We start from the raw sequence: 115,343 nt of genomic DNA on the forward strand, positions 1-115,343 counted from the left end.
CGGTTCCCCGGCAAAGACCACCGGCAGATCTTCCTCGGCCCGGCCGACGTCGTCGGCGCCCGCCGAGAGCCGCAGCACGTCGTCGCTGAACTCCATGCGGATCTGCGCGCCTCGGTCGGCGACGAGGGCCACACGCTTGATGGCCTCGGTCAGTTCGGCGACCCCGATGGTGGCGACCGCCGTGTGCTCGTTGGGCAGGAGCTGACGGAACTTCGGGAATTCGGCGTCGAGCAGTCGCGTGGTGCTGCGCTTGCCGTCACTGCGAATGCCGAGCAGCCCGTCCTTGCCGACCGACTGCCCCGCACCCAGCGACAGATGCACCTCGGTGCCGTCGGTGCCGGCCTTGGCCGCCTCGGCGAGAGTCTTCGCGGGCACCAGCACCGCGGCCTCGACATCCTGGGCACTGGTGGCCCAGGTCAGTTCACGCACCGCGAGGCGGAACCGGTCCGTCGCCGCCAAAACCACTGATTCGCCGGAGATCTCGACCCGGATGCCGGTCAGCATGGGCAGCGTGTCGTCACGGCCGGCAGCCACGGCCACCTGCCCGATGGCCTCGGCGAACAGATCGGACGCCACCACGCCGGTCTCCTCGGGCAGCGCGGGCAGCGCCGGGTAGTCCTCGACCGCGAGTGTCGGCAGGGAGAAGCGCGCACTACCGCAGGTCAGCGACACCCGGCTGCCCTCGACGCTCACCTCGACGGGCTTGGCCGGCAGCGCCTTGGTGATGTCGGAGAGGAGTCGGCCGGAGACCAAAATGCTTCCGGGAGAAGCGATCTCAGCGCTGACCTGAACTTCGGCCGACACTTCGTAGTCGAACCCGGAGATGGTCAGGCCAGAGTCCGTGCCGGTCAGCAGGACGCCGGCCAGCACCGGGATCGTGGGTCGGGTCGGCAGGTTACGGGCCACCCATGCCACTGCGTCGGCGAAGTCTTCGCGCACCACGCGAAACTTCAAGTCGCTCAGCCCAGCCGTCGTCGTCGCCACGTCTTATGTGCCCCTTCGATGATCCCCACAACAAGCTCTAGCCAGCGATTATCCGCGTGCGTCACGACAGCCGAAGGTTACGGGACGCAGCGCCGGGAAGCGCCGTCGAAGAACCACCGTAGAGCTTTCCGCATGAACTTGAAAGCTAATCGATCGGGGTGAGCTCGTGTGCGTCGGGCGCCGACAGGCCCGATGCGGACGAGCTGTCCCCAACAGGCTTCTTCTGAAAAGAATCTCTGGGAGATATTCAAGTAACAGTATTAGGTGCTGTGGATTCTGGGGATGAACCGGGATTTGCGCAGGACTGTCGGTGTGTCGCGATGTGCATGGTGTGTGGAGATCAGTAAAACAGTGTGATTCGGGGTGTGGACAGCTGCGGTGGTGTGGATGGCGGCGGCAGTTGTCCTGTGGTTTGCCCTCAAGTTGTGCACAGCGGTATCCACAGCGGTGAGCTGTGACTTCTGTAGCCCGAAGTGACAGAAGTTTTTCGCAGATTTTTCGCCGGACGGCCGACGGACACCGCGCCGTAACACGGGTGTGAGGGTGCGTGGAACGCTCAGCGCTTGGCGCGCTGGCGGATCCGCGTCGTGAGTTCCTTGACGTGGTCGAAGACTTCACGCCGCTCCGCCATCTCGCCCCGGATCTTCTTCTCGGCATACATGACCGTGGTGTGATCGCGGCCGAACGCCTGACCGATCTTCGGGAGCGAGAGATCGGTCAGCTCGCGGCACAGGTACATCGCGATCTGACGGGACTGGGCCAGGGCCCTGGTCTTGCCGGGGCCCCGCAACTCCTCGACCGTGGTCTCGAAGTACTCGGCGGTGGCGGCCATGATGGCCGCGGTGCTGATCTGCATCGTGGTGGCGTCGGCGATGAGATCGCGCAGCACCACCTCCGCCAACGATTTGTCGATGCGCGTCTTGTTGAGCGATGCGAATGCGGTGACGCGGATCAGCGCGCCCTCGAGCTCGCGGATGTTGCGCTCGATGCTGCTGGCGATGAGCTCGAGCACGTCGTCCGGCACGTCGAGCCGGTCCATCTGGGCCTTCTTGCGCAGAATCGCGATGCGTGTCTCCAGCTCGGGGGGCTGCACGTCGGTGATCAGGCCCCATTCGAACCGCGTCCGCAGCCGGTCCTCGAGCGTTGCGAGCTGTTTGGGCGGCCGGTCGGACGAGATGACGATCTGCTTGTTGGCATTGTGCAGCGTGTTGAAGGTGTGGAAGAACTCTTCCTGGATACCTTCCTTGCCTTCGATGAACTGGATGTCGTCGACCAGCAGGATGTCGATGTCGCGGTAACTGCGCTTGAACGAGGCCTTGCGGTCGTCGCGCAGCGAGTTGATGAAGTCGTTGGTGAATTCCTCGGTGGAGACGTATTTCACGCGCATGCCGGGGAAGAGACGTTGGGCATAGTTGCCCGCGGCGTGCAACAGGTGGGTCTTCCCGAGGCCGGACTCACCCCAGATGAACAACGGGTTGTAGGCCCGGGCGGGTGCCTCGGCGATCGCCAGCGTCGCGGCGTGCGCGAACCGGTTGGACGCACCTATGACGAACGTGTCGAACGTGTAGCGCCGGTTCAGGTTGACCGCGTTGGCGTCACTGGCCGACGTGTCCTGCGCCGGGCTGCTGAAGTACGTGGGCCAGCTTTCCTCGGCGTTGTTCTGCGCGTCGCGGTCGTCGTCGACTTCATCGGCGTGGTCGGGAACCACGGCGTCGAAGAGGGTTTCCGGTTCGGGTTCGGCAGGCGGATCCTCGATGCGGACCCCGAGCTGAACCCGCTGGCCGAGTCGACGGCTCAGCGCGGCGATGATCGGCTCGCGCAGATGACGTTCGATCTCGTTCTGCACGAAGGGGGTCGGGACCGACAGCAGAGCAAAGCCCTCGGTGATCACGAGAGGTTTGACGAGCTTGAGCCAGGCCCTTTGCTGAGGAGTCAGCGTGGGCACCGTGGGGTCGGCGTGGCCGGCACCCGGGATGTCGGTGTCGCCGTTGAGCTCGGCGACGACCGTGTTCCAGACCGCGACGAACGGTGGATCGGGGTCAGCGGTCAATGACGGTTACCCCCTCTGAGGTCCTGGACGTCTGCATCCAGGGACGACCAAAAGAACGATGACGAACTGTCCACATATTTATCCACAGCTTGTGGAGAAAGGACAGTCGCCGTCGTTCTGTTGTGTGGAGCGAGTGCGTCGTGGCCGGGGTTCGTCACATGGGTGGGTGGGTCAAGCTCCCGGGTCGAACGACGATCGCGATTCGTTGTTCGGGTCCGATCCGGCGCGGAACGGCATTGCCAGAAGCTAACAGTTTTCAGTCGAAGTGCCAACAGTTCCGCAACATTGGACATCCGTGCAGGAGGTGCGCAAGTGCGAGGTTTGACCCAGCGAAATCTCGTCAGTACCCTCGAGCAGTCGCCCGCACGTGGCGATACGGCTGCGCCCGGGTCCGCCCGGAGACCGCGCTGGTTAGTAAAGCACGACGGACGAGCTTAACCGAGCTTAAAAGCGGCTACCGCGTCCCACTCTGCACCGAACGGTGGGGGTGAGGCGCGGGTGCCATATGGAACAAGGAGAGATTGCCGTGGCCAAGGGCAAGCGGACCTACCAGCCCAACAACCGGCGCCGTGCGCGGGTGCATGGGTTCCGGCTGCGCATGCGGACCCGTGCGGGTCGCGCCATCGTCTCCAACCGGCGTAGCAAGGGCCGTCGCGCGCTCACTGCGTGATTCGACGCAGGATCTAGCGCGGTGCTTCCGGCTCGTTACCGGATGAGGCGATCCGCGGAGTTCTCTGCCACTGTCAGCCGTGGTGTGCGTGCGGTACAACCAGATGTAGTGGTACACGCATTGCGCGCCGAGGCTGACCCGAGTGGTCCGCGGGTCGGGCTCGTTGTCTCCAAATCCGTCGGGAACGCGGTGGAACGGCACCGGGTGTCCCGGCGATTGCGGCACGCCGCCCGCACTGTACTTCCTCGACTGGACCCTGCTGATCTGGTCGTCATTCGTGCCCGGCCCACGTGTCGGGACGCCCTCTCGCCGCGGTTGGAGCAACAGCTGCACGCGGCTCTCGACCGCGTGGATGCGCGCCGCGGGACGACGTCCCGATGACCACCCCGATCATTCGTCGATTGGGTGCCCGCGCTGCCCGCGGTGTGATCTTTCTGATCCAGCTCTACCGGCACACGATCTCCCCGCTGCGGTTGCCGACATGTCGGTTCACCCCGACGTGCAGCCAGTACGCAGTGGATGCACTCACCGAGTACGGCCTGCTGTACGGCGGGTGGCTGGCCACGGTCCGGCTGTTGAAATGCGGTCCGTGGCATCGGGGAGGATGGGATCCAATCCCGGTCCGCCGAGACCACGCTCAACCCGCTGATGCCGTCTCAGACGGCAGAAACGAGTCCTATGTTTAATTGGTTCAGTCTCGACATCATCTACTACCCGGTGTCGGCCATAATGTGGGTCTGGTACAAGGCGTTCGCCTTCATTCTGGGGCCTTCCAACTTCTTCGCGTGGGCACTGTCGGTGATGTTCCTGGTGTTCACCCTGCGCGCGATCCTGTACAAGCCGTTCGTCCGCCAGATCCGGACCACGCGCCAGATGCAGGAGTTGCAGCCCCAGATCAAGGCTCTGCAGAAAAAGTACGGCAAGGATCGTCAGCGCATGGCGCTGGAGATGCAGAAGCTGCAGCGCGAACACGGGTTCAACCCGATCCTCGGTTGCCTGCCGATGCTCGCGCAGATCCCGGTGTTCCTCGGCTTGTTCCACGTGTTGCGGTCGTTCAACCGGACCCAGGGTGGCTTCGGGCAGATCCAGTTGACTGTCGAGCAGAACCGCGCGACCGGCAACTACGTCTTCAGCCCCACCGATGTCGCGCACTTCCTGGACGCGAACCTGTTCGGTGCACCGTTGGGCGCCACGATGATCCAGAAGACCGGTCTGGACGCCTTCACCGAATTCAACCGGATGTCGGTGATCCTGGTCGGTGTGCCGATCATGATCCTGGCCGGCATCGCGACGTACTTCAACAGCCGTGCGTCGGTGGCCCGGCAGAGTCCAGAGGCCGCCGCCAATCCGCAGACCGCGATGATGAACAAACTCGCGCTTTACGTGTTCCCGCTCGGCGTCGTCGTCGGTGGTCCGTTCCTGCCGTTGGCGATCATCCTGTACTGGTTCTCCAACAACATCTGGACGTTCGGTCAGCAGCACTATGTGTTCGGGATGATCGAGAAGGAAGAAGAAGCCAAGAAGCAAGAGGCATTGGAGCGGCGGGCGGCCAACGCCCCGGCGCCGGGAGCGAAACCGAACCGGGCGCGCAAGACGCAGACCGAGGAGCCGGTCGCGACAGCCGACGCGGGCGATGCCGGGCAGGACGAGCAGACCACGGGTTCGACGGGTTCGACGGGTGCCAAGGACGGTTCTGACGGCGCCGTCGGCCGGACACCCAAGCCAGGAGCTCGACCCAAGAAGCGGAAGCGTTGACCAGTTTCGGACTGGCGAAAGTAGGGAGAAGACGAACATGACAGACGCGCAGACGACGGATCCGGCCGCGGACCCTGAGGTGACCCCGGACGTGGAGGCCGAGGAGACCAAGCCCGCGGCGACAGCCGACGACGATCTGGAAGAGCGTTTGGTTGCCGAGGGAGAGATCGCCGGCGACTATCTCGAGGAACTGCTCGATCTGCTCGACTTCGATGGCGACATCGATCTCGATGTCGAGGGGGACCGGGCAGTGGTGAGCATCGACGGCGGCAGCGACCTGAGCAAGTTGGTCGGCCGCAAGGGCGAGGTGCTCGACGCGCTCCAGGAGTTGACGCGGTTGGCCGTGCACCAGAAGACCGGTGAGCGGAGCCGGCTGATGCTGGACATCGCGCGCTGGCGTCGGCGTCGGCGGGACGAGCTCGCGGCGCTGGGCGACAAGGTGGCCCGGCGCGTTCTGGAGTCGGGGGAGCGTGAAGAGCTCGCGCCGATGACGCCGTTCGAACGAAAGATCGTCCACGACGCGGTCGCTGCCGTCGACGGTGTGCGTAGCGAGAGCGAGGGCGTCGAGCCGTCGCGTCGCGTCGTGGTTCTGCTCGGCTGATTGTTAGTTACACGGGTGTAGTTTGTCGCGGCAATCCCACGGGAGTACGGGAGGATGTTTCACGTGAAACATGGCCCGATTGCCGCGACACCCCAAGCGGCCATCGATGTGTTCGGCGAGCGCGTCGAACTGGCTGTCCGCTATACGGAGATCCTCGCAGGGGCCGGGGTTGAGCGCGGTCTCATCGGCCCGCGAGAAGTAGACCGACTATGGGAACGTCACGTTCTCAACAGTGCGGTGCTGGGCGAATTGATTGAGGCAGGGGAGCGAGTGGCCGACGTCGGCAGCGGCGCCGGCCTTCCCGGCATCCCGCTCCATCTCGCCCGGCCAGATATAGATGTGACTTTGATCGAGCCGCTGTTGCGCCGCAGCGAATTCCTCAACGAAGTGATCGCCGAACTGGATCTCGACGTGCGAGTGGTCCGGGGTCGAGCGGAGGATCGCAGTGTGCGTGAAGAAGTCGGTGCGATGGATGTGGTGACGTCGCGTGCGGTGGCCGCGATGGACAAGCTGTGTCGCTGGAGTATGCCGCTGCTGCGACCGGGTGGTCGGATGTTGGCCATCAAGGGTGAGCGTGCGGAGGCGGAGATCAGCGAGCACCGGCGTGTGATGGCATCGCTGGGTGCGGTGGATGCCAGGGTAGTGAGATGTGGCGCGAACTATTTGAACCCTCCCGTAACCGTCGTCGACGCGCGGCGCGGGACGTCCAGATCGGAACGCGGACGACCGATCGGGAGAACCCCGGGATCACGGGGGAAGGCGGGCAGGAGATGAAGATGCGTTCGGGTCAGACCAAGGCGGCCGAGACGGCTCCCAATGGCAATGTTTCACGTGAAACCTGGAACGGCGGGACAGACCCGTCGTGGACCTCCGATGCCAGTATGGACACGCCCATCGCGGTGGAGGCCGAGCGGGCGACGCGTGTGCTGCACGCCCCGCACGGACAGCTTCCGCGTCCGTCGCGCCAGCGCGTCTTCACGATCGCGAACCAAAAGGGCGGTGTCGGCAAGACCACGACAGCGGTGAACGTCGCGGCCGCGCTGGCGCTCCAAGGTCTGCGCACGCTGGTCATCGATCTCGACCCGCAGGGCAACGCCAGCACCGCACTGAGTATCGAGCACCGCCCGGGCACACCGTCGTCGTACGAGGTGCTGATCGGTGAGATCCCGGTCCAGGAGGCCCTCCAGAAGAGCCCGCACAGTGACCGCCTCTTCTGCATTCCGGCAACGATCGATCTGGCCGGCGCCGAGATCGAATTGGTGAGCATGGTGGCGCGCGAAGGTAGGCTGCGCACCGCGCTGGCAGAACTCCAACACCACAACTTCGACTACGTTTTCATCGACTGCCCGCCGTCGCTCGGGCTGCTCACCATCAACGCGCTCGTCGCCGCTCCGGAGGTGCTCATCCCGATCCAGTGCGAGTACTACGCACTGGAAGGTGTGGGGCAGCTGCTTCGGAACATCGAGATGGTCAAGGCGCACCTCAATCCGGAGCTGTCGGTGTCCACAGTGATACTGACGATGTACGACGGCCGGACGAAGCTGGCAGATCAGGTTGCGGAGGATGTACGTGAGCACTTCGGAGACAAGGTGCTCCGGACCGTCATCCCACGCAGCGTGAAGGTGTCAGAAGCGCCCGGTTACGGGATGACCATCCTCGACTATGACCCGGGTTCACGTGGAGCGATGAGTTATCTGGACGCCAGCCGGGAGATCGCCGAGCGCGGCGCCCCGCCCCGTGCCGACCAGTAGACAGCGATGAGCAGGAGACGATCATGAATCAGCAGGCACGGAAGCGCAGCGGGCTCGGCAGGGGCCTGGCCTCTCTGATTCCCACCGGACCTGCCGAAGACGGTTCGGATGCCTTGAGCCCGCGGATCGGCGACACCGCGGCCGACGTTCTGCTCGGCCCGCCCGCGAGCGCTCCACCGGTGACCGCTGACGAGGCCGGCGCGACATACCGCGAGATCGACCCGGCACGGATCCAGCCCAATCCGCGCCAGCCCCGCCAGGTTTTCGACGAGGAGGCACTCGCCGAGCTGGTGCACTCGATCCGCGAGTTCGGGCTCATGCAACCGATCGTGGTCCGGGCGATCGAGTCCGACATCGACGGCGATACCGGACCTCACTATCAGATCGTCATGGGGGAGCGGCGGTGGCGTGCCGCGCAGGAAGCCGGGCTGTCGGCGATTCCTGCGATCGTCCGCGAGACCGGTGACGACAACATGTTGCGCGACGCGCTGCTGGAGAACATTCACCGCGTGCAGCTGAACCCATTGGAAGAGGCCGCCGCGTACCAGCAGCTGCTCGACGAGTTCGGAGTCACCCACGACGAACTGGCCGCGCGGATCGGCCGGTCGCGGCCGTTGATCTCGAACATGATCCGCCTCCTACGCCTGCCGATCGCGGTGCAGCGCCGGGTCGCGGCAGGCGTGTTGTCGGCCGGTCATGCGCGTGCGCTGCTGTCACTCGAGGGCGGGCCGGAGGCGCAGGAAGAGCTCGCGGCCCGGATCGTCGCCGAGGGGTTGTCGGTCCGTGCCACCGAGGAGGCCGTGACCCTCGCCAACCGTGACGGCAAGACGCAGCCCGCACCGCGCCGCAAGCCGATCCAGATGCCGGGACTTCAGGACGTTGCCGAACGACTGTCGACGACGTTCGACACCCGGGTCACCGTGAGCCTGGGCAAACGCAAGGGCAAGATCGTGGTCGAATTCGGGTCGGTGGATGATCTGCAGCGAATTGTCGATCTGATGAGCGCATCAGAGGACTGAAAACGGACGACCAAGGACACGCGGTTATTCCGTCACTGTGACACATCGGTGGACAGCAGCGGACACCGCAACTGCTCTGCAAAGGAAAGTTGCTGTGCACCATAATGTTTCGGCTGTGGAGCGATCATTCATGAGAGATTCACCGGGGGCTGGGCTGGATCTGCCCGGCTCTCCTATCCTTGAGGGGCAGCCACGTACGGCAGCGCCGTGTGAAACCCGGGGAGTCTAGTGTCAGCACGTATTACGCCGCTCCGGCTCGAGGGATTCGAGCAGTTGCCGAAGCATGCGCGGCGCTGCGTGTACTGGGAGGTCGACCCGTCGACTCTCGCGGGTGAAGACCACCTGACAGACCCCGAGTTCGAGAAGGAAGCTTGGCTGTCGATGGTGATGCTCGAGTGGGGCTCGTGCGGTCAGCTGGCAGTCGCGGCCCCGCCCGACGACGGCGGAGAATTCGCACCACCGATCACGGGTGACGAGCCGTGTTTGGGCTACGCGTTCTACGCGCCGCCGCGCGCAGTACCGCGGGCCCGGCTGTTCCCGACGGGGCCGGTGAGCGCCGATGCGATCTTGTTGACCGCGGTCGGCGTCGAATGCGGTGACGGGATCGCCGACGGACTGCCGCAGAGCCTGCTCGCCGCAGTGGTGGGGGATCTGGTTCGACGTGGCGTACGGGCGCTCGAGGCGTTCGGCCGCACTGATGCGGTCGCCGAACTCTGCGCGTGCTCCTCTCCGCCGGATGATCTCGCCGCGGTGATCGAAGTACTGGGAGATTGCTCGGTCGACCAGTGCGTGATCGACGCCGAGTTTCTGCAAGACGTCGGGTTCGTCGTCGTCTCGCCGCACCGGTACTTCCCGAGGCTTCGGCTCGAGCTCGACAAGGGCCTCGGCTGGAAGGCCGAAGTCGAAGCGGCCCTCGAACGGCTGCTCGAGAACGCCAGAATCGAGCTACCGGTCGGCGCGGGATCCAGCCTGACCTGAAATGGAAAGGACGCGAAGGGATTTGACCTATCCACAGGTGAAGTTCCCAGCGTCCCAATTGATGTCGAGCGCGGTCAACAATGCCTAAGCTCTGCGCATGACCTCTTCCGCGCCGATGGGGGAGCCGGCCGTGACACCTGCCGGCCGACGTACGACGCCTGACCTGTCGACCGGCACCGTGGTGCTACTTGCGTGCTGTCTCGTGGTCTTCAGTTTCCTGCCCTGGTGGACGCTCGAGAATTTCGGCGCTTCGCTGACCTTCACCGGAATCGGGCAACCACTCGGGCCGGAGCAGTACGCGTCGGTGCTGGGCCGGGCGGCTGGGCGCCCAGGCGTGACGACCGCGATCGCCGGGATTGTCGTGCTTGGCTGCGCCGTCCTGCAGCGTGGCCGATGCGGTGGCCGCGCCACCAGGATCACGGCGAGTGCTACGGCTACCGCGGCGACGCTCGTGTGCCTGGCCTTCGCGGCGCGGCCCGAATACGCGAGCAGAGAGGTTCTCTTTCAACTCGGTGCCCCGACGACGGACCTCGGGCCGCTCGTATTCAGTTCAGACCCAACGGGAATCGGTGCCTGCTACGGACTTGTCGGCGCCGCGATCACGGCGGCGGTGCTGCTGGCCGTCACCGCGACCACACTCGTCCGCGGCCGCGCGAAAGACGTTGCGTGGGCGGTCGGCATCGGTGTTGCCGTGGCCGCCTGCGTGGTCGTCGGTTGGGTCTCAGGCGCGGTGGCATTCCATCCGCAGTAGGTACTGCGCACGTTCGTGGCCACATTAGTTGAGGCAGCGCCGAAGGGCTGACCTGCAGTGTTTCAACTACGATGACGAATTGTGGCAGTTCACTTTGCCACGGCATCTGAGATGACGCGATTCGCGGAGTTCATGACCCCGTTTAGTGAAGCAGCGTATTGCCGTTGCGGGGTACCCAGCGTGATCGACGAGCTGGCGTGTGGCGGTCTGCGAAGTCGCGGTGCGTTCGCATTCCGTAAGTTTCACTGACAGTGAGCTGCCGAGGGATACTTTTAAGTGCGGATCATGATTTCGCGGCCTGGGGTGCCGGGTTCTCCGGGGCGGACGATAACCGTTGTGGGGGTGGGTTGCAACGCTCGAATGGTTGGTTCGATTGCCTGCCAGAGGATTTCGGCGTCGGGACCGTAGAGATAGATAATGGCGGTGCCGCTGCCGACTTCGTTGCCGTCAACTTCGCCGAGACCCGGGTGTGCGTTGATGACTTGTCGGAGTTGGTCTTCTACGGCAAAAATAAATTCCAGCGGCGGTTGGCCATCGGCCCATTCCAGGAACACCGCGTGCTCGGGTGGCGAATGATCGGTCGACGCCGACATGTCTTCTCCTTCTTGACGGCTATGTGGTCAGTCCGGGCTGGGAGCCGGTGTGGTGGTACATGGCAGCCCGGTAGTAGATGTAGGTGTTGTTCCAGGTGTATTTCTGGTGCACGTCAGCGGGGATGAGGGCGTGCAGCTGCTCGCAGAGGGCGTCGGTATGGCAGGCGACCGTCAGTGAGGTGAGTTTTGGGTGGCCGACCAGTGGGGTGACCGATTGTGCGGTGGTGGCTTTCGAGTCGATCCAGGCCCACGTCAGATTAGGTGCAGCGGCCAACCCGGCCAAATCGACGAGGGTTTTCATGTTCTGCAGGCTGACGACGCGCAGTTTGGTCAAGCGCGACATATCCGGCAGGGTCGTGATGTTGGGGACTGAATCTATTTCCAGCACACGCAGATTCACACAGTCGGCGATCGGCGCGAGATCGGCGTCGCCGAGTTTGCGCCACCGGTCGAATTGGAGGAGTTCCAGTTCGGGCAGCGTCGCCAGGGCACTCAGGTCGGGGGGTTTTCCACTGCCCATGCTGACCCGGCGCAGATGCGGCAGTCCGGTGACCATCGACAGATCAGCCAGGCCAGTGTTATCCATGCTCAACCAGCACAGTTCGCGCAGGTCGGCCACGACCTCGAAGTCTTTGGCGGGCCCGACCGCCAGCACCCGCAGGTGCGGGAAACGCCGCAGAACCTCTAGGGAGAATTTGCGGTTGGCGCCCCACCCGATCCAGGTCATCTTGTCGGTGAGACAGTGCAGGCCGTCGACATTGGTGATCGTCTCGCCGAAGTTCAGCGCGGTGAGAAAGTCGAAATGCTGCAAAAAGTCCAGATCGGTGTCCGGAGAGCTGAACACATCCAGGGTGTCGAGGTCGTGTTCGCGCATGAACACTGCGATCTGTTGCCACTGGGCAGCGGTGATCTCCTGGAACGTGGAGTTGATGTGGACCCCACGCACCACACCGCCGGTGACGTTGATCGACACTTTGGCCGAGCAGCCAAAGGCCAGACCGAGTTGTTCGAACGCGGAGTTGACCGCGATGCTTTCGGCCCTGATCTGATCGCGGAGGGCTTGTTGAGCCTGTGAGGTGGCCCGGTACCAGTCCATGACTGACTCGGGATCGTCGATGACGGCGTCGAGTGCGGGATCTACCGGTGTGAGCACGAATCCGAACCTACCTACCGTGTCGTTCTAGTTCTTGCCGCTCTTGCGCTTGTTCTTCTTGTGCCGGCGGTTGTCATCGAATGCGCGAGCCTCAAATAGCATGGCAAAGACACGCCGATACCTCAGATAGCGTGGCAAAACCTCAGATGACGTGACAACGGACAGCGCACACCATTCAGCCGTCGGCCTGGGCCGAAGTGACTGTGCACGAACATGTTCGAATCGCCGCCGGTGACGAAAAACCGGCGTGCGAGCGGATCAGGCGCCGCGGCTGGCCTGTTCGACCGACAGCTCGTGAGCCAGAAGCTCTGCGAACGTGAAAGTCCCTGTCGGGCGGTCATTCTTGCCGAGCAGGTACAGGCGTTTGACCGCGGCGAGGATGCCTTCGGCGATCGCGTCGCGCGTCTGGGTGGAGACCAGCAGCCCACGATCACGCGGGTTGGTGATGTAGCCGATGTCGACCTGCACGGTCGGCATGCGGGTCAGCCGGAGCAGATCCCAGGTGCGGCCATGGGTACGGCAATCGCGTAATCCGGTGCGGGCCACAACTTCCCGCTGAATGAAGTCTGCGAGATTGCGCCCGATGGTCGACACCGAGCCGTGCGAATTACCGAAGTGGAACGACGCCACACCGTTGGCCGCGGGGCTCGACTGTGTCGCGCACCGCAGGCTGATCATCAGGTCGGCCCCAACGGTATTCGCGGTGCCGGCCCGCTCCGCATCCGATGGGCTGCGGTTGGGCGGGCGGGACGTGAAGGTGTCCATCCCGATGGCCGTCATGCGGCCTTCCAGGCGACTTGCCAAGTCCCACAGGATGTCCGCTTCGCTGATGGGGCCGTCCGGGCCGTGCATGATCAGTCCGTGATCGGAGCCGCCGCGGCCCGGATCGATGATCACGCGCTTGCCCGACAGTCTCGGACCGGACCGGCGAACGAGTTCTTCCTCACGGATCGCGTGCGGTGAGCCGCCGGTCACGCGTGAACCCAGGAAGTACAGCGAGCGCAGGGTTTCCGGGCCGCAGATGCCGTCCGGATACAACCCGTACTCGCGCTGGTAGGAGGACAACGCGTTGTGGGTCTGCAGACCGAAATGGCCGTCCACCATTCCGGTGTAGAAACCGAGATCCTGCAGCCGGGCCTGCAGCGTCGCGACGTCGTCGCCGTACATCGGTGCGCCGAACTGATGGTTGAGCGTCCGGGCCCCGAGCCGGTAGGACGCCTCTCGCAACGCGCGGTACGTCGCTTCGCCGACTATGCCGTCGACCAAAAGTCCTCGGTGCTGCTGAAATGCGCGGACAGCGTGGTCAAGCTCGTCGTCGAACGCATCGAGCGCGACGTGCTTGCCCGTGGTCAGATCGGCATCCGGACTGTCGATCAGTCCGAGTGCCGCCAATGCTGCCCGGATCTCGGTGACCGCACCGCCACGGTCACCGCGACGCAGACTCGACATACGGGGCCCCTCCAGGCTGACTTCCGGCGGTTTGCCGGACTGGCTAGCCAGCATTGTCTCAGATTTTGACCCGATTCTGGAAAACGCCAGGCGGATCCGCCGCCGATCTAACGGTGCTCTAACGTGCGCTAACGCCTACGTTTGAGTGGATCAGAGCGCGTCAGCAAGCTCGCGCAGCAGCGCGGCCTTGCCTTTTGCCCCGACGATGCGCTTGACCGGTGCGCCGTCCTTGAACAGGATCATGGTCGGGATCGACACGACCTGGAAATCCCGTGCGGTGGCAGGGTTGGCGTCCACGTCGAGCTTCGCGACGGTCAGCTCGCCGGCCTTCTCGGTTGCGATCTCCTCGAGCACCGGGGCGACCATCTTGCACGGTCCGCACCACGTCGCCCAAAAGTCCACCAGCACAGGGGTGCTGCTGGTCAGGACGTCGGCCGAGAACGAGTCGTCGGTGACGGCTACGGTTGCGCTGTTCTCACTCATGGCTGCCTCTCTGCTTGATTCGAAAACTGTTGGGGCTCATTCGTTGTCAGCGAGCCAACGTTCGGTGTCGATAGCCGCCGCGCAGCCGCTGCCTGCTGCGGTGATGGCCTGCCGGTAAGTGTGGTCGACCAGGTCGCCCGCGGCGAACACGCCCTCGATCGACGTGGCGGTGGTCCGGCCGACCACCTGTACGTAGCCCTCATCGTCGAGGTCGACCTGACCGCGCACCAGATCCGAGCGCGGATCGTGGCCGATCGCGACGAACACGCCCGTGACCGCGAGCTTGGACTCCTCGCCCGTGACGGTGTCGCGCAACCGGACACCGGTGACCTTGGGATCGCCTTCGATCTCGGTGATCTCGGTGTTGGTCAGGAACGTGATCTTCTCGTTGGCCTGGGCCCGCTCAAGCATGATCTTGGAGGCGCGGAACTCGTCGCGGCGATGCACCAGGGTCACGCTGCGGGCGAACCGCGTGAGGAAAGTCGCCTCCTCCATTGCAGAGTCGCCGCCACCCACCACCACGATGTCCTCGTCGCGGAAGAAGAACCCGTCGCACGTCGCGCACGTGCTCACACCCATACCCGTCAGGGCCTCCTCGCCGGGCACACCGAGATGGCGGGCCGCGGCACCCATCGCCAGGATCACCGAGCGGGCCTGGAATGTCTCGTCTCCGACAGTGACGGATTTCACGGGACCGTCCAGCGATACCGCGTCGACATCCTCCATGCGCAGGTCGGCGCCGAAGCGCAGGGCCTGCTCACGCATCTCGTCCATGAGCTCGGGGCCCGTGATGCCGTTACGGAAGCCCGGGTAGTTCTCCACCTCGGTGGTGGTCATCAACGCGCCGCCGAACTGCGTGCCCTCGAAGACCAGGGGCTTGAGCTGGGCGCGGGCCACGTACACGGCTGCGGTGTATCCGGCCGGGCCGGAACCGATGATGATGACGTCATGGACCGTCGATGGGGTGGTCATGTGGGCCTTTCTGCCGGTGCTGCCTTCGCGGTCGCGGTCGCGGGGACAGAATGTGCGGCGCGGACGCGAGGAGCAAAATCAGCATGGGTTCTAACGCAAGCCTAGGCCGGGCTGTTCCCAATGGAGCCCGTGGGACGGGCTAGCCCCGAGCTAAGGCCGTTTCACCACGGTATGGGACAGCAACCCGGTGTGTGCGGCCGTGCAATCGGGCGCCACGACCAGTGCGACGATCGAGTTGGGTGTGTCGTCGGGCAGAAGGATCAGAATCCCGGGTTTGCCTGCGAACTGCTGTGGCTGTGCGCCCAGGACCTTGACCCCGGCGGGGTAGCCGAGGCCGGTCAGGCAGTCAGCCCGGCGCTTCGGGTCGCTGAGCATCCCGAAGTCGGGCCGGCCCGACAACAGCGCGAGAATCCGCTGGTCGGTCAGCTGGAGATCAGCCGCGGGCGCGGGCTGGGTGAGATCCTTGATGCTCGCGCTGCTGGACCTGACCGGATCCGGCGTCCTGAGCAGCATCGCGGTGCCGACACCGATCGCGAGAACCGCGGCGCACACGCTGGCCACCAGGCCGGTCTTTCGTAACCTGTGCTGCGGCGTGCGGTCGAGATGGCGCAGGGTCACAGCAACCCGCCGGGCTGATTCGGGCGGTAACGGTGGTGCCGAGTCGTTGTCGGTGCCCAGCGCGGACAACTCCCGCCGCACCCGGTCGAGCGCGGCGAGCGTCGCGGCGGCCTCCGGGTCGGTGCGCACGCGGTGGCGCAGCCGCGCCGCGGTGTCGTCGTCGAGCAACCCGGCCTGCAGGTCGGCGAGCAGATCAGGGGTGATCGGTTCGTCGGCCGCTGGGTGCGGGCTGCCGTTCATCGCGATCAAAGTACTGCAGCGAGTGCGCGAGCTTGGCCCTGGCACGCGCACAGCGGCTCTTCACGGTGCCTTCCGCGATGCCAAGCAGCCGCGCGGTCTCGGCCACCGAGTAGCCCTGCATGTCCACCGCGACCACGGCGGCGCGCTGGTCGACCGGAAGCTGCAGCAGCGCGCGTTCGATCATGATCGCGGTGTCGACGTGCAGGGCCGGATCGCCACGGGGATCCCGTAGGTGTCCGATCCGGCCGAGCTCGTCGTACGGCGCGGACGCCGGTTGACTCTTGGCGCGCCGCAGCCGGTCCAGGCACGCGTTGACCACGATGCGGTACAGCCAGCTGCTGACCGCCGAGTCGTAGCGGAAGGACGCCGCGGTGCGGTGCGCCGACAGCAACGCGTCCTGAAAGGCGTCTTCCGCGTCGTCGTGATGACGGCTCGTGAGGTACGCGAGCCGGCGCAACTGGCGCTCGTGGCGGTGCACCAGCTCGGCGAAAGCCTGATGGTCGCCCTCGACATGGGCAGCGAGCAGCTCCGCGTCGGAGCGTGCGTCATCCGGTGGTGTTGCCTGCTGTGTCACGTGAGATGACCCCCCGATCCTGCCCACAGCCGAACACTAAGCGTTGCCGGGGACCACCTGTGACACTTGTTTGCCGCGAAGCGCGTAGCGCCTGGTCAGGACCGGTGCCGGGGTGGGGATAGTTCGGTCAGGCCGCGGCTTTGACCGTGATCTCCGAGATGTCGCTGCGGCTCTTGCCGTCGACCGTGCCGAGTGTCGAGATCCACACCAGTACGTACTGCGTGGACGCGGCCTTGTTCACCGAGATGGTGTTGGACCCCGGTTTCAGCGCGGTCGGCGGGGACAGTTCCGTGGTGTCCGAAAGCGATGACGGCGAAGCCGACTGCGCTGACCGGATCTGCACCGACGTGCCGGTGCTGGAGACGTTGAGGGTCACCGAGCCGACGACGGTGGACTGCGGCAACTGCAGCATCAAGCCCACACCGTTCTTGAAGCCCGGGAACGGGACGGGGTCGGAGTACGTGTCCGTCGACCAACTGGTGCCGGGATTTCCGTCGATCGCATTCGACGCCGTACCGGGCGAATCGGCCTCACCTTCCGGCGAGAACACCGTCACCTGCGTGGGTTTCACGGTGCTGCCCGTGGCGGTGGTGTCGCCGCCTTCGGATTCGGTCGCGCTCGTCGGGGCGTTCAGGCCGAGCTCGTCTTTGTTCAGCCCGCCTCCGACGTCACCGAAGATGCTGCTGAGGACCGACGCCAGCACCACGAGCGCGACGACGATGATCGCGCCCGCGACGCTCAGCCCGATCCACAGCGCCTTGCGCCGGCGGGCCTTCTCCTCGACCTCGTCGGTCTCACGGGCAGCCTCGCCGCGTCGAGCCGGCGCGACGTGGTCGGGTTCGTCCACGGACTCCAGCAGCTCGGTGCGGTCGGCGATCGCGGTCGCCTGGTGCAGCAGGTTCAGCAGGGTGGGTGCACTGCGGATACCGCCGCCCGGCTGCACCGCGCGGGCCGCCGCGGCGGAGATCTGGAACGGGATGTCGCGGTCGATGGCGCGGGGTTCGACCGGCTGACCCGCCGAGTCCAGCGCTGCGGGTTCCAGACCGGAGCGGGTTCCGGATTCCGGCAGCGGCCAGCGATCGACCAGCAGCGCGTACAGCGCGGCACCGATCCCGCGGATGTCGTCGTCGGGTGTCGCGTCGGGCAGCGTCGCGGGGAACGCCAGCGCGACATCGCCTTCGATGCTGACGCGCACCCGGCTGGGGTGGTCGATGGACAGGCAGACCCCGGCGCGGTGCGCGGCCTCGGCCGCCGCGGCCAGCGATTGGATGGCGCGCGCCCCGCCGATGGGGGACGGCGAGGTGTCGGCGACTTCGGCGAGCGAGCCGCCGCGGATCCACTCCGACACGATCAACCCGCCGGAACCGCTGTGGGCCACATCGAGCACCCGGGCGATGCCCGGCGTGTCGAGCCGGCTGAGTTTCAGTGTGCGCGAAAGGATTTCCTGCACCTGGTCATCGGGCATGGCCGCGTCCGGATCGACGAACGTCAGCGCGACCTGACGGTCCAGCGCGGTGTCGAGCGCCTGCCAGAACTGCAGGTTCGGCGGCCCACCGTGGAAGACCAGCAGCCGGTAGCGACCGTCGGCGATGGTGGCCCCCGGAATGAGATGGACGTCGTCCTCACCTGTGGCCGACTCGACCGCGGGCTCGTGCGGAGGTGCGAACGAGATCGGTTCGCGCGTCGGATCGCCGCCGTAGTCGGCAGGGGGCCGTCCCGAGGTGGCGCCGTTGGCTGTCGTGGGTGCGGGTGTGGCGGTGGTCGGGCTCTCGGGCGCGGCGACCTCTTCGGTCACATCCGGTTGGAAGTCGTCGGCCGTCGCGCGAGGCAGCTTTGTCGTGGCCGTGCCCTCAGGGCCGGTCGCCGGGCCGCCCGCGGGTTCGTCGGTCACCGGTGGTCCTTTCCGCATCCCCGCCCCGGCAACGGATACCGGAGCCGTACCCCAGGTGGCTGCCGGGTTCGGCGGCCACCGATTTGGAGAAGAATTCCTCTGATCAGCGTACGTGACGGGGCCAGGCGGCCGTGGCTGGACGGGCGCACCGCTAGTTTGCACGGCTACCTTTTTCGGCGGCCCGGCCTGGGTGGCACCCCGCACGCCGAGCCGGCGACGGACCGCCGCCACGGCGGCCAGCGCCTCGGGGACGCGAGCCGCGACCAGCACTCCGACGATGATCGGGACCATGATCAATCCGAGGGCGACCAGGCGCAGCAGCGATCCCGCGGCGCCGGCCTTCGTGGTCAACGATTCGAGCCCGAGCAGCGCGTCCGCCACGTGTGCGATGAGCCCCGCCAAAAGCGATGCTGTGATGGTCACGAGGATCGTGCGCACCACGGTCATGTCGAGCAGTCGCCCGTCGCGCGGGCGCAGGTTGGCGCGCAACAGCACGTGGCCGACCGTGGCACCCGCGACCCAGCCCAGACCGTTGGCCAACCCCAGGTAGCCCGCCACAAGATCGGGATTGTCGGTGAGATGCGGCGCCGCCAGTGACGCGGCGATCTTCACGACGGTGATGACGACGATGATGATGATCGGCGTCCACGGCTGTTCCCTGGCGTAGAACACCCGCAGCTGCAGCAGCACCAGCGCGTAGGGGATGAGCGTGAAGGCCGAAAGCGTGATGGCCATGCCGAGATAGCCAGCGTCGGTTTCGCCGAAGTTGCCGTACGCGAAGAGCGCGCTGCCGATCGCGGGCCCGCCGACCGTCATCATCGCGACGATCGGGATGAGCGTGATCATGGTCAGCCGGGTCGCCAGGGACAGGTCGGCGAGGATCGCGGGCAGGTTGTCGGCGGCCGCGTTGCGGCTGAGCCGCGGCATCACGACCGTGAGCACCGTGACGCCGATCATGCCGAACGGCAGCTGCAACACGAGCCATGTGTAGTTGTAGATCGCGGGCCCCGATGCGGCCGCGGTGCTGGCGATCTGGTTGCCGACGACGAAGCCGACCTGACTGATCAGCACGTACAGCACCATTGCGGTGGCCATCGCACCGAACTTCTTGAGCCGCTCGTCGATACCCCACAGCGGGCGCAGGCTGATGCGCTCGCGGCGGATCGCGACCAGCAGCACGACCGTCTGGACGACCACACCGAGTGTGGTCCCGATGCCGAGCACCAGCAGTTTGGCGTTGCCCATCTGCACCGGGTCGATGGACAACTCGCCGGGCACCAGCACGTACAGCCCGAGCGTGAGGATGGCCACCACGTTGTTGAGCACCGGCGCCCAGGCAGGCGGGCCGAACACGTTGCGGGTGTTGAGGATCGCCCCGAACACCGACGTCAGCCCGTAGAACAGCACCTGGGGCAGCAACAGGTAGGCGAACGCGACGGTCAGCGGATTGTTGACCTGTGGATCGTTGCCCAGCATGACCCGAACCAGCCACGGCGCACACGCCACCGAGAGCACGGTGGCGACCAGCAGCAGTGTCGTCGCCAATGTCACGAGACGGCGCACGAACGCCGTGCCGCCGTCGGCGTCGTCGCGTTCTGCGCGTGCGAGCACCGGCACGAAGATCGCGGTGAAGGTGGCCTCGAGCACCAATGCCGCGACCATGTTCGGCAGCTGGTTGGCCACCGAGAACGCACTGGACAGCGCGGCGCCGAGAATCGCGGCGAGCAGCACGATGCGGAAGAAGCCCGTGATCCGGGAGATCAGCGTCGCGAACGCCATGCCCCACGACCGCGACACGACGGCGGCGTCCGAGAGTTCGGGGCGGCCTGCGGGTCGACGGGTGGTTGAGGAGTGGGGGATACGAGCCGGTCCGGGTGGGCGGGCGGGCAGGTGATCCGGTGGGCGGGCGGGCAGGTGATCCGGTGGGCGGGCGGGCGGGCTCGCCGCGGGCTCGACGGGAGGACGCGTAGGCGGCCCCGGGGTGGTCATGATTTTCCGTCCGCGGGTGGTGCGGTGTCATCGGCGGGAAAGGCCATGGCCACTTCGAGTGGGTCGGGCCGGTCGAGGTCTGCGCGGTCGGGCTGACCGCGGAACCGGTGCCACAGCCTGCGGCCCGCGAGCAACACCAGCACGGCGCCCGCCGAGAGCGTGATGAAGAACAGCACCTTGCCGTAGGCATTGGAGTGCACAGAGAGCCGCACCGGTTCACCCAGCGGCATGCCGTCCGCGGTGCGCAGCGCGACGTCGACCGCGACGCGCTGCGTGAAGTGCACCTCGATCGGCACACGCAGCGGCAGGTAGCCCGGCGGCAGTTCGATCTCGCCCATGTCGGTGACGGTCATCCCGGGCGGGGCGTCGACCTGTAACCGCACCCGGATCGGTACCGGCAGATCGTTGCGCAGCGCCATCGGCAGGGGACTGCGTTCGGTCGCCAGCGTGTAGGAGCCGCCGGGGTTGACGATCGTGACGGCCCGGAACATGTCGTTGACACTCGTGGTGACGCGGTTGAGCCGTTCCTGCGCCAGGCCGTTGCGGGATTCGGGCGGTACCGACTGGCTGAGCGCCCGCAGCATGTCTTCCCGCAGCGGGGCCGTGTACTGCGTGCCCGTCAGACCGGTCCGCTCGTCGGTGGTCAGCGCCGCGGTCAGGCCCCACAGCCGGCCGGTGACGCCCGCGATGCCCGAGGTGATGCCGTCGTCGATGCGGCTGTGCGGATTGCCGAGGCTGTCGGCGGGCGGTGGCTCGACGGGCGTCGCGGGCATGGCGTTGCCCTCGGCGATCACCGCGGTCAAGGGTCGGGGATTGGCCAGGCCGGCATGGATTGTCGTGGCCACCGACGTGAGGATCGCTTGGGCGTCGTCGGGATGCAGGTTCCAGACCAGCGGCGGCATCAGGATCTGGGTGCGCGGGGTCTCGTCGGTGGCGAGCCCGCGCCAGAGCAGCGCGCCGAGCGCATCCTGACGGCGTGCGGTCGCCGAATCGTGGCGTACCGGGATCTCCAGCGACGGATCGAGATAGGACGGGCTGACGGGATCGCTGCCCGCGCCGGCCAGCGCGGCGCCCAAGGCGGGGTCGAATCCCGCGGCCACGAGGTCGGGACGGTAGCGCACAGGTGTCACGTCGGCGGTTTCTGGCGCCCCGGTGGCCGAGTCTTGCGCGGTGGTGTGGGCGGCCGCGATCGCCACGGTCTGGCCCTGGGCCGCGAGCAGGTCGACTGCGGGGCCGGTCAACGGCCCGTCGCCGACGATGCTCGCGCCGCGGATCGTGGCGGTGCCGAGGATCTGGTCGACGATGTCGCCGGCGCCGTTGGTGGCGATCGCGCTCAGCCCCGGATCGCCGACCCGGTGCAGCGCGTCGAGATCGGCTTGCGCGTAGGTGGTCGGGGTGACGCACATGCGCTGTGCGAGGGCGCGCAACCGGTTGAGCCACGCGATCGCGGCGTCCTGCCCGGCGCCGGGATGGGTAGGGGTGGCGAGGCCCGCCTCGGGGCCGTCGTTGACGACGTAGCCGGCCGTCATGGCGTTGACGGTCACCAGCAGGTCGGGATCGACCGCCAGGCATAACGCAGAGCGGACCTGACCGGCCGGGTCGACCGTGGGGCCCGTCGCGAAATCGACTGCGGACAGCAGGGTGTCCAACCGGCCGCCCGAGGCCAGCGAGTTCGCCAGCTCGTCATCGACCAGCCGGACGGGCGTCGTGCCACCCGGCGCGCCCGGGGCCAGCCGGGGCCGGTCGGCCAGCGGCCACAGCATCGTGAGCTGCACGGGTTTGGAGGTGTCGGGCGGGACCACGGCGCCGAGCGTCTCGGCGGGCGAACTCGGCGCGGTGTGGTCCTCGTCGGGTTGTCCGGAGGCAGGTGGCACGCCGAGTACCGGGAGCAGGAAGCGCGCGTCGTCGAGGCGTGCTGGCGCGCCATAGTCCGGGGTTCCGTTGACGTTGACCATGACTGGGTACACGCCGGGCTGTTCGATGTGCAGGGACGGCCCGTCGGCCGCACGCAGCGGGAAGGACAGCGAGAACGGGACGGCTTGGCCGCGCTGCATCTCCGGGGACACGGTGGTGAAGTCGGCGACTGGTTCGAACTGATCGAGATTGCCGGTCAGGTCGGTGCGCAGCGTTGTCGACGATGTCACCGCGCGGGCGTGCTCGAGCCGGATCACGACGTCGCGGACCGGGCGGTCACCGACGTTGAGCACGACCCCGGTGACCGTCAGGACCGATTCACTGGTCGTGGTCACCACCTCGGGTGAGACGCGGTCGATGCGGATCTGCAGGAACGGCACGGCACCCGGTTCACCCGCGGCGGCGCGCGGCATCACCAGTGCGGGCATGGCGGTGAGGATCACGATCGCCACAACCAGCACTGCGCGCGTCACGATCGACGGCCAGCGCTGCGCCGCCGAGAGCGCGGTCACGGTCCCTGTCCGCATCCGTTCGTGCGCCGGCGGGGCTGGGGCTGAGCGGAATCGTCGCGGCGGTGATTGCGGGCGTGCGAATGGGTCTGGGGGCGGCGCCGCGGTGCGCTGCGGGGGAGTGGGGGCAGCGCGCCAGGCCCATCGGCGTGCAGTTTGTCGATCAGCTCGTCGGCGACCTCGGCCAGGCGGCGTTCGTCGGCGTAGGCCAGGCGGGACGGCAGTTCGTGCAGCGGAACCCACGCGACTTCGGTGACCTCGACGTCGTCGTCGGACAGCTCACCACCGAGGAATCGCATCAGATAATGGTGCACCGTCTTGTGCACGCGTCGGCCCTCGGTGACAAACCAGTAGTCGATGCTGCCCAGCGCAGCCAGCACGCTGCCCTGGATGCCGGTCTCCTCGGCGACTTCCCGGATCGCGGTCTGCTCGGCCGTCTCGCCGAGTTCGATGTGCCCCTTGGGCAGTGACCACAACATACGGCCGCGCCGGTCGACGCGGCCGATGAGCGCCGCCAGCTGGGTGTCCTTGGGGCCGTCGATACCGTCGATCACGAGGCCCCCCGCTGAGGTCTCGTGCACCGTGCGAAGCCGATCGGGAGCCCGTCGGGGGCGGGGCTTGTGCTGCTTGGGCTGGGCTTTGGGTGTCGGAGTCGGCTTGTCATCAGGAGTGCCGTTCGCGGCGGGTTCGCCGGTCTCGGCGGTGGTGTGCTCGCTGTTGTCGACGGGTGGACCGGCCGCGCGCTGCGCACGACGACGGCCCCGGCGCCGGCCTCGGCGTCGTCTTGGTTTGGCCTGTTCGCCGTCCGACACCCAAGCGATAGTAGCTGCCACGAGGTTTCGTTCCCGCCACACTCGCCGGTAGTGGGCGCGCTGGGAGCATTAGGCTGTCCGAACGTGCCTGATGCTGCTGCTGCTGATGCCGAACTGCTGGCCGGTGCGCTCGTCGCGTTGAACCGGCATGCCGCGGTGCTGCGTGACCTGGGCGCGGCGTTCGCCGCCGAGGGTCACGCGCTGTATCTGGTGGGTGGCAGCGTCCGCGACGCGCTGCTGGGCCGGCTCACCGACACCAGTGATCTCGATTTCACCACCGATGCCCGGCCCGAGCAGATGCGCAAGCTCCTGCGCAGCTGGGGCGACGGGCTGTGGGAGGCGGGCATCGAGTTCGGCACCATCGGCGTCGTCAAGGGCGGCCACCGCATCGAGATCACGACGTTCCGCGCCGACAGCTACGACCAGGTGTCCCGGAACCCGACGGTCGAATTCGGGGACAACCTCGATGACGATCTGGCGCGCCGCGACTTCACCGCCAACGCCATGGCGATCCGCGTGACGGGCGACGGGCCGGCCGAATTCCACGATCCCCTGGGCGGTTTGGCCGCGTTGCGCGACAAGATCCTCGACACGCCGTCGGCGCCCGAGGTGTCGTTCGGTGACGATCCGCTGCGCATGCTGCGCGCCGCGCGGTTCGTGTCACAGTTGGGCTTCGGGGTGGCGCCGCGGGTTCTGGAGGCGCTGCTGGAGATGGCGCCGCAGCTGTCCCGGATCACGGTCGAGCGCGTCGCCGCCGAACTGGACAAGCTGCTGCTCGGTGCCGATCCGGTCGCAGGCATCGATCTGATGGTCCAGACCGGGCTGGGCGCGGTCGTGCTGCCCGAGGTCGGTGACATGCGGATGGCCATCGACGAACACCACCAGCACAAAGACGTCTACTGGCATTCGCTCACGGTGTTGCGGCAGGCGATCGACCTCGAGGACGAGGGCCCTGATCTGGTGCTGCGGTGGGCCGCGCTGCTGCATGACATCGGCAAGCCCGCGACCCGACGCCACGAGCCCGACGGCGGCGTGAGCTTCCACCACCACGAAGTGGTCGGCGCGAAGATGACCCGCAAGCGCATGCGGGCGCTCAAGTACTCCAAGCAGATGGTCGACGACGTGTCCCAGCTGGTGTATCTGCACCTGCGGTTCCACGGCTACGCCGACGACAAGGGCACCGGCAAGTGGACCGATTCGGCCGTGCGCCGGTATGTCACCGATGCCGGGCCGCTGCTGAGCCGGCTGCACAAACTCGTCCGTGCCGACTGCACGACGCGCAACAAGCGACGCGCCGCGCGGCTGCAGGCCAACTACGACGATCTCGAGGCCCGCATCGCCGAGCTCGCCGCGAAAGAGGATCTGCAGCGCGTACGGCCCGACCTCGACGGCAACGAGATCATGGAACTGCTGGGCATCCCCGCGGGTCCGCAGATCGGCGAGGCCTGGCGCCATCTCAAAGAGCTGCGGCTGGAACGCGGCCCGCTGACGCGTGAGGAAGCGACCGAAGAACTTCTGAAATGGTGGAACGCGAGGGGCTGACCGTGCGTCTGATCAGTCATGGAGTACTGCCTGGGTGATCCCGACGGGTCGGCGACCATGTGGACTGCGGAGCCTGCGGTCGACACCGATGGTGACGGCAGGCCCGACGGCGTCGGGCTGGATCTCGACGGCGACGGACGCGTCGACGACGTGCTGGCGGACCTCGACGGCGACGGTCTGGCCGAGCACGCGCTGCTCGACTCCGACGACGACGGGCGCGCCGAGAGCTATTTCACCGATGACGGCGCGGGCACTTGGTCGGTGCGGGTGGACCGCACGGGTCAGGTGCGCTGGTTCGGCCTGGACGGGGTCGAAGTCGGCCCGGGTGGGCCGCTCGTGGATTTCGATGCCGACGGTGCGGTCGACGACCAACTGCTCGATATCGACGAGAACGGCCTCGCCGACCGGGTGCTCGGGCCCGGCGTGGCGTATGTCGACACCGACGGCGACGGGAAGTGGGATGTGAAGCTCACCGACGCTGACGGCGATGGTGCGGCTGACACCGCAGCCGACGTCGCCCCGCCGAGCTGATCCTGCGCTGAGGGCGCGGGCCACTCGAACTTTCGCGCCGTGGCCGCAGAGCCGAAATCGGCAAGCAGACCGCTCAGCCCCGGCCTGCGCCGGGCGGGCCCGCGAACGCCTGCGCGATGGTCAGCCACTTCTGTGCGTCGGGCCCCACGGCGGACACGTCGAGATCGGCCGGTGCCCGCCGCTGCGTGACCAGCATGCAGAAGTCCTCGGCCGAGCCCGTGACGCGTTGCGCGGCATCCTCGGGCCCCCAGGTCCAGAGCGCACCGTCCGGGGCGACGAGCTCGACCCGGAACTCGTCGACGGGCACGGGTAGTCCGTGCACGGTGAACGCGAAGTTGCGGGTCCGCACCCCGATGTGGGCGATCGAGCGCAGCCGCGGGGTCGCGAGCCTGCGGACGCCGAGCGTGTCGGCCACGTCCAGGCCGTGCGCCCAGGTCTCCATCATCCGGGCCGTCGCCATCGACGCCGCGCTCATCGGTGGTCCGAACCAGGGCAGCTTGCGCCCGTCGGCGACGCCGAGCAGCTCGTCGTGCAGACGGGTCCGTGTCGTGCGCCATTCCGACAGCAGTTGGCCGGGCGGCGTGAGCGCCACTTCCTCGGCCGCGGCGTCGACGAAGCCCGTCGGGTTCTGCATGGCCTCGGACAGCACCTGCTGGAAGCCGGGCTCGTCGGTCACGGCGATCAGCGACACGCGATCCGTCCACAGCAGGTGGGCGATCTGGTGGGCGATGGTCCATCCCGGTGCCGGGGTCGGCGTCGCCCACTGCTCGGCAGGCAGGTCGGCGACGAGCGCGTCGAGGTCATCACTTTCGGCACGGAGATCGGCCACGATCGCTGCCGCTGTGGTCATGCCGGTCACCCTAGACCCCGCGTTGTGCGGGCCTCGCCACCACCGCGTGGGTGGCCAGTCCGGCGAGGTAGATCACCGAGCCCGCCACGACAAGACCGGGCGCGTGCCCGTCGGCCGGGATCACGGCGGCCGAGGCCGTGATGGCCGCGATGAACGACATCCAGAACAACGCGTCCTGCACCGTGAACACGTGCCCGCGCAGCGCGTCGTCGACGTCGAGCTGCATCGCGGAGTCGGCGCACAGCTTCACCAACTGTCCGGACGCGCCGAGCAGGAAGCCGCACACGAGCATGACCGGCAGGTGCAGCGTCACCCCGGCGAGCTGTACGACCGCGGCGAACCCCAGCGCCCAGTTGGCGGTCGCGTATCGGCCGACGCGGGCGATCACGGCCGGGGTGACCACCGTGGCGAGGAACGAACCGGCGCCCGCGGCGGCGAGGAACACCACTGCGGTGCCGAGGCCGAGGCCCGCGACCTGATTCGGGGTGTCTGTGTGTCGCACGATCACCAGCACCAGCAAGGTGTTGATGCCGAACGCCATGCGGTGCGCTGCCAGGCCCGCGAGCGTCGCACCCACGGGCCGCACCGCCATGACCGTCTTGACGCCGTGCACCCAGCCCGTGGACACCGCGTAGGCCACCGAACCGTGGATGGCCCGCCTGCTCTCGTGCGGGCCCAGCACATGTGGGCCGAACCGCACCGACAGCCACAACGCGAGCGCCACGGGCGCGAGCACGATGAAGATGATGACCGCGGCGCCTGCGTCGTCGGCACCGAACACCCACCGCGGCAACAGCATGAAGTTGGCCCCGAGGAACGCCGCGACCGCGCCGGTCGCGGTGGCCACGGAGTTCATCGTGACGACCTGGTCGGCAGGCACGACGTCCGGCAGTGCGGCCGACAGGCCCGATGACACGAACCGCGTGAAACCGTTGACGATCAGCGCGCCGCACAGGATCGGTAAATCCGCGACGCCGAACGCCAGCAGGACGCCGACGAGCAGCACCAGCACGAGCCGCCCGAGGTTCGCGCCGATCATGACCAACCGGCGGTCCCAGCGGTCCAACAGGGCGCCCGCGGCCGGACCGAGCGCCGAGTACGGCAGGAACAGCACCGCGAAGGCCCCCGCGATGGCCCACGGCCCCGCGGCGCGTTCCGGGTTGAACAGGATCGCACCCGCCAGCCCGGCCTGGAACAGACCGTCGCCGAACTGGCTGACGACCCGCAGCTCGAGCAGCCGACGGAACTCGGTCATGCCGCGCAGCGATCGCCAGAGAGCGATGGGCGCGCGAGCGTCAACCACGGAGATCACGTCCTGTTCGGAGGCCGGCCTGACAGCGAAGGGCAACCCGATCCACAGTACAAAGTGTGCGCGCGCAGGCGGCGAGCAAACGGGTGCGGTGGCGTTCGGGACGGGCCGCCGGAGCACACCGCGGCAAAAATCGCCGCGACGCCTGCCCTTGTTCGCCACGACAGCGCGAGGCTGGTGCCATGATGGACGCGTGGCTGCGTCAGAGGATCCGGAGGACTTCGTCGCGCCCGCGGCACACCGGGTGCGGCCGGGCACGCTGCTGCTCGCCAACACCGATCTGCTCGAGCCGACGTTTCGGCGCAGCGTCATCTACATCGTCGAGCACAACGCCGGCGGGACACTGGGTGTGGTGCTGAACCGGGCCAGCGAGACCGCGGTCTACAACGTGCTGCCGCAGTGGGCGAAACTGACCGCCAAACCCAAGACCATGTTCATCGGCGGTCCGGTCAAACGTGATTCGGCCCTGTGTCTCGCGACGCTGCGGGTCGGCATGCAGGCTGACGGCGTGCCGGGCCTGCGCCATGTGCAGGGCCGCATCGTGATGGTCGATCTCGATGCCGACCCCGACGTGCTCGCACCGATGATCGAAGGGGTCCGCATCTTCGCCGGCTACTCGGGCTGGACCATCGGTCAGCTCGACGGCGAGATCGAGCGCGACGACTGGATCGTGCTGTCGGCGTTGCCATCCGATGTGTTGATCGAGCCGCGCGTGGATCTCTGGGGTCGCGTGTTGCGCAGGCAGCCGCTGCCCATGTCGCTGCTCGCGACGCATCCGATCGACGTCAGCCGCAATTAGCGGACTGTCACTGACACGACAGCGTGCAGCCGGCGCACGACCCGGCGCAGCCTGCCTTCTCGGTCGCGGCCTCACTGAGCGCAACGGCTTTCGCGCTCTGCCAGCAGCCGGCCGCAACGGTGGCGACCGCGCCGATGATGCACACCACGACGACCATCAGGCCGGTCTGCGGTTGCGCGGCGAGCGCGGCCGCCCCGCCGGCCGCGAGCATGACCGCGGCGGCCAGTTGGGTCGGGGCGACCGCCCGAAGCACAGCGCGCACGGGATCGCCGGTGCGCGGCCGGGTCAACAACCACAGACCCAGGACTCCGACGATGACGGCGGCGCTCAGACACAGCAGCGCGGCGATCAGCATGGGCCACACAATACGAGCCCGATGCGCCTTCTGTCGTGCGGATCCCGGCTGGTGGGACGCTAGCCCGTGAGCCCCAAAAGCTGTGGCAAACCCGCTGCCGGAGCTGCTCCGGGCGGTGCGGGTGCGGGCGCAGCCGGTGCCGCGGGCGGTGCGGCAGGGCCCGGTGCACTCACCTTGAAGCCCGACACGATCGCGTCGGCGGCATCGGCGGCAGCTGATACGCCCTGGTTGGCCGCCGCGTAGTTGACGGACATCGACACCAGATAGCGGTCGGTACCCGAGGTCGCGATCACATGGCGCCGCGACGTGTTGAGCATCTGGCCGTCGGCCTGGTAGCTACCTTCGATGAAGGCCGACGGGAATCCGCCGAAATCGGTCATGGACATGTCGGTGGTCCGCCAGCCCAGCTGCTGCTGGCTGTCGATGTAGCCGTGGCTGATGGCTTCCTTGGGGTCGAAGTTGCCCACCAGCTTGTACACGACCACCTGGGCGTTGGGCGTGTAGAGGTCGGTGCTGGCGCGGTCGGCGATGACCGCGAACGCGTCGGGCACGTTGGGGTCGGGCACCGTGCTCCAGCCGGTCGGCATCGGCAGCACGATGGTGAGCGCCTTGAAGTCGTGGCTGACCTGGGGCTGCATCGCCACGCCCTTGCTCTTGAAGTAGTCGGCGATGGTGCCGGACGACGCGGGCACGATCTGCTGCGGCGCGGCGACCGCGGGTGCGAGGACCGGGCCCGGTGCGATGCCTTGCGCGACACCTGGGGCTGCGGGAGCTGCGGCGACCGGGGCCGGTACGACCGGTGCCGGGGCGGGGATGGGAAACACGGGTTCGGCGGAAGCGGTTTGGCCGGCGAAGCCAACAACCCCCGCCATGCCTGCTGCCACTCCTGCTGCCAGAACCCGCCAGCGGCGGGCCATGTCGATCATCTGCGCGGTCCTTCTCGAACGGGTCGGGGAGACTGTCTGCCCCTCGTCAGGCGCCGACTGTATCCACGCTGACCAGGCCGCCACCAGCACCTCAACCGAGCTGGAACCAAGCCCTGACTCAGCCGCGACGGAACTGATACCAACCCGTGCCCTCGGGGTGCGGGCCGGGGGCGGTGAGCTGGCATTTCGATCCTGCTGAGCCGCCTTATACCCTGTTGGGCGTGACCGACTCCGCGACCACGCAGCCAGCCTCCGACGTGGGGGACACCCCGCAGCACCGCTACAACGCGGAGCTCGCGGGGGAGATCGAGCGTGCCTGGCAGGAACGGTGGCAGGTGCTGGGTACGTTCAACGTCGCCAATCCGGTGGGCACGCTGGCACCGCAGGACGGTGCCGAGATCCCGGCCGACAAGATGTTCGTCCAGGACATGTTCCCGTACCCGTCCGGCGAGGGCCTGCATGTCGGCCATCCGCTCGGCTACATCGCGACGGATGTGTACGCCCGCTTCTACCGGATGACGGGCCGCAACGTGCTGCACGCGCTGGGCTTCGACGCGTTCGGGCTGCCCGCCGAGCAGTACGCGGTGCAGACGGGCACGCATCCGCGGACCCGCACCGAGGCCAACATCGTCAACTTCCGCCGTCAGCTGGGCCGGCTCGGGCTGGGCCACGACGCGCGGCGCAGCTTCTCCACGACCGATGTCGACTTCTACAAGTGGACGCAGTGGATCTTCCTGCAGATCTACAACGCCTGGTTCGACCCGGCGCTGGGCCGTGCGCGCCGCATCTCCGAGCTGGTGGCCGAGTTCGACTCGGGTACCCGGGTTCTCGACGACGGCCGGGATTGGGCGAAGCTCGACGCCGGTGAGCGGGCCGATGTGATCGACTCCTACCGGCTGGTGTACCGCGCGGACTCGATGGTGAACTGGTGCCCAGGCTTGGGCACGGTGCTGGCCAACGAGGAGGTCACCTCGGACGGCCGCAGCGACCGCGGCAACTTCCCGGTGTTCCGGAAGCGGTTGCGGCAGTGGATGATGCGCATCACGGCCTATTCGGACCGGCTGCTCGAGGATCTCGACGTGCTGGACTGGCCGGAAAAGGTCAAGACCATGCAGCGCAACTGGATCGGGCGCTCGACGGGTGCCCAGGTGCGCTTCGCGACCGACGCAGGTGATGTCGAGGTGTTCACCACCCGCCCAGACACGCTGTTCGGTGCCACGTATCTGGTGCTGGCGCCCGAGCATCCGCTGGTGGAGCAGCTCGCGGCCGCGTCGTGGCCCGAGGGCGTGGACTCGCGGTGGACCTACGGTGCGAATTCGCCTGCCGAGGCGGTCAGCGCCTATCGAGCCGCGATCGCCGCGAAGTCCGACCTGGAGCGCCAGGAGAACAAGACCAAGACCGGTGTGTTCCTCGGCGCCTACGCCGTCAACCCGGTCAACGATCAACGCATTCCGATCTTCATCGCCGACTATGTGCTGAGCGGGTACGGCACGGGCGCGATCATGGCGGTGCCGGGCGGCGACCAGCGGGACTGGGACTTCGCCACGGAGTTCGGCCTGCCGATCATCGAAGTCGTTGCGGGCGGTGATATTTCGGAATGTGCCTACAACGGTGACGGCACCATGGTCAACTCCGGCTTCCTCGACGGGTTGTCGGTGGAGGACGCGAAGGTCGCGATCGTCAACCGCCTCGAGGTCGACGGCCGCGGGCAGGCGCGCATCGAATACAAGCTGCGCGACTGGCTGTTCGCGCGCCAGCGGTACTGGGGCGAGCCGTTCCCGATCGTCTACGACGCCGACGGACGCGCCCACCCGCTGCCGGAATCGGCTCTGCCCGTTGAGCTTCCGGATGTGCCCGACTATTCGCCGGTGCTGTTCGACCCCGACGACGCCGACAGTGAGCCCTCGCCGCCGCTGAACAAGGCGACCGAATGGGTGCACGTCGAGCTGGACCTGGGCGACGGCCTCAAGCCCTATACGCGCGACACCAACGTCATGCCGCAGTGGGCGGGCAGCTCGTGGTACGAGCTGCGCTACACCGACCCGCACAACCCGGACGAGCTGTGCGCCAAGGAGAACGAGGCCTACTGGATGGGTCCGCGGCCCGACGAGCACGGCCCCGACGACCCGGGCGGCGTCGACCTCTACGTCGGTGGCGTCGAACATGCGGTGCTGCACCTGCTGTACTCGCGGTTCTGGCACAAGGTGCTCTACGACCTCGGCCACGTGTCGTCGCGCGAGCCCTATCGGCGCCTGGTCAACCAGGGCTACATCCAGGCGTTCGCCTACACCGACGCGCGGGGCTCGTACGTGCCCGCCGCGGAGGTCGTCGAACGTGACGGCAAGTTCTACTGGACCGGCCCCGACGGTGAGATCGAGGTCAACCAGGAGTTCGGCAAGATCGGCAAGAGCCTGAAGAACTCGGTGTCGCCCGACGAGATCTGTGACAACTACGGCGCGGACACGCTGCGGGTCTACGAGATGTCGATGGGTCCGCTCGAGGCGTCGCGGCCGTGGGCGACCAAGGACGTCGTCGGCGCACACCGGTTCCTGCAGCGCGTGTGGCGCCTGGTGGTGTCCGAGGAGACAGGTGCCACCGATGTCGCCGAACACGAGGCGATCGACGACGACACCGCCAAGATCCTGCACCGCACGATCGCCGGTGTCACCGAAGACTATGTGGCACTGCGCAACAACACCGCGGCGGCCAAGCTGATCGAGTACACCAACCACCTCACCAAGGAAGGGGTGCGGGCCCGCGCGGCGCTCGAGCCGCTGGTGTTGATGGTCGCGCCGCTCGCGCCGCACCTGGCCGAGGAACTGTGGCACCGGCTGGGCCACGAGAAGTCGCTGGCGCACGGGCCGTTCCCGGTCGCCGACGAGCGCTACCTGGTCGACGACACCGTCGAACTGCCGGTTCAGGTCAACGGCAAGGTCCGCAGCAAGATCACCGTGGCGGCCGATGCGGACAAGGCCGCGGTCGAGGCGGCGGCCTTGGCGGACGACAAGGTGCAGGGCTTTCTGGCCGGTGCGGCGCCGAAGAAGATCATCGTGGTGCCGGGCCGGCTGATCAACCTCGTCGTCTGAGGGATTTGTGTGCGTTCACCGGCGCTCACCGCCGCTGAACGCACGCAAATCACCCGGGGCGGACCACGATTTCGTGCACGTGGCCGTCGGGCGGGGTGGTGACGGCCGTGGCGACCAGGCCCGCGACGGTCTCGGGGCGCAGGAAACGCTCGGGGTCGTAGTCGCGCTCCTCGTAGGCGACCAACGCGCGCTGCATCTCGGAGTCGGTGCGGCCCGGGAAGATCGACGTCACGCGTAGCGACGGCTCGTCGGCCCGCAGGGAGTCGGCGAATGCTCGCAGCGCGAACTTGCTCGCCGAATACGACGCCATGCCGGGCGAAACCGTCCGTCCGGCACCGGAATTGATGAACACGACGTGACCGCGGGCGGCCCGCAGGGCGGGCAGCAGCGCCAGCGTGAGCGCGACGGCGCCGGTTACGTTGACCTCAAAGCTGGCCCGCCACTCGTCGGCGCTCGACTCGGCGACCCGGCCCGGGAAGAGCACGCCCGCGTTGTGCACCAGGACGTCGAGTTCGGCGAGCACCTCGGTGCTCGCCTCGATCGAGTCCGGGTCGGTGAGGTCCAGTGGCCAGGTCGGGGCGCCGAGCCGCTCGGCGACCTCGTCGAGATGCGCCGACGGGCGCCCGGCCAGCAGCAGGGTGTGGGTGGGGGCGAGGGCGGCGGCGATCGCCGAACCGATACCGCCACCGGCTCCCGTGATCAGCGCGGTTGGCACGCCGCAAACCCTACCGACCTGCGCGCAGGCCGTCGACGTCGCATCATGGTACGGATGCCACCTGATCCCAGCTTCGCGCCAACGCAGCTCGCCGCCCGGGCTGCCTATCTGCTGCGCGGCAACGACCTCGGCGTGATGACCACCGCGGCGCCCCTGCTGTACCCGCACATGTGGAGCTGGGACGCGGCGTTCGTGTCGATCGGCTTGGCGCCGTTGAGCGTCGAGCGGGCGGTCGTGGAACTCGACACCCTGCTCTCGGCGCAGTGGCGCAACGGCATGATCCCGCACATCGTGTTCGCCAACGGTGTCGACGGCTACTTCCCCGGCCCGGCGCGCTGGGCCACGTCGGCCCTGGCCGCCAACGCACCGCGCAACAGGCACACGTCCGGCATCACGCAGCCGCCCGTGCACGCGATCGCGGTGCAGCGCATCCTCGATCACGCCAAGACCAGGGGGCGGTCCACGCGCGCGGTGGCCGCGGCGTTCCTGGACCGGCGCTGGGCGGATCTGGTGCGGTGGCATCGGTGGCTGGCCGAATGTCGCGATCAGGACGAGCAGGGCCGGATAACGCTGTATCACGGCTGGGAGTCCGGCATGGACAACTCCCCGCGCTGGGACAGCGCCTATGCCAACGTGATTCCCGGCGCGGTGCCCGAGTATCAGCGCGAGGACAACACCATCGTCACCGACGCCAGCCAGCGCCCGTCCGACCTCGAGTACGACCGGTACCTGTGGCTGCTGGAGGAGATGAAATCGGTCCGCTACGAGGACGGTCTGCTGCCCAAGGTGATGAGCTTCGCGGTGCAGGACGTGTTCGTCTCGGCGGTGTTCTCGGTGGCCTGCCAGGTGCTCGCCGAGATCGGTGAAGACCACAAGCGCCCGCACGCGGATGTCCGCGACCTGTATTCGTGGGCCGAGCGGTTCCGCGCCGGGGTCGTCGAAACCAGTGACGAACGGACCGGCGCAGCAAAGGATTTCGACGTCAAGGCCAAGCGCTGGGTGGCGACCGAGACCGTCGCGCAGTTCGCCCCGCTGCTGTGCGGCGGGCTGCCGCACGACCGGGAACGCGCGTTGCTGCGGCTGCTGGAGGGCCCGCGGTTCTGCGGGCATCCCGACCTGAGATACGCGTTGATTCCGTCGACGTCGCCGGTGTCGCGGGATTTCCGGCCGCGCGAATACTGGCGCGGGCCGGTGTGGCCCGTGATGACGTGGCTGTTCTCGTGGTGTTTCGCGCGGCGCGGCTGGGCAGAGCGGGCGCTGACGCTGCGACGCGAAGGGCTGCGCCAGGCCAGCGACGGCACCTTCGCCGAGTACTACGAACCGTTCACGGGTGAGCCGCTTGGCAGCATGCAGCAGTCGTGGACCGCGGCGGCCGTGCTGGACTGGCTGGGCTAGGAGTTATCCGCAGCCGGGTGGTTCCGGCGCGCCCTTCTGGTCCTCTTGCTCGCCACCGGCCAGCCGCTCCAGCGGCGCCAAGGCCTTGGACAGGGTCTCGAGATCCTCGGCGCTGAGCTTGGCCAGCCGCGCGGCCAGGTCGGCGCGCCGGGCCGCGAGCGATTCGCGGTGCTGGACCAGCCCGCGCGGCGTCACGTCGACGAGCACGGCTCGCAGGTCAGAGGGGTCACGGGAGCGTTTGACCAGGCCGAGCTTCTCCAGCCGGCGGATCGCCACGGTGGTGGTGGGCGTACGGACCCGCTCACGGGCGGCCAGCTCGGTCATCCGGATCGGACCCTGATCGAGCAAGGTCAGCAAAATCGACAGCTGAGCAAGCGTGAGGTCACCCGCGGTGCCCTTGTTGGTGTCGCCGCGGCGCAGCACGGAGAAAACCTTGGAGAGCACCCGCTGCAATTCCCCAGCCAGCTCGGTGACTTGGGATTCGGTCTCCACCATAATTCGCTAGTCTAACCTGTCTGGGCCTGCCAGGATGTCAGCTTGGCCAGCTAACTCAGAGCACCTGGGAGAGGAACCGGCGGAGCCGGTCTGTTTCGGCCGATTCGAACAATTGCGCCGGGGGCCCGGACTCGACGACCTTGCCGTGGTCCATGAACACCACGGTGTCGGCGGTCGAGCGCGCGAACCCCATCTCGTGGGTGACGGCCACGATGGTCATGCCGTCGGCCGCCAGTTCGGCGATGAGCTCCAGGATCCCTTTGACCAGCTCGGGGTCGAGCGCCGAGGTGGCCTCGTCGAAGAACATCACCTGGGGTGCCATCGCGAGCGCACGGGCGATCGCGACGCGCTGCTGCTGGCCGCCGGACAGCGTGGCGGGACGCACATCGGCCTTGTGCCGCAGGCCGACCCGGTCGAGCTGCGCCAGCCCGAGCTCGCGCGCCGCGTCGGCACCGAGACCCTTGAGCTTGCGCGGGCCCAGGGTGACGTTGTCCAGCACGGTGCGGTGCGGAAAGAGGTTGAACTGCTGGAACACCATGCCGATGCGCTGACGCAGCTGGTCGGGATTGTCGGCCAGCACGGACCGGCCGTCGAGCAGGATGTCGCCGCTGTCGGGTTCGTAGAGCCGGTTGAGGGTCCGCAGCAGCGTCGACTTGCCCGACCCGGACGGCCCGATGACCGCCGTGGTGGTGCCCGCGGGCACATCGAGATCGACGCCGCGCAACACCGCGTTCGGCCCGAACGACAGGTGAATGCCCGTGGCGGCCAACGAGACTGCTTCTGGGCCCGGCATCAGATCATCTCCTGGGTGGTCGCGGCGGGCGGCAGTTCCTCTTCCACGGGCGCTCGGCCGCGGCGCAGCCGGTTGTCGACGTAGTTCACGAGGTGGGTCAGCGGGATGGTCAGCAGCAGGTAGAACAGGCCCGCGGCGACCAGCGGCGACAGATTGCCGGTCTGCGCGTTGAGATCCCGGCCGACCTGGAAAAGTTCGCGCTGACTGGCGACCAGCCCGAGGAAGTACACCAGCGACGAAGCCTTCAGCAGTGAGATGAACTGGTTCATGAGCGCGGGAAGCACCCGGCGCACGCCCTGCGGGACGACGACGAGCCGCATCGACGCGCCGTAGCTGAAGCCCAGCGCGCGCGATGCCTCGAGCTGCCCGGCCTCGACGCTCTGGATGCCCGACCGGAAGATCTCGCCGATGTAGGCCGCGGCCATCAGCCCGAGCGCCGCGATGCCGAGCGGGTAGGGGCTGTTGCCGGTCAGTGACCCGACGACGGGCCCGACGCCCAGCCCGATCAGCAGGATGATCACGACTTCGGGCAGGCCGCGGAAGATGTCGGTGTAGACCCGTGCGGGCCAGCGCAGCCAGCGGGAGCGCGAGATGCCTGCCACCGCGAGGCCCATGCCGAGGACCAGGCCGATGATGCTCGCCGACACCGTGAGGATCAGCGTGTTCGGTAGACCGGTCTTGAACAGGTCGGGAATCGCCTGGCGGTACAGATCCCAGTCCAGGAAAGAGTCGGCCAGTTGGGACAGCGTCGATTTCGCCGCGACCGGGCCCGTGGCGGCGGGCTGTTGGTGACTCGCCGCGATCGCGTTGAAGTCCGGCAGCTGCGGCGCCGGCGCGGCTTTGGAGCCGGGCTTCCAGCCCGGCGGCAGCGCCCGCGGCACCCAGTCGGAGTACAGCCGCGCCCAGGTGCCGTCGGCGATCACCGCGTCGAGCCCGGAGTTGAGCGCGTCGATCAGGGGCTTGTTCTCCTTGGCCACCGCCCAGGCCACGAAATTGTCCAAGCTGAAGGTGTTTTCGATGATCTGCGCCGGGTCACCCGGCTGCACCGTGCCCGACGCCTGTTGTGACGGTGCCACCCACGCGTCGATCTGCCGGGACTTGAGGCTCGCGTAGACCGTGTTGTAGTCGGGGAACTTCACGGGCTGCAGGTGCAGCGTGTCGATGACGTAGGCCTCCTGCACGGTGCCCTGCACGACGCCGATGCGCTGCCCGGGGGCCAGTTGCGAGAAGCCCGTGATGGGTGAACCGGTCGGCACCACCAACGAGAAGTAGCCGAAGTCGTAGCCGTTGGTGAAGCCCACGGTGCGCCGCCGCGCGTCGGTCGTGGTGATCGACGACGACGCCACGTCGAAGCGGCGCGACGCGGTCTGCGCCAGCAGGCCCGAGAACTCGGTGCCGACGAAGTTGATCTTGAGGCCCAGCTTGTCGGCGATCGCACGCAGCACCTCGTTGTCGAACCCGGTGAACTGGCCCGCGGAGTTGATGCAGATGCTCGGCGGCGCGTCCGACAGGGTTCCGACCGTGAGCACGCCCGGGGTGCCGAGCCCCAGGGTGTCCAACCGGACCGCGTCGAGCGGCTCGACATCGGGCGTGGTGTATTTGTCCGCCCCGGGTCCGGTCGCCGCGGCTGCGAGGTTGGTCGGCAGCGCACTGGCGCTCTCGACGCCGGGCGGGGCGCACTGGTCGGCATCTGCTGCGGCCGGCCCTGCCAGCACCAGCCCCATCACCATCAGGATCGATGCCACCAGCGCCGCGAATCGTCTGACGCTCATCTGATGCAACCTAGTGGTCGGACGCGGTGAGGAGAGCTGTTCGGCTCAAGGCGACCGCAATTCGCCGAACACCCCGCGCCGGGTGAGCTCGGAGATCATGATGCGAGCCATCAGTTGTGAACGCTCCAGGCACACGCGTCGGGCAGTTTCGGGATCCCGGTTGTGGATCGCGGCGGTCTCCTCCTCGTAGCCGGCCAGGAAATCGGCCTTTGCCTTCGGGTAGGTCAGCCAGAATTCCGATGGGGCAAAGCTCTTCCCGGCCCGGATGGTGGCCTGCAGGCGCGGGCCCGCGTACTCGTTGTTGATCGCGTCGCGAAAGACCCAGCACGCCTCTTGGAACGATTTGGTGTCCTTGGCCGCCCGCAGGCTGCGCAGCGTGTCGTCGAGATCGGCGAGGATGCGCGGGGTGGGGTTGGCGGCGCAGCGGGCCGATGCGATGCCGTTGAGCATGCCGTACAGCTCGTGGTGTTCGGCGACGGTGGCCTCGTCGAACCGGGCCACGAACGCGCCCCGGTGATAGCGGGTCGACAGGATCCCGTCGTGCTCAAGCTGCACGACGGCCTCCTGGATGGGCACCCGGCTCAACCCGAGATCCCGCACGATCTCGTTCCGGTCGATCCGGTCTCCCGTGCGCAGCTTGCCCGTCATCACCAGGTTGATGATGTGCGTGACAACCAGGTCTTTCTCTTTGACCCCGTACTTCTTCGGCAACCTAGGCGCCCCCTGTGCGTGACAGCAATGCGCCGAGTGTCTCACGCGGTAACCGCGGCAGCGATATTTGTCGTACGTATGGAGGACCGGCGGCGAAGATCAGCCCGCGGCGGTGCGCCCGTCGCGCCAACGGCACAGTGCCGCAGCGGCGCTGAGGTCGTAGTCCGGGCCGTTGACCCCGACGGTCAGGATCGTCACACCGAGATCGGCCAGCGCGTCGGCTTCCGCGAGCATGGCGTCCACCCCGCCGCTCTCCTGGACCCCGGCGGAGCGTTCGACGGTGCCCGGTTCCCGACCGACGGCCGCGCAGTGTTCGGACAGCACCGTGGCCTTGCCCGGGTAGGTGTTGCGGTCGACGAACGCGTGCCAGATGTCGGCGTGTTCGGCCACCAGCCGCAGTGTCTTGCGTTCGCCTTGGCCGCCGACCAGGATCGGGATGTCGCGGGTCGGCGCCGGGTTGAGCTTGGCCAGTCGAGACCTGATGCGGGGCAGGGCCTCGGCCAGGTCGTCGAGCCGGCTGCCCGCGGTGCCGAACTCATAGCCGTACTCGTCGTAATCCTTTTGCTTCCAACCAGATCCGATGCCGAGGATGAGGCGCCCGGCCGAAATGTGGTCGACCGTACGGGCCATGTCGGCCAGCAGCTCGGGGTTCCGGTAGGAGTTGCAGCTGACCAGCGCGCCGATCTCGATGCGCGAGGTCTGCTCGGCCCACGCGCCCAGCATGGTCCAGCACTCGTAGTGGGCGCTGTCGGGATCGCCGTAGAGCGGAAAGAAGTGGTCCCAGTTGAACGCGATGTCGACACCGAGGTCTTCACAGCGCCGGACCGCGTCGCGGATGTGGCTGTAGGTCGGCGAGTGTTGCGGCTGAATCTGAACACCGATGCGGATTGGGAAGGTCACTCCTGCGAGCGTACTCACCGGTGACCTGCCCGCGCAGTCTTAAACGCCGATCCCACCTTCGGACCGCCACACCGCGACCACCGCGGGCCGCGCAGGTGTGTTGCCGCCGCCGGGCCAGTGCGACATGGGTTTGTCGAGCGTGTAGTCGTCGCCTTCTCCGGGATGCTGCACGCACACTGTCACCAGACCGTCGGTGATCACGGGGCCACAGGTCTCGGCGCCCGCGGGCACGGTCAGGAACTGTTTGGTCTCACCACGATTCGGGCCGTCGAGCGCGACCGCGAACAGTCCGTCGTTGGAGTCGAGCGCGTTGCCGTCGGTGGAGATCCACAGGTTGCCGTGGCTGTCGAAGGCCAGGTTGTCGGGGCACGAGATCGGGCTGACCTTGGTCTTGTCGAAGCCGGCGTAGTAGGTGTCCGCGGCCTTCGGATCGCCGCACACGAGCAGCAGATCCCACGTGAAGCTGGTGCCTGCGTGGTCGTCGGTGATCTCCAGGATCTGGCCGTTCTTGTTCTCGTTGCGCGGGTTCGCGGCGTCGACGGGCGCCTTGCCCTCGGTCCCGCGCTTGTCGTTGTTGGTCAGCGCCACATAGACCTTGCCGTTGTGCGGGTTGGCCTCGAAGTCCTCCGGCCGGTCCATCTTGGTGGCGCCGGCCTTGTCGGCGGCGAACCGCGTGAACACCGCGACCTCCTGCGGCGTGATGCCGTCCACGAGCGATTCGGCGGAACCGTTCGGACCGGACTTCAGCAGCGGAATCCACGTTCCCGCACCGGAGAACGAGCCCTTCGACGGCAGCTTGCCGGAGCCGTCGATCTCATCGCCAGGGATGTCGCTGGTCAGCTTCGCCACGTACAGCGTGCCCTCGTCGAGGATGGTCATGTTGTGCGCCATGGCTTCCGGACCGGTTCCGGGTTGGATCTTCTTGGCAGACACGAACTTGTACATGTAGTCGAAGCGCTCGTCGTCGCCCGTGTAGGCCACCACGGTGCCGTCGTCGGTCACGTAGATGTTGGCCGACTCGTGCTTGAAGCGGCCCAGCGCACTGTGTTTGACCGGCGTCGACGCGGCGTCCCACGGATTGACCTCGACGACGTAGCCGAAGCGGTTGACCTCGTTGGGCGTCTTGCTCAGGTCGAAGCGGGGATCGAAGTTCTCCCACTTGGTCTCCGAGGGCTCCAGCGCGATGCCGTACCGGTCGAAGCGATCGGCGTCCACCGGCTTGGGTGCGGGGCTGCCCTCGGCGGCACCGAAATAGCTGTTGAAGTTCTCTTCTCCGGAAAGCACTGTGCCCCAAGGCGTTACCCCGCCCGAGCAGTTGGCGAACGTGCCTGCGACGGTGCGTCCGGTGGGGTCGGCCGCGGTCTTGACGAAGTCGGTTCCAGCCGCGGGACCGGTCAGCGCGAACGGCGTGTCGGCGGTGATCCGCCGGTTGTACCGGCCCATGACCGGTTTCAGCGTGCCGTCGCCGGCCCGCTCCACCTCGACCACACCCATGCCGATGGCCGCGATCTCGATGTCGAACTGTTCGCGCGTCGGGGCGTCGGCGTTGTAGCCGGGGAACATGAACTGCGGCGTGACGTACTCGAAGTTGGTCACCAGCAGGAAGCGGTTGTTCTGCCCGGGCACGGGCATCAACGCCGCGAAGTCGTTGTTGAAGCCGAACTGTTTGCGCTGTGCATCGGCGGTTTGCTTGGTGACGTCGAACGCGGGCGTGTCGGGCAGCACCGGATCGCCCCAGGCGATCACCACCTGCTGCCGGTAGCCCTGCGGAACCACCACGGCGTCTTCGGTATTGGGTGCGACGGCGGCGAACTTCATGCCCGGCGGGGTCTCACCGGGCGCGGCCGATGTGGTCGAGGTCGCCGCGGGCTGCCCTTCGGTACCGCACGCGGCCAGCGCGGAACCCGCGCCCACCGCCAGTACCGTCACCCCGGCGGCCTGCAGCACCGAGCGCCGCGACATCCGCTTGACGACGTCGCCGAAGTACTCGTTGTCGCTGGTGTTGGGGACCGGCTTGGAACATGCGTCGCCGCAGCGGTACCGGCAGGTGATGTGCTGACGCGACGACGTCCCACGGTGGGTGACAAACAGATTCAACGGCACAAGCGCCATGGCGCGCAGATCCCTTCCCTCGACATCGGCCGTGGGCTGGACGACCGATCGGGCGAAACCTACGGGAGCAGAACGATCAGCTGGTTAACAGCAGCTGACCAGTCAATTACCAAGAATGTCGCGCAGGATCGCCACCAGCGCGGCCGGTTGGTCGCCCTGTACCGAATGTCCGGCGTCGGTGACCACGTGCGTGCGCAGGAAGCCGGGCGCGGTCTCGGCGAACTGTTCGGCGTCCTCGTCGTTGACGAAGAACGAGTTGGCACCGCGGATCAGCGTCGTCGGCATGGTGACGGCCGGTACGTCGTCCCAGAGCCCGTCGAAACCGTCGCCCTTGCGGAAGGAGTCGTAGCGCCACGTCCACGTGCCGTCGTCGAGCTGTTTGGAGTTGTGGAAGACGCCACGCCGCAACGAGTTCCGGTCGCGGTGCGGTGCCGCGGCGATCGTCACGTCGAGCATGGCCTGAAAGGACGGGAAGGTGCGGTTCTCCCGCACCAGCGCGACGGTGCCCATCTGGGCCTTGGTCATCTCGTTGTGGCGTTCGGGGGCCGACGGAGTGACGTCGACGAGGGCCAGTTCGGGGACCAGCGCGGGCTCGGTGGCCGCGATCCGCAGCGCGGTCAGGCCACCCAAGGACATGCCGACCACGAGGCGCGGTTCCGGTGCGTGCTCACGCAGGACCGGAATCAGGGTTTCGGCATTGAGTTTCGGGCCGTAGTCGCCGTCTTCGCGCCATGCGCTGCGGCCGTGCCCGGGCAGGTCCACCGCGAGCGCAGGCTCGCCGAGCCCGAGGATCACGGTGTCCCAGGTGTGGGCGTTCTGCCCGCCGCCGTGCAGGAACACCACGCGCGGCGGTTCGGCGCCGAACCTGAGTGCGCTGATCGGGCCGGCTTCGATGCGCTCGACCGGCGGGATCGTGGCCGCGCCGATCTGCTGGGCGTTCTCGTGCAGGAGCCCGAACTCGTCGAGACCGAGCAATGCGTCGTCGGAGATGCCGGGATTCACCACGGTTCGACCCTACAAAACGCGAGTGTCAGTCCGACCAGGAAATCGTGCGCAGTTGCCGTCGCGACGTGATGTCGAGCTTGACGAACACCTTGCGCAGATGCCATTCGACGGTGTGTGTGCTGATGAACAGCTGAGCACCGATCTCCTGATTGGTCAGGCCTTCTCCGGCCAGTTTGGCGATCTGGGCTTCCTGCGCCGTGAGTTCGGTGCCGGCACCGATCGGCTGCTTGCGGGTCTTCTCCCCGGAGGCGACGAGCTCACGTCGCGCCCGTTCGGCGAAGCCCTGCGCTCCCGTTCTGATGAACGTCTCGTAGGCGCCGTTGAGCTCCCTGCGGGCGTCGAGTTTGCGGTGCACCCGGCGGAGCCATTCGCCGTACGACAACCGAGCCCGCGCACCGTGAAGAGCGATCTGCGCGCGCTCAAGCCGCTCGATCGCCTCGACGAACAACGCTTCGGCGTCCTCGTCGGTGGCCAGCAAGGCTCGGGCGGCCGCCAGCAGACCCAGTCCCCAGTCGGTCCCGCTGGCGCCTGCGCGTTGCTCGAAAAGCAGCAGGGCCGAGGTGGCCGTCTTCCGGTCGCGTACATGGGCCGCGGCCTCGATCAGTTCGAAAAGGCACCAGCTGTAGAACCCCAGATCCTCGTATTCACAGCACTCGCGCGCCGCGGCGAGGGCTTCCTGGTAGCGGCCGAGGCCGTTGAACATGAGAGCCGTCAGGAATTTGGTCAGACCCACGAGTCGGCCTTCGCCGGCCGCGGCCCCGTCGGCCGCGGCGGATGCGATCAGATCGGCGGCCTCGCCGTGAGCGCCCTGCCATGCTGCCAGGTTCAGCGTGTGGTATTTCCGCGGCGCATGACCCGTCGCCGCGGCGATCGCTGCGCTCTCTTCGAGAAGCCCTGCTGCCGAGCTGAATTCGCCCTTGTACACGTGGACGCCGGCCCGGTAGGCCAGCGCCGGGGGGAGTGTGGCGAGTGCGCCGGCCTCGCGTGCGCGCCGGACGGTGTCCGTGGCGATCCGCTGTAACACCGCGTCGTCCCACAGTTCATGTGCGGCGGATTCCTGAGCGATCGGAAACGGCCAGTGCCGGTCTTGCCCGGTGGTCTGCTCGGTCGGGGCGTTCCACAGTTCCAGCGCGGCGCGCAGCTGCTCGGATCCGGCACCGGGTCCGTCGAGGATCCGACTTGTCAGGCCACTCAACAGATAGTCGACGGGGCGGCGAAGTTCTGTCACTCGACCGACTGCGGCCCGTCCTGCTTCCGCGACCGCTGCCAACTGGCCGGGCTTGCCGAGCCGGCCTGCGTACATCGCGGCAGTGAGCGCCTCCAGGTGGGTTTCCCGGGCCAACTCGTCATCGAGACCTTCGAGTCCCTCGGCGGCGCCGAGCAACAACGCAGCTGCTTCGGCCGACGTGACGGCACCTGCCACGCCGCTTCGGCTGCGAGCGAACTCCATCTGTGCCCGCATGCGCACGATGTGCGCGCGCTGTAGAGGGGACAGGGGAGCCAGTTCGGCCATCGCGAGAAGGTCGTAGGCGGCCTCGGGTGCCGCCGCGTCGCGTTTTGCCTGGGCGGCGGCGATCGCTCTGGCACCGCGGAGCGCGGGGTCCGCCGTGAGGATGGTTGCGCGCTCCAAGAAGGACGCCGCCGCCGCAACCCCGCCCCTGCTCTGCGCCCGGCCTGCCGAGGCCTCGAGCATCGACGCCACGGTTTCGTCCGGCCCCCCGGCGGCGTTCGCGGCGTGCCAGGCGCGACGGTCGGGATCCGATTCGGCGTCGGCCACCGCGGCCAGTGCGCGATGGACCGTGCGGCGGTCACTGAGTTCGGCGGCGCGGTACGCGGCCGAGCGCATCAAGGGGTGGCCGAAGCGAAGGCGAGGACCGAACTCGATCAGCCCCGCCGCCTCGGCCGGTGCGATCGCGTCGACAGGAATGCTCAACTCGGCTGCGGCACGGAGAAACAGGGCCGTGTCGCCGACCGGTTCGGCCGCCGCGAGCAGCAGCAGTCGCTGGGTCGGCCCGGGTAGCGATCTGATGCGACGGAGAAACTCTTCCTCGATCGTCGCCGTGGACGTCTGCTTGCCGGAAATCCAGTATCCACCGGCAAGTTCGGTCGCGGGGACGCTGCGGGGCACCTCGAGGATCGCCAGCGGTATGCCGCGCGTCTCCGCGATGACGCGATCGCGCACCCGCGGGTCGATGGCGCCAAGCAACACCGAGTCCAGGAGATCGCGGGCGTCGCGGTAGGACAGTCCTCCGATCGCCATTTCCGGTAGGCCTGCCAAGTCCCCGGCTGCGCTGGGACGGGCGGCGAAGATCAACGCGACCGGTTCGGCCAGCAGGCGCCGGGCGACGAAGGCAAGGGTCTGAATCGACACCTGGTCGAGCCATTGCGCGTCGTCGACGATGCACAGCAGGGGCTTGTCGTCAGCGGCGGCGGCCATCAGGCTCAGCACGGCCAGCCCGACCAGGAATCGGTCCGGGGCCGGACCGCCGGCCCGTCCGAACGCGACGTTCAGCGCCTCGCGCTGAGGTTGCGGCAGCTCGTCGAGGTGCGTCAGCAGCGGTGCACACAACTGTTGCAGGCCGGCGAACGCGAGTTCCATGTCGGACTCGACGCCCGCGACCTGGACGCACCGAAATCCCGCTGCGTGGCCTGAGACGTATTGCAGGAGAACGGTTTTGCCCACCCCGGCTTCGCCGCGCAGCACGAGCACGCGCGAGTTCGACGAGCGGACCGTGGATATCAGGTTCCGAAGTGTCTCGCATTCGCTGTCGCGACCGTGCAGACTCATCCTTCGACCTGGCTCGACATGGGCACCACCGCGTCCATCTTGCAGTGGCCATCCCCACTTGACCAACTACGACTCTGCGCCTAGAGCGTAGATGTGCGAGCAGCACACGCCCTAGGCGCAGAATCAACGAGATATTCAGCCCTCGATGAAGCTCTCCAGCTGCGCGCGGGCGACGTCGTCCGGCAGCTGCTTCGGCGGGCTCTTCATGAGGTAGGCCGAGGCAGCCTCGACCGGGCCACCGACGCCACGGTCCTTGGCGATCTTGGCGGCGCGCACCGCGTCGATGATGACGCCTGCCGAGTTGGGGGAATCCCACACCTCGAGCTTGTACTCAAGGTTCAGCGGCACGTCACCGAAGGCGCGGCCTTCCAGGCGCACGTAGGCCCACTTGCGGTCGTCGAGCCAGCCGACGTGGTCGGACGGGCCGATGTGCACGTCCTTGGTCTTGAACTCGCGCTGCAGGTTGCTGGTCACGGCCTGGGTCTTGGAGATCTTCTTCGACTCCAGGCGCTCACGCTCGAGCATGTTGAGGAAGTCCATGTTGCCGCCCACGTTGAGCTGCATGGTGCGGTCGAGCTGCACGCCGCGGTCCTCGAACAGCTTGGCCATCACGCGGTGGGTGATGGTCGCGCCGACCTGGCTCTTGATGTCGTCACCGACGATCGGCACGCCGGCATCGGCGAACTTCTTGGCCCACACGGGATCCGAGGCGATGAAGACGGGCAGCGCGTTGACGAACGCGACGCCCGCGTCGATCGCGCACTGCGCGTAGAACTTGTCGGCCTCTTCGGAGCCCACCGGCAGGTAGGACACCAGCACGTCGACCTTGGCATCCTTGAGCGCCTTGACGACGTCGACCGGATCGGTGTCGGACACCTCGATGGTGTCGGCGTAGTACTTGCCGATGCCGTCGAGGGTCGGGCCGCGCTGCACGATGACGTCGCTCGGCGGCACGTCGGCGATCTTGATGGTGTTGTTCTCGGAGGCGAAGATGGCCTCGGACAGGTCGAAGCCGACCTTCTTGGCGTCCACGTCGAACGCGGCCACGAACTTCACGTCGCGGACGTGGTACGGGCCGAACTTCACGTGCATCAGGCCGGGCACGGTGGTGTTCTCGTCGGCGTTCTGGTAGTACTGCACGCCCTGTACCAGGGACGACGCGCAGTTACCGACGCCGACAATGGCGACCCGGATCTCTCCTGCGTGCTCAGACATGGACGGTCTCCTTACTCAATTCGGTACTGCTGGGCTTTGGGCTGCGCCTATTTGGTCTCTGGCCGGCCTTGGCCCAGGCGTTCAGCCGCGATCAACTCGTTGAGCCAGTTCACTTCGCGCTCGCTGGACTCCAGCCCCAGCTGGTGAAGCTGGCGGGTGTAGCGGTCGAACGAGCTGCTGGCCCGCGCCACGGCTTCACGCAGACCTTCCCGTCGTTCCTCTACCTGACGACGACGCCCCTCCAGGATCCGCATCCGGGCCTCGGCCGGGGTGCGGTTGAAGAAGGCGAGGTGTACACCGAACCCGTCGTCGGAGTAGTTCTGCGGGCCGGTGTCGGCCACCAGTTCGGCGAACCGCTGCTTGCCGGCATCCGTGAGCTGGTAGACGCGACGTGCGCGGCGCACTTTGGTCGATCCCAGCGGTGCGGCGTCCTCGACGATCAACCCGTCGGCCTGCATGCGGCGCAGCGCCGGGTAGAGCGAACCGTACGAGAAAGCCCGGAACGCGCCAAGCAACCCTGTCAAACGTTTGCGCAGCTCATAGCCGTGCATTGGCGATTCGAGCAGAAGACCCAAGATGGCGAGCTCCAGCACCGAAACACCCCCTCGACAGGACATGTGCTGATCGCTACGACGGATCAACACCTCGACCAACTGTATCGCGCCGATATATTGCGTGCCAACTGGAGTTGCCAAAGTGCTTCATTTGTCTGCTCTACTGGCAGTGATGTGGGGCGGGGCGCTCCCGCGTCACGGGTTGACGGGCCAGATCGCCTTGGTGGTGCCGTCGGGGTACAGCTCGATGCGGCCGAGGCCGAAGTCGCTGTTGACGATGATCTCGATGTTCACCGTCTCCGCGGTCGACGGATCCTCCGATGCCGTGATGCGCAGCCAGGTGTCGGTGACGTCGGCGCGCTTCATGCCGACGGTCTCCGGGGCGCCACGCATGATCCCGAGCGTCTTCTCGTAGTCGAACTTGGCCAGGTCGACCAACTTGTCGTCGCTGTCCACGGTGCTCGGAGATCCGTCGATGTCACCCCAGCCGCCGCGGTAGTCGTAGTCGACCTTGCGGCGGTTGTCCTGCGGGTCGGGCCGGTACAGCGACGCCCAGTCCTCGCGGATGTCCAACTCGTAGCCGAGCGTGTTGCCGAACTTCTTGCGCATTTGCTCGAACAGCCCGGTGAACCCGCCCAGCGACTGCAGCTGCCGGGGCGGCGTCAGCACCTCGGGTGCGATCCCGTCGGATTTCGCGCCGGGATCGCTCTGGAAGTTCAGCGGCGACGGGGTGTTGCCGTAGAGCCCCCAGCCGATCGCGATGCCGAGCACCACGAGCACCGCGGCCGTCGCCAGCCGCAGACCCCAACCCGGGCCGCGGGACAGCCGCGGGCTCTTGAGTGTGGGCAATTGCACAGGGGCATTTGAGTTCTGCAGGTCATCGACCAATCGCGCGAGCTCGCCCAGAGTGGTGGCGTTGGTGGCGGCGCTGACCCGTTGCCGGTGCTCCTCCATGGACAGCTGGCCCTCGCCGAGCGCGCTGTCGAGGATCTTGCAGGTGTCAGCGCGATCGCTGTCCTTGGCGCGGGTCGTGGAAGTCTGCCGGTTCGCCACGGACAAGATCGTATGAGGTCGGGGTGCGGTCGCGCCTCCGCGGCTGAGGCGCCGACGTACTCTGGTCAACGTGCGATTGCAGAGACAGGTGGTGGACTACGCGCTTCGGCGACGGTCCCTGCTGGCAGAGGTCTATTCGGGGCGCACCGGCGTCTCGGAGGTCTGCGATGCCAATCCGTACCTGCTGCGCGCCGCCAAATTCCATGGCAAGCCGAGTTCGGTGATGTGCCCGATCTGCCGGAAAGAGCAGCTCACGCTGGTGTCATGGGTATTCGGCGAGCATCTGGGCCCGGTTTCGGGTTCGGCGCGCACAGCAGAAGAGCTGGTCTTGTTGGCGACCCGCTACGAAGAATTCGCAGTACATGTGGTGGAGGTATGCCGGACCTGCAGTTGGAATCACCTGGTGAAGTCGTACGTGCTCGGCGCGCCCCGCTCTCCGGAGGCGCGCAGGCCGAAGCGGGCCCCGACCACGCGCAAGTCCGCGCGTACGGCCAGTGAATAGCGAAGGGCGCCAAGACCGGTCAGCCAACGACGTCCGTGACGCGGCTGGCCGCTTAGGTGCGCGCAATCCCCGACCCCCGCAACCGCAGGCCAAGCCACCGGTGCCACCACCGCCGCAGCAGCGGTCCCGCCCCGGCGTGCCGCCGGACGATCGGTTGACCACGGTGCTGCCGCCGGTGCGCGACGAGCACCGGCCGCCGCTGGACGTCGTGAAGGCCGCCCTGGACGGCACGCCTCCGCCACCGCGGCCGCCAGGGCCGCCGCCCGGTGGGGGTGGACCGTCAGGGCCGTCCGGGCCTCCTGGTCCGAAGCCGTCGCGCCAGTTCCGGATCAACTGGAAGTGGGTCCGCCGGGGCGCCGTGGCCGCCGTAGTGGCCATGGTGCTGTTGCCGCTCGTGACGTTCGGGATGGCGTACATGATCGTCGACGTGCCGCAGCCCGGAGACATCCGCACGGCACAGGTCTCGACGATCCTGGCCAGTGACGGCAGCGAGCTGGCGCGGATCGTCCCACCTGAGGGCAACCGGGTCGACGTCAAGATCGACCAGATCCCGGAGCATGTCCGCGATGCGGTGATGGCGGCCGAGGACCGCGACTTCTATACCAATCCCGGGTTCTCGTTCACCGGTTTCCTCCGGGCCATCAAGAACAACCTGTTCGGCGGTGACCTGCAGGGTGGCTCGACCATCACGCAGCAGTACGTCAAGAACGCCCTGGTGGGCGACGAACGCTCGGGCGTCGGCGGTCTGATCCGCAAGGCCAAGGAGCTCGTCATCTCGACCAAAATGGCCAGTGAGTGGTCCAAAGACGACGTCATGCAGGCCTACCTGAACATCATCTATTTCGGCCGGGGCGCCTACGGCGTCGCGGCGGCGTCGAAGGCCTACTTCGGCAAGCCGGTCGAGCAGCTCAACGTTGCCGAGGGCGCACTGCTCGCGGCGTTGATCCAGCGGCCGTCGACGCTCGACCCCGCGGTCGACCCGGACGGCGCCGCCGAGCGCTGGAACTGGGTGCTCGACGGCATGGTCGACATCGGCGCGCTGTCGGCGAGTGACCGGGCCTCGCAGGTGTTCCCGCCGACCGTGTCGCCCGATCAGGCCAGCCAGGAGAACCAGACCACGGGCCCCAACGGGTTGATCGAACGCCAGGTGATCAAGGAACTGCTCGACCTGTTCGACATCAGCGAGCAGGCGCTGAACACCGAGGGTCTGCAGATCACCACGACCATCGACCCGCAGGCCCAGCAGGCCGCGGAGAAGGCCGTGTCGAAGTATCTCGACGGGCAGGATCCGGACATGCGGTCGGCGGTGGTGTCGATCGACCCGCACGACGGCGCGATCAAGGCCTACTACGGCGGATCCGACGCCAACGGATTCGACTTCGCGCAGGCGGGCCTGCCGACCGGATCGTCGTTCAAGGTGTTCGCGCTCGTCGCGGCGCTGCAGCAGGGCATTGGTCTCGGCTATCAGATCGACAGTTCACCCGTGACCGTCAACGGCATCAAGATCAGCAACGTCGAGGGCGAAGGCTGCGGCACCTGCTCGATCGCGGAGGCGCTCAAGCGCTCGCTCAACACGAGCTACTACCGGTTGATGCTCAAGCTGCAGAACGGGCCCGAAGACGTCGCCAAGGCCGCGCACGACGCCGGTGTCGCCGAGAGCTTCCCCGGCGTCGAGCACACCCTCTCAGAAGACGGCAAGGGCGGGCCGCCGAACAACGGCATCGTGCTCGGCCAGTACCAGTCGCGCGTGCTGGACATGGCGTCGGCGTACGCGACCCTGGCCGCGTCGGGTGTGTACCACAAGCCGCACTTCGTGCAGAAGGTCGTCAACTCGTCGGGCCAGGTGCTGTTCGACGCGTCCAAGCAGGACAACGGCGAACAGCGGATCGACAAGGCCGTGGCCGACAACGTCACGTCGGCCATGCAGCCGATCGCCGGGTGGTCGCGCGGGCACAACCTGGCAGGCGGCCGGCCCTCGGCGGCCAAGACCGGCACCAACCAGCTGGGCGACACCGGTGACAACCGCGACGCCTGGATGGTCGGTTACACCCCGTCGCTGTCGACCGCGGTGTGGGTGGGCACCACCGAAGGCGTCAAACCCCTGGTGAACCAGTGGGGTTCACCGATCTACGGTTCCGGTCTGCCCTCCGACATCTGGAAGGCGACGATGGACGGCGCCCTCGAGGGCACCGACAACGAGACGTTCCCCAAGCCGACCGAGATCGGTGGCTATGCCGGTGTGCCGCAGGCCCCGGCCGTGCCCGTCGGGCCGCCGACGCAGCCGGGCCAGACCGCTCCGATCACACCGCCGTCCGAGACGGTGATCCAGCCGACCATCGAGGTGGCGCCGGGTATCACGATCCCGATCGGACCGCCGACGACCGTACCCATCGGCCCACCGCCGCCGGCTGAACCTGCCGTGCCGGTGGTGCCGGGGGGACCGCCGCCGCCTCCGTGACCGAACGGGTAACGCCTGAGTCGCCGACGGAGACCGCTCCGCCGGTCCGGCAGGTCTCGCCGGCTCCGCTCGCGGACGATCGTCGCTCGGCCGACGATCGCGATCTGCCCAGCCGCAACGACGCGTTGGGTTCGGCGCTGTCCCAACCGATCGGCGGCCCCGTCGGGCGGCACGCGCTGATCGGCCGGTCGCGGTTCATGACGCCACTGCGGGTGATGCTCGTGATCGCGGTGGTGTTCTTGGCCCTCGGCTATACGACCAAGGCCGCGTGCCTGCAGACCACCGGAACCGGGACAGCCGGTCAGCGCGTCGCCAACTGGCAGAACAACCGCGCGTACTACGAGCTCTGCTATTCCGACACGGTCCCGCTCTACACCGCGGAGTTGTTGAACCAGGGCAAGTTTCCGTACAAATCCAGCTGGGTCGAGAACGACGGGGCCGGTAAGCCGCGTGTGCAGTACGACGGCAGTCCCGCGATCCGCTACATGGAATATCCGGTACTGACCGGCATCTACCAGTACGTGTCGATGTCGCTCGCCAAGACGTACACCGCGCTCACCAAGCTGGTGTCGGTCCCGATCGTGGCCGAGGTGGTGATGTTCTTCAACATCGCCGCGTTCGGCCTGGCGCTGGCCTGGCTGGCGACGGTGTGGGCGACGTCGCGCCTGGCCGGCCGGCGCGTGTGGGACGCCGCGCTGGTGGCCGGTTCACCGATCGTGATCTTCCAGATCTTCACCAACTTCGACGCCCTGGCGACCGCGACCGCGGCGGGCGCGATGCTGGCCTGGGCGCGCCGAAAACCGGTGGTGGCGGGCGCACTGATCGGTGTCGGGGTGGCCGTGAAACTGTATCCACTGCTGTTGCTGGTGCCGTTGGTGCTGTTGGCGCTGCGCACCGGACGCATGCGCGAGGTGGGCCAGACCGCCGTCGCCGCGGTGCTGACCTGGTTCGTGGTGAACCTGCCGATCATGGTGCTGTTCCCGCGCGGCTGGTCAGAGTTCTTCCGGCTCAACACCCGTCGCGGTGACGACATGGATTCGCTGTACAACGTCGTGAAGTCGTTCACCGGGTGGCGCGGATTCGATCCCGATCTCGGGTTCTGGGAGCCACCGACCGTGCTCAACACCGTGACGGCTCTGCTGTTCGCGGCGTGCTGCATCGCGATCGGGTACATCGCGTTGACGGCGGCCCGCAGGCCCCGGTTCGCGCAGCTCGCGTTTCTGGTCGTGGCGGCGTTCCTGCTGACCAACAAGGTGTGGAGCCCGCAGTTCTCGCTGTGGCTCGTGCCGCTGGCCGTGCTGGCCTTGCCGCACCGTCGAATCCTGTTGGCGTGGATGACGATCGACGCGCTGGTGTGGGTGCCGCGCATGCTCTACCTCTATGGCGAGCAGAACCGCGGACTGCCCGAGCAGTGGTTCACCACCACGGTGCTGCTGCGTGACATCGCGGTCATGGCGTTGTGCGCGCTGGTGATTCGCCAGATCTACCGCCCCGAGCTCGACCTGGTCCGCATGCGTGGCATCGACGACCCGACCGGCGGGGTGTTCGACAACGCACCCGATGACCCGCCGCGCCGGTTGCCGGACTGGCTGCGGCCGGATGCGGGCCGGGTGCGGGTCGAGCCTGCCGAGCCGCAGATGTCGCAGGCCGGGGCTCAAGCCCCGTAGTTGTGTGGATACCCCGGATACTGCGGCGGATACCCGAACTGCGGCGGATTCTCCTGGGGCGCAATCGGGCTCGGCTTGGATCGGATCCACCGGCCCGTCGCGGGCAGTGCCGTCAGCACGACCGTCGCAAGCGTCGACATGAGAACAAGGATCCAGGCCACGAAGGGGATGGGGTGGCCATCGCGGGTCGCGTCGGTGTAGGTCGCGGCAACGCCGACTGTGGCGATCACGATGGCCAGTATGGAACCGATCATCACCAGCCATCGGCCGGCCCGCTTGCGCTTGAACAACATGATCGCCCCGCCCAGCAGCAGCAGTCCGTAAGCGCAGAAGACCAGCACGAAGATCACGAAGCCGAAATCGAGGTCGTACCTCCGGTTCAAGAGCGTGTCGATCATCCCGAACAACATGAAACCGAGAACCACCACACCCCACAGCGCTGAGAGGGTCGCGGCGGTCTTCGCGATGGCGCCATTGGACGGCGGTTCCGGGGTCGCCGGTTGCGTAGGCGGTGGCGCGGGATGACCGAGTTGCGACGTCAGAACCGGAGGATGGCCGGCCGGCTGCTGCGGGAAGCCGGGCTGGGCACCGAACCCCTGGCTGTACGGATGGTTCACAACGCTCAGCCGTGGAACGGCGAATTATATTGGGGTGCGGTCGGATTCGGCTTGGCAAGGATCCACGCGGTGGTCGACGGCATCATGGCCAGCACGAGCGTCGTGATGGGGAAGATAAGGCCGAGGAACGTGAATACGCCGCCACCGCCGTAGGTTCCGTAGCCGGCTGTCATGGCCGCGCTCACGCCGAAGCTGAGCAGGCTGCTCACGATGGCCAGCGCACAGCCTCCGACGACGAGCCACCGGCCGATCATCTTGCGCTGAAACAGCAGCACCGCGCCGGTGAGGAGCACCAGCCCGAAGATGAATCCGATGCCGATCCCGATGACCAGCATGGCGTACACCCCGCCCGACACTTCGGACGAGATGCTCGACTCGCTGTTAATCGCGGCCAGACCGATGATCGCGAGCAGGCCGCCGCCGATGCCCGCCAAACCGCCGAGGGCCGCAAGGACGGCCGCGATGATCCCGGTTGCGCCGCTCGGACCTCCGGGCGGCAGCGGCTGGTATCCGCCGCCGGGGTAACCGCCCTGCTGCGGATATCCCGGTTGGGAGTAGCCGCCGGGGGGTGGATAGCCCGGCTGTTGCGGGTAGCCGGGTTGCTGGGCATAGCCGGGTTGCTGGGGGTTGCCAGGCTGCTGCCCCGGAAACCCTTGCCCGTAGGGCCCGTACGGATAGTTCACGCATCCCCCTCGACGACAGGATCAAGGAGCTCAGCCTATCGATCCGGCGGCCGTGGTGCGCGCAGAACTTTTCAGACGGATTTCGCAGCTCGGGTCAGGTTCGGGTAGCCTGGGCCGGTTGCCGACGCAGGCGACCCTCCTGCCACGGAACACGCCGTGGCCGCAACGACCATAGGAGGTGATGAGGTTCTAATGCGTCCATACGAAATCATGGTCATTCTCGACCCCACACTTGACGAGCGCACCGTAGCTCCGTCCCTGGAGACGTTCCTGAACGTCGTCCGCAAGGATGGCGGGACTGTCGACAAGGTCGACATCTGGGGCCGTCGCCGGCTGGCTTACGAGATCGCCAAACACGCCGAGGGTATCTACGCCGTCGTCGATGTGAAGGCGGAGCCCGCCACCGTGTCCGAGCTCGACCGTCAGCTCAACCTGAATGAGTCGGTGCTGCGGACCAAGGTGATGCGGACCGACAAGCACTAGGCGATAAGCGCTGCCGTCTGTCGTGCGCGTTGCGTAGGCTCGCGCGCAACAGGCTTGTCCCCATGAGCGCTTGCGCGATGAGCGCCAACACCGTTCCAGGAGGATCTCGTGGCTGGTGACACCACCATCACAGTTGTCGGAAACCTGACCGCCGACCCGGAACTGCGCTTCACCCCGTCCGGAGCGGCCGTCGCCAACTTCACCGTTGCGTCGACGCCGCGCATCTACGACCGCCAGAGCGGTGAGTGGAAGGACGGCGAGGCACTGTTCCTGCGTTGCAACATCTGGCGGGAGGCCGCCGAGAACGTGGCGGAGAGCCTCACCCGGGGTTCGCGGGTGATCGTCACCGGGCGGCTCAAGCAGCGGTCCTTCGAAACCCGCGAGGGTGAGAAGCGCACTGTTGTCGAGGTCGAGGTCGACGAGATCGGTCCGTCCCTGCGCTACGCGACGGCCAAGGTCAACAAGGCCAGCCGTAGTGGCGGTGGCGGCGGCGGTGGCTTCGGTGGGGGCGGCGGCGGTGGATCCCGCCAGTCCGAGCCCAAGGACGACCCGTGGGGCAGCGCTCCCGCGTCGGGCTCGTTCAGCGGGGCCGACGACGAGCCGCCCTTCTGATCAACAACGAAATTTTGCAAGGAAGAGATAACCAATGGCCAAGTCCACAAAGCGACGGCCGGCACCGGAAAAGCCGGTCAAGACCCGTAAGTGCGTGTTCTGCTCCAAGAAGGGCAAGGGGCAGATCATCGACTACAAGGACACCGCGCTGCTGCGCACCTACATCAGCGAGCGCGGCAAGATCCGTGCCCGCCGGGTGACCGGCAACTGCGTCCAGCACCAGCGCGACGTTGCTGTCGCCGTCAAGAACGCCCGCGAGGTGGCTCTGCTGCCGTTCGGCTCGTCGACGCGGTAGGGGATAGATCAATGAAGCTGATTCTCACTGCTGAAGTCGATCACCTCGGCATCGCCGGCGACACCGTCGAGGTCAAGGACGGCTACGGCCGCAACTACCTGCTGCCGCGCGGGCTGGCCATCGTGGCCTCCCGTGGCGCCGAGCGCCAGGCCGACGAGATCCGTCGGGCGCGCGAGACCAAGGAGATCCGCGGTGTCGAGCACGCCAACGAGCTCAAGACCGCGCTCGAGAACCTGGGCGAGGTTTCGCTGCCGGTGCACGCCGCAGCCGACACCGGCAAGCTCTTCGGTTCGGTCACCGCGGCCGACGTCGTCTCGGTGATCAAGAAGGCCGGTGGGCCGAACCTGGACAAGCGCACGGTGCAGTTGCCCAAGGCGCACATCAAGTCCGTCGGCAGCCACGAGGTCACCATCCGGCTGCACGCCGGGGTGGAGGCCAAGGTCTCGCTCAACGTCGTCGCGGAGTGATCGTCACGCGCTGACACCAGCATTACCCGCCCGGGTCGGGAGCCCTGCCAGGCTCCCACCCGGGCGTTGCTGTATCTGGCTGGCGAACATATTGAGCGAAAAGCTGGACAGCGAATCTAACCGGGCGTTAACCTAGGCGGCCCTTGCGGGCAACACAACACGCCCGAGGTGGCAACCCGGCACGACACGCCGAGAAACTTCCCATCCACAGTTTTTCAACCACCGGTCAGTGCGCTGAGCTGGGGGTATGGAAACTGACTTCGTAGTAATCCACAGGTTCTCCCCAACGCGTCAACATCACTGCACACAGATATCCCCATGCCATCCACAGGTTCATCAACAGCCCGGCTTTCGGGGGCCGCCAGCAACGTCTACCGTAAGCTGCCGCGAGGCGTTCCAACGATCTGTCGGAACCTTGTTTTACAGTTGCAGTGCCGTTTCGAATAGACGTTCGAGCTATGTCGCAGGCATGTCTCGAAAGGGGGTGGGGAGTCCGTGGCTGTCGTGGACGACCTGGGGCATCCGGATGGATCGCCCGATATGGACGGCCCGCCGCCGAGCGAGGACTTCGGCAGGCAACCCCCGCAGGACATGGCTGCCGAGCAGTCCGTGCTGGGCGGCATGCTGCTCTCCAAGGACGCCATCGCCGACGTGCTGGAGCGGCTGCGGCCCGGCGACTTCTACCGCCCCGCGCACCAGAACATCTACGACGCGATCCTGGATCTCTACGGCCGCGGTGAACCCGCCGACGCCGTTACCGTCGCGGCAGAACTCGACCGGCGCGGTCTGCTGCGCCGCATCGGCGGCGCGCCCTACCTGCACACCCTGATCTCGACGGTGCCCACGGCGGCCAACGCGGGTTTCTACGCGGGCATCGTGGCCGAGAAGGCACTGCTGCGCAGGCTCGTGGAGGCCGGCACCCGCGTCGTGCAGTACGGCTACGCCGGGGCCGACGGCGCCGACGTGAGCGACGTCGTTGACCGCGCGCAGGCCGAGATCTACGACGTCACCGAACGCCGCGCCTCAGAGGACTTCGTGCCGCTCGAGGATCTGCTGCAGCCCACCATGGACGAGATCGATGCGATCGCGTCGCAGGGGGGCATCTCGCGTGGTGTGCCGACCGGTTTCACCGAGCTCGACGAGATCACCAACGGCCTGCACGCCGGCCAGATGATCATCATCGCGGCGCGCCCCGGTGTGGGGAAATCGACTCTGGGGCTTGACTTTATGCGGTCCTGCTCCATCAAGCACCGAATGGCCAGCGTCATCTTCTCGCTGGAAATGAGCAAGTCCGAGATCGTCATGCGGCTGCTCTCGGCCGAGGCGAAGATCAAGCTGGGCGACATGCGTTCGGGTCGGATGAGCGACGACGACTGGACCAAGCTCGCCCGCCGGATGAGCGAGATCAGCGAGGCCCCGCTGTACATCGATGATTCGCCGAACCTGACCATGATGGAGATCCGAGCCAAAGGGCGGCGGCTGGCCCAAAAGGCGGATCTGCGCCTCGTCGTGGTCGACTACATGCAGCTGATGAGTTCTGGAAAGAAGTATGAATCTCGTCAGCAAGAAGTGTCGGACTTTTCGCGTAGCCTCAAATTGATGGCAAAAGAATTGGACGTCCCCGTGGTGGCAATTAGCCAGCTTAACCGTGGACCTGAACAACGCACAGATAAGCGCCCGCAAGTCTCTGACCTGCGCGAATCCGGATCACTTGAACAAGATGCGGATATGGTAATGCTTTTACATCGGCCCGATGCATTTGACCGAGAAGACCCGCGCGGCGGCGAAGCGGACATTATTCTCGGCAAACATAGAAATGGCCCTACTGCGACAATTACGGTCGCACACCAATTGCATTTGTCACGATTTACGAATATGGCGCGATAGCGTGAGCGGACTGTAGGTTCTCAAGTTTGACTGCACTTTCTCAAGTTCGGCTGCACTAGGACTGCACTTGTGCAGTGAACGTGAGACACACCGGGGACGGATCGGTGGATTCCGCCCGTGAGATGAGATGGTCGAGGTGTGTCCGGTGGTGGACGGGCCGCCGACGCGACGGTTTCCGTCCGAAACAAGGAGACCCTGGCCGAGTATTCGACCGACTGGGGTCTCGTGACCACCGATCTGCTCAGCGCGGCGATGCCCTGGAGAACGTTTAGGTGGTATCGCGGGCAGAAGCACTACTCGGGCACCTACTGGTCGTCGACCGAACGGTCTCACGTCATCTACGAGTCTCGCCTGGAATTGGCCCGGCTGCAGTACGCGGATTTCGATGTCGCAGTGCGACGTATCGTCGCGCAGCCGTTTCTCTTGAAGACGAGAGTCGATCGGCGAGTGCGTCGGCATGTGCCGGACTTCTTGCTCATCGATGAGCAAGGGATCCATCGTTGGAGACGTCAAACCCCTTGCACGGCTGGGTAAACCAAAGGTCTCTTTCACACTTGACTGGACCAGGAAGATCGTGGAGGGACATGGCTGGCGTTACGAAGTCTGGAGCGAACCGTCGGCGACGGAACTCGAGAATGTCCGCTTCCTCGCGGGCTTCCGTAATCCAAGGTGTTTCAACGACGAGCTAGTGGAATCGATCCGGCAGCACGAACTCGCCGGCCGCACTTTGGGCGAGGCTTTGAGTATCGACTTCGGCGCACCACCTGCCCTGGTGCGCTCTGCTGTCTTCCACGCGATCTGGAACCAGTACTTCACCGTCGATATGGTGGAGCCACTGACGAGATCAGCGATCCTGACGAAAGGGCCGGGAGCATGAGCAATTCCGCTGTGCGAGTGGGAGTGGGCACGCGGGTGGTCTTCGACGGCGAGCTCCTGGAGGTCGCCGAACTACATGCGGGACAGTTGGGCACCGAGACCGTGCTGCGATCATGCCGAGGGCAGAGCGGATTCGTGCGAATAGCACTGCACGAATTGCTGATGAGCCGGCGAGCGAGCCTTGTCGCGGACACACACGGCGGAGGCGGCCCGGATGATGCCGGGGAGCCCGCTGACGTTGTGCTGTCGGCGATATCCGAATCGGACAGAGCGATCATCGCCGAACGAGCGGCGCACGTGCGTGAGGTCTTGACCGGGTACCGATCAGGGGCAGCGGAGCTGGCGGCGCCCGACGAACCGCGGCCGTCCTACGACGTGCGGCTCGCGCTCACCGAACGATATAAGGCGAAAGCGGCTGAGCTCGAAGTGAGTCTGCGCACTATCAAGCAGTGGGTCGCAGACTTTCGTCAACACGGAGAAGCAGGTCTCGCCCGCAGTGCTGTCAGCCGCCAAAAGCCGCTGGGGCTCGTCGATGAGCGCTGGGTGGAAACCGCACTCGAAGTCATGGTCGAACACACCGAACAATCACGGCCCTCGCGACTCATGGTGATCGACCGGACCAACGCCCGGGTCGTTGCGCGCTACGGGCCGGACGCAGTCAAGCAGCCCAGCCGCGCCACTGCGTATCGAATTCTCGAGCAGTTGGAGAACCGGCATCCAACCTTCCGGTTGAGTACGAAGAGGAACCGCGACATCGCTGATCGGCCGGATGACCCGTACGGGAAGCTGCGCCCGACCCGGCCAGGCGAATACCTACTGATGGACACCACGCGGCTGGACGTGTTCGCGCTGGACCCGATCACTCTGCGGTGGGTGCAGGCCGAACTCACGATCGGGATGGGTTGGTACACGCGCTGTGTAACCGGGATCCGGGTAACGCCGGTGTCTACGAAGTCGGTGGACGCTGGATCTGTGTTGTATCAGGTTTATAGGCCGCGTCCCGCGGGAAAGGACTGGCCAGCTCATGCGGTATGGCCTGAGCAGGGCGTCCCGCGATCGGTCCTGATCGATGTCGATGCGGTGGAAGAACCTCAGCGAAGAGGCCTACGACGACTACAATCGTCAACGCCGCGAATGGCACGCCAATCTCGGCCCGATCAAGACACCGCAGCTGGCTGCCCTGCATGAAGACTTGTGGGACATCGTTGACAGCAACGCCCAGGACGGCGACAAGGCCAAAGGCGCGGTGCCGATCGACGCATTTCCCGGACTAGGGAAGACGTGCTCCCGAGTCGATTCTGATCGTCGAGAACCGCAAACTCGGTCACACCCTGGACATCCTCGCACCCGGCCTGGCCGTGCTCTATGGGTTGGGATCCGGCGTCACCTCACTGGCGGATCTGCGGTGGACCGCCCGCGAAGACGCTCATGTACTGGGGAGACATCGACCGTGCCGGCCTGGCCATACTCGCCTCGCTGCGCCGCGGCGGAATGAACGTGAAGTCTGTCCTGATGGATGAACAAACCTGGGACCGCTACCCCAACCAGCAGCACGACAGCGCGCGCGACCAAGGCCTCAGCGACGCCGACGTGCCAGTGGGCCTGCATGATTCCGAGCGGAGGATCTACGAGCGACTCAATGAGGAGCACCGCTACCGCGGCAAGGACCGTCAATTGGAACAGGAACACATCCCCATCGCGGATGTAATCACGGCCCTCAGGGCGTTTGTTGTTTGCAGACCTCAACGCACGTGATTCTATTCGGAAGTGACCCTAACGCTTGTGCAAGCATTGAGCGTCCAATCGAGCGAGATCTTGCAAAGATCCAGGGGGCACTGTGACGGTTAGTGATGACACGACGGGCAACGCCGACGCCTTTGGATTCGGACTTCACGGCATCCGAATCGGAGGGGGTGAGATGCTGCCACTTCCGGGGCCGGGGAGTGTCACGGCGGTGGTCGGTGCGAACAACGTCGGCAAAACGACGCTCCTCAACAACATCGTCCAGATTTTGCGGTCTCAATCGCTAGCGAGGTCGGACGCGCCATGCGTTGTCACCGAGATGCTGAGCCCTTGGGGAGGCACCCCGGAGGACATGATGGCCTGGCTCAGGGCCAACGCGCGATTTGAGGAGCGCGACGGGCGCACCCAGATCAATCGCAAGCAGCAGGCTTACCAAGCGAATATCGTGGCCGCATGGCGTCGGGACAGTCCGACCCCGATGAGCCTCACGCCGTGGTTCGTGTCTCACCAACGGCCCGCCGAGCGCATCGAAGTCTGTCAAGGGACGGGCCAGTTGGCCACGATTGGGGATGCGCCGACACATCCGATGCACGTCATACGCACCGATGAGAAAGCCCGCCGTCAAGTGCATGAAGTGGCCGAAAAGATCTTCGGCATCAACCTGTACCTCGATGTACTTGCTTCAAATCTTTACTACCGCATCGGAGACCCCGGTCTTCCAACCCCTAGTGTCAATGAAGTAACTGCCGACTACGCCCACGCGGTTGCCGAGTTGCCGATGTTGAATGATCAAGGCGACGGTATCCGCTCGACTCTTGGCCTACTCATTCCCCTGATCACAGACAACATGCCGTTGACTTTGATTGATGAGCCCGAGGCGTTTCTACATCCCCCGCAGGCCAGGATCGTCGGCAGCGAGATCGGAAAAACTGTACAGGAGAACCAATCTCAGGTGATTCTGGCAACGCACGACAAGAACATATTGCTTGGTTTGATTGAAAGTGGTGCACCAGTCACGATTATTCACCTGACACGCACCGACGAAGGTGCCGAAGCCAAGCAACTCAAGGTCGATGATGTTAAGGCGCTATGGGAAGACATCACGCTCCGGTACGGGGACGCACTGGATGGGCTGTTTCACTCAGCTGTAATCATTACCGAAGGCGACCGTGACTCACACTTCTATGCGGCCGCGATCGACACAGTGCACACCGATAGCTCCCCAGATTCGCCAGCCCACAACCTGATGTTCGTTGGCAGCAACGGCAAACAGAATCTGGCGAAATATGTTGCACGACTTGATGCTCTCGGAGTGCGCACCGTCACCTGTCCTGATCTCGACATCCTTAACGATGCCAAGAAGTTGCGAGCTCTCGTCGAAGCCCACGGAGGAGATTGGAGCCAGATTGAGTCGGACTACAAAAAGGCGACAGCAGAGTTCCTCGGTGTGCCGAAGCCCCCGACAGTCGAGAGCGTGGCGACTGCCATCGAGGCAATATTCGACCAGAATGTTGATGAGGTACTGACCGAAGGCCTCGCTAGAAGGATTGCTGATGCTGTAAAGCTTCCCGCTACTGGCTGGGGAGGGCTTAAGTCGTACGGCACCTTGGCATTCAAAGCAGACAAGGCGGCGGCGGCCAGGCTTCTGGATGCTTTGGATCTCATGGGCATTGTCACTGTCCGAGTCGGCGTACTTGAGAATTTTCTGACAACCAAGAGTGCCCCCAAAGGTCCTGGGTGGTTGCCAATTGCTTTCGCCGAGAACGCTCACACGACCGCCGCTGCACGAGAACAGGCGCGCCGATTGCTGACGGCGGCGGGCGTTCCCTAGCGGGAATTTCACTGCGCGCTACGTGAGCTTCGCCAAGGTCGGCTTGGCGGCGTAGCGCCTGTAGGAAATGCAGCGTTTCGTGAGATAAACGTCGGTGCAGCGCCCGTGAGACACGATGTAATTGCCCAGTTCAGGGCCGTGTGCCGGTGCAGTCAAACGTGAGAACCTACAGGACAGGCTCTTCTTTTTCGTCGTTGCTACTGCAGGTGACAAAGAAGCGGCGCCGGACACCGGGCTTAACGCCGCGTCAATACCGGTCTTCTTAGCTGGCAAGCACCCTATTCTTGACGCAGCGGGGAGTCGGTACCCCGGATTGGCGGTGCTCGCATGACGGCTGCTGACGTGACGTGTGTGACATGCGGCACCGGACTGCGTGAGAACGCGAAGTTCTGTGACGAGTGTGGAACCGCCGTTTCGGCCGCGGCGGAACCGGCCGAGTACAAGCAGGTGACGGTGCTGTTCGCCGATGTGGTTCGGTCAATGGATATCGCGGCTTCTGTGGGTGCGGAGCGGCTCCGCGAGGTGATGACCGAGCTGGTCAACCGATCCACGTCTGTGATCCAACGCTACGGCGGCACGCTGAACAATTTCACCGGCGATGGAATCATGGCGTTATTTGGTGCGCCAGTAGCGTTGGAGGACCACGCTTTTCGCGCCTGCCTCGCGGCGTTGGAGATCCAGGACGAGACCCAACGCCTAGCCGCCGAGCTTCAGCACCGCGACGGGATCGCGCTGCAGCTGCGGGTCGGCCTCAACTCGGGCGAAGTCATCGCAGGTGAAATCGGTTCACACCCAATGAGCTACACGGCAGTGGGCGAACAGGTCGGAATGGCCCAGCGAATGGAATCGATCGCGCCGCCGGGCGGAGTGATGATCAGCGAGACGACGGCCCGATTGGTTCGCGAACACGCGACGCTGGGTGACCCGGAGATGGTGCGCATCAAGGGCAGCGAAACCCCTGTGCCCGCGCGTCGCCTCTACGGAACCGCTCACGCGCCTCCCGGAGTAGGCCGGCGCGAATCGCCCCTGATCGGGCGGGCGTGGGAAGCGGATGCGTTAGCCCGCATCTCAGAGCGAGCATTCGGTGGAGTTGGAGTTGTTGCCGGACTGGTGGGTCCAGCAGGCATCGGCAAGAGTCGGCTCGCCCGGGAAGCGGCATCGGCGGCAAGAGGCCGTGGCATCGAGGTCTTTTCGACCTACTGCGAATCCCACACGCGCGACATCCCGTTTCTTGTCGTCGCACGGCTGCTGCGGGCCGCCTTCGGTGTAGGCGCTATGCCACCCGACGACGCCCGGTCACATATCCGCAACCAACTCCCACACGCGGACGACGAAGATCAATTACTCCTCGGCGATCTCCTCGGCATCAATGACACCGGTGGCGCACTACCCGATATCAGTCCCGACGCCCGGCGCCGGCGACTTACTGCTCTGCTCAACACGGCCACACTCGAACGCCGTACCCCGGCAATGTACGTGGTCGAGGACGTCCACTGGATCGACGAGGCTAGTGAGTCCATGCTCGCCGAATTCACATCCATCGTTTCCCAGACCCCATCACTGGTCGTTATCACCTACCGCCCGGATTACCACGGCCAGCTGTCGCGCGGCGGCGGGTCTCAGATCATCACCCTTGCACCATTGGATGGTTCGCACACCGCAGAATTGGCTCGAGAGCTACTCGGCGGGGATCCATCGGTGGCAGATTTGGCGGCCGTGGTCGCCGAGCGATCTGCCGGCAACCCGTTCTTCGCCGAAGAAATAGTGCGCGACTTAGCCGAACGCAACCTACTCCAGGGTGAACGGGGCCGTTACACATGCGCTGGAAACGTCATCGACGTCAGTGTCCCGGCCACGCTCCAGGCGACAATCGGTGCCCGCATTGACCGGTTAGCCCCACCCGCCAAGAGAACCCTGCACGCTGCAGCGGTAATCGGTGCGCGATTCGGTTCCCAGCTACTGGCCGGCCTTCATGAGGGAGCCGAGGTGTCCCCTCTGGTCGAGGCAGAACTCGTCGACCAGGTTACGTTCACACCCCGTCCTGAGTACGCCTTCCGACATCCGCTGATTCAAAAAGTTGCCTACGAATCGCAATTGAAGTCGGCGCGCGCGGATCTGCACCGCCGGTTAGCGACCATCATCGAACAAGGCGACCCTGAGTCTGTGGACGAGAACGCCGCGATGATCGCCATTCAATGGGAGGCAGCTGGTGAACTCCGGCCGGCCTTTGCCTGGCACATGCGAGCTGGCAACTGGTTCAACTACCGCGACGTGCGAGCGGCACGGACGAGCTGGCAGCGAGCAAGAGATGTGGCCGACCAACTACCGACCGACGACCCGGAGCGGCCAGCGATGCGCATAGCACCGCGAACGCTGCTGTGCGGCACGACCTTCCGCGTCGGCGGTGGTCCTGAAGACACCGGATTTGACCAGCTGCGAGAGTTAGCCGTGGCCGCAAATGACAACGTGTCCTTGGCGATCGGCATGGCCGGCCACCTCACGACGCTCGCATTCAACTCGCACTATCGGGACGCATTGCAGTTGGCCTCGGAACTCGACGCACATGTGGAGGCGATCGGCGATCCGGCACTGACCGTCGCGCTGCTGTACGCGGCCGCCCACGCGAAGTACGAGGCTGGGGAAGCGTCCGAATGCATCGGGCTGGCACAACGTGTCATCGACCTGGCCGACGGTGATCCGATCAAGGGCAATGTGATGCTTGCGTCACCGTTGGCGTGGGCGTTGGCGGTGCGGGGCGTGGCCAAGTTGTGCCTGGGGATCAGTGGATGGAACGGCGACATCGAACAAGGCATGGTGCACGCGCAGCCTTTCGACGCGACCGCCCGCATTGTGCCCGCCCTGTACCGATATTCCTGCGGCATCCCAAACGGTGCGCTGCTGCCCGATGCGGCGGCCGTACTGCACACCGCTGAGCTGCTGAAAATCGCAGAGCAGTCCGGTGACGACACGGCCGTCGCGCTCGCCCAACTCAATCGAGCTGTTGTGCTTGCCCATCAAGACGGCTCCGAGAACAAGGCCGCTTTTGACTTGCTCGGCCAGGCCCGCAATGCACTGCGTCGCATCTCCGGAGGGCTCAGACGGATCGCCGACATCGAAATGGCGCGCCTGAAGGCGCGTTCCGGTGATACTGAGGGTGCCATCGAGCTCGCGAACGTGGTCTTCGATGAGCAGTTCGACACCGGCGAGATGATCTCACGCGGTCCAGCGGCCACCGTGCTGGTCGAGTCGCTACTCACCGAGCCAAGCCCCTCTGATCGCAAGACTGCGATGGATGTCATCGAACGATTGGCTGCCGTGCCGATCGACCCGGGTTTCGTGCTTCACGAGATTCCACTACTCAGACTGCGAGCAATGTTGGCCCGCATTGACGACGACCAACTTGCCTACCGCACCTATGTCGATCGCTATCGGTCGAAGGCATCGGCGGTGGGCTTCGAAGGACACATCGCGATCGCCAACACCATGTAGTCGACGTATTCATGTATTCGGGATGGTCGTACAGGTAGGGAAGAAGCGTCCGGGTACGGGTGAACGTCTTAGGCGTAGGAATCGCCGACGTTCGTGAGGCAAACCTACACCGACGACGAATCGCTTGGCGTTCGCAGACGCTCGGCTCAAAGAAGTGAGCAACCGCCCCGTGGGCCCCAGGTACGGTCAACCTAGGCCAGCGTTTTGCTGGCGGCTTCTCTCGAATCGGTCGTCCTGCGGAACGCAGGGCGATCTCAGAACGACGCCAGAGTGACGGGGAGGATCGACCGTGAAGGGTTGGACGATGGCGGGCAGTCATCCCGCTGACTATGAGTACAAACCCACGGGGGAGACCGTCGACAACAACGTTGTGGTGCGTCTGCGCGCCGTAAACGACACGGCGGACGGATTCGGCACCATGATGCAGGTGATCGCTCCGACAAAGTATCTCGGAACCCGTGTCCGGCTGTCTGGTTCGTTGAAGGGCAACGATATTGACGGTTGGGCGGGCCTCTGGCTGCGGGTCGACGGTCAACGGGGCGCTCCGTCGGCCTTCGACAATATGCAGGACCGCCCAGTCCGGGGTTCGACCGATTGGTCCCGTGCAGAAGTCGTCCTCGATGTCGACGAGCACGCGACCGCAATCGCTTTTGGGGTGCTGCTCTCTGGAACGGGGTCCGTGGACATCTCGAGCCTTCGTTTTGAAGAAGTCGACTCGGGCGTTCCAGTGACTGGGGTGCCGCAGGTGACCGAACCGGTGAATCTCGACTTCGCGGACGAATGACCGCTGACGCGGCGGTCCCGGGGTTCGAGTTAGGCGCTGGCGTGTCCAATCGGAAGTTGCGTCGACCGGTCATGTGACGGCCAGGTCGCGATGCCCGGGGGCCGCTCCATCGGGGTAGGACTGGCGGACTTCACCCACCAGGGCCTATTGCGCCACCGAACCGGCGGAGTGCGGACCGAACTCGTTGGCTATCACCGCCACATTGTCGGCGGGGAAGCCGCCGCAACGTGCGTGCTCGCGGATCGCTTCCTCGCTCGGCGCCTCGTGAAGGCAGTAGATCTTGTCGCCTGCGACGTAGCTGGTGATCCACCGGTACGGCACGCCCAGGCTGTCGACGACACTGTTGGACTTCGCCGCGATCTCGGCCAGTTCCGCCTCGGTCAGCTCGCTGGCGCCCGCGATCTCCCGCTCGATGATGTATCGCTTCATGGGTCTCTCCTTGGCTGGTTCAGGTTCCACGACGGTCGTCGCGGTCGTACTGAACAGTGCCTCCAGCGGATCGCGCGATCCTGACGGGATCCTGAAATTGGCAGGTCAGAGACTTGTGATTGTCACTCGTAGCCAGGGCGCGCGGTAACGGCGGCACGATGGGCAATCATTGCGGCGATTGCCGGGCGCGGGACCGAAACTTGGGGAACGCTGTACGTCGATGGCGGTGGAGTTTCGGATCCTCGGCGAGGTCGAGGTACTGGTTGACGGCCGGGGCCTCGACGTCGGTCATGCGCGCCAACGGTGTGTGTTGGTGTCGCTGCTCGTCGACGTCAATCGCCCGGTTTCGCCCGACCAGCTCACGGACCGGGTATGGGCCGATGAGCCGCCTCATAAGGCGCGCAATGCGTTGGCGGCCTACATCTCTCGGCTGCGACAGCTCATCGCCGGCAATGACGGGGTGCGGATAGTCCGCGGCCCGGGCGGTTACATGCTGCAAGCCGATGCACAGACGGTGGACCTCTACCTGTTTCGTGACAGGGTGTCCCGTGCTCGGATGGTATCGGTCTCGGCGGACGCCGCAGGATTGTTCGACGCTGCGCTCCAGTTGTGGCGCGGTGAGCCGTTCCCCTCGCTCGATACCCCTTGGGCGAACGAGGTGCGGGCCTCGCTTGAGGCCGAGCGGTTTTCGGCGGTGCTGGATCGCAATGACGCGGCGCTCGACGCAGGCCGCCACGGTGAGTTGCTCAACGACCTCGCAGCGACCGGGCAGTTGTATCCCCTCGACGAGCGGGTGGCTGGTCAGCTGATGCTGGCGCAGTACCGGTGTGGAAGGCAAGCGGCTGCCCTGGAGACGTACCGTGCGATGCGCGAACGGCTTGTCCAGGAGTTGGGTGTCGACCCGAGCCCCGCTTTGCAGGCGGTGCACCAGCAGATCCTCGCCGGCGATCCGCAGCGGCCTGCCGCGCGGGTTCCTGCGTTTCCGGTCACGCAACTCGCCGTCGCGAAACTCGCCGAGGCCCCGGCGGTCATAACCGTGGCAGAGTCTGCGATTCCTCGGCGGCCAACCCGGCTCATCGGCCGCGAGGAGGCCGTTCAACGCGTACTTGACGCGTTCGGCGACGGTCCCGTTGTCACGCTGACGGGTGTAGGGGGTGTCGGCAAGACCCGGCTGGCGCTCGAGGTCGCGGCCAAATACAACGTCAGTGATGCCGACGGCGCGTGGGTCTGTGAGCTGGCGCCGCTCAGCGATGGTTCCGCAATCGGGCGGACTGTGGCGGCCGCGTTGAGGGTGCAGGCCAGTTTCGGGCAGACCTTCGACCAGGCGGTGGTCGAACATCTGCGCCCGCTGGAACTGCTCCTCGTCGTCGACAACTGCGAGCACGTGCTGGACGAGGCGGCGGCGCTCATCGACCGGATCGCCGCAGAGTGTCCGGGTGTGAAGGTGCTGGCTACCAGCAGAGAACCGCTCGGGCTGGATGGCGAGCGCATCGTTCCGGTGCCGCCTCTGGCGGAGCACCACGCCGCCGAACTCTTCGCCGAACGGGCAAGGGCCAGCCGGCCGGATTTCGACCCGGGCCGTGAGCCCGTGGGCGCGGTCGCAGAGATCTGTCGCCGCCTCGACGGTGTGCCGTTGGCGATCGAGCTGGCTGCGGCACGGATGCGTGCGATGAGCAGTCTGGACGTTGCGCGCCGGCTGGATCGACTGCGCCTCCTCAGCGGCGGCAAGCGGGGCGCCCATCCGCGACAGCAGAGCGTGACGGCGACGATCGACTGGTCGTACCGATTGTTGTCCGAATCCGAACAGCGGTTGTTCGTGCGCCTTTCGGCCTTTGCAGGCGGGTTCGATCTGGAAGCGGTTCACCGGGTATGCGCCGATGACGGCACCACCGATGACGACACGTTCGACATCCTGCTGAGTTTGGTCGACAAGTCGATGGTCGTGGTCCGGACCGGCCCCGCGGGCACCCGATACGACCTGCTGGAAACTCTGCGCGCATACGGACGGGAACGCTTGCAGGACAGCGGACTTGTCGACGCTGTGGCGTCGCGGCATGCGCGCTACTTCATCGAGCTCATCGAGCGCGCCTCGGTTGGTCTGCGCGGACCTGATGAAGCGGCATGGGTGCAGCGCATCTTGCCCAAGGCCGGTACGACCTATGCCGCACCGGATTACGACAACCTCCGCACTGCGTTCGAGTGGGCCATGGCTCGCCAGGACGTCGACCTGGCGCTTCGGCTGGCGACGTCACTGCCGGAGCTACACCTGCGCATCGGCTACCACCCCATGGACTGGGTGGAGCGGGCAGTTCAGGCTGCCGTCTCCGATCATCCGCTCTTTCCGGCGGCCGTAGGCACCGTGGCCCGCGGCTATCAGGTTCTCGGCGAATTCGCGCATGCCCGAGCGGTGTTGGGCCTGGCCGAAGCGCGCGAGCCCGCACCTGGCGTCTCGTTTCTCGCCCATCCGGCGGATGTGCTCGCCGACATCGTGATGAACGAAGGCGACGCGGTCACGAGCACGGCCTACTTCGAGGACCTGTTCCAGAAATCGGCAGAGGACACCGATCCAATGAGATTGGTATTGGCAGCAGAACGAATCACGCTCGGCCATCAGGCGATGGGGACATTGGGTTCTGCGTTGCAGTCCGCCGAGCAGGCGATGCGGATCGCAGAGGCCACGCGAAATCCGACGGTGCGGTCCTTGGCCGGATCCGCGCTGGGCCGCGCCCTGTCCGAGACCGAGCCGGAGCGGGCGCTGAAGATCTTGGCTGAAGCCGGAGAATTGGCCACCTCGGTCGAGAACAACTGGCTGATCGCAATGGCCATAATGGAATCGGCCACGATCAATACGGTGCGCGGCGACTTGGCCACGGCGGCGCGATATTTCGTGAGCGCGCTGGATCTGTTCGTGGTTGGTGGGCCCGGCCGGGTGATACCCCTGCAGTGGGACAACCTGAGACGTGTGACGAGGTTCCTTTTCCGTGCAGGTGCCGCCGAGGCGGCGGCGCTGCACCACGCGATCGTTGCGTCTGGCCGAGTGCCGCCGCTGAGCGCCGCCGAGGTCGCCGACCTCGACGGCGCAGACAGCGTGATGCTGACCGATGAGGACATCATCGAATACACACGAACGGCCTTGACCCGATACTGCTGACTACGAGCAGCATCCGTCGCAGATGCCGGGCGCCGTGAAATCCTTGACGATCTGCTGGCTGATCTGGGTTCTGGCCCCGCCGTCCGCGTCGACGAAAGTCGCGGCGGCGTAGATCTCATCGAGGTCTTCACCCGTAACCCGGTCGGGGTCGTACCACTTGGTGCCGTCGGCGTTGAGATCGTATCCTGGGACTGACAGCTCGCGTTGGTACTCCAACCCGCCGGGGCCCGACCTGAGAAAGCCGCCACCGTCCGAATGCCGGTGCGGCACTTGCAGGTAGGCGATGCTGATATCGCCTTCGTGGCCGTTGCCGTCGTCGTCCTGCAGGTAGTACTTCATGTGGCCGGGCCTGGCCGGATTGTCGTCGATGTGGATGAGATATCCCTCGGCGTCGGCCTGCGTCATCGGGAACACACCCCTGATCGTCACGCGGTAGTAGCCCGGCCGCCCGAAATCGGGGCACATGAAAAGAGTTGCGCCGCTTGGTTTGGGGGCCGCGCCGGCCGGTAGCACACCTGAGACAACCGTCGCGAGAACGACCACACCGAGGGTCGCCAGCGTCTTGCATGCGTTCATTGCGGAGCTCCTGTCCTGGTGGGTTCGAACGGTCATTGGCAGCAGCCGTCGCAGATACCCGAGACCTCGAAGTTGCGTGTGATCACCTGAGTGACGGCGGACCGTTCGCCGCCGTCGCCGTCACGGAACGTCGCGACGGCATAGACCTCGTCGACGTCGTCGTCGGAGCCGGGCTGCTTGTAGTCCTCGTTGAAGTTCGGTCGGGGTACGACCATTTCGCGGCGGTACTCGAGGCCGGCGGGTCCGGCCTGCAGATACCCCTCACTGGTGGTCTGCGTCGTCGGGTAGAAGCCGTAGCCGATGTCGTAATCGGAATTGTTGCCGGGGTTGTCGGCCTTGAGTTGCACCCGCAACCCACCGGGGCCCGGGCCGCCTGGATGATTTCCGTCGTTCATATGGATGAGGTAGCCGGCCGCATCGGGCTGCTGCATCGGATAGGCGCCCTTGACCGTGATTCGGTAGCTGCTGGGATTCCCGACATCCTGGCAGATGTAGAGCATCGCGCCGTCGGTCTGCGATGGGGCTGCCGTTGCGGCACTTGCGGTGAGACCGACGACCGTCGCGAACGCGGCCGCGCTGCCCACCACCGATGCCAGCTGTTTGATTCCGTTCATTGCTGATCTCCTGAAACTGAGGGCCTGCGCCCCGTAGTTGATGACGGCATGACCGTGCCCGGTCGGCGTTGCCGGGTACTGAAGCAGTCATGAAAGCCGCACGTCCAGGCGGAGTGGAATCGCGGCAACCTCGTCATTTCATCGTCGTGCAACTTTTCGCGAAGGACTGGGGGTCACTGTCAGGGGCATCCGAAAGCCCCATATCGAGAGGAAGCCCCATGAGCGCCAAACCGCCGGCGAATGCAGTTGCCGGCCCAAAGATCGGCAGCTGCCCGGTTCTTCATGACACCGCAGGAAGCGGTCACACCGATCGAGAGACACTGAAGGTCGCCGCGCTGCTGTACGGCGCGGCCAGCTACGCAGTGTTTCTCGGGGTATTCCTGTACGCAATCGGGTTCGTCGCAGACGTCGTTGTGCCCCGCAGCGTCGACCGCGCGAACCACGCGCCGGTGTGGCAAGCGATGATCATCGATCTCGGCTTGTTGACCGTGTTCGCGGTGCAGCACAGTGTGATGGCCCGGCCCTCCTTTAAGCGTTGGTGGACCCGTTTCGTTCCGGCCACCATCGAACGCAGCACCTACGTGCTCTTCGCGTCGTCGGCACTGGCACTGGTGTTCTGGCAGTGGCGTTCGATCGGCACAACGGTTTGGCAGGTGGATCCCACGCCCGCCCGGGTGGCGGTATACGCATTGGCGGCCATCGGTTGGTTCACCGTGCTCGCATCGACATTCATGATCGACCATTTCGAGCTGTTCGGCGTTCGTCAAGTGGTGCTCGCATGGCAGTCAAAAGGCAATGCGGAGAAAGGGTTCCGTACGGTCCTGCTCTACCGGCTGGTGCGTCACCCGCTGATGCTGGGGTTCCTGATCGCGTTCTGGGCAACGCCAACCATGACGGCTGGGCATCTTTTGTTCGCCGTCGGCACCACCGCATACATTCTGGTCGCGCTGCAATTCGAGGAGAGAGATCTGATCGGCGCACTGGGCGAGCCCTATCGCGAGTATCGCGAGCGTGTGCCCATGCTTCTTCCGCAGCCGTGGCGATCACGATAGCCACCGAGGAGTCGGCGATGCGTGAAACAGAACCATTCCGGGCGTTTGTCGACGGTGACGACCGCCAGCTCAAGGCCGCGCACCGGGCGCTGTGGGCGTCGGGTGACTATCCGGCGGTCGCCGCTGACCTCATCTCCGAGCTGGGGCCGGAGCTCGTTCGAGCTTGCGGTGTCCGTCCGGGCCTTCGCGTTCTCGACGTGGCTGCGGGCTCGGGCAACGCGGCAATTCCGGCTGCCGCAGCCGGAGGCATCGTCACCGCGAGCGATCTGACGCCGGAGCTGTTCGAGGCCGGTCAGGCGATCGCGGCAAGGCACAACGTCGAGCTGGAGTGGGTCGAGGCGGATGCCGAGGCAATGCCGTTCGCGAACAACAGCTTTGACGTCGTCATGTCATGTGTGGGTGCGATGTTCGCACCGCACCACGAGGCGGTGACCGACGAGCTGTTCCGGGTATGCATCCCTGGCGGAACGATCGGAATGATCAACTGGACTCCGGACGGGTTCATCGGCACCATGATCGCGACGTTCAGGCCTTATGCGCCGCCGCATGCACCGACCGCGCCCACGATGTGGGGCAACGAACATCACGTGCGAAAGTTGTTCGGAGACAAGGTCACCAACTTGCAGATGCGCCGGCAGTTGCTCCTGATGGACCATCGCGTGACCCCGCCGGCCTTCCGTGAGTATTGGAAGCTCAACTACGGACCGATCATCGCGGCATATCAGTTCAACCGCGACAAACCGGAACGCGTAGCCGAATTGGACGCGCAGTTCCTGGACTACCTCGAACGCTGGAATCAAAGCCGCGTGCCGGGGCGGACCTCCTACTCGGCGGAATACCTATTGATCACCGCAGTCAAGCGGTAAGGCAGAAGGAATACGATCATGTCCGGCTCGAACGAAGACAACGGATCCGAGAATCGAAACAGTGGCGGCCGCTGGCTGGGGTTGACGCCCTACCAGCAGATTTTGCTGCTCCCGCCAATCCTTTACCTTGGCGGGACGCTGGCCATTCCGGGCGTCCGTCCAGAGCTCTCCGTCGCGGGAGGAGCACTGGTGTTGGTACTGGTGCTTGTTGGTTTGTTCTGGCCGGGTGCCGCCGGGAGGCGTAGCAAGCGCGGCGGGCACGATGGCGACGAATCGCAGGATCCGGATTCACGTTGAGCGATCCGCGCAGAGCTTGCGACCTCGAAACAGCACCAGGATTACCGGACGTTTTCGCAACCGCCGCCGCACCGCGCGACGTAGGCTGGGTTCCCGACACCTACGCAGGCGCCGGGCCACGACGAAAGGTGTTCGCACAGTGAAGGTCACAGTGATGGGGGCCAGCGGCCTCATCGGGACTCTGCTCGTCGATCTGCTGACCCGGGAGGGTGAGGACGTGGTCGCCGCGTCCCGGCGCACCGGTGCTGATGTGCGCAGTGGCTTGGGGCTCGCCAAGGCCATGGCGGGTGCCGACACCCTCGTCGACGTCACCAATTCGCCGTCTTTCGACGACGAGGAGGTGATGGACTTCTTCGTGGGGTCGACCACGCATCTGGTGGCCGCGGCGCGGCAGGCCGGAGTGGGCCACTATGTCGCACTGTCGATCGTCGGCGCCGATGAACTCCCGGACAGCGGCTACATGCGGGCCAAGGTCGCCCAGGAGCAGATCGTCGCGTCGTCGGGGCTGCCGTACACCATCGTGCGGGCCACGCAGTTCCGGGAGTTCGCGTCGGCCATCGTCGAGTCGATGGTTGTCGAGACCGATGCGGATGTGAACGACGAGCATGACGTCCGGGTGCCGGATGCGCTGATTCAGCCGATTGCGGCCGACGAGGTCGCGGCCTTCCTGGCCGAGGTCGCGATATCGCCACCGCGCAATCACGTGATCGACATCGGTGGGCCCGAGAAGATCCCGTTCTCCCGGCTGGCCCGGGAGGTGCTGGCGATCCGCCACGACGATCAACGAGTGGTGGTCGATCAGGAGGCGACCTACTTCGGTACGAAGCTGAAGAAGGACAGCCTGGTGACCGGGGCCGGGGCGATGATCGCGTCGATCCCGTTCTGCTGAGCCTTAGATGTGCCCGCCGGGGAACATCGTCTTGACGGCCTGAGTGATGGTGTTGCGGGCGGCGGCTTCGCTCACGGGTTGCAGTGAGCTGATCGCCATGACGTACCGACGGTCCGGTCCGATCGCTCCGGTGGACACGTGCAGCTGGTTGGCCCCGTTCCAGCAGCAGAACCAGCCCTGCTTGACCGCGACCGGCTCGGCGTACAGGCCGTCCGGGATACCGAAGCGCTGCGGATATCCGTCGTTGCCCGTCGGGGTGAACTGCGCCAGGTTGGTCATGATCACGTTTGCTTGTTCGGGGGGCAGCCCGCCGCTGCCGTCCAACAGCTTGTCGTAGTACCGGACAAGGTCGCTCGCGGTGCTCTGCGTGACGTCCCAGTGCCCGTTGTAGGGCGCCGTGGTGCCGGTCAACCCGTACCGCGCCACGATGCGCGAGATGATGGCGTTTCCGCCACTGCGATCCCAGAAGGTCTGCGCCGCGCCGTCGTCGGAGGAACGCAACATCACGTCGAGCGACTTGCGGTCGGCAGCAGTCAGTTTCGTCTCGCCCTTCGATTCCTGCAGCAGCAGGTCGTCGGCGATGAACAGCTTCACCACGGAAGCGATCGGGAACGGTTGGTTGGCGCCGTTGGAAATGATCTGGCCGGTGTTGCGGTCCAGCACGACGACCTCGATGTCGGCCCCGGACTTGGCCGCCTCGGAGGTGGCTTGCAGGACGCGGCCGTCGAGACCGTCGAGCGTGGGCGGAGGAGCTTCGGCCAGTACCGGGGCCTGGGGGGCAACAGTGGCCTGGGGAACGGGCTCAGCGTCTGGCGGCATGCCCCAGACCTGCGCCTCGCAGCCCGTGACGAGCATCGCCACGCCGAGGACTGCCATGCTCGTCATCGCCCACTTCGACAGCTGCCGCCGCACAGATCCTCCGAAGATTCTCAGCCGGGTGACGTCGGGAACGGATTCCGCGCACTCCGGTCGTCTGAGCCTAACTGGACACTCCGACCGTCACAGAGGTGAACCGGGCTCGAGCCGGATGGAACGACGGGTGGACATCGCCCAGGCCAGTTCGTAGCCTGTCCAAGACATCGACAGCCGGGCCAGGATCGGTCCTTGCAGCGAAGGATCGTGACAGTCCGCATGACCCGGGTGCGCCATTCCCTTCGGCGAACGGTGTGCGGCGCGGCGGCCGCGGTCCTGGTGCTGGCCGTATCGGTGTTCGACGTGAACGCAGACCCGGCGGCTGACGCGCTGGCCAAGCTCAACGAGTTGTCTCGGCAGGCGGTGCAGAGCCGCGAGGCCGTCACAGCCGCCCAACGCGATGTCGACGCCAAACTGGCTGAGCAGACGGCGGCCGCGGACCGACACCGCGCCGACTTGGAGGCCCTCGCGGTCGCGAACACTCAGCTTCAACCCCATCAGGCCGCCGCCAACCGCGTGGCGGCAATGACCTACATGAGTGGCGGCGCGGGGCAGTGGACGGCGGTGCTGACCGCGGCTTCCCCGCAGCAGCTGATCGATCAACTGTCGCTGCGGCGGACGGTCGCCGCCGTGACGGCCGACCAGTTGAAGGCCTTCCAATCAGCACGCGAGCGCGCGGCGACCGCCGCGCAGGCCTCGGAGAAATCGGCCACCGACGCTCGTGTCGCGGCCGAGAAGGCGGCCCAGGTGCGGGCAGACCTGCAGGCCAAGTGGAAAGAACTGCTGCGCCAGATCGCCGCGGCGGAGGCTCAATACGCAGCGCTGACGCCGCAGCAGCAAGCGGTGATCGACAATGCGCCGCCGCAAAGTGTCCCGTCGGATCCGGCGATTGCCGCGATGCCCCCCGGTGACCTGGCTCCGGACGCATTGCCGGTCGGCGTCGCAAACGAGGCCGGGTTACAACCCAACACCGTCCTGGCTGCCCGGGCTGTCAGCGCGCAGTTTCCCCAGATCTCCGACATCGACGGCGTTCGGCCCGACTCGAAGCCGTGGCATCCCAGCGGTCTGGCGATCGACATCATGATTCCCAACCCAGAGAGCCCCGAAGGCATCGCGCTCGGAGACCAGATTCTCGCGTTCGCCATGAGTAACGCCGCGCGATTCGGGCTGCAGGATGTGATCTGGCGCGGCACGTATTACACACCGGCCGGTCCGCAAGCGTCGGGTTACGGCCACTACGACCACGTGCACATCACGACGACGCCGCGGCGCTGATCCCGCACGCAGAGTTCCCGTGAACATAATGTGCGCAATCTAGTGGGCGACACCGTAGCGACCGGACGATGGACGCGACATCGTCGACTGAGAGGCTGCGCGCGTGGTTTCACCCCAGGTTGCCGAACGCATCCGTAAACCGCACTGGTCACTGGCCCGGACGTGGCTGTTGCAGCCCGGCGTTCCGGATAGCTGCGAGGCGTTCGACGACGCAGCATCGGGCAGCGCCGACGCGGTTGTCCTCGACATCGAGGACGGGTTGCCCGATTTTCAGAAGGCTGCCGGCCGGCACGCGGTCGCCGAGTGGCTGACCGCGGGAGGGCGCGCGTGGGTGCGGATCAACACCGCGGGCACGCCGATATGGTCCGCTGACCTGGACGCCTTGGCCGGGGTTCCCGGGCTGGTCGGTGTGATGCTGGCCAAGACGGAATCCGTCGACGACATTGCGGAAACCACGACGCGGTTACCCGCCGGGACACCGGTGGTCGCGCTGATCGAATCGGCACTCGGCATCGAGTCGGCCCTCGCCATCGCGCGCGGTCCCGGGTGCGGCCGAATCGCCTTCGGTGTCGGGGACTTTCGCCGTGACACCGGTATGAGTGATGACCCCGCCGTGTTGGCTTACCCGCGGGCCAGGATGGTGATCGCGAGCCGTGCCGCCGGCCTGCCTGCTCCGATCGACGGCCCGACCCTGCGTTCTGCGTCCAACCACTTGGCACGCGACACGGCAGTGGCCAAATCCGCCGGGATGACGGGACGGCTGTGCCTGGATGCCGCGCACGCCGAGACGATCAACACTCTCTTGAGCCCGTCGCCGCTGGAGATCGATGAGGCGCGCCGCACGCTCGCGCGCCTGGACGCTCCTTCTGGTCCGTACGACGGAAGCGTCGGTCCCACCCGGGCCCGAGCGGAAGCAGTGCTCGATCTTGCGGCCAAACTCGGTGTCGACTGATTCAGATCTCAACCATGGTCGCCGACGTCCTTGAAACCCCGGTTCTTGACCCCATGCAGGTGGTTGATCATCGCTTGCCGTGCCTTCTCCGGCGACTGATCCCGGAACGCAGCCAGAATGGCGGTGTGCTCTTTGATGGCGTACTCCGCGTCTGTGACCCCCAGGCCGGTAAAAAGCCTGAACCTTTGCACCGATCCGCCGAGACAGTTGTAGGCCATCAGTAGGAAGCGGTTGCCGGCGCCTTCGGCTATGAGTTCGTGGAATCGCATGTCGGCTTGCCAGTAATCCCGGTACCCGGCGAATTCAGGCCCGCGCGGTGCGGTGCGCAGATCGGAGATCGACCGATCAAGTGCCTCGATCAGTTCGGGAGTGACTCGCTCGCAGGCACGGGCGGCATTGACCGGTTCGATGGTCAGCCGGGCGTCCATCAATTCACCGAGTTCGGCGGTGGTCGGCAGCGGCGCAACGCGGTAGCCACGCAGCGCGGCCCGGACCACCAGGCCAGTCACTTCGAGGCGGGCGAGAGCCTCGCGCACCGGCGTCGCTGAAACGTCCAGTTCACGAGCGAGGCCGTCGATGCTCAGGGACTCGCTCGGTCGGTACCGCCCGTCCATGAGCATTTCCAGCAGCGTGTCGTAGACATGGTCGGTCAGAACCTGTCGTACGGGTCGGGAGGCGACGCCTTCGGGAGCCACAAAAAAGATCCTATAGGAAATTCTTGACACTGGATCATCGATCCTAGATCCTATAGGAACTGATGTGACTCACATCTCAACCACATTCCATGTGGGCCGTGCGTCTCCTTATGACGGCGCATCCAAACGATCCAGTGAAGAGGGACCGTGACTTCGATCTACGACGACCCCACCGCGTTCGCGGAGGAGTCGATCGATGGCTTTGTAGCCGCCAACCGCAACTATGTCGGGCGGCTTGATGGCGGGGTAATCCGCTCCGCCGCAATGTCTCCTGGACAGGTTGCGGTGGTAATCGGTGGGGGCTCGGGGCACTATCCCGCCTTCGCCGGACTGGTAGGTGTAGGCCTTGCGGCCGCATCGGCCTGCGGCAACATGTTCGCGTCGCCGTCGGCAGGTCAGATCTATCGCGTGGCGAAGGCCGCGGACATGGGCGGTGGCGTCCTCTTCACCTACGGCAACTACGCGGGCGACGTCATGCACTTCGACCAGGCCGCAGTGCGACTCCGAAACGAGGGTATCGACGTCCGTACGGTGCGCGTCACCGACGACATCGCCAGCGCACCACGGGATCAGCGGTACAAGCGCCGCGGTGTGGCGGGTGATCTGCCCGTCTTCAAGATTGCCGGCGCGGCAGCGGAATCGGGCGAGGACATCGACGAAGTCGAACGGTTGGCCCGGAAGGCCAACGACCGGACCCGTTCTCTGGGTGTGGCATTCGGCGGCTGCACGCTGCCGGGTGCCGCGCAGCCGTTCTTCTCCGTTCCGCCCGGCAGGATGTCGGTGGGGCTCGGAATTCACGGCGAGCCCGGTATCTCCGAGTCGGACATGCCCACGGCGAGCGAGTTGGCCGCACTGTTGGTCGGACGCCTGCTGGACGAGAGGCCCGACGATTCGGAGAGCACTGTGGTGCCCATTCTCAACGGCTTGGGCACCGTGAAATACGACGAGTTGTTCGTGCTGTACGGCAAGGTCGAAACGCTTCTGACCGCAGCCGGGCTGCGAGTGCTCGAACCGGAGTGCGGAGAACTCGTGACCAGCCTCGACATGCCGGGGCTGTCTCTGACCCTGTTCTGGCCCGACGAGGAACTTGCCGGCTACTGGTCGGCGCCGGCCGACACGCCCGCCTACCGCAAGGGCATCCTCGACCGCCACGTCCAGCGAGATATCACCCGACTCCGCGAAGCTGCCAGTGCCACCGCCGAACCAGGCAGCCCAGCGGCGACGCGGCTGGGAGCCCTTGCCGTCAGTGTCTTCGAAACGGTCAGCGCAGTGGTAGCTGCGCACGAAGATGATTGGGGCGTACTGGATTCCGTCGCAGGCGACGGTGACCACGGCATAGGTATGCGACGCGGCGCCGACGCGGCGGCTGCGGCAGCGCGTGCCGCGGCGGGTACCGGCGTGAGCAACGTCCTCACCACTGCCGGTGAAGCGTGGAGTGAAAAAGCCGGCGGTACGTCCGGTGCGCTGTGGGGTACCGCGCTGATTCAGATGGGTCGAGTCGTGGGCAATAACGACGCCTATACGGCGGCGGATGCGGCTGTTGCGGCCCGCGCCTTCTGCTCGGCCGTCATCGAGTTGGGCAGTGCGGAAGTGGGTGACAAGACCATGGTGGACGCGGTCGTCCCTTTCGCCGACGTGTTCGGCGACGAACTCGATCGCGGCAGCCCGGTGAGACGCGCCCTGATCGCGGCTGCCGCGGCAGCGAAGCATGCGGCGGAGGCGACTGCCGCCCTGCGACCGAAGTTGGGCCGGGCCCGGCCACTGGCGGAAAAGAGTCTCGGACACCCTGACCCGGGTGCGGTCTCGTTTGCCGTGATCGCCGAGGGGCTCGCCGAAATGCTTTCCGCCGAGGAGATTCCCGCTCCAGAAACTGTTCTGACCGCCACCGCCAGTGAGAGTGAACGATAACCACATGATGAGAGAGATCGCAGTAGTCGGGTCCGGATATATGGGAGGCGGCATTGCCCAGGTGTTCGGCCTCGCCGGCGCCCGGGTCGCCCTTGCCGACGTCAGTGCGGAGATCGCCAGAGACAACTACCACCGGTTGATCGCCGAATCGAAGGAGTTCGTCGCTGAGGGCCTGTTCCCCGAAGGGGCGACCGAGACCCTCGAGACCAACCTCTGGCCCGCGGTCTCGCTGGCCGAGGCGGTCTCGCAGGCGGATTTCATCGAAGAGGCCGTCCCCGAGATCCTGTCGGTCAAGCAGGACACGTTGCGCCAAATCAGCGGCGCCGCCCGGCCTGACGCGATCATCGGTTCGAACACCTCCACCATCTCCATCGGCGACATGGCGGGGGCCGTCGCCAATCCCGGCCGGTTCCTCGGAATACACTTCAGCAACCCGTCGCCGTTCATACCCGGAGTCGAGATCATCCCGCACGCCGGTACCGACGAGAGTGTCGTCGCGCGGGCACGACAAGTGATCCACGAGGCCGGAAAGTCGACCGCACAAGTCAAGGACGTCACGGGGTTTGTGCTGAACCGGTTGCAGTACGCCCTTTTCCACGAAGCAACCCAGCTGGTCGAGGACGGCACGGCGACCGCCGATGACATCGACACCCTGGTGCGCACAACGTTCGGCTTCCGCCTGCCCTTCTTCGGACCGTTCGCCATCGCCGACATGGCCGGCCTGGACGTGTACGAGTTCTGTTACCGATCTCTGCAGACGGACTTTCCCGACCGGTTCGCAACACCCCGCGTCCTGGCCGAACTGGTCGCGGCGGGCAAGCTCGGAACCAAGACCGGCGCGGGCTTCCTTGACGTCCCCGCTGAACGCATCCCCGAATTGATTGCGTACCGCAACAAGGCCTATGTGCTGATGCAGAAATTGCTCGATGAGCTCGGACCCGCGCCGCTCAAGTAGCCAGGCGATCGGCCTGATCATCTGTGCCGTCGGAGTGGTCCTGATTCTCACGTCACGGTAGTGCGAATCGCCACCTCGCTGAACCCATTGTGTTGCACCACCATTCGACAGGAGCAGTGATGTCAACGATCGACCTGACCGCAAGTAAGGAATTGTTGCGCGACCCGGTCCTGGCATCGGCGATATCCAAGGCGTCTCGCCGGCTGATGCCGATGCTCGTCATTCTCTACATCATCGCGTTTCTCGACCGCACCAACGTCGGGTTCGCGGCCGAAGCGCTCGAGGTGGACCGCGGGGTCTCCGCGGGCGCCTACGCACTCGGCGCGGGAATCTTCTTCATCGGCTACGCATTGTTCGAGATCCCCAGCAATCTGATGCTCAACCGGGTCGGTGCGAAGTACTGGCTGGCCCGGATCGCCATCACCTGGGGAATCGTGTCGGCGTGCTTCGCATTCGTGCAAGGCCCAAACTCGTTCATCGTGCTTCGGTTCCTGCTCGGTGTGACCGAGGCAGGCCTGTTCCCTGGCGTCATCATGTTCCTGGCCGCCTGGTTCCCAAACAAAGTGCGGGTCAAGATGTTCGCCATCTTCTACCTGGCACAGCCGGTGTCGCAGATGGTGGGTGCGCCGTTGTCCGGTTGGTTGCTCAACATCGGTGACCAGATTCCCGGGGCGCACGGTTGGCAGGTCATGTTCGCGGTCGAAGGACTGTTGGCAGTCGTCGCAGGCGTGGCCGCTCTCATCTTCCTGATCGACGGACCCGAGCAAGCGAAGTTCCTCTCGGCCGCCGAGAAGAACGCACTCAAGCAGGTCATGGAGCAGGAGGACACCGTCAAGGAGGAGTCCGGCCCGAGTGGTGTGTGGAACGCCATGAAGAACGGAAAGGTGTGGTACTTCACCACCATCTACTTCTGCATGCAGGTCGCCGTCTACGGCGTCACCTTCTACCTGCCCGCGCAGGTGTCTGAACTCACCGGAACCAAGGTCGGGCTGAAAGTCGGCGTGCTGGTGGGAATCCCGTGGCTGTTCGGCATCTTCGCGTGCTACTTGATCGGGCGCGCGGCGACCACCGTGCAGCGGCGACGGACTTGGGCAACGTTGCTGTTCATCTCTACGGGCGTGTGCATCTTCGGGTCCGCCTGGGCGGGAACCTATCACCAACCGGTGCTGGGTCTGATGTTCATCACGTTGGCGGTCTGCAGCTTCCTCGGCGTCGGACCCATCGTCTGGTCGTACCCCGCAGCGTTCCTGACCGGCGCGGCGGCCGCAGCGGGGATCGGACTGATCAACTCCCTGGGCAACCTCGGCGGATTCGTGGCGCCGATCCTTCGCACAAAGGTCAACGAGGTCGTCAATGACACCGCGGGTTCGGCCGGCATCTATGCGCTCGGGGTACTGCCGCTGGTCGCCGCCGTGATGATGTTCGGTACGCGCAGGTTTCGTGTCAAGGCGGACGAGTTGCTCGACTGACAGCGTCACCACAGTCGAGAACCACTGCACCAGAACATCATTCATGTAAGCATGAGGAGACACCGGATGACGATCGCCGACATCGAACCGTTGACCAGAGACAACTGGCCGATCGCCGCGGCGATGATCAACTTTCCGTCAGTGTTGGCGGACGGAACGACGACGCAGGATCAAGACGCCGAGGGTTGGGCTGCCACTCTCGAGCAGATTGCCGACGCCGGATTCACCGAATTCGATCCGACGGATTCCTGGCTGCGGGTCGCAGACCTCAGCCCATCGCGGCTCCAGGAATTCCTCGATGTCGTGAAGAGTGTCGGCTTGACGATCCCGGCGATCTCCACGGCGCGGCGCAGCGTTGTCGACCCGGATTTCGGCGATGACTATCTGGAGTATGGGCATCGCGTGATCGACACCGCTGCGGCCATCGGCGCGGCCATCGTGTCCTTCGGATTCTTCCGTGCCCTGACTCCCGCCCAACGGAATGCCCTGTGGTTCTGGACTGTTCAAGGGCCCGTCGACTCCTTTGACCCCGTCGACTGGGATCGCGCCGTCCGGCGCACCCGTGAACTGGGCGAGCATGCCGCGCAAGCCGGGATTGCCATATCGCTGGAAATGTATGAAGACACCTACCTCGGGTCGGCGGACAGCTCGGTCAAATTCGTTCGTGACGTGGATCATCCGGCTGTCGGCCTCAATCCTGACCTGGGCAATCTTCAGCGCCTGCACAGACCGGTGGAACGGTGGGAAGTGATGGCGGAGAAGACCCTCCCGTACGTGAACTACTGGCACGTCAAGAACTACTTCCGCACCGAAGACGGCACCACCGGTGCCATCGTGACGGCGCCTGCCCCACTGGAATTGGGTGTCATCAACTACCGCAAGGCAGTACAGATGGCCATCGAAAAAGGTTTCAGGGGGGCCTTCTGCACAGAACATTACGGCGGCGACGGACTCAGCGTCAGCGCAACCAACCGGGAGTACCTACGACGAATCCTGCCCAAGAGCTGCTGAATGCCTGCCGCAGCCACCATCGGAATCAGCCTGAAGATGTACATGGGCTACGAAGAGACGGCGCGCTGGTGTCGACGAATCGCTGATATCGCCGGCGAGCACCCGGCTGTGGCGGATGGCCTGACCGAGCTGTTCGTGCTCCCCAGCCTTCCGGCGATCGCCCGCTGTGTCGATATCTGCGCCGGCAGTGGTGTCCGGGTGGGCGCTCAGAACGTGTTCTGGGAGGACGCCGGAGCTTTCACGGGAGAAGTGAGCGGAGCGATGCTCGCGGAAATGGGGTGTTCTTACGTCGAAGTCGGGCATGCGGAACGTCGCCGAATTTTCGGCGAGTCCGACGACATGATCGCATCGAAGGCGAGGGCTGCGTTACGCAATGGGCTCACGCCGGTGGTGTGCGTCGGCGAACTCGAGCGGATGGCACCCGAGCAGGCCGCGCGGTTGTGTATCAGCGATGTGGCAGCGGTGCTGGAGGCGGCTCGCGCTCACGTAATCCCTGCGCCTCTGATCGTGGCATACGAACCGCAGTGGGCGATTGGGGCCGCGGAGCCCGCGCCGGTCGAGTACATCCAGGAAGTGTGCCGGGCAGTAAGACGGTGGCTGTCCGGGCAGCCCACAGCACAGGGCAGCCGAATTGTGTACGGCGGAAGCGCCGGACCTGGACTCTTGAGCCGGTTGGGCGGCGCAGTCGATGGCTTGTTTCTTGGTCGTCGAGCACATGATCCCGCTGCAGTTGTGTCCATCCTCGACGAGGTTTCCGCGGCGGTGAGGGCCTCGTAGGCTGCGCGGCGCTGCGACCACGGATCAACGGCGGCCTCGGCACGATCCTGGGGTTGGCACCGTTCATCGGCTTTCAGCCCGGACCTGCTCGGCGATGTCTGCGAGTGCCTCGCTGCGTGTTTCCGGCGCCCAGGCCCAGCAGATGAGTCCGCCGACGGCCAGCACAACAACGCAGGCGATGAGCGCGACGTTGACGTCGAACGTCGAGACCACGATCGGCAGCAGGAAGGTACTCATGGCGGAGCCGATGCGGCTGGCGGCAGTGGCGATCCCGACGCCTGAGGCCCGCAGATCGGTGGGGAATAGTTCTGGTGGGTAGGCGAATTCGAGGTTGACCGCCGCGGCAAGTACGAGCGCGAAGGCTGCGAACAAGATGACGGCGACGACCGGGCTCGTCCCCGCAAACGCGACAAGGGCGGCCAGCAGCGCGGCACCGATGAAGAACGAGCCGATGAGGAATGCGCGTCGGGAGATGCGGTCGATGATGAGCAACCCGATTACCGCACCGACGAGAAGGAACGCGTTGTAGGTGGCGCCGGCTCCCAACTTGCTGTGAACACCAAGGGCTTCCATGATCTGCGGCGAGAATGTCCCGAGCGCAAAGAACGGAATGACCTGGCAGACATAGAACAGGGCACCGACGGCAGTGCGCTTGCGGAACTTCGGGGTGAACAGCACGCGTACGCCTCGCCGCTGGGTGACGGCGGTCTCTGGGGACGGGGGGAGGACATCGGGGCCGAGGTGGGTGCGCACGACGCGGGCCGCTTCTTCGGGGCGGCCGTGCTGGGTCAGCCATAACGGCGACTCAGGCACACCGAGGCGGAACCCGAAGATGAGCAGCGCAGGCACCGCGCTGACTGCCAACATGTAACGCCAGGATTCACCATCGATCAGGGTCAACAGATAGCCGACCAGGTAAGCCGCGACGTATCCGGTCGCCCATGCCACCGCCAGCAGGCTCATCAACCGGCCACGGAAGTTGCGCGGCGCATGTTCGGTCACCAGCGACTTGCTGACCACGTAGTCGGCGCCGAGCACTATTCCGATGAGGAGCCGTAAAACCAGTAATTGCCAGGCAGTTTCGATGAAGAACTGCAGCGCGGACAGGACTGCGAACACCAGCATGTCCCAGCCGAATATGGTGCGCCGGCCGATCCGGTCGGCGATCGGTCCGGTGACGATGGCACCGACAAACAGGCCGGCGAGGGTCGCGGCACCGAGCAGACCGATCCACAGTGGGGTGAGGCCGAGTGCCGATGTGGAGGCCGTGATGACGATACCGATGATGCCGAGGATGAATCCGTCGCTGAACTGCCCACCGGTGCCTGCGATGGTGACGCGGATCTGAAACTTGGTGAGGGGCGCGTCTTCGTACGCGACGGGTGTACTGGGGCGAGTGGTGACGTCAGGCATGGCTGGATCCGTTCGACCCGTTCGACCCGTTCGACATGGTCTGTGCCTGCGCGTGGAACTGGGTAGTGGTGGCTTCGTAGCCGGACGCGGCAGACTGGGTGACCCAGGAATCGAGGGCGCCCTGCAGATTGAGCTCCCGACGGGGACCGTCCCAGGTGATGCCAGAGACGCAACGTTGCGCGAAGACCGTTGCCGCGGCCGTGATGTCGTCGAATATGGTGATGATCGAGTCGACGATCACCGGTTCCATGACGTTGAGTTCGAGTTCTCCTGCTGACAAGGCACATTCGACGGTATGCGCTGCGCCGCGGACCCGATAGCTCAGCTGCATCACATATTCGGGGATGGCGGGGTTGACCTTGGCGGGCATGATCGACGATCCGGCTTGTACCGCCGGGATCGTCAGATCGCCGAATCCGCCGGCGGGCCCGGATGACAGCAGCCGGATGTCGGCGGCGATCTTGGCCATCGTGATCGCGACGCGCGCGCCGGCGTCTGCGATCGTGCCGTAGGGATCGAGGTTCGACAGCGCGTCGAAAAGGTCGGCAGCGGGCACCAGATCATGCCCGGAGAGGGCGGCGAGTTCGCGGACCGCGATCTCCCGGTAGCCCTGCGGTGCACCGAGCCCTGTACCCACGGCCGTGGCACCGAGGGGAACCGACCGCAGTTCCACGACCGCTGCGTGTAGGGCTGCGGCTGTGCGTCGGACGGCGGCAGCTTGCGCGCGGTGGGTCTGCCCGGCGGTGATCGACACCGCATCCCGTAGACAGGTTCGGCCCAGACGAGGTGTGTCGTCGAACTCCTCGGCTTTGGCGTCTAGAGCGGCGGCCAGGTTGGTGAGGGCCTGCAGCGGTGTGGTCGCGAGGTCCAGCATTGTCATCGCCATTGCCGTCGGATAGGTGTCGTTCGTGGACTGCGAGGCGTTCACATGGTCGTTGGGATGGACCGGGGTGCCAGCGAGCTCTGTGGCTCGCGTGGCGATGACCTCATTGACGTTCATGTTGGTCGTTGTGCCGCCCCCACCGAGCAGCAAGGCGGAGGGGAACTGGGAAGTGTGTGTGCCGCCGGCGATTTCAACGCATGCCGTCGCGATTGCCTCGGCGCGCGCACCGTCGAGCGCCCCGAGTTGACGGTTGGCGCGCGCGGCGGCCAGTTTCACCAGCGCGTAGTTGCGGACGAAGTCCGGCACGTCGCCGAACGCGCGCCCTGGCCCAGGGAAGTTCGCGAGAGCCAGCGAGGTCTGCTGCCCGTACAGGACGCCCGTCGCGGCGCCGGCGGTCTGTGTCGTGACCAAGTGATTCAGCCTTTCCTGTGATGAGTACCACTGGAGGAAGACTGTAAGAAGCCACATCACCGGGGCCAACCATCGATGCTGATACAACAACACTTTTTTCGCCTGGCTGGGCTTTTTCGTGGCGGAGGCAGAATACTGTTGCTGTGACAGCAACAATGTCGAAAGGCGGAGATGGCGACGGACTCCACAGCTGAACGGGTCGCGGCTCTGATCCGGGCCTTCGGCCGCGGCGGGAACGCCGACGGCGAACACGCGGTTAGTGACTTGGCGCGCGCGGTGGGGCGCGAACGCAGTCAGGTGTCCCGCATGCTGAAATCCCTGGAACGCGGTGGTCTGGTCGAGCAGGTGCCCGACACCAAGCGTTACCGCCTCGGGTGGCCGTTGTTGGTGCTGGCATCAAGCGCGGGCAACACGCCGTTGTTGCGGGCCGCGCGCCCGGTGTTGCAGACACTCGTTGCGCGCGTTGGAGAGGTGGCGCTGCTGTCTGTGCAGCAGGGTGACCGTTCCCTCACCGTGCTCCGCGAGGAGTCGCACCAATCTCTGCGAGCCGGTGGATGGGTGGGGCGAAGTTCACCCATGCATTGCACGGCGTCGGGTCGCGCATTGCTGTTCGACAGCGACGATGAGCTCATCGAAGCACTCACCGCAGAGGCGCTCCGTACTCCCATCTCGACGCTGGCCGCGCCGAAGGACATCGACGAACTCTTGGCCAGGATCCGAGAAGAGCGGCGGCAGGGATACGCGGTCGCCAGCGAAGAGATCGAGATCGGCCTGACCTCTGTCAGCGCCCCGGTAAGGGATCGCAACAACACGTTGATCGCCGTCGTCAACGTATCCGGGCCGACCTCTCGGTTGATCACGCGCGTCGAGGACATCGCGAAGCTGCTCCTCACGGCCGGCGGCGCAATCGAGCGCAGTCTCGCCGTCCCCACCCAACCGGCACGCGCGCGCCGCTGATCCGACGACTTTTTCGCGAAAGCGCATGCGCAAGCGCTTGCGCGGCCTCTAAGCTCCTGCAGAGCACGTGGCGTGACCGGCGTCACATCGGGACAGAGGAGTCCGTATGTTCGGAAAGCGCAACAGAAGCACGCTTGCGGTCGGGGCGGTTCTCACGGCAGGCTCGCTCGTTCTCGGTCTGACCGCCTGCAGTGGATCGGGTTCGGACAGCGTCAAGATCGGTCTGATCACCAAGACCGATTCGAACCCGTTCTTCGTGAAGATCCGTGAGGCCGCCAAGGCGCAGGCCGACAAGGACGGCGCTGAGTTGATCGCGCTCGCGGGCGCCTTCGACGGCGACAACGAGGGCCAGGTGGCGGCCATCGAGAACATGGTCGGCCAGGGTGTGAAGGGGATCCTGATCACGCCGAACTCGTCCACGGGCGTGCTCGACGCGATCAAGAAGGCGCGTGACGCCGGTGTCATCGTCATCGCACTCGACACCGCGACCGATCCCGAAGACGCCGTCGACGCCACCTTCGCCACCGACAACAAGGCCGCAGGCGTCAGCCAGGGCAAGTGGGTGCGGGCCGCCCTCGCCGGCAAGGCCCCCCAGGTGGTGATGCTGGACGGAACCCCGGGCGGCACCGTCGACACGTTCCGCCATGACGGATTCCTCGAAGGTTTCGGGATCACCAACAACTCGCCGGAGATCGTCGGCCGGGAGAACACCAACGGCGATCAGACCAAGGCGCAGACCGCCATGGAGAACATCCTCCAGCGCGCGCCGGGTATCAACGCGCTCTACACCATCAACGAGCCCGCAGCCGCCGGCGCATACCAGGCGATCCAGTCCGCCAACCGCACGGGCCAGATCACCATCGGGTCCATCGACGGAAGCTGCACGGGCATCGCGGACGTGAAGTCCGGAAAGATCGGCGCGACGGTGCTGCAGTTCCCGGCGAAGATGGCCGAGCAGGGCGTGCAGGCCGTGGTGCAGTTCGCGAAGGACGGTACCAAGCCCAGCGGATTCCACGACACCGGTTCGCAATTGGTCACGGACAAGCCGTTCCCGGGCCTCGAGTCGCAGGACACCGCCTGGGGCGAGAAGAACTGCTGGGGCTGAGCGGGTACATGACCACCGGGGCTCCTGCGACAGCGACGCCATCGGTGTCGAGCCGGCTCCACGTCGGAAACCTCCTGCGTGAACCGTTGCTCGGCCCGCTGGTGGCGCTCGTCATCGCCATCGTCATCTTCAGTTCGGTCTCGAACTCGTTCCTCAACCCGCAGAACGTGTCGCTGATCCTGCAACAGTCGGTGGTCGTCGGCATCCTGGCCGTCGGCCAGACGCTGATCATCCTCACCGCAGGCATTGATCTCTCGATCGGCGCGGTCGCGGTGTTCGGGACCATCGTGCTGGCCCAGAGCGCGGGCGCCAGCGGCCCGGTCGTGGCGCTCGCGTTGACGCTTCTGGTATGCGTGGTGTTCGGCGCGATCAACGGCGGGCTCGTCACGATCCTGCGGTTGCCGCCGTTCATCGTCACGCTGGGTACGTTCACCGCGATCCTGGCGGGCACTCGCCTGCTCGCGGGTTCCGAGACCTACCGGGTGGAGCAAGGTCCACTCACGTTCCTGGGCACGTCCTTTCGCATCGGGTCGTTCTCCACGACGTTCGGTGTGGTCGCGATGCTCCTGGTCTACCTCGTGACGTGGTACGCATTATCCCAAACCTCTTGGGGCAAACACATTTACGCGGTCGGTGGCAACCCACAGGCATCGAATCTGTCCGGTATCAAGTCCGGGCGCGTGCTGTTCTCCGTCTATCTCACGACGGGTGTGATCGCCGCCATCGCGGCGTGGGCGGCTCTCGGTCGAATCCCCAACGCCGACCCGAACGCTTACCAGAACGCCAATCTGGAGACCATCACCGCGGTGGTCATCGGCGGGACCAGCTTGTTCGGCGGGCGTGGCGGTGTCGTCGGAACCCTGGTGGGCACGCTCATCGTCGGCGTTCTTCGCAACGGCCTGACCCAGGCCGGCGTCGACAACCTCTACCAGAACATCGCGACCGGCATCCTCGTGATCGTCGCGGTGGCCGTGGATCAATTCGCCCGCAGGAGAACACAATGAGCGACGCACCAGTGCTCGAGGCGCGCGGACTCGTCAAGAAGTACGGTCACGTGACCGCGATCAACGGAGCGGACTTCGAGCTCCGTGCGGGCGAGGTGCTCGCGGTCATCGGGGACAACGGCGCCGGAAAGTCGAGCCTGATCAAGGCTTTGGCAGGCGCGGTGATCCCGGACTCGGGTGAGATCCTGATGAACGGCACACCTGTGTCGTTCAAGAACACGCGGGACGCCAGGGCGGCCGGAATCGAAACGGTGTACCAGGATCTCGCGGTGGTGCCGGCCCTCGACATCGCGTCGAACCTGTACCTCGGGCGTGAGGTGCGCCGTAAAGGCATCGCGGGCAGCCTGTTTCGCAGACTCGACATGCCGAAGATGCGGCAGGAGGCGTCGCAACACCTCGCGGACCTCAAGATCGGCATCAAATCCGTGACCCAGTCTGTGGAGACGTTGTCCGGTGGCCAGCGGCAGGGCGTCGCGGTCGCGCGCGCCGCCGCCTTCGGGCGCGGTGTCATCATCATGGACGAACCGACTGCCGCCCTGGGCGTCCGGGAGTCGGGACAGGTCATCGACCTGATCAAGTCGATCCGCGACCGCGGCATCCCGGTGGTGCTCATCAGCCACGACATGCCGCACGTGTTCGAGGTGGCCGACCGGATCCACATCCACCGGCTCGGGCAGCGGGCCGGTGTCGTCGACCCGAAGAAGCGCACGATGTCCGAAGTCGTCGCGCTCATGACCGGTGCGGAGGAACCGACGGATGAGGAACGCGCCGGTCTCTGAGAAGGCTCCGGTCGGAGTCTTCGTCGGGTTGGCGACGCTCGACGTGATCCACCGCATCGCGAAACCGCCTGCAGCCAACCAGAAGATCACGTCGAACGCGCAGTTCGTCGCGGCAGGCGGGCCGGCCGCGAATGCGGCCGTCACCTTCGCCGCGTTGGGCGGGCAGGCCATCCTCGTGACGGCCCTCGGCGTCGATCCGGTCGCCGAGCTGATCCGGGCCGATCTCGCCGCCTACGGCGTCACCGTCGTCGACGCGGCGACGGGAACCTCCCGGGCCGTGCCGGTCTCCGCGGTGTCGGTCGTCGAATCGACAGGTGATCGGTCGGTGGTCTCGCTGGATGCCGTGAACTCCGACGCGACGCCTCCGGGCGGCCTCGCCGATCTCGTGGCGGATGCCGACGTGGTGCTCGTCGACGGGCACCACCCGCTGATGGCCGAGGCCGCGGCTCACCACGCGACGGCCCGGGGCACCCCGCTCGTCGTCGATGCCGGCCGATGGAAGCCGGTGATGCCCAAGGTCATCCCGCACGCAACCGACATGGTGTGCTCCAATGACTTCCGAACGCCGGGCGCCGACAGCTCACAGGCCGCAGCCGCGGCACTGGTCCGGGACGGTGTTCCGACCGTCGTCATCACTCACGGCGGCGATCCCGTCGAGTGGTGGTCGGGCGGGAGGTCCGGTTGCGTGCCGGTGGACCAGGTGGAGGTGGTCGACACGCTGGGTGCCGGCGATGCCTTCCACGGCGCGTACGCGTATTTCACGACCCAGCCCGGCGGTGTTGCCGAGCGCATCGAGCGCTCCGCTCGCGTGGCAGCACTACGGTGTTCGGTGGTCGGGCCGCGGGCCTGGCTCAGCGAACTCCCCGGTGTGCAGACACGAAAGCGAGAACGGTGATCGTCGAACAGGATGTGCAGGATGTCACCCTGCACGAGTTGGTCGAGTGGGCCAAAGCACTCGTCGTGCCCGGCGAACGCCGCATCCTCGGTCTCACCGGAGCGCCGGGAGCCGGGAAATCCACCGTCGCAGAACAACTCGTCACCGCGCTCGGGCCGGATACCGCCGTGCTCGTCCCGATGGACGGTTTTCATCTCGCCAACGAAGTGCTGATCGACCTGGGCCGGCTGGAGCGCAAGGGCGCGCACGACACATTCGACGACGGCGGCTATGCACGGCTGATCGCGCAGCTGCGGGCACAGCGCGCAGGCGACCCGGTCGTATATGCGCCCCGATTCCGGCGCGAGATCGAAGAGTCGATCGGCTCGTCCATACCCGTCCCGGCGTCGGTCCCATTGGTCGTCACCGAGGGCAATTACCTTCTGCTGGAGCGCGATGCCTGGCCTGCCGCGCGGTCCTGCATCGACGAGGTCTGGTTCCTGGCCCCCGACACGGCCGTTCGTCACGCTCGGCTGATCCGCAGGCACGAGGCTCACGGCAAGTCCCCCGAGGACGCGGCGTTGTGGGCTCTCGGGTCCGACGAGCGCAACGCCCGACTGATCGAGTCGACCGCAGGTCGCGCGGACCGCATAGTGCGTCTCCGATGATCACCATGGGCGACGTGGCCCGCATCGCCGGCGTCTCGGCGTCCACGGTCTCGCACGTGCTCAACGGCACGCGCAAGGTCGACACCGTCACGCGACAGCGCGTCGAAGCGGCGATCGAGGAGACCGGGTACCGGCGCAACGTCGTCGCACGATCGCTCGCGGCCGGACGTACCCACACGGTCGGCTTGTCGATCTCGGCACTGACGAATCCGTACTTCGGGAGCCTCGTGCACGCCGTGGAACAGGCGCTGTCGGACGCCGGTTACGTGCTGATCGTCGGAGATTCGCACGACCACGTGGAGTCGGAGAAGCGCGTCACCGACTCGCTGCTCGACCGTCAGGTCGACGGGATGATCGTGGCGCCTGCGGCGGGTTCGGAACGGCTCACCCTTCCCGAGATCACCCGCACCGGAACTCCTCTGGTGCTGATCGACCGAGGCGTCGACATCGGGTGCGATCAGGTCGGTCCGGAGAACTTCTCGTCGGCGCGGGCGCTGACCAAACACCTGCTCGATCGCGGTCATCGCCGGATCGGCGTCGTCCGCGGGTTAGCCGGGATCTCCTCCACCACTGAGCGATTCGACGGCTATTGCGCTGCGCTCACCGGCCGCGGTATCGCGGTCGAGGACACCCTGGTGCTCGACGGCGAGTCCAGCACGGACGTGGCCGAGCGCGAGGTGCACGCGCTCATGTCAGGTGAGAACCGACCCACCGCGCTGGTGTCCCTGAACAACGCGATGACCATCGGAACCCTCAAAGCGGTGCGCGGCCTCGGCTTGTCGATACCGTCGGACGTGGCGTTCGTCTGCTACGACGACTTCGAGTGGGCGGATCTCTTCGAACCCAGGCTCACCGCGGCGGCGCAGGACGTCGAGACGATCGGCACCACCGCGGTCGAGCTGCTTCTGCGTCGCATGCGCGGGGACGACGGCGCCCCGCACCAGATTCGGGTGCCGACGACGTTCCACCACCGTAATTCGTGCGGGTGCACGTAGTGCTCGCGACCGCGGGTTCAGTGGCCTGCGGGTTTGCGGGCACCCGCGCGGCGGGAAGGTCTGGATGTCTTCAGTGGCTCGGCGGTCCTCTCGGGAAGCCTTGTCAGGCTTTCGATGTGGGCCAGCGCCATGTCGAGTGCGGTGGCCATCGGAGCGACATCATGATTCGCCTGCGCCAGTAGGTAGCCGCCCTGGAGTGCGGCCATCAACCCGGTGGCCAATGCGTCCGGATCGGCCCCGGCAGGAAGGATCCCGCCGTCTTGCATGCGCCGAAAGCCGGCTGCCAGCAGGCCCTCCCACGTCCCGAAGTGCGCTGACAGCGACGCGCGTGCCTGTTCGTCTTGATCGGAAAGCTCGATCACCATGCTGCCCAGCGCGCAGCCGTGGGCACCGCCCTGCAGGGCAGCGCCTTGCACCAGGGCGTCCCGCCAGCGCCGGAGACCGCTCATGGACTTTATGCGGGCCAGGCGCTGCTCCTCGCGCGCGAGAACCTGTTCGGCCCGCAGTGCCACCACCGCACGCACCAGTTCAGGCTTGCCGGTGGGAAAATGTTTGTAGAGTTGGGACTTGCTCGTGCCGGTCGCAGCGCGCACGTCGTCGAGAGTGACGGCGTTGACGCCACGGACATACATCAGATCAGCGGCCGACGAGACTATCCGGGCACGGGTCGCCTCCCCGCGCGCGGTCGTCCGCCGGGGAACCGGACGTTCATCGCTGGTCACCGGCGCGACACTACCGGGTGTGCCAGGCGGGCTGGACTAGAAGTTGATCATCTTTCCGGTCAGGCCGTGGAACGTCTCCTGCAGAGCCTCGGACAACGTCGGATGGGTATGCACGTTGCGGACCAGTTCCTCGACGGTCAGATCCCAGCGCTGGGCCAGGGTGAGCTCGGGCAGGAGTTCGGCGACGTCGGCGCCGACCAGATGTGCACCCAGCAGTTCCCCGTGTGCGCGATCGGCGATGACCTTCGCAAATCCGGTGGGATCTCCGTAGCCATGGGCTTTTCCGTTCGCGCGGAATGGGAACTTGGCCACGGAGATGTCGCTGCCACGTGCAGCGGCATCCTCGCGGGCCTGCTCCTCGGTCAGGCCGAAACTTGCCACCTGCGGTTGGCAGAAGGTCACGCGTGGCATCATCGCGTAATCGGTCACCCCCAGCGTCGGTGCGCCTGCCACGCTTTCGGCCGCGATTATGCCCTGGGCCTCGGCGACATGGGCGAGCATCAGCTTGGCGGTGACATCACCGACGGCGTACACGCCGGGCACAGTCGTCTGCATGACGTCGTCGATAACGATGCCGCCGGTGCGAGGGTCGACCGCCACGCCGAGTCTCTCCAGGCCGTAGCCCGCGGTATTGGGAGCGAACCCGATGGCCTGCAAGACGACATCGACGCTGAGTGTTTCCGCGTCGGCAGCGCCGGGCCTGCGATATGTCAGGTGGACGGCGTCAGGGGTTTCGATCATGCCCTCGATATGCGTACCGACCAGGATCGCGACGCCGAGTCTGCGGTAGGCCTTGGCGATTTCTCGGGAGACATCGACATCCTCGTTGGGCAGCACTCGTTGCAGGCTTTCCACCACAGTCACGGAAACGCCGTAATTCGCAAGCACATACGCGAATTCGATGCCGATCGGGCCCGCGCCGATGATCGCGATGGACTCCGGTAGCTCGCGGGACATGATCTGTTCCTCGTACGTGCGCACCCGGGGTCCGCGCCGGGTGCCGGGCAGCAGCCGAGGGCTCGCGCCCGCGGCGATGATCGCCGCGTCGAAGCTGATCCGGGTGTCGATGTCCCCGCTCTTGATATGCATGGTGTGGCGGTCGAGAAAAGACCCCTGACCTTCGTACTCGTCGATGTTGTTCTTGCGCATGAGAAACCGCAGACCGCGCACTCGCTCCACGGCGACCCGGCGGGAGCGGTCGAACGCCGTGGGATAGCGCATGGTGGTCGCGCCTTCGATACCGAACGTCCCGGCGTCCACGCGCAGCAGGTGCGCGATCTCGGCGTTGCGCAGCAGCGCCTTGGACGGGATGCAGCCGACGTTCAGACACACGCCGCCCCAGTAGTGGGCTTCGACGACGGCCACTGACAAGCCCAGCTGCGCGGCGCGGATGGCAGCCACGTACCCGCCCGAACCCGCTCCGAGCACTACGACGTCATACCGCATGGACCGGCCCTTCCTTTGTTACGTACGTCGGGGTGACGGCAGGTCCACCGCGGGGCGTCGGGTAGCTGCCTGGTGATGGACTCCCGTACGAATAACACGGAGTGGCAACATATTACAGCGATATCCCGTTGACCGTACCTTCGGAAGCCCTGAATCACCCGGCAATGCCGTTGCACTCACCCGGGTGAATTTCTCGGCAGGGTGATGACGGCTCACCCCGGGGCGGTGGAGGCTGCTCTACAGATGGCGAACGGAGGGTAAGTGCAGCCGACGATGTACGAGATCTGCGTTCGAGGGCGCGTGACCGAGCGGCTCGGATCCGCAATAGAAGGGATGCGCCTTGAATCCCGCGCGACAGAAACTGCGTTCATCGGTGAAATCCGGGACCAGTCACAACTTTACGGACTGTTGGACCGGGTCCGTGACCTAGGTCTTGAACTCATCAGCGTACAACCGTGGCTCGCGGTTGATCCGTCAAGGCATTCCAATGGGAAGGCAGCCAGAAAATGACCCCGAAAGCACTACTCACCGTCCTGCTCGCCGGTGCCATGGTCGCGCCCGCGGCGCACGCTGACCCGTCATCGCAAAATGGTCAAAACCCCATCGTCCGACCGGTTTTCGACCAACCAGCCAATATTCCCGGTAAGTCGCTACAAGCAGTGGCCGTCACCTATCCACCCGGAGCCCGGAGCGCCGCTCACCACCACGCGAAATCGGCGTTCATCATGGCCTACGTGGTCTCGGGGTCGATCCGCAGTCAGCTCGAAGGCGAGCCCGCGCGGGTCTACCACGCGGGCGAGACGTGGAGCGAAAGCCCGGGCGCACACCACACCATCAGCGAGAACGCCAGCACGACCGAGCCCGCTGAGCTTCTCGCGGTCTTCCTGGTCGACACCGGAGACGGCCCGCTCACCGTCGACGACGCCGGGGTCGATGAGCCGCCGGGCCGGTGATGAGAAGGGGACATGGTCATGCAGGTAGTTGAACCGATCCGGATTGTGCGGACCGCGCTGCGGCTGTCGCTCGCGGCAGCCTTTCTATCCGCTGTTGCCGACCGATTCGGTTGGTGGGCGCCTTTGGGTCAGGGTAGCTGGGGGAGCATGAGCGCATTCGCCGGCTATCTGCACCAGCTGGTGCCGTTTGCTTCTGGCTGGTTCCTGACGGCCATCGCATGGGTGGCCACGGCTACCGAAACAACTCTGGGAGTCTTGCTCGTGACCGGCTGGCGGCCGAAGCTCGTCGGCGCTGCGGCGTGCCTGGTGATCATAGTGTTCGGCACGGCGATGGCGGTATCCCTCGGTGTGCAGTCACCGCTCAGTTACAGCGTCTTCACCGCAGCAAGCGCGGCTGCGGCCTACGCGGTTCTCGGTACCACGTGGCCGCGACCCATGGCCGGTCCCGCGCCCTCGTCAACCGCAACCCTGGGAGGTTCATCGTGAAGATTGTGATCATCGGCGGCCGTGGACTGATCGGCGGCAAGGTGGCGGCTCAGCTCAGCACACAGGGACACGATGTGCTCGTCGCCTCACGCCGATCAGGTGTCGATTCGCTCACCGGCGAGGGTCTCGCCGCCGCTGTTGCCGGCGCGGATGTCGTTGTCGACGTCGCCGATTCGCCGTTGTTCGACGATGAGCCGGTGATGCACTTCTTCACGACCGCGACCACGAATCTTCTTTCTGCCGAACGCGAAGCGGGGGTCGGTCATCACGTCGCGTTGTCGGTGGTGGGCGCGGAGAAGATGCCGGACAGCGGGTACAACACCGCGAAAGCAGTTCAGGAACGGCTGATCGCAGGTTCGGATCGGCCGTATTCGATAGTGCGGGCAACTCCGTTCTTCGAATTCGCACTCGCCTTGGCTGATTCCGCGACCGACGGGGACATCGTCAGGCTGCCACCCGCGCTGTTCCGTCCGATCGCCGCCGACGATGTGGCGACGGCCGTGGCCCGCGCGGCGGTTGCGCCGCCTACCAACGCGATCACGGAGATCGCCGGGCCTGAGGCCATGGGGATGGACGACTTTGTGCGCATGGGCCTAGCCGCCAACAGTGATCGGCGTCAGGTCGTGACCGAACCACGAGCACCGTACTTCGGTGCGGTGATCGATGATCGCACCCTCGCACCCGACGACAACGCCACGATCTTCACCACTCGGTACTCCGAATGGATCGACGCCGCCTCCGACCGCCGCCAGGGAACGTGAAGGGAGAGACGGTCGATGATCGACTCAGAATCAGAATCGACAATGACCGTGCTGCAGGAAGTGCGGTCACCGTCGATTCCCGCGAACGCCCACGTGCTGACCGTCCTCGTCAGCCATCCACCTGGTGCCGCGGGTTACCCGCCGCATCGGCTGCCCGGCGGCCCCGGATTCGGCTACATGATCGACGGCGAGATGTTGTTCGAGATCGAGGGAGAAGCGCCACGTGTTCTCCGCGCCGGTGACGCGTTCTGGGGATCCGGTGGCGATGTGATCCACTATCGGGACGCCAACAACCGCGCCGACATTCCCTGCAGCTTCGTCCTCACCTTGCTGTGTGCACCCGGACGTCCGGTGCTGGAACCGGTTACGGACGAGGATCTGCAGCATCGAAAGCCCCAGCGCGTCAGCGCAATCAGCGCGAGCGCCAGCTCTGATGACGAGCGCAAACGTCAATGGCGCGAGGTCACGCGTGAGCTGGTGTTGACCGGGGCCACTGCGACGGTCGCAGTACCCGCCCCGCAAGCGCACGCCTCGATGTCGATCAGCGTGAAAGGCAAGGCGCTGTCGGAAGACCTGTTGCTCGCCACCACCGGGAACGTCGCCATGCCCTCCGTCGACGACAACACAGACACCTACACCCGCTCCATGAGCGTGGTACCGATGCGACTCGACGTACTCAGCCAGGTGCCCGAGATCTCCGTTCTGGCACACGGCATGACCGAGCCGGCCGAACTTCGGTTGGTGGTCGAATTGGCTGCGCGAAACCCGCAGAACCACACCGCCTCCGTGCTGAGGTGCGAATTCGACTCCGTGCGCCTCGATCCGCAGGCTCCGCTCGCACGCCTAGAGTTCGAGCCGCAACATGTCGAATCGCGCCGGTAGCGCCCGCGCTGCGGCAAATCACCCAGAGCCGAGGAGAGGACCGAGTATGCACTTTGACGCCAAGAAGGTGATCGTGGTCGGCGGAAGCGCCGGTATAGGGCGGCAAGTCGCCGTGGACGTCGTCGAAGGCGGCGGTAGCGCTGTGATCGTCGGGAACTCGAAAACGCGGGTCGACGACACCGTCGCCGAGCTCACGAGCCGGGGTGGCCGAGCCTGGGGAATCGCCGCCGAGTTGACTGACCGCGCGGCTGTCACTGATGTGGGGCGCACGCTATCCGAGCAGCACACCGACGCGACCCTGCTGGTCAATTCGGCCGGATTCTTCATCCCCAAGGCGTTTCTGGAGTACGACGCGCGGGATTACGACTCGTACATGGAGCTCAACTACGCGCTGTTCTTCCTGACACAGACGGTCGTCGAGGGCATGGTCGGCCGTGGGGAGGGCGGCTCGATCGTCAACATCGGCAGCATGTGGGGCCATCAGGCACTGGGCGTGACCCCATCGTCGGGTCACTCGATGCAGAAGGCGGGGCTTCATGCGTTGACCCATAACCTGGCGATAGAGCTTGCCGAGTACAGGATCCGCGTGAACGCGGTGGCTCCGGCCGCCGTCAAGACACCAGCTGTCGAGCGGTGGATCCCGAAGGACGAGATCGACGCCACGCTCGATACGTTCGCACCGCTTCACCCACTGGGACGAGTCGGCACCCCCACCGATGTCGCGAATGCCATCACCTTTCTGCTGTCCGAGCGAGCAAGTTGGATCACCGGCGCAATCCTCAACGTCGACGGTGGGGTGATGGCCGGCCGCAACTGACGGGTTGTGGCAACAGGGACGAGAGGTTCAGGAGGACAGAGCAGTGACCAGCGACATCTTGAGGCCAGGCGGCCCGGCGGCCCGGTATGTCGGCCGAACCGAAGGCAAGTCGGTGTTCCTCGGGACGGTCGGCGTCCGGCACATCGTCAACAGGGTTGAGGCACAGGGACGGTTCTCGGTCCTCGAGCATCCGATGTCACCGCGCGCGCTCGCCGCAGCACTTCACCGCCACCACGACGAAGACGAGTACAGCTGGATAATCGAGGGACGCGTAGGAGCCCTGCTCGGTGACGAGGTGATCTACGGCGGGCCCGGCGACTTCATCTTCAAACCGCGAGGCCAATGGCACACCTTCTGGAATGCCGGCGATGAACCCGCCCGCGTCCTTGAGATCATCTCCCCCGCAGGGTTTGAGGAGTTCTTCGATGAGCTTGCTGCCCTCGGCGGGGTCGACGGGATACCGGCAGAAGCCCTGGACGCCCTCTGTGCGAAGTACGCACTCGACATGGATGTCGACAGTATTCCCGAGCTGTGCAAGCGCTTTGACGTGAAGTTCCCCGGTGAACCCATTTGATCCGGACGAAGAACCCACCGTAGTGAGTCGGAGGGAGACTTCGATGTGCGACAGCGCCCACGTTCAGATGGTCGCGGGAACCGACGAGTTGATCACCAGGCGGCTGCGGCTGCGCCCATGGACGCGTGGCGATGCCGAAGCGGCGCTGGCCATCTTCGGCCGTCGGGAAGTCGCGCGATGGCTGGTCCCGGCCATGCCTCGCGTGGACGAGGTCGGCGATATGCGCCGCCTGCTGGACCAGTGGATCACCGAACACGATGAGTCCGAGCAGGCATCGGGTCATTGGGCGATCGAGATCCGCGACAGCGACTGCGTCGTTGGGGCGGTTTCCCTGCTCCCGCTGCCACCCGGCAGGACTGATCTCGAAATCGGCTGGCAAGTTGCTCCCGCGGCATGGGGGCACGGTTACGGTGCCGAGGCCGGCCACGCGGTGGCGCACCAGGCCTTCGCCAATGGGGTATCGGAGGTGTTTGCGGTGGTGCGTCCGGGCAATGTCCGAGGTGTGGCAACCGCACGCCGCGTCGGAATGGAGTGGGTCGGCGAGACCGACAAGTACTACGGCCTCACACTGCAGGTTTACCGACTCACCGCGCCCGATCTGGATTATCCCGAACCCGCCGCACCTCGATGACATCGAGCGTGGACACCTGTTGCGCGAAGCAAAGGAGATCGAGCACATGTCGACCGGAGTCGTGTTGTTTGCCGACCCACACGCAACCAATCGCGTCGATGACATGGTGGCGCAGGCCGGCCGCGCGTACGAGCTCGGCGTCCGCCAAGTTTGGCTGAGCCAGAACAACGATCATGATGCGATCGCGCTCGCGGCATTGATCGGCGCGGCCGTACCGGGGCTCGGTGTGGGCACGGCAGTGGTACCGATCAACCCGCGTCATCCGTTGATCGTCGCGCCGCTGGCGCAGACAGCGCAGGCTGCGACGCACGGTAATTTCAGTCTCGGTCTTGGATTGGGTGGTCACGAGCCCGAGCGGCGGGCCTTCGGAGCGTCGTGGTCCAATTCGATTGCCCGCCTTCGCGAGCACTTGACGGTGCTGAGGTCCATTTTTGATACCGGCGCAGTCGACTTCTGCGGCACCGAGATCAGCGCGCAGCCCGGATGGCCCGTCCGAGTCCCCGGGGGTGCGCCGGTGCCGGTGTACGTGGCCGCCATGGGCCCAAAAGCGCTGCAGGTCACCGGCGAACTGGCCGACGGTACGCTGCCCTATCTCGCGGGGCCGCGGACCATTGCCGAGTTCATCGAACCGACCATCGCGAAGTCCGCGGCCGAGGCTGGGCGGCCGAAGCCCAGGATCATCGCGCAAGTGCCCGCGCTCCTGTCCGACGACACCGATGCCGCGCGAAACTTCGCGGCTGAGCAGTTGAGTTTCTATGAGCCCATTCCGTCGTATCGGAAAGTGATTGCGCGAGAAGGTGTCACCGGTGCAGCAGAACTTGCCGCAGTGGGTTCGCCGGAATCGGTGCGGCGTCAACTTCAGCGGTATCTGGACGCCGGTGCGACGGATCTCGTGCTCAGCGGACTGGCCTGGACGGACGCGCGCGCAGCCGAGGAACTCTGGGCTTTCACAGGATCGCTCTGAGCCGGCCCGAGGCGTCGGCATCAGCCTAGGCGCGGACTATATAGTCCATTAATTCCGTCGGCAGGCGCCGTGGAAGTGCGCCAAATGGGCGTTGCTGTCCGGGTGATGGCCGTCCGGCGTCCGTTGCGCCAATTCGGTAGCCAGCTTAGTGCGGACCAAATCGTCCATTATGATGGTGCCGTCCGGTGCCGAACGAGCGACGCCGGGGCTTAGCCGTGATGGACTCCAGCGAAAGGACGGCGCAAGGTGGCAACTGTCGCTATCGTGGCGCACTCGCGAGCGGGAAACACCTGGCGCCTGGCCGAGGCGGTCGGCGAGGGCGCCCGCGCCATGGGTGCGCGCATTCAACTGGTCCGCATCGACGACGATGGTGCCGTCGAGGAGGCCGGGTGGGGCACGCTGGCCGCTGCTGACGGCATCATCTTCGGCTGCCCCACCCACATGGGCGGCCCGTCGTGGCAGTTCAAACGGTTTGCCGACTCTACTATTCGCGCGTGGCGGTCCACCCAGTGGCGCGACAAACTCGCAGGCGGGTTCACCAACTCGACCGGGATGAGCGGCGACAAGTTCTCCACCCTGACGTACCTGTGGACGCTCGCGATGCAACAGGGCATGGTGTGGATCGGCTCGGGTATGAAGCCGGCCATCGCCTACGACAAGTCCGCCTCCCGCGAAAGCCTGAACTACGTAGGCGGTTACGGCGGGGCGATGGCCACCAACCCGTTCGATGATCCACAGGCGATGTCGCGCGCGGACCTGGCGACCGCAGCGGCCTTCGGGGAGCGCTTCGCCACCTTTCTGGCGACCGGAAAAACGCCGAACACGCCGTACGTCGACTTCGCGAAAAACTGACTCCGCCAACGATCTGCTGGCTATCTACGTTGGCGTAGCCTTAGTATCGCTTTTGGGAGACATGACGCCATGGACGCGATCGCCTATGCACACCGAGACCGGGTCACCTAACCCGGTTGCCGGGTTGGATCTCCACCTGGATCGCCCCGGCGGCAAGGTGCGCGACGGTGTGATGGAAGCGATTCGCGATGCGATCCGCTCGGGGCGATTGGCGCCTGGCCTCCAGCTGCCGTCGAGTCGTGCGTTGGCCGCCGACCTTGGTGTCGCGAGAAACACCGTGGCCAGTGCCTACGCCGAACTCATTGCCGAGGGCTGGCTGACATCGCAGCATGGCTCATGCACCTTGGTCGCTCAACGCACTACCGAAGTCGTCCGGTCCGTTGCTCCACCCCCTTACCGACGACCGCTGCGCCGGCTGGACCACGACTTCCGACCAGGGCATCCGGACCTGGCGTCATTCCCGCGGACCGAGTGGAGCCGTGCGGTCAAGCGCGCGTTGAACGCTGCGCCGTTCGAGGCGTTCGGCTACTCCGACCCACAGGGGCGGCTGGAGCTTCGTGACGCCCTCGCGCAGTATCTTGCGCGCGCCAGGGGAGTCCGGGCTCATCCACGAAACATCGTCATCTGTAGTGGCGCGGCCGAAGGATTGAGCCTCGTGGCTCGCGCGCTGGCGGAGGCCGGAGTCGTTGCCCTTGCGGTTGAGGAATTCGGCCTCTACACACAGTGGGATTTGCTCACCAAAGCCGGATTACGGTGTCCGCCTTTGGCACTCGACTCAGACGGCGCCGACGTGACGGCACTCGGCGACATGGCAGAGGTGGGCGGCGTGCTGCTCACGCCGTCGCACCAGTTTCCCACCGGGGTGTCGTTGCATCCCGACCGCCGCGCCGCAGTCGTCGATTGGGCGCGACGAACGGGTGGCGTGATCGTCGAAGACGACTATGACGGCGAATTCCGATACGACCGCAGCCCTGTCGGGGCGCTACACGGCGTCGATCCCGACCATGTCGTCTATCTGGGTACAGCGAGCAAATCACTGGCGCCGGGACTTCGACTCGGCTGGCTGGTGTTGCCGGACCGCCTTGTCGAAGCGGTGGTGCGGCAGATCGGTGAATACGGCGAGACGTCTGGGTTCGTGGACCAGTTGACGATGGCCGAGTTCATCGTTTCGGGTTCGTACGACAGGCACATTCGGACGATGCGCGTGCAGTACCGCCGCCGCCGCGAGGAACTGGTCAACGCCGTGGCCCGGTCGTCCCCGACCAGCACCGTGACGGGGATGCCCGCGGGTCTGCAGGTGATGATCGAGCTCGCCGACGGCGCCGAGAGTGCATTGTCTCGTCAGCTCGCATGGCGGCGGCTCGGCGTGGAGGGCCTTGATCGGTACCGCCATCCTGAAGCCGACACCGAGCGCGACGGTTTGGTGATCGGGTATGCCTCGCCCGCGCCGAGCGCATGGTCAGGGGCTTTGGACGCCCTGATCGGACTGCTGCCCTGAAGGCGTGACTGGCCCAACCTCACGGCACCCAAGTGGCCCATGTTCGGCGCGGTACCACGATTAGCGTTCAGAGCATGATCGTCGCCGGCAGCACCAGGGTCACCGATCAGCCATCTCCCGGGCCCCGCCTTTTCGAGGTCGATGGTGATCGACCCGCTGACGCCGGCGAACCCGCGGTTCTGCTTGCCGCCAAGTCGGCGCCACCGGCGATTCGGGCCCAGGTGATCGAGCGGGCGGAGCTGATCGAGATCCTGTCCGCGGAACCCTCTCGCAAGCTCACGTTGCTGAGCGCGCCGGCGGGCTGGGGCAAGACGACACTTCTCGCGCAGTGGGTGAGCGAGGCCGACGAGCGGCGTCGACGCGGCTGGCTGTCCCTGGATGCGTCCGACAACGACCCGGCGCGGTTTTGGGCCTGTGCGATCTCGGCGCTCGGCAAGGCCAGCCCCGGGGTGGCCCCGCGCGCTCTAGAGCTCATTCGGATGGGCGCGGACACCGGACGGGTGGTCTTGCCCACCCTGCTCGACGAGTTGGCCGGTGTCGATTACCAGATCGCCCTGGTCCTCGACGACTATCACCTTGTCGAGAACCGGACCGTGCACGAACAAGTGGGGTATGTCGTCGAACGGTTGCCGCCGACCTTCCGCCTGGTCATAGCCACCCGCTCGGATCCCGCATTGCCTTTGGCACGGCTCAGGGCGCGCGGTGAGCTGCTGGAACTGCGCGCGGAGGAACTGCGCTTCCACGCCGGCGAAGCCGCGGACCTGCTCGACGGCGTCCTCGATTTCAAGTTGACCGATGCGCAGGTTCAGCTGTTGTTCCACCGCACGGAGGGGTGGGCGGCCGGGCTGTATCTCGCCGGGCTGTCGTTGGCCGGTAGGACCGACGCTGCCGAATTCATCCACGATTTCGCGGGCGACAACCGACACATCGTCGATTATTTGATCGCCGAGGTGCTCGACGGTCAGCCTGCGCACATCCGTACCTTTCTGCTCCGCACCTCGCTGCTGGACCGGTTGAACGGAGCACTGTGCGACGCGGTGTTGCACACGAACGGCTCGGCGTCGGTGCTCGAGACCATCGAACGCGACAATCTGTTCTTGCTGCCCTTGGATGTCTCGCGGCGGTGGTACCGATATCATCAGCTGTTCGCGGACCTGCTTCGCACTGAATTACGCTGTAGCGAACCAGATCTGGTTCCGCTGCTACATCAACGGGCCGCGGCGTGGTTTGCCGGCGAGGGCCTGACGGATGAAGCCATCCACCATCTGGTGGCCGCCGGGGACATGCAGGGGGCGGCCGAGTTGATCGCGACCAGTTGGGCCGCCGCCTTCAACCTCGGCCGGTTGTCGACCGTCTCGGGATGGCTGGATGTGCTGCCATCCGAGATCGTGGCACACAACGCCCGGTTGAGCCTGGCGCGTGCGTGGGTCGCTCTGGACTCCGGCCATCTCGACGTCGCCGGCCGCTGGATCGAAGCTGCGGTGCCTGCGGCGCGCACCGGTGGCTGCGCAGGCATCGACAACATCGGCGAGAAAGTCGTCGTGCTGCGGGCGGTGCATCGTTTCAGGTCCGGCGACCTGCCTTCGGCCCTTGACACCGCGCGGCGTGCGGTCGGTCTCGACCTCGGCAGCGCGCCGGTGGGCAGGCCGATCGCGTTCTGTGTCTACGGCGCTGCGCTGTACTTCTCGGGTGACACCTGCGCCGCACAACGCGCTTTCCGGACGGCCGTGTCGCTCGCCGAGAACGCCGGCAACCTTCTCGCACACCGCTACGCGTTGGGCTACTTGGCGGTCATCTCGGCCCGCCAAGGAGAGCTCATCGTCGCCGAGGAACTGATCCGTCGGGCCACCGGCAGCAGCAGAGACCTGGCCGACGGGGAACATTTCGTGGACATGATGGTCTCGCTTGCCACGGCAATCATCCTCGACCGGCGCCGCGATGTGGCAGCTGCCGCGGAAGCTGCCGAGATGGCGGTCGGATTGGCACGTCGCGGCGCAGGAATCCTCGAGGTGGCCAACGCCTTGCTGGCCAGGGCCGAGATTCTCCGCCACCTCGGCGAAAATCCCGAATGCCAGGCCTGCCGCACCGAGGCGGCCATGCTGCTACGGCAGTGCCGGGATACCGGCATCGTGGCGAAGCCGCTCACCTCGGCCCCGCGGGCGCTGGGCGCTCGGCCGGGCACCCGCATGCAGGAGAGCCCGGTGGTCGAAGAGCTCACTGCCAAAGAACACGAGGTTCTTCGATTGCTGGCCACCAAACTGTCGCGGCGGGAGATCGGTGAGCGCCTCTACGTGTCACTGAACACCGTGAAAACTCACCAACGCGCGGTGTACCGCAAGCTGGGTGTCGAGAACCGCAGCGCGGCGGTCACACGCGCTCGCGAACTCGGCCTGCGCTGACGCAGCGAACGACTCCGCCGTATCCCGAGCTGTTCCCTAATTCGGTTGTGGACAACAACTCTCACCGGGATCACCCGGGTGAGCTGTCGGGCAGGGTGGCGACCGTTCACCCCGACTGGCGGAAGGCTGTACCGATCACCGGGAAGTGAGGGGATACATGACTGGCCAAGACTTCGACGTCGTCATCCTGGGCGGTGGGGTGGGCGGCGTGGCCGCTGCGCGGAGGTTTGCGTCAGCAGGCCTCGCGGCCGCACTGGTCGAGGATCGCCTGGTCGGTGGGGAATGCCACTACTTCGGCTGCAACCCGAGCAAGACACTGCTTCGCCCGATCGAGGTGTTCAATCTCGCCAAGGCAGTTCCCGGTGTGCGAGAAGCCATCTCGGGTGAAGAACTCGACCTTGCCGCCGTCTTCGCGAAGCGCGACTCGATTATCGAGCATCTCTCGGACCGAGACCGGACAGCATCACTGGTGCAGGCCGGCGTCGCCGTGTTCCACGGCGTAGGCCGGTTGAGCGGCCCACGGGCGGTGCGCGTGACTCACGCCGACAACACCGAGGTCGTCCTCAGGGCACGCCACGCGGTCGTCGTGGCGACTGGGACTCGTCCGAACGTGCCTGCAGTACCTGGGCTGGCGCAAGCCCGCGCGTGGAGCAACCGGGATTTGACGACCATGACGCACGTGCCACGCCGCGCCGTGGTGGTGGGCGGCGGTCCGGTCAGCGTCGAGTTCGCCACCCTCCTCAACGGATTGGGCTCTGAGGTGACGCTGCTGGTGCGTGGGAACACGCTGCTTCGCGACTGTGAACCCGAAGCCCGCTCTGGTCGAGGAGTCGCTGCGAAACAAGAGCGTCAAGATCCACTTCGAGACCGAATTGTGCGCGGTGGCCCGGCCCGTGGCGGGCGGCCCCGTCACCGCAACGTTCGGCCGCCAGACCGTCGAGGCGGACGAGATCGTGTTGGCGGCCGGTCGGCGCGTCAACACCGACGACATCGGATTGGAAACCGTTGGCCTACCGGCCGGCACGTTCATCACGGTAAACGATCGCCTCCAGGCGACCGGCATCACCGGCGGATGGCTCTATGCCCTGGGAGATACCACCGGGCGTGCCCGGCTGTCCCATATCTCGACGTACCACGGCCATCTCGTCGCCGACATCATCGCAGCGCTCGCCGCCGGGCGAGAACTGTTCGAAGATGAACTGACCGCCCACGATGCCGGCAGCATCGCGCAGGTGATCTTCACCGATCCGCAGGTGGTCAGGGTCGGGCGCACGGAAAGACAAGCCCGCGCAGAAGGATTCGCGGTGAGAACGCGAAGTGCTGACTACCCGGACGCAGTGACGCATCTGGCCCTCCTGCGGGACGGCTTCCGAGGTTGGGCGAAGTTGGTCATCGACGCCGCAACCAACACGCTGCTCGGAGCGACCTTCGTCGGGCCTGAATTCTCTGAGCTCGCTCAAGCAGCCACCCTCGCAGTGGTGGCGAAGCTCCCCACCGGGCTCCTGCGCCATGCCGTCGCGCCGCATCCGACAGTCAACCAGGTCTGGGATCCGCTGCTCGCCCATGAGACCGAGTTCGCCTACTACTAAGAGCCGGAGAGGACCATGAGCATGCTCGTTGCGGGAGTTCGCACGCCGGGCGCAAGAGTGGAGTTGTTCGAGGTGGACGACCCGCGTCCGTTGGCGGCCGACGAGGTTCTCGTCGATGTGCGGAGCGCGGGTGTGGGCAACTGGGACAACATCGTTCGTGCCGGAGAGTGGGACGTCGGCACGAGGCCGCCGATGGCGCTTGGAGTCGAGGCCGCCGGGATCATCAAGGCCGTCGGACAACACGCGAGCGAATTCAAGGTGGGCGATCCGGTGCTGTGCCACCCCGTGCCGCTGCGGGACCAGGGCACCTGGGCGCCGCTTCTGATCGCGCCTGTGGCGTCTCTCGCGCACAAGCCACCCGAGGTTCCGTGGGAGGCCGCGGCGATCTTGCCAGTGCCGGCTTTGACAGCCGAGCAGCTGGTCACCGAGGCGCTGGCGCTTCGCGGTGGAGAAACGTTGCTCGTTCACGGTGCAGGCGGGCTCACCGGGGGCCTTGTTGTCCAGTTGGCCGTCCTGCGCGGGGTCGATGTGCTCGCCACCGCCGGTCCTCGCAGCGCCGACCGGATCCGTGCCTACGGAGCCCGCGAAGTCATCGACTACCGGGATCCGATGTGGCTGCAGCGCGCAAAAACGTTGGCGCAGCGAGATATCGACGCGGCGGCCAACGCTGTCGTCGGCGGTGCCGCAACGGCGATGACAGCTCTTGCCGATGGTGGCCGGCTGGCGACCATTACCCCCGGCCCGCCATTGCCGACCCGGGGCATCAGCGTAACCGCGGTATATGTCCGTTCGGACGGCGCTCAACTCGGCCGGCTGGCCGCGCTGCTCGGTGCTCGCAGATTGACCATGCCGGTCCCGTGTGCCTACAGCTTGGACCAGGCCGCATTCGCTCTCGACCAAGTTGTCGCAGGCCGCCGATCAGGCGGCGTGGCCATCACTCACCCCGGGTGAACGAGGTGAGCGGGTGATGACGGCTCACCCCATCTGGCGGCAATCTCATAACCGACGAACCGTCTGCGGCGAAAGCCGAATTATAGTGAGGGAGTGGTAAATTGAGCGACACCAAGCAGTCGGCGGAAGATCTGGCGATCCTCGATCAGCTGAACAAGGACTACGTCCACTCCGATCAGTTCAACGACGTCAAGCGCTTCAGCGAGTTCCTGGCCGAAGACTTCATCGTGCAGACCCCGGGTGTTACGCGGAACCGGGAAGAGTACCTGGAGTACATCGCCAAGCCGCGTCCGTTCAAAGATCTTGCCGTGCACGATGTCAACATCCGCATCCTCAGCGACGTGGCCCTGATCCATGCCCGGGCCACATACACCATGCTCGCGGACGGAATGACCCAAGAGGCGCTCTACACGGACACATATCAGAAGCGTGAAGGCACGTGGGTCTGTGTCGCAGCCTGCGCGATCGCTCCAGGCGCTTAGCCGGGAGTCCTGTCGCACGGCAGGGGTTTGGCGGTGAAAATCCGCAATGCCGCCCCGACCAGCCGCGTAATGGTGGTGGCAGTGATGGTGTCGATGGTCGCGTTCCTCGACAGCACTGTGGTGAACCTTGCGCTGCCGGCCACCATACGCGACCTCGGCGGGGGAATGGGCCTGCAACAGTGGGTCGTTGACGGCTATCTGCTGGCGCTCGGCGCCATGATCCTGCCCGGTGGGTCGATCTCCGATCTGCTCGGCCGAGTGCGCGTCATGCGCTTTGGGCTCGTGGCGTTCGGAGTCGGATCGGTGTTGGCCGCGACAGCGCCTTCGCCGGTGGTCTTGATTGTCGCGCGCGTTGTGCAAGGTCTGGGCGCGGCGTTTCTTGTTCCGGGCTCGCTGGCGATGATCAACGCCGCGTTCGACGGAGCCGGCCGGTCGGCTGCGATCGGCGCGTGGACCGCCTGGACCAGGATCGCATTCGCGTTCGGCCCGCTGCTCGGCGGGCTCGCCGTGGATCTACTGACCTGGCGGTGGATCTATGTCCTCTCGGCGGTCCCGATGGTCGTCGGTTTCGCGCTGACTTTCTGGATGTGCCCGATGCCGGAGCCGGCCGGGCACGCCCACGTTGACCTGGCTGGTGGGCTGTTGTCCGCGACAGGGCTCGCGGCGACCGTATACGCGCTCATCGAATCCCAGGGACGGGGCTGGGCTGACCCCGTCGTCAGCGCATCCTTCGTCGTCGGCGTGACGGCCCTGGTCGGTTTCATCGAATGGCAGCGCCGCGCAGCGCATCCGATGCTGCCCCTGCACCTGTTCACGAGCCGGAACTTCGCCGGGGGCAATCTCGCCACCGCCTTCGTGTATGGAGGACTGGCGTTGGGCACGCTGGTCATTGCGCTGTACCTGCAAGAGGTCATCGGCTCTTCGGCGACATCTGCGGGATTGGTAACGCTGCCGATCCCCATCCTGTCGTTTCTGTTCGCCCGTCGTGTCGGCGCCGCCGCCACCCGCATCGGACCGCGGATGTTCGTGATCGGCGGGCCGATAATCGCGGCAATCGGGTTGCTGATGATCCGGCCGGTGGCCGGCGATTTCCACGTTCTCTCACAGGTGATGCCCGGGATGACGTTGTTCGCAACGGGTTTGGTCATCACGGTGACACCGTTGACGGCCGTCTGCTTGTCGGCGGTGGATCCGATGCGCGGCGGCATCGCCTCGGCGATCAACAATGCCGCCTCGAGGCTTGCGGGTTTGATCGCAGTGGCGTGTATGGGCCTGATAGCCGCCGGAACGTTGACCGACGCCAGCTTTCCACGGCTCCTTCAGGCCAGCGCGATGTTGTTCGTCACCGGTGCGGTGGTATGCGCAGTCACGATCACCCACCCGGAGATCCCGGCCAATTCGGTGCCGTGCGAAATCGCGGCGATGTGCCGGGACCGCCCCGGCGCGCAACCGGTTCTCGCCGACAGAGATTGGAGACCGCACCATGGAGAGTCCTGAATTCGACGACGTGGCAGCCCATCTGCTCGAACCTGAAGAAAGCCTGGACTCAGAGCAGACCGGTATCGACCTCGACGAAGGTTATTCACCCCCGGAGAGCCCACAAGAGCTGGGGTACTGGGGGCTGACGGCGTGTGAAGCGCGCACCCATGAAAGCTTGGCCCGCCGGTTGGCCCATGAGCTCCCTGACGTCACCGACGAGTGGGATGGCGATGGGATAGGTGACAGTCCCGACAGCGACGGCGAGCCGATCGACGACCAGGTCGGAGTCGCGCGTGCGGGCCGCCTCGTGGCCTTCGGCGTCGACCCCACAGACCCCACCACCGATTACCGTGCCCACGACGTCGGGATCGACGGCGGTGGTGCGTCGGCCGAGGAGGCCGCCATGCACGTCATCGCGGACGAGGACACCATCGCGGGCGAACGATGGCGGTTGCAGTGATCTGGCCGTCCCCTCACCCGGGTGGTTGACGCTGCGGGGTGACGACGGCTCACCCCGTAGTGGGACAGGCTTCAACCCTGTTCGGCACAGCACGACAGATGAAGAAACTCGGCAAAGGGGAACAGGCAGTGGGCACAGAGTTCGACGGCAAGAAGATCGTTGTGGTCGGCGGCAGTGCCGGCATGGGACGCCAAGTCGCACTGGACGTCATCGATGGTGGCGGCAGTGCGGTGATCATCGGCCGTTCGGAACAGCGGGTCGATGACACCGTGGCCGAGCTCACCGCTCGGAGCGGCCGGGCCTGGGGCATCGTTGCCGAGCTGACCGACCGGTCCGCGGTGACCGACGTCCAGGGCGCGCTGTCCGAGTACCACGCCGATGCAACACTGATGGTCAACGCAGCGGGATTCTTCATCCCAAAACCGTTCTTGCACTACGACACCCAGTCCTACGATTCGTATCTCGATCTGAACTACGCACTGTTCTTCCTCACCCAGACCGTGGTTGCCGGGATTGCATCCGGAGGCACGGGAGGCTCGATCGTCAACATCGGTTCCATGTGGGCCCACCAGGCCATCGGCGCGACACCTTCGTCGGCCTACTCCATGCAGAAGGCCGGGCTACATGCCCTCACCCACAATCTGGCCATCGAACTGGCGGGGCATCAGATCCGCGTCAATGCCGTCGCGCCGGCGGTCGTCAAAACGCCGCTCTACGAAGGCTTCATCCCCAAGGACGAGATCGATGCCACGCTGAGCACGTTCGCGCCCCTGCACCCGCTGGGCCGCGTCGGTACACCGGTCGACATCGCTGACGCAGTCACGTTTCTGCTCTCCGAACGAGCGAGCTGGATCACCGGCGCCATCCTCAACGTTGACGGCGGAATCATGGCAGGCCGCAACTAGCCCCGCCGCGCAACAACATTGGCACGCAATGATTGGACACCACCGCATGTCGGAATCCGAACGGAAAATGCTGGCAGTGGCGTACGCACCGGTTGTCGTGTTCGCCACCGTGCTGACCGTCGCACGGATCTTGGCCGAATGCCGTCCTCACCCGGGTGAAAATCGCGGGTGGATGAGGACAATTCACCCTTTCGCCACGAACACTGGTTGCTCGTCAGGGCACAGCGGCTCACTGAGATACGAACGGAGACGGCATGTCACAGGATCTGGTCGCAGGCATGAAGGATGACCTGAGGAACGCCCGAAGTACCGCTGCCGCGGCGCTGGTAGCCCGCTATGCCCTGGTCATCGTCATCGCGTGGTTCGGCGCCATGAAGTTCACCTACTACGAATCCCACGGCATCTCACCACTCGTTGCCAACAGCCCATTCATGAGTTGGATCTATCAGCTCATCTCCATCAGCACGTTCGGCCGTATCCTCGGAGTCGTCGAGCTGGTGACAGCAGCGCTGATCGCCGTCAAGCCGTGGTTCCCCAGGGTAGCTGTGGTCGGAGGCGCACTCGCATCGCTGTTCTTCTTGAACACCCTGAGCTTCATGGTCACCACGCCCGGCGTCGGTGAAGCATCGGCCGGCGGATTTCCGGTGCTGTCCGCCAACGGACAGTTTTTGATGAAGGACATCGCGCTGTTCGGCCTGTCGGTATGGCTGCTCGCCGACGCGATCGACGCAACCCGCAGCCGAGCAACAGAAACCGCGTCGAATCACCTTGATTAGCAACATGGCCCCCGTTGGGAAAGGATCTGCAATGCAAGCTGTCACTGTTTCCGATCAAGAGGCCGGGGTGGCCGGAATGTCGCTGACGGAGCTGCCCTATCCTCAACCGGACACCAACGATGTCGTCGTGCAGGTGCATGCCGCCGGCTTCACGCCCGGAGAGCTCGAATGGCCCGGTACCTGGGTTGATCGCGGTGGGCGGGATCGCACACCGAGCGTGCCGGGGCACGAGCTGGCGGGCGTTGTGGTCGAGTTGGGCGACGGAACCACTGGATTGACCGTGGGGCAGCGGGTGTTCGGCCTGGCCGACTGGACCCGCAACGGCTCGCTCGCGCAGTACATCGCGGTGGAAGCCCGCAATCTGGCACCGTTGCCCATCGACATCGACTACGCGGTGGCTGCCGCGCTGCCGATCTCCGGACTGGTGGCCTGGCAGGGCCTGTTCGATCACGGTCGCCTCGAGGCCGGACAAACGGTGCTGATCCACGGTGCCGCAGGCGGTGTCGGTTCGCTCGCGGTACAGCTCGCCGTCGAAGTCGGCGCGCATGTCATCGGTACCGGGCGGATGGCGGATCGCGAGCGGGCGGTCGCGCTCGGCGTCCATGACTTCCTCGACTTGGAGACCGAAAAGCTGGAGGACATCGGAGAGGCCGACGTGGTGTTCGATGTGATCGGGGGAGAGATCCTGGCGCGCTCGGCGGCGGTGGTGCGCGCCGGTGGAACCCTCGTGACGATCGCAGAACCGCCCAAGGTTCAGCCACAGGACGGGCGAGCACTGTACTTTGTCGTCGAAGCTGACCGAGCGCAGCTTGCGGGGCTCGCTGCTCGGGTTCGCGATGGACGCCTCAAGCCCGTCGTGGGTGCTGTACTGCCACTGGCCGATGCCGCCGCGGCGTTCGCACCCAAGAAGCGGATCCCCGGCAAGACGATCCTGCACGTCGCGCACGACTGACCAGGATCTGCGGGGGCAAAGAACGCATGCGAATCTCGTTTGTGGTCAGGCCAGTCCGACGAATCGCGCCGGCGGTGGTGCCCCTTACCTCGTGGCCGATCGGGCTACTGGTTGCGGCGTGGCTCGTTCCGGGAGTGTCGTTGTCGGCGTTCGGCTTCACCCTCGCCACGGTGGCGTTCCTGGTTGCGCAGACCGTCTTGTCCTTGGCGGCCTTACGATTGCCGCATCAGTATGCGTCGCTGTTCCTTGGCGGCACTGGCCTCGCATTGACGATCGTCGCGTTGATCCTCGCGTCCATTCCGACGCGAGGAATCATCATTGACGGCACGGCCGCGTGGTTGGCCACGACGGTGTTGGCGTGGCTCGTGACAACGATAGGGGCCATCGCGCTACCCGGCTTGCTCATCGGCGATGGCGTACAGGAGTCGGAAGATCCTGGTCCGTATCAAGATTCGACACCGCGACAGAGCCGACTCTGATGGGCGATACGCACCAGGATCCGACCGATCATTCCAGAACCACGCAACCCCACGCCGGCATTGCGATGAAGGACAACTTCATCTGGCCCGGTTTGATTCTCCTGGCCGTCGCGATTTGCGGGCTGATCGGCACTGCGGTGGCCGCGTCGTATCGCCATTACGAATGGCTGTACGCCACGGTGCTGATCGCCGGCCTGGCCACGAGTGCCGGTGTGTTGTGGCTGGTGGTGGAGAATCGTCGCGTCAACCGCGTCGACGCACAGTGGGACGCCGCGCACCTGCGCGTGCCACCCGATCGACGCTGATGTGCCT

The 115,343-nt window shown here is 65.9% G+C and carries 107 protein-coding genes and 4 pseudogenes (1 of these 111 only partly in view); 72 read left to right on the top strand and 39 right to left on the bottom strand.

Features of this window, described 5'->3' with window-relative positions; translation table 11 throughout:
• Together dnaN and dnaA are read right to left on the bottom strand one after the other, a co-directional pair.
• A protein-coding gene (dnaN, locus tag G6N67_RS12065; RefSeq protein ID WP_036430537.1) for a DNA polymerase III subunit beta crosses the window boundary here: on the bottom strand, positions 1-984 show its 5' portion. Its footprint begins 207 nt before the window's first position; the window shows 984 of its 1,191 coding nt (coding positions 1-984); the start codon lies at positions 982-984; the stop codon falls past the left edge of the window.
• A 556-nt stretch (positions 985-1,540) separates the two neighbouring features.
• Entirely contained in the window at positions 1,541-3,034 is a 1,494-nt protein-coding gene (gene dnaA, locus G6N67_RS12070) for a chromosomal replication initiator protein DnaA (protein ID WP_036430540.1), read from the bottom strand.
• Between the two features lie 526 nt (positions 3,035-3,560).
• Here dnaA and rpmH point away from each other — a divergent pair.
• The 10 genes from rpmH (at position 3,561) to G6N67_RS12120 (ending at position 10,559) form a co-directional block, all read left to right on the top strand.
• Positions 3,561-3,704 carry a 50S ribosomal protein L34 gene (gene rpmH / locus G6N67_RS12075; RefSeq protein WP_036434894.1) on the top strand — a complete coding sequence of 48 codons (144 nt, stop codon included), beginning with the start codon at positions 3,561-3,563 and terminating at the stop codon, positions 3,702-3,704.
• Between the two features lie 21 nt (positions 3,705-3,725).
• The gene (gene rnpA, locus G6N67_RS12080; protein ID WP_073911198.1) at positions 3,726-4,085 is read left to right on the top strand and encodes a ribonuclease P protein component; all 360 of its coding nucleotides are present in this window, start codon (positions 3,726-3,728) and stop codon (positions 4,083-4,085) included.
• The gene (yidD, locus tag G6N67_RS12085) at positions 4,082-4,390 is read left to right on the top strand and encodes a membrane protein insertion efficiency factor YidD (protein WP_051578576.1); all 309 of its coding nucleotides are present in this window, start codon (positions 4,082-4,084) and stop codon (positions 4,388-4,390) included. The genes rnpA and yidD overlap by 4 nt, the downstream gene beginning before the upstream one ends.
• Positions 4,383-5,459: a membrane protein insertase YidC gene (gene yidC, locus G6N67_RS12090; protein WP_036430542.1), complete on the top strand. Its 1,077-nt coding sequence runs from the start codon at positions 4,383-4,385 to the stop codon at positions 5,457-5,459. Before yidD ends, yidC begins: the two co-directional genes overlap by 8 nt.
• A 37-nt stretch (positions 5,460-5,496) precedes the next feature.
• Positions 5,497-6,060 carry a Jag family protein gene (locus G6N67_RS12095; RefSeq protein ID WP_036430544.1) on the top strand — a complete coding sequence of 188 codons (564 nt, stop codon included), beginning with the start codon at positions 5,497-5,499 and terminating at the stop codon, positions 6,058-6,060.
• Between the two features lie 54 nt (positions 6,061-6,114).
• Positions 6,115-6,834, top strand: coding sequence for a 16S rRNA (guanine(527)-N(7))-methyltransferase RsmG (rsmG, locus tag G6N67_RS12100; RefSeq protein WP_081812457.1), 720 nt, complete (start codon positions 6,115-6,117; stop codon positions 6,832-6,834).
• A gap of 2 nt (positions 6,835-6,836) precedes the next feature.
• Positions 6,837-7,811, top strand: a complete 975-nt coding sequence (locus G6N67_RS12105) for a ParA family protein (RefSeq protein ID WP_179976858.1) — start codon at positions 6,837-6,839, stop codon at positions 7,809-7,811.
• Between the two features lie 23 nt (positions 7,812-7,834).
• Positions 7,835-8,830, top strand: coding sequence for a ParB/RepB/Spo0J family partition protein (locus G6N67_RS12110; RefSeq protein WP_036430548.1), 996 nt, complete (start codon positions 7,835-7,837; stop codon positions 8,828-8,830).
• Between the two features lie 228 nt (positions 8,831-9,058).
• Positions 9,059-9,808 (top strand): hypothetical protein, encoded by a 750-nt coding sequence (locus tag G6N67_RS12115; protein WP_036430550.1) that lies wholly within the window; start codon positions 9,059-9,061, stop codon positions 9,806-9,808.
• 97 nt (positions 9,809-9,905) lie between these two features.
• Positions 9,906-10,559, top strand: coding sequence for a hypothetical protein (locus G6N67_RS12120; protein ID WP_036430552.1), 654 nt, complete (start codon positions 9,906-9,908; stop codon positions 10,557-10,559).
• Between the two features lie 272 nt (positions 10,560-10,831).
• On the opposite strand, the gene G6N67_RS12125 is transcribed toward G6N67_RS12120, so the two are convergent.
• The 10 genes from G6N67_RS12125 to G6N67_RS12170 all read right to left on the bottom strand — a co-directional run bounded on the left by G6N67_RS12125 (position 10,832) and on the right by G6N67_RS12170 (position 23,756).
• A complete protein-coding gene (locus G6N67_RS12125) occupies positions 10,832-11,152 on the bottom strand; it encodes a hypothetical protein (protein WP_051578577.1) in 321 nt (106 codons plus the stop codon).
• A gap of 19 nt (positions 11,153-11,171) precedes the next feature.
• A complete protein-coding gene (locus G6N67_RS12130; RefSeq protein ID WP_036430553.1) occupies positions 11,172-12,305 on the bottom strand; it encodes a leucine-rich repeat domain-containing protein in 1,134 nt (377 codons plus the stop codon).
• Between the two features lie 258 nt (positions 12,306-12,563).
• Entirely contained in the window at positions 12,564-13,754 is a 1,191-nt protein-coding gene (locus G6N67_RS12135) for an N-acetylmuramoyl-L-alanine amidase (protein WP_036430555.1), read from the bottom strand.
• 150 nt (positions 13,755-13,904) lie between these two features.
• Positions 13,905-14,237, bottom strand: a complete 333-nt coding sequence (trxA, locus tag G6N67_RS12140) for a thioredoxin (RefSeq protein WP_036430557.1) — start codon at positions 14,235-14,237, stop codon at positions 13,905-13,907.
• 36 nt (positions 14,238-14,273) lie between these two features.
• Positions 14,274-15,209: a thioredoxin-disulfide reductase gene (gene trxB / locus G6N67_RS12145; protein ID WP_036430559.1), complete on the bottom strand. Its 936-nt coding sequence runs from the start codon at positions 15,207-15,209 to the stop codon at positions 14,274-14,276.
• A 150-nt stretch (positions 15,210-15,359) separates the two neighbouring features.
• Positions 15,360-16,067: an RsmA family anti-sigma factor gene (locus G6N67_RS12150; RefSeq protein ID WP_036430561.1), complete on the bottom strand. Its 708-nt coding sequence runs from the start codon at positions 16,065-16,067 to the stop codon at positions 15,360-15,362.
• Positions 16,021-16,641 (bottom strand): RNA polymerase sigma factor SigM, encoded by a 621-nt coding sequence (gene sigM / locus G6N67_RS12155; protein ID WP_036430563.1) that lies wholly within the window; start codon positions 16,639-16,641, stop codon positions 16,021-16,023. The genes G6N67_RS12150 and sigM overlap by 47 nt, the downstream gene beginning before the upstream one ends.
• 127 nt (positions 16,642-16,768) lie before the next feature.
• A complete protein-coding gene (gene murJ / locus G6N67_RS12160) occupies positions 16,769-20,521 on the bottom strand; it encodes a murein biosynthesis integral membrane protein MurJ (RefSeq protein WP_163642172.1) in 3,753 nt (1,250 codons plus the stop codon).
• A complete protein-coding gene (locus tag G6N67_RS12165) occupies positions 20,518-22,962 on the bottom strand; it encodes a DUF6049 family protein (RefSeq protein WP_179976821.1) in 2,445 nt (814 codons plus the stop codon). Before G6N67_RS12165 ends, murJ begins: the two co-directional genes overlap by 4 nt.
• Positions 22,944-23,756, bottom strand: a complete 813-nt coding sequence (locus tag G6N67_RS12170; protein WP_051578579.1) for an NUDIX hydrolase — start codon at positions 23,754-23,756, stop codon at positions 22,944-22,946. The genes G6N67_RS12165 and G6N67_RS12170 overlap by 19 nt, the downstream gene beginning before the upstream one ends.
• Before the next feature lie 84 nt (positions 23,757-23,840).
• On the opposite strand from G6N67_RS12170, the gene G6N67_RS12175 reads away from it, so the two are divergent.
• Positions 23,841-25,298, top strand: coding sequence for a CCA tRNA nucleotidyltransferase (locus G6N67_RS12175; RefSeq protein ID WP_036430565.1), 1,458 nt, complete (start codon positions 23,841-23,843; stop codon positions 25,296-25,298).
• Positions 25,299-25,316: 18 nt separating this feature from the next.
• On the top strand, positions 25,317-25,829 hold the full coding sequence (locus G6N67_RS12180; protein ID WP_036430567.1) for a hypothetical protein: 513 nt from the start codon (positions 25,317-25,319) through the stop codon (positions 25,827-25,829).
• Between the two features lie 73 nt (positions 25,830-25,902).
• On the opposite strand, the gene G6N67_RS12185 is transcribed toward G6N67_RS12180, so the two are convergent.
• Positions 25,903-26,679: a TIGR03084 family metal-binding protein gene (locus G6N67_RS12185; protein WP_036434912.1), complete on the bottom strand. Its 777-nt coding sequence runs from the start codon at positions 26,677-26,679 to the stop codon at positions 25,903-25,905.
• Between the two features lie 10 nt (positions 26,680-26,689).
• Entirely contained in the window at positions 26,690-27,982 is a 1,293-nt protein-coding gene (locus G6N67_RS12190; RefSeq protein WP_036434915.1) for an MFS transporter, read from the bottom strand.
• Positions 27,983-28,181: 199 nt separating this feature from the next.
• Between G6N67_RS12190 and G6N67_RS12195 the strand changes: the two genes are divergently transcribed.
• Positions 28,182-28,787: a YqgE/AlgH family protein gene (locus tag G6N67_RS12195; protein ID WP_036430569.1), complete on the top strand. Its 606-nt coding sequence runs from the start codon at positions 28,182-28,184 to the stop codon at positions 28,785-28,787.
• A gap of 7 nt (positions 28,788-28,794) precedes the next feature.
• Here G6N67_RS12195 and G6N67_RS12200 read toward each other — a convergent pair whose 3' ends face one another.
• Both G6N67_RS12200 and G6N67_RS12205 read right to left on the bottom strand, forming a co-directional pair.
• On the bottom strand, positions 28,795-29,142 hold the full coding sequence (locus G6N67_RS12200) for a hypothetical protein (protein WP_036430571.1): 348 nt from the start codon (positions 29,140-29,142) through the stop codon (positions 28,795-28,797).
• A 59-nt stretch (positions 29,143-29,201) separates the two neighbouring features.
• The gene (locus G6N67_RS12205; protein WP_036430572.1) at positions 29,202-30,068 is read right to left on the bottom strand and encodes an LpqN/LpqT family lipoprotein; all 867 of its coding nucleotides are present in this window, start codon (positions 30,066-30,068) and stop codon (positions 29,202-29,204) included.
• A 221-nt stretch (positions 30,069-30,289) separates the two neighbouring features.
• Here G6N67_RS12205 and leuS point away from each other — a divergent pair, with 221 nt between their 5' ends.
• A complete protein-coding gene (leuS, locus tag G6N67_RS12210) occupies positions 30,290-33,154 on the top strand; it encodes a leucine--tRNA ligase (protein ID WP_036430573.1) in 2,865 nt (954 codons plus the stop codon).
• A gap of 49 nt (positions 33,155-33,203) precedes the next feature.
• Here leuS and G6N67_RS12215 read toward each other — a convergent pair whose 3' ends face one another.
• Complete coding sequence (locus G6N67_RS12215; RefSeq protein ID WP_036430574.1) at positions 33,204-33,869, bottom strand: SDR family oxidoreductase; 666 nt, start codon at positions 33,867-33,869, stop codon at positions 33,204-33,206.
• A gap of 54 nt (positions 33,870-33,923) precedes the next feature.
• On the opposite strand from G6N67_RS12215, the gene ggh reads away from it, so the two are divergent.
• Entirely contained in the window at positions 33,924-35,264 is a 1,341-nt protein-coding gene (ggh, locus tag G6N67_RS12220) for a glucosylglycerate hydrolase (protein ID WP_036430576.1), read from the top strand.
• 3 nt (positions 35,265-35,267) lie between these two features.
• On the opposite strand, the gene G6N67_RS12225 is transcribed toward ggh, so the two are convergent.
• From G6N67_RS12225 to G6N67_RS12275, 11 genes are all read right to left on the bottom strand, one after another.
• Positions 35,268-35,759, bottom strand: coding sequence for a MarR family winged helix-turn-helix transcriptional regulator (locus tag G6N67_RS12225; RefSeq protein ID WP_036430578.1), 492 nt, complete (start codon positions 35,757-35,759; stop codon positions 35,268-35,270).
• Between the two features lie 55 nt (positions 35,760-35,814).
• Positions 35,815-36,552, bottom strand: coding sequence for an amino acid ABC transporter ATP-binding protein (locus G6N67_RS12230; protein WP_036430581.1), 738 nt, complete (start codon positions 36,550-36,552; stop codon positions 35,815-35,817).
• Entirely contained in the window at positions 36,552-38,324 is a 1,773-nt protein-coding gene (locus tag G6N67_RS12235; RefSeq protein WP_036430583.1) for an ABC transporter substrate-binding protein/permease, read from the bottom strand. The genes G6N67_RS12230 and G6N67_RS12235 overlap by 1 nt, the downstream gene beginning before the upstream one ends.
• A gap of 45 nt (positions 38,325-38,369) precedes the next feature.
• Entirely contained in the window at positions 38,370-39,035 is a 666-nt protein-coding gene (locus G6N67_RS12240; RefSeq protein ID WP_036430585.1) for a GntR family transcriptional regulator, read from the bottom strand.
• 99 nt (positions 39,036-39,134) lie between these two features.
• Positions 39,135-39,935, bottom strand: coding sequence for an LLM class F420-dependent oxidoreductase (locus G6N67_RS12245; RefSeq protein WP_036430587.1), 801 nt, complete (start codon positions 39,933-39,935; stop codon positions 39,135-39,137).
• Positions 39,936-39,974: 39 nt separating this feature from the next.
• The gene (locus tag G6N67_RS12250) at positions 39,975-42,047 is read right to left on the bottom strand and encodes a PhoX family protein (protein ID WP_036430589.1); all 2,073 of its coding nucleotides are present in this window, start codon (positions 42,045-42,047) and stop codon (positions 39,975-39,977) included.
• A 102-nt stretch (positions 42,048-42,149) separates the two neighbouring features.
• On the bottom strand, positions 42,150-43,049 hold the full coding sequence (locus G6N67_RS12255) for an Rv0045c family esterase (RefSeq protein WP_370466373.1): 900 nt from the start codon (positions 43,047-43,049) through the stop codon (positions 42,150-42,152).
• Between the two features lie 28 nt (positions 43,050-43,077).
• Positions 43,078-45,840, bottom strand: coding sequence for a helix-turn-helix transcriptional regulator (locus tag G6N67_RS12260; RefSeq protein ID WP_036430593.1), 2,763 nt, complete (start codon positions 45,838-45,840; stop codon positions 43,078-43,080).
• Between the two features lie 135 nt (positions 45,841-45,975).
• Positions 45,976-47,055: an inositol-3-phosphate synthase gene (locus G6N67_RS12265; protein ID WP_036430595.1), complete on the bottom strand. Its 1,080-nt coding sequence runs from the start codon at positions 47,053-47,055 to the stop codon at positions 45,976-45,978.
• A 47-nt stretch (positions 47,056-47,102) separates the two neighbouring features.
• Positions 47,103-47,648, bottom strand: coding sequence for a PadR family transcriptional regulator (locus G6N67_RS12270; RefSeq protein ID WP_036430597.1), 546 nt, complete (start codon positions 47,646-47,648; stop codon positions 47,103-47,105).
• Positions 47,649-47,804: 156 nt separating this feature from the next.
• The gene (locus tag G6N67_RS12275) at positions 47,805-48,662 is read right to left on the bottom strand and encodes a DUF1707 SHOCT-like domain-containing protein (RefSeq protein WP_081812458.1); all 858 of its coding nucleotides are present in this window, start codon (positions 48,660-48,662) and stop codon (positions 47,805-47,807) included.
• Between the two features lie 70 nt (positions 48,663-48,732).
• Between G6N67_RS12275 and G6N67_RS12280 the strand changes: the two genes are divergently transcribed.
• From G6N67_RS12280 to G6N67_RS12290, 3 genes are all read left to right on the top strand, one after another.
• A complete protein-coding gene (locus tag G6N67_RS12280; RefSeq protein WP_036430601.1) occupies positions 48,733-49,164 on the top strand; it encodes a DUF5318 family protein in 432 nt (143 codons plus the stop codon).
• A gap of 100 nt (positions 49,165-49,264) precedes the next feature.
• On the top strand, positions 49,265-51,622 hold the full coding sequence (locus G6N67_RS12285; protein WP_051578580.1) for a transglycosylase domain-containing protein: 2,358 nt from the start codon (positions 49,265-49,267) through the stop codon (positions 51,620-51,622).
• The gene (locus G6N67_RS12290) at positions 51,619-53,289 is read left to right on the top strand and encodes a glycosyltransferase family 87 protein (RefSeq protein WP_051578581.1); all 1,671 of its coding nucleotides are present in this window, start codon (positions 51,619-51,621) and stop codon (positions 53,287-53,289) included. The genes G6N67_RS12285 and G6N67_RS12290 overlap by 4 nt, the downstream gene beginning before the upstream one ends.
• On the opposite strand, the gene G6N67_RS12295 is transcribed toward G6N67_RS12290, so the two are convergent.
• Together G6N67_RS12295 and G6N67_RS12300 are read right to left on the bottom strand one after the other, a co-directional pair.
• Positions 53,277-53,906, bottom strand: coding sequence for a hypothetical protein (locus G6N67_RS12295; protein ID WP_051578582.1), 630 nt, complete (start codon positions 53,904-53,906; stop codon positions 53,277-53,279). The genes G6N67_RS12290 and G6N67_RS12295 overlap by 13 nt on opposite strands.
• A gap of 5 nt (positions 53,907-53,911) precedes the next feature.
• Positions 53,912-54,589 (bottom strand): hypothetical protein, encoded by a 678-nt coding sequence (locus G6N67_RS12300; RefSeq protein WP_051578583.1) that lies wholly within the window; start codon positions 54,587-54,589, stop codon positions 53,912-53,914.
• Between the two features lie 192 nt (positions 54,590-54,781).
• Here G6N67_RS12300 and rpsF point away from each other — a divergent pair, with 192 nt between their 5' ends.
• From rpsF to G6N67_RS12355, 12 genes and pseudogenes are all read left to right on the top strand, one after another.
• Positions 54,782-55,072: a 30S ribosomal protein S6 gene (rpsF, locus tag G6N67_RS12305; protein WP_036430603.1), complete on the top strand. Its 291-nt coding sequence runs from the start codon at positions 54,782-54,784 to the stop codon at positions 55,070-55,072.
• A gap of 108 nt (positions 55,073-55,180) precedes the next feature.
• Positions 55,181-55,684, top strand: coding sequence for a single-stranded DNA-binding protein (locus G6N67_RS12310; protein ID WP_067850002.1), 504 nt, complete (start codon positions 55,181-55,183; stop codon positions 55,682-55,684).
• A gap of 34 nt (positions 55,685-55,718) precedes the next feature.
• On the top strand, positions 55,719-55,979 hold the full coding sequence (gene rpsR / locus G6N67_RS12315) for a 30S ribosomal protein S18 (RefSeq protein WP_036430607.1): 261 nt from the start codon (positions 55,719-55,721) through the stop codon (positions 55,977-55,979).
• Positions 55,980-55,990: 11 nt separating this feature from the next.
• Positions 55,991-56,446 (top strand): 50S ribosomal protein L9, encoded by a 456-nt coding sequence (gene rplI, locus G6N67_RS12320; RefSeq protein ID WP_036430609.1) that lies wholly within the window; start codon positions 55,991-55,993, stop codon positions 56,444-56,446.
• Positions 56,447-56,941: 495 nt separating this feature from the next.
• Positions 56,942-58,333: a replicative DNA helicase gene (gene dnaB, locus G6N67_RS12325; RefSeq protein ID WP_036430611.1), complete on the top strand. Its 1,392-nt coding sequence runs from the start codon at positions 56,942-56,944 to the stop codon at positions 58,331-58,333.
• A gap of 252 nt (positions 58,334-58,585) precedes the next feature.
• Positions 58,586-58,867: a TnsA-like heteromeric transposase endonuclease subunit gene (locus G6N67_RS39180; protein ID WP_230022740.1), complete on the top strand. Its 282-nt coding sequence runs from the start codon at positions 58,586-58,588 to the stop codon at positions 58,865-58,867.
• Positions 58,815-59,210 carry a hypothetical protein gene (locus G6N67_RS39185; RefSeq protein ID WP_230022744.1) on the top strand — a complete coding sequence of 132 codons (396 nt, stop codon included), beginning with the start codon at positions 58,815-58,817 and terminating at the stop codon, positions 59,208-59,210. Before G6N67_RS39180 ends, G6N67_RS39185 begins: the two co-directional genes overlap by 53 nt.
• Positions 59,207-60,301 (top strand): annotated as a pseudogene (locus G6N67_RS12335) (transposase); the annotation flags it as partial. The gene G6N67_RS39185 and the pseudogene G6N67_RS12335, both read left to right, overlap by 4 nt.
• A gap of 336 nt (positions 60,302-60,637) precedes the next feature.
• A complete protein-coding gene (locus G6N67_RS12340) occupies positions 60,638-60,964 on the top strand; it encodes a Wadjet anti-phage system protein JetD domain-containing protein (protein ID WP_036430613.1) in 327 nt (108 codons plus the stop codon).
• An 82-nt stretch (positions 60,965-61,046) separates the two neighbouring features.
• On the top strand, positions 61,047-62,783 hold the full coding sequence (locus G6N67_RS12345; RefSeq protein WP_131524626.1) for an AAA family ATPase: 1,737 nt from the start codon (positions 61,047-61,049) through the stop codon (positions 62,781-62,783).
• A 327-nt stretch (positions 62,784-63,110) separates the two neighbouring features.
• Entirely contained in the window at positions 63,111-66,272 is a 3,162-nt protein-coding gene (locus G6N67_RS12350; RefSeq protein ID WP_179976822.1) for an adenylate/guanylate cyclase domain-containing protein, read from the top strand.
• Positions 66,273-66,561: 289 nt separating this feature from the next.
• Positions 66,562-67,056 (top strand): hypothetical protein, encoded by a 495-nt coding sequence (locus G6N67_RS12355; RefSeq protein ID WP_131524628.1) that lies wholly within the window; start codon positions 66,562-66,564, stop codon positions 67,054-67,056.
• Positions 67,057-67,200: 144 nt separating this feature from the next.
• Here G6N67_RS12355 and G6N67_RS12360 read toward each other — a convergent pair whose 3' ends face one another.
• Positions 67,201-67,485: a DUF4242 domain-containing protein gene (locus tag G6N67_RS12360; RefSeq protein ID WP_036430616.1), complete on the bottom strand. Its 285-nt coding sequence runs from the start codon at positions 67,483-67,485 to the stop codon at positions 67,201-67,203.
• Positions 67,486-67,705: 220 nt separating this feature from the next.
• Here G6N67_RS12360 and G6N67_RS12365 point away from each other — a divergent pair, with 220 nt between their 5' ends.
• Positions 67,706-70,636, top strand: coding sequence for an AfsR/SARP family transcriptional regulator (locus tag G6N67_RS12365; RefSeq protein ID WP_036430618.1), 2,931 nt, complete (start codon positions 67,706-67,708; stop codon positions 70,634-70,636).
• On the opposite strand, the gene G6N67_RS12370 is transcribed toward G6N67_RS12365, so the two are convergent.
• Together G6N67_RS12370 and G6N67_RS12375 are read right to left on the bottom strand one after the other, a co-directional pair.
• Positions 70,637-71,212: a hypothetical protein gene (locus G6N67_RS12370; RefSeq protein ID WP_051578586.1), complete on the bottom strand. Its 576-nt coding sequence runs from the start codon at positions 71,210-71,212 to the stop codon at positions 70,637-70,639.
• 32 nt (positions 71,213-71,244) lie between these two features.
• Entirely contained in the window at positions 71,245-71,826 is a 582-nt protein-coding gene (locus G6N67_RS12375; RefSeq protein WP_036430620.1) for a hypothetical protein, read from the bottom strand.
• A 218-nt stretch (positions 71,827-72,044) separates the two neighbouring features.
• Between G6N67_RS12375 and mddA the strand changes: the two genes are divergently transcribed.
• The 4 genes from mddA to G6N67_RS12395 all read left to right on the top strand — a co-directional run bounded on the left by mddA (position 72,045) and on the right by G6N67_RS12395 (position 74,930).
• A complete protein-coding gene (gene mddA, locus G6N67_RS12380; RefSeq protein ID WP_081812460.1) occupies positions 72,045-72,878 on the top strand; it encodes a methanethiol S-methyltransferase in 834 nt (277 codons plus the stop codon).
• A gap of 17 nt (positions 72,879-72,895) precedes the next feature.
• Positions 72,896-73,744, top strand: a complete 849-nt coding sequence (locus G6N67_RS12385) for a class I SAM-dependent methyltransferase (protein ID WP_036434955.1) — start codon at positions 72,896-72,898, stop codon at positions 73,742-73,744.
• A gap of 18 nt (positions 73,745-73,762) precedes the next feature.
• Positions 73,763-74,041 carry a hypothetical protein gene (locus G6N67_RS12390; RefSeq protein ID WP_131524630.1) on the top strand — a complete coding sequence of 93 codons (279 nt, stop codon included), beginning with the start codon at positions 73,763-73,765 and terminating at the stop codon, positions 74,039-74,041.
• Between the two features lie 139 nt (positions 74,042-74,180).
• Positions 74,181-74,930, top strand: a complete 750-nt coding sequence (locus tag G6N67_RS12395) for an SDR family oxidoreductase (protein WP_036430622.1) — start codon at positions 74,181-74,183, stop codon at positions 74,928-74,930.
• A gap of 3 nt (positions 74,931-74,933) precedes the next feature.
• Here the strand turns inward: G6N67_RS12395 and G6N67_RS12400 are convergent, their stop codons facing one another.
• Positions 74,934-75,806, bottom strand: a complete 873-nt coding sequence (locus G6N67_RS12400; RefSeq protein ID WP_051578890.1) for a serine hydrolase — start codon at positions 75,804-75,806, stop codon at positions 74,934-74,936.
• 255 nt (positions 75,807-76,061) lie between these two features.
• Here G6N67_RS12400 and G6N67_RS12405 point away from each other — a divergent pair, with 255 nt between their 5' ends.
• The gene (locus tag G6N67_RS12405; RefSeq protein WP_036430623.1) at positions 76,062-77,117 is read left to right on the top strand and encodes a coiled-coil domain-containing protein; all 1,056 of its coding nucleotides are present in this window, start codon (positions 76,062-76,064) and stop codon (positions 77,115-77,117) included.
• A 103-nt stretch (positions 77,118-77,220) separates the two neighbouring features.
• Positions 77,221-78,069, top strand: coding sequence for an HpcH/HpaI aldolase/citrate lyase family protein (locus G6N67_RS12410; RefSeq protein ID WP_051578587.1), 849 nt, complete (start codon positions 77,221-77,223; stop codon positions 78,067-78,069).
• Positions 78,070-78,077: 8 nt separating this feature from the next.
• On the opposite strand, the gene G6N67_RS12415 is transcribed toward G6N67_RS12410, so the two are convergent.
• Positions 78,078-78,764, bottom strand: coding sequence for a GntR family transcriptional regulator (locus G6N67_RS12415; RefSeq protein WP_036430624.1), 687 nt, complete (start codon positions 78,762-78,764; stop codon positions 78,078-78,080).
• A 147-nt stretch (positions 78,765-78,911) separates the two neighbouring features.
• Here G6N67_RS12415 and G6N67_RS12420 point away from each other — a divergent pair, with 147 nt between their 5' ends.
• From G6N67_RS12420 to G6N67_RS12440, 5 genes are all read left to right on the top strand, one after another.
• A complete protein-coding gene (locus tag G6N67_RS12420; protein WP_036430625.1) occupies positions 78,912-80,672 on the top strand; it encodes a dihydroxyacetone kinase family protein in 1,761 nt (586 codons plus the stop codon).
• Positions 80,673-80,676: 4 nt separating this feature from the next.
• On the top strand, positions 80,677-81,627 hold the full coding sequence (locus tag G6N67_RS12425) for a 3-hydroxyacyl-CoA dehydrogenase family protein (protein ID WP_051578588.1): 951 nt from the start codon (positions 80,677-80,679) through the stop codon (positions 81,625-81,627).
• Positions 81,628-81,746: 119 nt separating this feature from the next.
• On the top strand, positions 81,747-83,096 hold the full coding sequence (locus tag G6N67_RS12430; protein ID WP_036430629.1) for an MFS transporter: 1,350 nt from the start codon (positions 81,747-81,749) through the stop codon (positions 83,094-83,096).
• Between the two features lie 66 nt (positions 83,097-83,162).
• On the top strand, positions 83,163-84,107 hold the full coding sequence (locus tag G6N67_RS12435) for a sugar phosphate isomerase/epimerase family protein (protein ID WP_036430631.1): 945 nt from the start codon (positions 83,163-83,165) through the stop codon (positions 84,105-84,107).
• The gene (locus G6N67_RS12440) at positions 84,108-84,884 is read left to right on the top strand and encodes a triose-phosphate isomerase family protein (protein WP_036430634.1); all 777 of its coding nucleotides are present in this window, start codon (positions 84,108-84,110) and stop codon (positions 84,882-84,884) included.
• A 63-nt stretch (positions 84,885-84,947) separates the two neighbouring features.
• Here the strand turns inward: G6N67_RS12440 and G6N67_RS12445 are convergent, their stop codons facing one another.
• Together G6N67_RS12445 and G6N67_RS12450 are read right to left on the bottom strand one after the other, a co-directional pair.
• Positions 84,948-86,297, bottom strand: a complete 1,350-nt coding sequence (locus G6N67_RS12445; protein ID WP_036430636.1) for an MFS transporter — start codon at positions 86,295-86,297, stop codon at positions 84,948-84,950.
• Positions 86,290-87,648 carry a lyase family protein gene (locus G6N67_RS12450; protein WP_081812461.1) on the bottom strand — a complete coding sequence of 453 codons (1,359 nt, stop codon included), beginning with the start codon at positions 87,646-87,648 and terminating at the stop codon, positions 86,290-86,292. Before G6N67_RS12450 ends, G6N67_RS12445 begins: the two co-directional genes overlap by 8 nt.
• A 114-nt stretch (positions 87,649-87,762) precedes the next feature.
• Here G6N67_RS12450 and G6N67_RS39645 point away from each other — a divergent pair.
• From G6N67_RS39645 to G6N67_RS12485, 8 genes and pseudogenes are all read left to right on the top strand, one after another.
• Positions 87,763-87,897 (top strand): annotated as a pseudogene (locus tag G6N67_RS39645) (hypothetical protein); the annotation flags it as partial.
• Entirely contained in the window at positions 87,898-88,548 is a 651-nt protein-coding gene (locus G6N67_RS12455; RefSeq protein ID WP_235684124.1) for an IclR family transcriptional regulator, read from the top strand.
• Between the two features lie 106 nt (positions 88,549-88,654).
• Positions 88,655-89,653 carry a substrate-binding domain-containing protein gene (locus tag G6N67_RS12460; protein ID WP_036430640.1) on the top strand — a complete coding sequence of 333 codons (999 nt, stop codon included), beginning with the start codon at positions 88,655-88,657 and terminating at the stop codon, positions 89,651-89,653.
• A gap of 8 nt (positions 89,654-89,661) precedes the next feature.
• The gene (locus G6N67_RS12465; protein WP_036430642.1) at positions 89,662-90,657 is read left to right on the top strand and encodes an ABC transporter permease; all 996 of its coding nucleotides are present in this window, start codon (positions 89,662-89,664) and stop codon (positions 90,655-90,657) included.
• Positions 90,654-91,436 carry an ATP-binding cassette domain-containing protein gene (locus G6N67_RS12470; protein WP_036430644.1) on the top strand — a complete coding sequence of 261 codons (783 nt, stop codon included), beginning with the start codon at positions 90,654-90,656 and terminating at the stop codon, positions 91,434-91,436. Before G6N67_RS12465 ends, G6N67_RS12470 begins: the two co-directional genes overlap by 4 nt.
• The gene (locus tag G6N67_RS12475) at positions 91,414-92,331 is read left to right on the top strand and encodes a PfkB family carbohydrate kinase (RefSeq protein ID WP_036430646.1); all 918 of its coding nucleotides are present in this window, start codon (positions 91,414-91,416) and stop codon (positions 92,329-92,331) included. The genes G6N67_RS12470 and G6N67_RS12475 overlap by 23 nt, the downstream gene beginning before the upstream one ends.
• On the top strand, positions 92,328-92,978 hold the full coding sequence (locus G6N67_RS12480; RefSeq protein WP_081812462.1) for a nucleoside/nucleotide kinase family protein: 651 nt from the start codon (positions 92,328-92,330) through the stop codon (positions 92,976-92,978). The genes G6N67_RS12475 and G6N67_RS12480 overlap by 4 nt, the downstream gene beginning before the upstream one ends.
• A complete protein-coding gene (locus tag G6N67_RS12485) occupies positions 92,975-93,973 on the top strand; it encodes a LacI family DNA-binding transcriptional regulator (RefSeq protein ID WP_036430648.1) in 999 nt (332 codons plus the stop codon). Before G6N67_RS12480 ends, G6N67_RS12485 begins: the two co-directional genes overlap by 4 nt.
• 17 nt (positions 93,974-93,990) lie before the next feature.
• Here G6N67_RS12485 and G6N67_RS12490 read toward each other — a convergent pair whose 3' ends face one another.
• On the bottom strand, positions 93,991-94,695 hold the full coding sequence (locus G6N67_RS12490) for a TetR/AcrR family transcriptional regulator (protein WP_081812463.1): 705 nt from the start codon (positions 94,693-94,695) through the stop codon (positions 93,991-93,993).
• 36 nt (positions 94,696-94,731) lie between these two features.
• On the bottom strand, positions 94,732-96,141 hold the full coding sequence (gene lpdA / locus G6N67_RS12495; RefSeq protein WP_036430650.1) for a dihydrolipoyl dehydrogenase: 1,410 nt from the start codon (positions 96,139-96,141) through the stop codon (positions 94,732-94,734).
• A gap of 506 nt (positions 96,142-96,647) precedes the next feature.
• On the opposite strand from lpdA, the gene G6N67_RS12500 reads away from it, so the two are divergent.
• The 22 genes and pseudogenes from G6N67_RS12500 (at position 96,648) to usfY (ending at position 115,336) form a co-directional block, all read left to right on the top strand.
• Positions 96,648-97,094, top strand: coding sequence for a cupin domain-containing protein (locus G6N67_RS12500; protein WP_036430652.1), 447 nt, complete (start codon positions 96,648-96,650; stop codon positions 97,092-97,094).
• Positions 97,095-97,112: 18 nt separating this feature from the next.
• Positions 97,113-97,580 carry a hypothetical protein gene (locus G6N67_RS12505; RefSeq protein WP_230022509.1) on the top strand — a complete coding sequence of 156 codons (468 nt, stop codon included), beginning with the start codon at positions 97,113-97,115 and terminating at the stop codon, positions 97,578-97,580.
• On the top strand, positions 97,577-98,341 hold the full coding sequence (locus G6N67_RS12510) for an SDR family oxidoreductase (RefSeq protein ID WP_036430654.1): 765 nt from the start codon (positions 97,577-97,579) through the stop codon (positions 98,339-98,341). Before G6N67_RS12505 ends, G6N67_RS12510 begins: the two co-directional genes overlap by 4 nt.
• 15 nt (positions 98,342-98,356) lie before the next feature.
• Positions 98,357-98,749 (top strand): annotated as a pseudogene (locus G6N67_RS39190) (cupin domain-containing protein); the annotation flags it as partial.
• Between the two features lie 520 nt (positions 98,750-99,269).
• The gene (locus tag G6N67_RS12520; RefSeq protein ID WP_036430658.1) at positions 99,270-100,040 is read left to right on the top strand and encodes an SDR family NAD(P)-dependent oxidoreductase; all 771 of its coding nucleotides are present in this window, start codon (positions 99,270-99,272) and stop codon (positions 100,038-100,040) included.
• Positions 100,041-100,083: 43 nt separating this feature from the next.
• On the top strand, positions 100,084-100,614 hold the full coding sequence (locus G6N67_RS12525) for a cupin domain-containing protein (protein ID WP_230022507.1): 531 nt from the start codon (positions 100,084-100,086) through the stop codon (positions 100,612-100,614).
• Positions 100,615-100,657: 43 nt separating this feature from the next.
• A complete protein-coding gene (locus tag G6N67_RS12530; protein ID WP_036430661.1) occupies positions 100,658-101,245 on the top strand; it encodes a GNAT family N-acetyltransferase in 588 nt (195 codons plus the stop codon).
• Between the two features lie 46 nt (positions 101,246-101,291).
• Positions 101,292-102,209, top strand: coding sequence for an LLM class F420-dependent oxidoreductase (locus tag G6N67_RS12535; RefSeq protein WP_036434983.1), 918 nt, complete (start codon positions 101,292-101,294; stop codon positions 102,207-102,209).
• Positions 102,210-102,455: 246 nt separating this feature from the next.
• Positions 102,456-103,061 (top strand): flavodoxin family protein, encoded by a 606-nt coding sequence (locus tag G6N67_RS12540; protein ID WP_051578590.1) that lies wholly within the window; start codon positions 102,456-102,458, stop codon positions 103,059-103,061.
• Positions 103,062-103,146: 85 nt separating this feature from the next.
• A complete protein-coding gene (gene pdxR / locus G6N67_RS12545) occupies positions 103,147-104,559 on the top strand; it encodes a MocR-like pyridoxine biosynthesis transcription factor PdxR (protein WP_036430663.1) in 1,413 nt (470 codons plus the stop codon).
• 74 nt (positions 104,560-104,633) lie between these two features.
• Complete coding sequence (locus G6N67_RS12550) at positions 104,634-106,958, top strand: winged helix-turn-helix domain-containing protein (protein ID WP_081812465.1); 2,325 nt, start codon at positions 104,634-104,636, stop codon at positions 106,956-106,958.
• Between the two features lie 157 nt (positions 106,959-107,115).
• Positions 107,116-107,715: pseudogene (locus G6N67_RS39195) on the top strand (FAD-dependent oxidoreductase); the annotation flags it as partial.
• A 19-nt stretch (positions 107,716-107,734) separates the two neighbouring features.
• Complete coding sequence (locus G6N67_RS39510; RefSeq protein WP_268951276.1) at positions 107,735-108,547, top strand: oxidoreductase dimerization domain-containing protein; 813 nt, start codon at positions 107,735-107,737, stop codon at positions 108,545-108,547.
• Between the two features lie 15 nt (positions 108,548-108,562).
• Complete coding sequence (locus G6N67_RS12560) at positions 108,563-109,498, top strand: NADP-dependent oxidoreductase (RefSeq protein ID WP_036434991.1); 936 nt, start codon at positions 108,563-108,565, stop codon at positions 109,496-109,498.
• A gap of 101 nt (positions 109,499-109,599) precedes the next feature.
• Positions 109,600-109,980, top strand: a complete 381-nt coding sequence (locus tag G6N67_RS12565; RefSeq protein WP_051578591.1) for a nuclear transport factor 2 family protein — start codon at positions 109,600-109,602, stop codon at positions 109,978-109,980.
• Positions 109,981-110,013: 33 nt separating this feature from the next.
• The gene (locus tag G6N67_RS12570) at positions 110,014-111,477 is read left to right on the top strand and encodes an MFS transporter (protein WP_036430665.1); all 1,464 of its coding nucleotides are present in this window, start codon (positions 110,014-110,016) and stop codon (positions 111,475-111,477) included.
• Positions 111,464-111,919, top strand: a complete 456-nt coding sequence (locus G6N67_RS12575) for a DUF5709 domain-containing protein (protein ID WP_036430666.1) — start codon at positions 111,464-111,466, stop codon at positions 111,917-111,919. Before G6N67_RS12570 ends, G6N67_RS12575 begins: the two co-directional genes overlap by 14 nt.
• Positions 111,920-112,017: 98 nt before the next feature.
• A complete protein-coding gene (locus tag G6N67_RS12580; RefSeq protein ID WP_051578593.1) occupies positions 112,018-112,824 on the top strand; it encodes an SDR family NAD(P)-dependent oxidoreductase in 807 nt (268 codons plus the stop codon).
• 254 nt (positions 112,825-113,078) lie between these two features.
• The gene (locus G6N67_RS12585; RefSeq protein WP_036430667.1) at positions 113,079-113,600 is read left to right on the top strand and encodes a YkgB family protein; all 522 of its coding nucleotides are present in this window, start codon (positions 113,079-113,081) and stop codon (positions 113,598-113,600) included.
• Positions 113,601-113,631: 31 nt separating this feature from the next.
• A complete protein-coding gene (locus tag G6N67_RS12590; RefSeq protein WP_081812466.1) occupies positions 113,632-114,552 on the top strand; it encodes an NADP-dependent oxidoreductase in 921 nt (306 codons plus the stop codon).
• A 140-nt stretch (positions 114,553-114,692) separates the two neighbouring features.
• Positions 114,693-115,031 carry a hypothetical protein gene (locus tag G6N67_RS12595; RefSeq protein WP_322790863.1) on the top strand — a complete coding sequence of 113 codons (339 nt, stop codon included), beginning with the start codon at positions 114,693-114,695 and terminating at the stop codon, positions 115,029-115,031.
• Entirely contained in the window at positions 115,031-115,336 is a 306-nt protein-coding gene (usfY, locus tag G6N67_RS12600; protein ID WP_179976823.1) for a protein UsfY, read from the top strand. Before G6N67_RS12595 ends, usfY begins: the two co-directional genes overlap by 1 nt.
• Positions 115,337-115,343 lie beyond the last annotated feature (7 nt).

Origin of the sequence: Mycolicibacterium mageritense (assembly GCF_010727475.1) — a bacterium.
In the GTDB taxonomy this organism is placed as follows: domain Bacteria; phylum Actinomycetota; class Actinomycetes; order Mycobacteriales; family Mycobacteriaceae; genus Mycobacterium; species Mycobacterium mageritense.

Excerpts from the sequence above, each read along its gene's own strand:
- trxA (WP_036430557.1), bottom strand. The coding sequence starts at position 14,237 with ATGAGTGAGAACAGCGCAACCGTAGCCGTCACCGACGACTCGTTCTCG.
- G6N67_RS12560 (WP_036434991.1), top strand. The coding sequence starts at position 108,563 with ATGAGCATGCTCGTTGCGGGAGTTCGCACGCCGGGCGCAAGAGTGGAG.
- G6N67_RS12460 (WP_036430640.1), top strand. The coding sequence starts at position 88,655 with ATGTTCGGAAAGCGCAACAGAAGCACGCTTGCGGTCGGGGCGGTTCTC.
- G6N67_RS12205 (WP_036430572.1), bottom strand. The coding sequence starts at position 30,068 with ATGATCGACATGGCCCGCCGCTGGCGGGTTCTGGCAGCAGGAGTGGCA.
- G6N67_RS12350 (WP_179976822.1), top strand. The coding sequence starts at position 63,111 with ATGACGGCTGCTGACGTGACGTGTGTGACATGCGGCACCGGACTGCGT.
- G6N67_RS12475 (WP_036430646.1), top strand. The coding sequence starts at position 91,414 with ATGAGGAACGCGCCGGTCTCTGAGAAGGCTCCGGTCGGAGTCTTCGTC.
- G6N67_RS12165 (WP_179976821.1), bottom strand. The coding sequence starts at position 22,962 with ATGCGGACAGGGACCGTGACCGCGCTCTCGGCGGCGCAGCGCTGGCCG.
- rplI (WP_036430609.1), top strand. The coding sequence starts at position 55,991 with ATGAAGCTGATTCTCACTGCTGAAGTCGATCACCTCGGCATCGCCGGC.
- G6N67_RS12180 (WP_036430567.1), top strand. The coding sequence starts at position 25,317 with ATGGAGTACTGCCTGGGTGATCCCGACGGGTCGGCGACCATGTGGACT.
- pdxR (WP_036430663.1), top strand. The coding sequence starts at position 103,147 with ATGCACACCGAGACCGGGTCACCTAACCCGGTTGCCGGGTTGGATCTC.
- G6N67_RS12530 (WP_036430661.1), top strand. The coding sequence starts at position 100,658 with ATGTGCGACAGCGCCCACGTTCAGATGGTCGCGGGAACCGACGAGTTG.
- G6N67_RS12445 (WP_036430636.1), bottom strand. The coding sequence starts at position 86,297 with ATGCCTGACGTCACCACTCGCCCCAGTACACCCGTCGCGTACGAAGAC.
- G6N67_RS12585 (WP_036430667.1), top strand. The coding sequence starts at position 113,079 with ATGTCACAGGATCTGGTCGCAGGCATGAAGGATGACCTGAGGAACGCC.
- yidC (WP_036430542.1), top strand. The coding sequence starts at position 4,383 with ATGTTTAATTGGTTCAGTCTCGACATCATCTACTACCCGGTGTCGGCC.
- G6N67_RS12425 (WP_051578588.1), top strand. The coding sequence starts at position 80,677 with ATGATGAGAGAGATCGCAGTAGTCGGGTCCGGATATATGGGAGGCGGC.
- ggh (WP_036430576.1), top strand. The coding sequence starts at position 33,924 with ATGCCACCTGATCCCAGCTTCGCGCCAACGCAGCTCGCCGCCCGGGCT.
- G6N67_RS12580 (WP_051578593.1), top strand. The coding sequence starts at position 112,018 with ATGAAGAAACTCGGCAAAGGGGAACAGGCAGTGGGCACAGAGTTCGAC.
- usfY (WP_179976823.1), top strand. The coding sequence starts at position 115,031 with ATGGGCGATACGCACCAGGATCCGACCGATCATTCCAGAACCACGCAA.
- G6N67_RS12250 (WP_036430589.1), bottom strand. The coding sequence starts at position 42,047 with ATGGCGCTTGTGCCGTTGAATCTGTTTGTCACCCACCGTGGGACGTCG.
- G6N67_RS12470 (WP_036430644.1), top strand. The coding sequence starts at position 90,654 with ATGAGCGACGCACCAGTGCTCGAGGCGCGCGGACTCGTCAAGAAGTAC.
- G6N67_RS12375 (WP_036430620.1), bottom strand. The coding sequence starts at position 71,826 with ATGAACGGAATCAAACAGCTGGCATCGGTGGTGGGCAGCGCGGCCGCG.
- G6N67_RS12590 (WP_081812466.1), top strand. The coding sequence starts at position 113,632 with ATGCAAGCTGTCACTGTTTCCGATCAAGAGGCCGGGGTGGCCGGAATG.
- G6N67_RS12135 (WP_036430555.1), bottom strand. The coding sequence starts at position 13,754 with ATGTCGAGTCTGCGTCGCGGTGACCGTGGCGGTGCGGTCACCGAGATC.
- G6N67_RS12385 (WP_036434955.1), top strand. The coding sequence starts at position 72,896 with ATGCGTGAAACAGAACCATTCCGGGCGTTTGTCGACGGTGACGACCGC.
- rpsR (WP_036430607.1), top strand. The coding sequence starts at position 55,719 with ATGGCCAAGTCCACAAAGCGACGGCCGGCACCGGAAAAGCCGGTCAAG.
- G6N67_RS12230 (WP_036430581.1), bottom strand. The coding sequence starts at position 36,552 with ATGCCGGGCCCAGAAGCAGTCTCGTTGGCCGCCACGGGCATTCACCTG.
- mddA (WP_081812460.1), top strand. The coding sequence starts at position 72,045 with ATGAGCGCCAAACCGCCGGCGAATGCAGTTGCCGGCCCAAAGATCGGC.
- G6N67_RS12500 (WP_036430652.1), top strand. The coding sequence starts at position 96,648 with ATGACCCCGAAAGCACTACTCACCGTCCTGCTCGCCGGTGCCATGGTC.
- G6N67_RS12265 (WP_036430595.1), bottom strand. The coding sequence starts at position 47,055 with ATGTCTGAGCACGCAGGAGAGATCCGGGTCGCCATTGTCGGCGTCGGT.
- murJ (WP_163642172.1), bottom strand. The coding sequence starts at position 20,521 with ATGACCACCCCGGGGCCGCCTACGCGTCCTCCCGTCGAGCCCGCGGCG.
- G6N67_RS12150 (WP_036430561.1), bottom strand. The coding sequence starts at position 16,067 with ATGAACGGCAGCCCGCACCCAGCGGCCGACGAACCGATCACCCCTGAT.
- G6N67_RS12370 (WP_051578586.1), bottom strand. The coding sequence starts at position 71,212 with ATGAACGCATGCAAGACGCTGGCGACCCTCGGTGTGGTCGTTCTCGCG.
- G6N67_RS12120 (WP_036430552.1), top strand. The coding sequence starts at position 9,906 with ATGACCTCTTCCGCGCCGATGGGGGAGCCGGCCGTGACACCTGCCGGC.
- G6N67_RS12105 (WP_179976858.1), top strand. The coding sequence starts at position 6,837 with ATGCGTTCGGGTCAGACCAAGGCGGCCGAGACGGCTCCCAATGGCAAT.
- G6N67_RS12235 (WP_036430583.1), bottom strand. The coding sequence starts at position 38,324 with ATGAGCGTCAGACGATTCGCGGCGCTGGTGGCATCGATCCTGATGGTG.
- G6N67_RS12200 (WP_036430571.1), bottom strand. The coding sequence starts at position 29,142 with ATGCTGATCGCCGCGCTGCTGTGTCTGAGCGCCGCCGTCATCGTCGGA.
- rpsF (WP_036430603.1), top strand. The coding sequence starts at position 54,782 with ATGCGTCCATACGAAATCATGGTCATTCTCGACCCCACACTTGACGAG.
- G6N67_RS12110 (WP_036430548.1), top strand. The coding sequence starts at position 7,835 with ATGAATCAGCAGGCACGGAAGCGCAGCGGGCTCGGCAGGGGCCTGGCC.
- trxB (WP_036430559.1), bottom strand. The coding sequence starts at position 15,209 with ATGACCACCCCATCGACGGTCCATGACGTCATCATCATCGGTTCCGGC.
- G6N67_RS39185 (WP_230022744.1), top strand. The coding sequence starts at position 58,815 with ATGAGCAAGGGATCCATCGTTGGAGACGTCAAACCCCTTGCACGGCTG.
- G6N67_RS12405 (WP_036430623.1), top strand. The coding sequence starts at position 76,062 with ATGACCCGGGTGCGCCATTCCCTTCGGCGAACGGTGTGCGGCGCGGCG.
- G6N67_RS12125 (WP_051578577.1), bottom strand. The coding sequence starts at position 11,152 with ATGTCGGCGTCGACCGATCATTCGCCACCCGAGCACGCGGTGTTCCTG.
- G6N67_RS12550 (WP_081812465.1), top strand. The coding sequence starts at position 104,634 with ATGATCGTCGCCGGCAGCACCAGGGTCACCGATCAGCCATCTCCCGGG.
- G6N67_RS12450 (WP_081812461.1), bottom strand. The coding sequence starts at position 87,648 with ATGTGGCTTCTTACAGTCTTCCTCCAGTGGTACTCATCACAGGAAAGG.
- G6N67_RS12225 (WP_036430578.1), bottom strand. The coding sequence starts at position 35,759 with ATGGTGGAGACCGAATCCCAAGTCACCGAGCTGGCTGGGGAATTGCAG.
- G6N67_RS12455 (WP_235684124.1), top strand. The coding sequence starts at position 87,898 with ATGCTGAAATCCCTGGAACGCGGTGGTCTGGTCGAGCAGGTGCCCGAC.
- rsmG (WP_081812457.1), top strand. The coding sequence starts at position 6,115 with ATGTTTCACGTGAAACATGGCCCGATTGCCGCGACACCCCAAGCGGCC.
- G6N67_RS12365 (WP_036430618.1), top strand. The coding sequence starts at position 67,706 with ATGGCGGTGGAGTTTCGGATCCTCGGCGAGGTCGAGGTACTGGTTGAC.
- G6N67_RS12095 (WP_036430544.1), top strand. The coding sequence starts at position 5,497 with ATGACAGACGCGCAGACGACGGATCCGGCCGCGGACCCTGAGGTGACC.
- G6N67_RS12520 (WP_036430658.1), top strand. The coding sequence starts at position 99,270 with ATGCACTTTGACGCCAAGAAGGTGATCGTGGTCGGCGGAAGCGCCGGT.
- G6N67_RS12400 (WP_051578890.1), bottom strand. The coding sequence starts at position 75,806 with ATGGCAGTCCTCGGCGTGGCGATGCTCGTCACGGGCTGCGAGGCGCAG.
- G6N67_RS12440 (WP_036430634.1), top strand. The coding sequence starts at position 84,108 with ATGCCTGCCGCAGCCACCATCGGAATCAGCCTGAAGATGTACATGGGC.
- G6N67_RS12340 (WP_036430613.1), top strand. The coding sequence starts at position 60,638 with ATGTACTGGGGAGACATCGACCGTGCCGGCCTGGCCATACTCGCCTCG.
- yidD (WP_051578576.1), top strand. The coding sequence starts at position 4,082 with ATGACCACCCCGATCATTCGTCGATTGGGTGCCCGCGCTGCCCGCGGT.
- G6N67_RS12185 (WP_036434912.1), bottom strand. The coding sequence starts at position 26,679 with ATGACCACAGCGGCAGCGATCGTGGCCGATCTCCGTGCCGAAAGTGAT.
- G6N67_RS12535 (WP_036434983.1), top strand. The coding sequence starts at position 101,292 with ATGTCGACCGGAGTCGTGTTGTTTGCCGACCCACACGCAACCAATCGC.
- G6N67_RS12435 (WP_036430631.1), top strand. The coding sequence starts at position 83,163 with ATGACGATCGCCGACATCGAACCGTTGACCAGAGACAACTGGCCGATC.
- lpdA (WP_036430650.1), bottom strand. The coding sequence starts at position 96,141 with ATGCGGTATGACGTCGTAGTGCTCGGAGCGGGTTCGGGCGGGTACGTG.
- G6N67_RS12260 (WP_036430593.1), bottom strand. The coding sequence starts at position 45,840 with ATGAGTCTGCACGGTCGCGACAGCGAATGCGAGACACTTCGGAACCTG.
- G6N67_RS12465 (WP_036430642.1), top strand. The coding sequence starts at position 89,662 with ATGACCACCGGGGCTCCTGCGACAGCGACGCCATCGGTGTCGAGCCGG.
- G6N67_RS12505 (WP_230022509.1), top strand. The coding sequence starts at position 97,113 with ATGCAGGTAGTTGAACCGATCCGGATTGTGCGGACCGCGCTGCGGCTG.
- G6N67_RS12430 (WP_036430629.1), top strand. The coding sequence starts at position 81,747 with ATGTCAACGATCGACCTGACCGCAAGTAAGGAATTGTTGCGCGACCCG.
- G6N67_RS12390 (WP_131524630.1), top strand. The coding sequence starts at position 73,763 with ATGTCCGGCTCGAACGAAGACAACGGATCCGAGAATCGAAACAGTGGC.
- G6N67_RS12485 (WP_036430648.1), top strand. The coding sequence starts at position 92,975 with ATGATCACCATGGGCGACGTGGCCCGCATCGCCGGCGTCTCGGCGTCC.
- G6N67_RS39180 (WP_230022740.1), top strand. The coding sequence starts at position 58,586 with ATGCCCTGGAGAACGTTTAGGTGGTATCGCGGGCAGAAGCACTACTCG.
- G6N67_RS12575 (WP_036430666.1), top strand. The coding sequence starts at position 111,464 with ATGGAGAGTCCTGAATTCGACGACGTGGCAGCCCATCTGCTCGAACCT.
- G6N67_RS12360 (WP_036430616.1), bottom strand. The coding sequence starts at position 67,485 with ATGAAGCGATACATCATCGAGCGGGAGATCGCGGGCGCCAGCGAGCTG.